Source organism: Lentzea sp. NBRC 105346, assembly GCF_030269605.1.
GTDB lineage: Bacteria > Actinomycetota > Actinomycetes > Mycobacteriales > Pseudonocardiaceae > Lentzea.
This window is the reverse complement of record NZ_BSTQ01000020.1, coordinates 1-108,466: the sequence shown is the minus strand read 5'-3', so window position 1 is coordinate 108,466 and position 108,466 is coordinate 1. Positions and strand designations below refer to the sequence as shown.

The window sequence follows — 108,466 nt, the reverse complement described above, 5'->3', positions numbered from 1 at the left end:
CTTGAGGTGGAGCTGCACCTCGGGCGCGAGGTACGGCACGGTCCCGCGTCGCACCACCTCACCGAGCGGCTTCCTGATCGCCGGATCCCGCCGCGACACCCACATGTCGCCGTCACTCTCGTCGATGATGATCTGCAGCCGCCAGGGCGCGTCGGGGGACGGCCGGCACCACACGTCGTGCACGTCCTCCGGCAACGCCTCCCCGTCCCGCCACGGCCTCAGCGTGCCCGGCGGATCAGCGGCCCACAGCTCCCACCCCTTGAGCAGTTGTTGTGCTTCTAGCTGATCCTTCCTGAGCACCACGACGTCGATGTCCCCGTGCTCCCGGAAACTCCGCCCGACGGCGAGCTCGATGGCCATCCCGCCCGCGACCCACCACGGGTGCGGATATCCGGCGAACAGGTCGGAGATTTCTTTCAGCGATGCGGGTTCCCATCTTCGGAGAAGTCCCCAGTCGTAGAGGGCCTGGAGCACGGGCGCGAGGCTCTGCCCTTCCTCGGTGAGCTCGTACTCGACGTGCGGCTTGTTCTCACGTCGCGTGACGAGCCCGGCTTCGCGGAGCTCGTTGAGGCGCTGCACGAACATCTTCTCGCTGATGTCCGGCACCTTGCGCCTGAGCGCGCCGTACGTGTGCACGCCCTCCTTGAGGTGCGCGAGGATCACCGCCCGCCACTTGCCGCCGATGACGTCGAGCGTCAGTTCGACCGGACAGCGATACATCTTGGGCTCCTCACCAAAAAGTGCGTACTTGCACCGTACGCACGTTGGTGCTGATCTGTTCCCCGTACATCAACTTGTGGTTTGGGGGACTTGTCGTGGAGCCGACGCTGTACTCGTGGGCCGGCGGCGCCGATGCGTTGCTGCGCCTGACTTCCGCTTTCTACGAGCTGGTCGTTGTCGACCCGCTGCTGTCGCCGCTGTTCGTCCACATGGACCCGTCGCATCCCCGCTATGTCGCCTTGTGGCTGGGCGAGGTCTTCGGCGGGCCGGCGGAGTATTCGGCTTCGCGCGGCGGCTACGACACCATGCTGTCGCACCACCTGGGCAAAGCGATCACCGAGCCTCAGCGGCGCCGCTGGGTGAACCTGATGCAGGACGCCGCCGATCTCGTGGGGCTGCCCGCGGACCCCGAGTTCCGCGCGGCTTTCGTCAGCTACCTGGAGTGGGGCACGCGCCTGGCGGTGTCGAACTCCGCCCCCGGTGCGTCGCCGGTGCGCGGCGCCCCGGTTCCCCGCTGGGGCTGGGGCGTCGCGCCGCCGTACACCCCTTAGTTCCAGGGAGCTTGCGTACTGGCGAGGGCGGTGGCGTGCGTCGCGGCCATGACAGCGAGGGCGAGCAGGACTGCGAACAGTTTGCGCATCGTGGGCTCCTTCTAGTGCCAGGGCGTGCCGGGTTCGGCGACCTGGGTGCTGGTGGAGCCCTCCGTACCCGTGGTGACCAGGGTGGCCGCGAGGACGATCAGTAATGCCGCGGCGAGCTTGCGGACGGTCATGTGCAGGGCTCCCGTCTGGACTGGAACCAAGGTAGAGCTCCAGGGCGGAGAGCGCTTCCATGAATGGCTAGGTGTGGTGAAAGCACTACATCGCTTGTCGTGTCCTCGATTCGAAACGGCAAGAGGGCTGGGCGAGCGATGCACCGGCTCTGACCGAGCATGAGGACCGTTGGATCCTGCCGTTCCGCGGTCTGACGGTCACCCAGGTCCAGGTGGACTTCGCGTTCGGTCTGAACCTCGACGACAAGGGTGCGGTACGGATCAGCAGCCCGGCGACGCTCGGCTGGGTCGGCGCGGGCGCCAACCCGGAGAAGGTCGAGATGATTCCCGAGCAGCAGGACGTGGCCGCCGGGCTGTCGCTGTTCAACACCGAGGTGAAGCTGGCTGTTGCGTTCAAGTCCGGTGGACTGCGGATGGTGTTCGGCAATGGTCGACTACTGCGGGTTGCGCCCGACGGCCGATACGAGCCGTGGACCGCGACCGGCCGGACGGCATGCTGATCGTTAGCATTCCCGGTGGTGGTCTGGCGGTGTGGAGACGCTTGATTCCACCGCGCGCAGCGCCGTGATCCGCGGAGGACCGGTCCACGGAGGACGGTCTGCAAGTGCTCTACCAGCGAGAATGTGGTGGAGCGGGTGACGGGAATCGAACCCGCATGACCAGCTTGGAAGGTCTGGCAGTGATCATGGCGCTGACCTGCTAAGCCTCTGAGCTGCTGCTTCGCGCGGATCTTGACCGTTCGTGCCCTCTGTTTACCACTGTTGATCCTGAGGTGGGGCACGCGAGGGGCACGGGCGGCGTTGTCGTGTGCCCAGCCAGTCCGCGGGCATCATCCCGACACGAAGCCGATCTCGTGGACAGTGGCGCCGGGTCAAGACACGCGTTCCAGTCTTGACGCGGTGTCGCTGGCCGTGACTGATCATGGCGTGTTGGGGTGACGCTCATTGTTCGTCAAGACCTGCTCAACCCATGTGAGAAACGCGGGTAGGGCACGGTCGGAGCTGTAGCAGTCCCGATCGGTGCCGACCACTTGTGCTTCCAGGTGTGGCCAACCCATGCGCAACGCGTTGTAGTGCGCCTGTCCCTCGCGCTGACTGGGGTCCCGCTGCCTGATCTCATCCACGAGGTCCAGGTATCTGCTGATCGCGTCCACTGCGCCTCCCTGTAGTAACGCTAGCTCGGTGGCCGTTGGCGCGGAGCGTCGACGGGCGTCGATCGCCGCGCCCAGCCAATCCGCGGTGACCGTCCGCGCGATCGTCCCGGCTGGCGTGGGCCGACAGTTGGTCCGTGGTCTGGCGCGCCGTCGGCGGTGGCGCTGTCGGGGGCCAGCTGTGCCGCGCCGCCCGGCCGCCAGGCGGAGCGGAGCGGGAGCCTGGCAGGCCGGGATGGACGTGGACGCGGTGCCAAGGTGACGGGCACAGCGCGCCGCCGCCGGCGGCGCGCCTTGATCCCATATAGCTGAATTCAGCAGTACAGCCGAAGCCCGACAAGCCGAAGCTCGCCAACGACCCGACAACGACGTGGACACTCGAACGAGTCAGCAAGCTATTAAGGGTGGAAGAAAGACGGCTGTTGAAGCACAACCCGTGCACGATCAAAGGCGGCGGCAAGGAGGACAGCCCAGAGCGTCCTACCGCGACGCTCGAACAGGTTTTCAAGGCAGCGCAAGAGATTCAGGAGCGTTACCGCCTGGTGGTGCTGCTCGCGACGTTCGGAAGTCTGCGGTTCGCGGAGATGGTCGGCCTTCGTCGGGGTGACTTCTCCGTCCTCGACGACGGAGAGCACAGGTACTGCGTGGTGCGGGTCGATCGCCAGACCGTCCAGCCGGACTCGGGACCGCTGTTCGAGGACGATCCCAAGGCCAAGAGCAAGCGGCCGGTCACGCTGCCACCGTTCCTCGTGTCCGAGATTCAGTGGCACCTGGATGCGTTCGTCGACGCGGACCCAGATGCGTGGGTGTTCGTCGGACCGAAGGGTGGCCGGCCGAAGCGGAACAATTTCTGGAACATCTGGAACGCGGCTCGGATCGCGGCGGGCATCCCGGACGTGCACTTGCACGACCTCCGGCACACGGGGAACACGCTGGCTGCGGAGACCGGGGCGACCCTGCGTGAGTTGATGGATCGGATGGGGCACAGCTCGACTCGCGCCGCGCTGATCTACCTCCACGCTCGTGAGGAACGGGGCAAGAACATCGCGGCCGGTATCGAGTCGATGGTCGCTCAGGTCACCGGCAACGGGCACGAGGGGCACGCGAGGGGCACGGAAGATCGACAAAACCAGAAAGACCGTCCACGAGGGACGGTCTCTAAGCGCTCTACCAGCAAGAATGAACTGGAGCGGGTGACGGGAATCGAACCCGCATGACCAGCTTGGAAGGCTGGGGCTCTACCATTGAGCTACACCCGCACGCACCCACCGGGGTGGGTGCGTAAACAGCTTAGCGTGTCGCGCTAAGCTACCTATGACCGGGGCGTGGCGCAGTTTGGTAGCGCACCCGCTTTGGGAGCGGGGGGTCGCAGGTTCAAATCCTGTCGCCCCGACCAGTAGCCCTGACCAGCTATGAAGGTTGGTCAGGGCAAACCAATCGATGAGCACAGCGCTCGGTGACACCCCAACTGGAGTGTTTCGAGCATGGCAGAGAACCCCGCACTCGCCGAGTGGAACGACCTCAAACGCGAGTGGCTCCGCGCCCTCAAGGCCGACAACAAGTCCGACAACACCATCGAGGTCTACGAACGCGCCGTCCGGCAACTCGTCGACTGGCTCAACGACAACAGCGCACGACTCGCTGACGACGGCCACGACGAACTCGGGCCGTGCGATATCGAGGCCGGCGCGCTCCGCGAGTTCCAAGCCGACATGCTGGAGCGCACGAGCCCCGGCAACACCCACACCTGGCACCGCTCCGTGTGCACGTTCTTCAACTGGCTCGTCGCCGAGGAGGAACGCAGCCGGTCACCGATGGACAAGGTGAAGCCGCCGATCGTCCCGAAGAAGTCGATCCCGCTCGTCGCCGACGACGTGACGAAGGCGGTGCTCGACCAGTGCAAGGGCAACGACCTGATCTCGCGCCGCGACACCGCGATCATCCGGCTCCTGTTCGACACCGGCTGCCGACTCTCCGAGATCGCGAACCTCAAGAAAGAAGACGTCGACCTCGACCTCGACGTGATCCACGTACTCGGCAAGGGGCGCAAGCCGCGCAGCGTGCCGTTCAGCCCCAAGACCGGACAGGCGATCTCCCGCTACCTGCGGGTCCGCAATCGAGCGAAGACCGCCCATCTGCCGTGGCTGTGGCTCGGCGACCGCAGCCGCGGACACCTGCAGGCCAACGGCATCAAGATCATGCTGCGACGGCGTGGCGAGCGGCTCGGCATGAACGGCAAGGGCAACAACCTGCACGCCCACCGGTGGCGCCACACAGCGGCCGTAGCGTGGCGGAAGAACGGCGGCGACACCACCAGCATGAAACGCATCTTCGGCTGGAAGAGCGACGCGATGGTCGGCCACTACGGTGACGCGGCTGCCGACGAGGTGGCGCACCAGCACGCGCGTGAACTCAACCTGGGAGACCGGCTGTGAGGTGACACGGGAGCGCTGTGCTCGGGGCCATGGAGACGACCATGACCCCGGCACAGCGCATCCTCCGCGCGCAGATCGCCGCCCACACCTCGTGGGCCAACACCAGCAACCGGGCCGCACGCACCGCTGCGGCCCGCAAGGCCGCGGACGACCGCTTCGAGCGCCAGGTAGACCCGGACGGTGTTCTGCCGCCCGAGGAACGTGCTCAGCGCGCCAAGGCGGCCCGCAAGGCGCACTTCCTCAGGATGGCTGCGAAGTCGGCGGCGGCGCGCCGCCGGAGGGCCGGCTAGAGCCGCCAGTCAGCATTCGGCACGCCAGGCACTTCGGGCCGCGGTCTTCTCGCTCGACCCGGAAGGCAAACACGTTCATGTGGCAGAGGGTCTGCCACATCGCGCCGGGGTGACCGATGGTGAAGCGGTTGAACGCGTGTGAGGCGCCGTCCTCTTGAACGTGCCACCAAACGATCGGAGCGGTCACGCTCCGAGCCCGCCCCGGCGCGTTAGGTGATTGCGCAAGCAACTACCCATAACGGACTTAACGACGTGAGACGCCATCAGGAACTCGGCTGTTCGGGTGAATCGTTGCCGTACGCGTACCAAGGCAGGAGCATCCCCTTCTCCTCCTGGATCATCTGCAGCACCAGGTCATGCAGCTCGCGACCGTGCTCCCGCATCACCTGAGCCAAACGCGCCGCCGCCGCGTCCGGATCGTTGTCCTTCAACGCGTCGTCGATCTCGTCATACGCGTCCCACGCGATCCGCTGACGGTCCGGCATGTCCGGATGTAGCAATCCGCCGGCTTCCCGGTCCGGGAAGCTGCCGCCTGGTGTCCACAACCGGCTCACGACGCCCTCCGATGCTCGTGGACCGCCGCGACGACCGGAGGTGGAGAGGACACTCCGGTCGTCGCAGACGGCTTTGCCGCCACAGCCACCACCGAGGGAAAGGCGACCTCGGCCGCTGCAGGCGACTGCTGGCCTACCCCGTGCGGAGGTTGATCGGCCAGCCGGTGGCGGGCCGGAACACGCCGCCGATCCCGACCCGCAAGGCCCTCCTGCGCGGCACGCACCTCGGCGCGCCGCTCCAACTCGCATCTCAGCAGCACCACGGCACACACCAGCAGAAACACCGTCGCCACAACAGCGACACCCGCCAACATCACCACGCCCGCATTCGGGCCCTGCGTGGCCACCGTGCACCTCCAAGACGCTCATGGAACGGTGAGCCGGGAGACAGCCGGCCCACCGCCCGACGCGTCCGACCAGCGCATCCTGAGCAACCCAGGTAGGTCGGCGCGACCTGTCCAAGGTACAACTGTCTGTAGACAGATAGCGATTCTCCGATCGGGGGATTCGTGCCGCCGCCGACCAGGCGGCAGGATGGAGACGACGCAGACGCACACGAAGGAGAGCCAGTGGCCCTGCCCAACCCGCTGCTACAGCAGCTCGGGAAGCAGCTTGAGATCTATCGCGAGCGCGCCGGCATCGGCCCCGAGCAGGTCGACGCCAACCGGCGTCTCGGCTGGTACGCGGGCAAGTGCGAACGGGTCGAACGCGGCATCCGAGGCGTCACGCCCGCCGAGCTCCACATGCTCGCTGACCAGTACAAGCTCACCGAGACCGAGCTCGACGCCCTACTCGAACTGGCAGAACGGGCCAGAAAACGCGCCCGCGTATCGCACGTCGCGGAGTGGGCCCGACCGATCGTCCTGCTCGAGCAAGCCGCACAGGAGTTCGACTACTACGACGAAGCGCTCATCCCGGCCGTGTGCCAGACACCCGGCTACGCCCGCGACCTCCTGTCCCGCGCGAAACCCGACGACCTTGAGGATCGGCTCGCCGCCCGGCTCGAACGCGGCGGAATACTCACCAAACCCGACGCCCCGCGGGTCCGCATCGTGCTCGGCGAATCCGCCCTGCACCGGCTACCAGCCGACGCCGACGCCGCCCGCGAACAGCTGGAGCACCTCGAAACCGTGATGCACGACGTGCCCTCCGCCGACCTCCGAATCCTGCCCTGGACCTACGGCCTGCACCCGCTACTCGGGTTCGCGTGCAACATCTTCCGGCTGGCCAACCCCAACATCACGCAGGTCTACCTCGAGGTGGCGACCACATCGAACGTGATCACCGAGCCGGACGAGGCGATGCTGTACGAGGGCCGGTTCGAGACCCTGTACGACGCAGCGGACCCGAGCGAGTCTGCGAGGATCCTCCGTACGCGCATCCAGCAACTCGGGACACGGAGGAGGCATGACAAGCGAGAAATGGGGTCAGCGGAAAAAGTCAACTCGGTCTGACGGCGGCAACAACTGCGTCGAGGTCGCCCACAGCGGCCCGATGGTTGGCATCTGGGACAGCAAAAACCAGGGCGAACCGGTCGTCGTCCCCGTCAGCCAGTGGACGAGGTTCCTCACCGTGGTGAAGACCAGCTGACGCCCAACACAGATCGGCCCCCGGCGCAGGTATCGCCGGGGGCCGATCGCGTTCTACCAGACCGGGAACGTCTTCGCCGTGAACCAGTTGTCCAAGGTCGTCCAGCTGAAGAAGCCAGAGTCCGCCGCGAACACGCGCAAGTACCAAGTCTTCGCCACGCCGGCCGCGACGGTGACCGGCTTCGTGCCCGGCAACGCAATCACCGCGTCCAGCCCAGCGACGCACGGGCCGCTGCCCTCGGCGCGAACCGTCCCCGCCGTCGCATCGTCCTCGCGGATCTTCACCTCGGCATAGCTGCCGGGATCCAGACCTGAGACCTGGATGTGGCAGTCGAAGGTGACCTGGTAGGCGTACAACTGCGCCGGGATCGTGATTGACCCGTACGTCTTCGAGGCGCCCGCCGAGATCGGCTCGGTGCCCGTCGTGTTGCCCGGTACAGCCGTCCAGATGCGGTCGCGTCCGCCGACCCACGTCCCGTTGAGCCGCAGCAGCCGATCGCGCGTGTCGGTCTGGATCCACTCGTCGCCGTGCTGAAACCCGCCGACCCCGGCCACACCAGCCGCCGAGCTCGGGCCGATGTAGCTGCGGCGGCCGACGAACAGCCTCTCGTCGACCAGGCCGCTGTAGTTCTGTGCCGACGCCGAGCCGGGGCACGTGGCGCGGAACAGCGGCAAGTGGATGACCGCGCTCGTGTCCGGCAGCGTCGGCGAAACCGGCGACGCTGCCGGGGTGCCCTCCACGATCACCGCCGAGCAGGTGTTCGCCGTCGTGTCCAGCTTCAGGGCGAGCCGGTCGATGCGCGGCTGCGTGTTCGTGTTGGCGCTGGCCGTCTTGTTGAGCGTGGCGTCGTTGGTGTACTTGATGCCGGCGACGTACGCCTCGCCTGCGGGCAACTGGAAGATGCCACCAGCGCCACCAGATCCGAGCGTGGCCTTCAACGAAAGGTCGTTGACGTCGCGGGTCGATGAGCCGATGACGCCGGACGGAAGCCACAGCTTCGCCATGGCGCGCCAGAGTTCCTCACTGACCGCGGTTCCGGCGCCAGCGTCGTACGGGTAGGAGGACTCCGTCACGACTGCCACGATCAGCGGCTCGTGTCACCTGCGTTCGAGCCTGCTGATCCTCAATAGCAGGTCGGCGATCTGTTGCTGAGTCTTCCTTCCTGGCCCGGTCGAGAGGTTTCCGATCTTCGGCTGGACGGTCACGAGCTTCTTGTTGCCGGTCCGCTCGATCGTGATTTCGGTCTCCAGGATCGGCGCTGGGAGAACGAGTCCGGTGCCCCCGCCGACCTCAACCAGCACCTGATCGCCGATCTGATAGTCGACGCCGTACCGCAGGCGATCGGTATCGACGGGGATCACTTCGACCTGCTCGACCGCGGCGGAGTCGGCGAGCTTCTTCGCCGTGCCAGCCGTCAACTCGGCACCAGAGTCGGTGCCAGACGCTGCACGGTAGTCGTAGAACGCCTCGATTCTTCCCCACGCGCTGATCGCCGCGTCGTCCTTCTGCAGCACGAACTCGCGGGCCGTCTCCTCGCCACGGCCGCCGCCGATCACGACGGTGGCCTCGGGAGCATTCAGCGTGTACTTCAGCTTCTTCAGGTTGCCAAGGTCGACGGAGAAGCGGGCCGCGCCGGTGCGGTCGACGACCTCTCCGATGTGGAGGGTTCGGGCGCCCGAGGTCGTCGAGGTCACCCACACCCTCAGGCCGGCCTTCTCCGCCAGCGGCCGCACGATCTCCTCCAGGAGAGGGGAAAACCTGGCCTTGCCGGACACCGAGATGCCGACGTTCGGGTCGGGGATGTTGGTGTTGAACGACGGTGTGACGCGCGAGGCGATGGCGAGGTGGCCGATGTTGCGGGCGATGTAGGCGAGGATGACCCCGCTGGCCGTACCGGTGCGCACGTCGTACGCCTGCGCACCCTGTGCTGTGGCGAGGTTCGCGGGATCCGGATAGGCCTCGGCTTCGTCGATGACGCACATGTCGTCCGGACCGGACAGAGTGATCCTCGGCTGGAGCCGCGCACCAGACTCGTCGCCCATCTCGATCTCGATCCGGCGCACCGGCCCGCCAAAACCAGATTCCGGCCCACCGTCGAACACCACACGCCAGCCGGGGCCGATTTGCGCCGTCCTCGCGGTGAGTTTCGCTGTCACGGACCACTGGCCGCGACGGAGGTGCCGCGGCACGAGCGACGCCCGCCGGTACAGGATCGGCGCCCGCCGGTTGCCGGACGGGTCGATCGGGTAGGCGATCGGCGCCTCAGCCAGCCCGCTCACCACGGCGCACCGAACCGCTCGAAGAACTCAAGGTCGATCTGGCTACCAGAGCTCGCGCCGGTGAGTGCGAGGCTCACGGACGTCACGCCCGGCGGGATCTTCCACAACGTGCTGCCGTCGGCGAGGTTCGGCCACCAGTCGGTGCCCGCGGGTTCGATGCTGATGCTCGCCTGGTCGGGCTGGGTGACGATCGTCAGCACCTGCCCGACCGGGATGGATCCGTTGACCTGCAGCACCTCGCCCGAGTCGGGGTTGGTGAGGATCAGCGCCGTGCCGGGGCCGGTCACGCGCCACGTGCCGTAGGCGTCCTCGGTGCCGTCGTTCGTGATCGACGCGGCGCCGATCACCTGCGAGGCGCTGATGTTCATCGGTAGGAACGGGTTGCCGAGGAACGCGGTCGGCGCCGAGAAGACCCACGACAGGGTCTTCGCGATAGCCGAGTACCAGTACGGGTCCGGCGCGAACAGGCGCAGGAAGAACCGCACCCAGTTCGTGTCGCCGCCGGTCTCCAGCGTCTCCTCGTCCGGCAGCCCGCCCTCGTACAGGCACCGCAGGCGGAACCTTCTCCCATCGGCCTGCGCGAGCTCGAGCTCGCCGGGCACGAGCACGCGGCCCGGCTTGCGGGTGCGCATCGCGGCATGGAGGTTCCGAATCTTCGCCAGGAACTCGTCACGCGTTGCTGCCCACACCATCATCGGCAGCAGCACCGTAGTGGGCAGCGCGTAGTCGTCCTCCGCTTCCGTGCCGTCCACCCACGGCGAGTCCGCGGTGACGAGCTGCCGCTGCACCGCCCCCAGCCCGCGCGTGCCCTTGCCGACGCGGTAGCCGGCCGCCCGGTCGGTGAGCACGATCGGGTCGAGTCCGGTGTGGACGGGCGGAATCCATCGCAGCTCGCGGGCCATCAGTACACCCCTCGCTCGATGTCGTCCAACGTGTCCCGCAGCCACTTCTTCGACGGCAGGCTCTTGACCTCGTGGAAGTGGAACTGGCGGTTGTCAACCTTGGCCGGACTGGACGACATGCCGCCGCCGAACTCGCCGCCGCCCGAGCTGCGCGCGGCACGCGGGGTCGGAATCGACGGGCTCGACACCGCAAGATCCGGTACGCGGGACATGACGGAGTCCGGCAGCTTCACGTCGCCGCCGTTGGCCTTGTTGATGGCCTCCAGGAACGGGCCCCATTTCGCAGCGGCACGCCGGTTGACGACGAACTCCTTGGACGTCAACGGGACGAGCCGGTCGTCTTCGTCCGGTCCGCTGCCCGGCACCCAACCGCCATCGTTCAGGCCGCCCGTCAACCAGTCGACGGCGGGCTTGTCGGCGCGGGTGATGATATTCAGGTACAAGGTCTTCTCGCGGACCGCGGCCGCGTTCACCTCGGCGATCGCCGCCATGGCCTTGGCGTTGTCGCCGGTGATCTTGACCTCTTTGCCGTCCGGCATCGTGATGATCGCGTCCCCGGCCTCGTTCACCCTGACCGTGACGCCCATCGCGGCCAACGTGGCACCGTCCATGTGGCTGATCATCTTCGTGAGAGCGGCGGGCGCGTTGTCCCCGGCCGCCGCGGCAAGCCGCAGGATCTCCCCGTACTGCGCCTGGGTGACCAGCGTCGAGATCTCGGCAGCCGACTTGCCTTCGTTCTCCGCAGCGACCTTCTTGCCGAGCGCGTCAACCGTCAGCAACAACTGCTGCTGGTACTGGTTGTCCGCGGTGCGCGCCTCCAGCGACGTCGGACCGTGCTCCTTGATCGCCTGGTTGAGGTTCTTCTGCGCCGACTCCAGCGACAGCAGCGCCGCGTCATAGCTGACGCTCGCGCCAGCCGCCTGCAGCATCATCGACAGCTGGTCGGCGACACGGTCGGTGTGGGTCTTCACCGCGTCCGAAGCGGCCCGCGACGCGGCCTCCTGCTTCTGCACCTCGTCGCGGTAGATCGCGGCCGCGCGCGCCGCTTCGGGCGAGTCCTTGCCGTGTCGGGCGATCGCCAGGTTCAGCTGTGCCTGCGCCCGCTCGACCGGGCCGACCGAGGCAAGGTACTCGTTCCACTTCTCGGTCGCTCGCGTGACGTTCGCTGTCATCGCGGCGATCTGGTCGTTCATCTGGCCAAGGTTCGCGTCGTCCGGTGACGCGCCCTGCGCCTTCAGATAGTCGTCCCGCTTCTTGATCAGCGCGGCGAGCCCGTTCTGCAGCGCGGCGTAGTCGTCGACCGTCTTGCGGGCCGCGTCCCCGCCCTTCAGGATGCCCTGGGCGAACGCATCCGCGCCCCGGTCGATCTTCTGCTGCTCCAGCAGATAGGCGCCCATGATGAGCCCGGTCGCGCCCAACGCGATCCCCAGCGGCGACAAGGCACCCGTGAGCGCCGTCGCCCCTGCCGCCGCGCCCGAAGCGCCGAGCCCCAGCCGCGCCAGGATCCCGCCGGCTGGCGCGGCCGCCGCGGTGCTCGCGGTGAGCGCCGATGCCAGTGGCACCTTCGACACGAGCATGATGGCCGCGCTGTACACCTTCCACGCGGCCGCGGCCGTCAGGATGACGCCGGTCATCGAGCCCAGCGCACCCGAGATCGGCTCCACAACGGACAGCACGGCCTGCAGCACGTCCAGCGTCACGCCGAGCGCATCGGACAGGACTGGCAGGGCGCCAGCGGCGAACTTCGTCACCACGTCCATGATCTGCTGGAACACGAGGGCGAACTGGGCGGCGTGCGGTGCGAAGTTCGACGACAGCTGCTGCAGTAGATTCCCGGCCGCGGCCAGCACGGTGCGGATGATCTGGCCGAAGGCCTCGATGTTCCGGCCGGTCGACTGCGTGTCGCTGCTGATGTTGCGGAAGAAGTCGCCGATGCCCGCGCCGGTGTCCGCGAACAGCTTTCGCCACCCGATCATTACCGGCTCGGACCGGTGCACCGCGTCTGCCATGCCCGGTACGGCGTTCAGCGCGAACTCATTCACCCCGCGCGACAGCTCGCGGACCGCGGGCTGCGAGTCGGAGAAGATGCTCGCCATCGGCCCCTTGAGCCGCATCCACGTCGTCGCGAGCTCCTCCGACGCGTGCACCAAGTCGTCCTCGAGCGGCGCCGCCATCTCGCGGGCGCCATCCACCACGACGGCCGCAAGGTTCGTGTAGCTGTTGGCGACTCGCTGGTTCGACGACAGCAGCACAGCCGCCGCCGCCACCGCGGCCACAGGCAGCGCCGCGACCGCAGCCCCGGCGACGAGGCCGCCGGCCAGCATGGCGCCGTGCGAGGCGAACAGGGCGATCGTCAGCTTGTTGAGCGCGCTCGTGTGCTTCGCTGTGGACGACGCGGCTTTGTCGTTGGCCTTGGCCGACTTGTCCGCCCCGTCGGCGACCTCCTCCTCGGCGTCGGCTGCCTTTGACGCGGTGCGCGCGGCCTCTTCGCGTTCGGCGGCGAGCTGGTCCTCGACGGCGACGAGCTTCAGCCTCTGCTGGGCGAGCCGATCCGTCATCACCGACGTGTCGCGTTGGATCGCGATGAGGTCCCGCTGCGCCTTGGCGAGCCGCTCCTCGGCCGCAGTGATGCGGTCCGTGGCCTCGGGGCTCTTGTCCCGCACGGCGTCGAGCGCGGCCTGTGCGACCCGGATCCTGCCGAGCGCGGTTTCCTCCGCGTCGCCGGCCTTCTGGAGGTTCGCCTCCAGCGTCGTGATGGTCTTGCGGATCTTGTCGTCGAGTGCGTTCTTCGCGGCCTCGGCGCGGGCGACAGCGGCGACGAACGGCTTCTCGTTGGCGTCGATGTCCGGCTTCTGCCGCTCGACGTCCGCCTTCATCTCGCGGGCGTCCTTGCGGGCATCGCGAGTAGCGGCCTTCAGGCCGCTGGTGTCGCCCGTGATGATGCCGCGGATGTGGCCGACCGTCGTGGTCACAGCCGAAACCCTGCGGGCCTCGTGTCACTCACGGTCGATGCCGTACAGGCTATCGACGTCGTCCGAGCTTGCCTCGTCTGCCTGCTGCTGCGCTGGCCCGATCAGCTTCTGCCACGTGCGCGACTCCAGCGACAACCCGAACAAGCGGGTCGTGAACCACCGCCACGACTTGCCGTCGAGAACCTCCGCCGTCGAGATGTCGATGCCGGGGTACTCGCGCTGAAAGTCCGCCTCGATCAGGTCCCACGCCTCGAGGAAGTCCCGCCAGTCGAGCGACGAGGAGCCTTCGCCGCGGATCTCGCGGACGGCTTCTTCGTCGAGGAACTCCGGGATGTCGTCCGCGCTCGCGACGCGGAGCGGGCTGGGGGGCGAGCATCACCCTCGACGTCCAGCTCGTTCGTCCACACCAGCTTCGCAGCCTCTTCGCCGACCATGTGCCACGTGAACAGGGTCATGTACACGTGGCGGAACTCGTCCTCGGTGACGCCGTCGCCGAGCATGCGGTCCCACTGGTCGCCGATCAGGTCCCGCATCATCTGCTGTTCGCTGATGGCGGTGAACCCCGGCTGCGTCAGGTCGATCTCGTCTTCGCGGCCCTCGTGGGCCGCCTCGGCGATCTCCTTCGCGTGCACGCGCGCCTCGGCGAGCGCAAGACCGGCCCGCATCGAGATGCGCTTGGAGAACGAGTACTCGTTGCTGCCGATGGGCAGTGTCAGCCGCTCGCCGTCCACTTCGGACTTGAACGAGCGGAGTTCGGGGAAGGTGGTCACGCGCTAGCTCCGATCAGGGGGCGGTGTAGGCCGACAGCACGCCGTCGCCCTTGAGGGTGGCCTTGAACGGCTCGGCGTCCTTGACGCCGCCGCCCGCGCCGCCCCAGTTGACGGTGACGCGACCGGTGAAGCCCTTGTTGTTGTCCGTGCGGTAGAAGCGCACGTTGACGTAGGCGTCCGGTCCGGTCTGCTGGCCCTTGGTCTTCAGCTGCAGCTGACCGGGGTCGTCGACCTGTGCCTCGTTCGGGCCGGTGAAGCCGTCGAAGCCCTCGACGTTGATCGACCAGCCGCGGTGCGTGGTGAGCGACGCGTCCCAGCCCTCCGAGTCGAAGTCCGAGACGTCGACCTCGGTCTCGGACAACGGCATCTCGATCTTCGAGAGGCCCTTGACGATCACGAAGTTCGGGGCGCCCTCGGGGCCGGTGTCGACCTCCAGTCGGTTGAACCGGGCGATGCGCTTCTTGATGGCGGTCACGGTTGTGCCTCCAAGGCGTGGGTCTGGACGGAGAACGACCAGACCGGCCGTCCTTTCGGGTCCACGCCCTTGCGGGTTGGCGTGGCGTCGGCGTTGACGAGGGCGATGTGCACCTCGTGCTCGGTTCCAGGGGCCCACACGATCTGGCCGTCGTCCTTGATGGCTCGACGAAGCACCTGGGCGCCGTCGAATCCAGCTTGGACACCGGCATCAGCCGCGGTACGGCGCATGATCTCCAGCTCGGGGTTCTCATAGCCGCTGATGTCAGTGGCCGGAAACCCTTGCTGGGAACGGATGAGCACGAGGTTGTCGGGCGCGTCGCCCGGCATGTCTTCGACGTAGCACCGCACAGCAGAGCCGGGCTGGTCGGCCGGGTAGCGGACGAGCCCGAGCGACGCGAGATGCAACGCGAGCGCCTTTGACAGCACGCCGCGAGACTCGCGGCCAGGTGTCACCCGAGTTCTTCGAAGAACCTTGCGCCCAGGTGGTCGAGGTAGCGTTCGGAGTTCAGACGCAGCGTGCCGCCGAGGTAGTGCGCCTGACCCTGATCCTGGTGCGTCAGGTCCTCGCGCAGCTCCTGATAGCGGGCATACACGATATCGAAATCGATCTTTCCCTCGGCGCCGCTACCGATCTGGTTCACCGTCGTGTGGCCGGCGCGCGACAGGTCGCCCTCCTGGTACGGAACGACCTTCCGGGTGTCCGCCAGCGCCTCCTCGGTGACATCCCGAACCGCGGCCTCGGCAGCGTCGTCGGCGTTCTCCTCGATCTCGTCGAGCAGCACCAGGAAGTCCTTGTCCGCCATCACGCGGTCCAGACTTCGCGGTGCATCACGTTGCCTTCCAGGTCGACCAACTCGTCGATCTTCTCGACGCGCCGCTCGTTGCCGTCCAGGACCAGCCGGTCGCCGACCTTCACCTCGGGCATCGCGGGCATCCACACCATGGCGGTGAGCGTCACCACTCGGCCATCGGCGTTCTGGTACTGGCGAGACGACCGCTCGATGCGGCAACCCGCCACGTCCACAGCCGAGGCCCAGCGCGCGCCGTCCCCGGCGTCGTCCAGCTGCGCCCGATGCTTGACAGTGTGCGGGGCCGGGATCAGCGCGCCGAGCAGCTTCATCACCATGACGGCGAGCTCCCGCCGATCAGGTCCGCGTCCTGCATCGCCTCGTACGCCTCGATCGGCACCCGATCCGCAGACTTACCGATCTTCGCGCCGCTGCCGGACCGCGAGCCGCCCGAGACGGACAGCTTGCCCGCGGTGATCGATCCACCCCCCGCGATAACCTCCACGTTGCCCGCGCCGCCGAGCGCCTGCTCGAGCGCCACCGCCTCGTATCGTGCCTTCACGGTCTCGGCGATAGCAGCGATGATGTGCTTGCGCTGCTCTTCGTCTGAGGCGCGGTCGGTCTCACTGTCGAGGACGGGCCAGCGGATCACCTTGGATCCGAGCGTGCGCGACACCCGGTCGATCATCCGCTGCACGGCTTCGTCCTGTGTGGACGTGGGGATCACGTCGTCGTCTTGGAGGTAGTCACGGACCTCGGCGACGGTTGCCCAGATCATCGGTCCTCCTTACGGCGACGGGATGAGCGTGTTGTCCGACTTGCGGTTGTTCGACCACGCGGTGATGGACGTGACCACCACGGCGATCTCGCCCGAGGCGGGAGCGACGACGCTGCCGAAGTTGTTGTTCGTCGCGCTCAGGCCGGTGATCACACCGTCCGGTGTGCCCGAGAGCTCTTCGCAGCGGAAGTAGTACACCCCGCCGCGCATAAAGCAGTTGTTGATCGTCGGGTTGGCGGTGGTGCTGCCGCTCGGCGTGTCCAGCGTGATGCACGAATTCTGACCGTTGCCCGCAGGCGCGTTGCCCGCGGCGACGTCCTCGTTGGCGAGGTAGCAGTGCTCCACCGTGAGGCCCGTGCCGCCGTAGTACTGGATCAGGTCGGCGTGCGCGGACGGGTCGAGGTCGAGATCGTGGATGTAGCACTGCGACACCAGGGTCGCGCCCTTGCACACGATCCCGTCCTCGAAGCCGGACAGGTCGCAGCGCTTGATGGTGCCGAACGTGGACGACGTGTCGAACACGGCGATCGCCGCCGAGCCGTCCGACGGGCCGATCACGGTGGTGTCCTGCACGGTCAGTTCGCCCGAGCGGGAGTTGATGCCGTAGATAATTCCGAGCCCGGCCGGCACGTCCACGACGCAGTTCTTGACGATGGCGCCGTCGTTGTAGATGTCGATCCCGGCGTTCACCAAGTAGCCGTCGAGGACGAAGTCGTCGGTGTTGACCCTCAGCACCGGTCCGTCCCAGAAGCTGCCCGACGGCGTGGGGTCGCCGATGTTCAGCACCGTCAAGGCTGCAATGTCGCCGAGGTAGCCGACGTTGTTCGTTCCGGCGCGCTCGCCGGGGGCGAGCTGCGCGGGGGTCGCGCTGTAGCGCTTGAGGTCCTTGATGAGCCAAATGTCCGAACCGGACACGTACTCGGCGGTGAGGACGTCTCGCGCGCCCGCGCCCGCAGACAGGTTGACCGCGGGCAGGTCCGCGGGCAAGCGGAACTTGTCCCCGAGGGAGATCCCTCTGCCGCCAACGGTGTCCTGCACAAAGTGCCACTCGACGACCTGCCCGTCGAACGGGTTTGTCGGGTTCGCCAGCGTGCGGTTCCCGCCCAGAGTCACACGGAAAACGCTCGACAGCGACGCATCCGTGGTGAGCGTCGCCTGATCCGTCAGCGCAACGGGCGCCGGCCGGTAACGGGCATCGGCCGCGGCCTGGGAGATGGCCCCGATGTCGCCGGGTACCAAGGTGACCAGTCCCGACCCGTCGGGGCTCTTCCCGTTCACACTCAGTACGAGGCCCGCGCCGCCGCCGACGGGGGTCACCGGCGCCAGGTCGGCCAAGTCCACCGTGGACGGTGTCGCGGGCAGCGCGATGCTGTACGTCTTCTCGGGCAGCCCGCCGAACTTCAGCGTCACGTTGTAGACGAACCCGTTGGGCGCAAGGTCGGTGTCGTCCGTTGCGGGAAGCTTCACGCCCACCCCGCCAGCACCAACGGCACCGGCGGGCCCGACGATCTGCCCGGCCCCGTTCACAGAGCACGACACCGTCTTCGGCAGGATGGTGGTGTCAGCGCCTGCGTCCTTCAGCCACGGGTCACCGGCGACACGGAACTCGACCGTGCCGGTCGGATAGGTGTCGTCCGGGAACACGAACGTACCCGTAACCGTGACGAGGGAGACGTTTCCGGGCAGCGGCATGGATCAGCCCTCGGTGTTCTTGGCGCGCAGCTCGTCGAGCTTCCGGTGCGCGAACGAAACAGCGGTCGCGAGCGCGGTCTTGCCCGCGGTCACGGCGATGAGCCGCCAGTCCAGCTGGGTACCGACGACGAGCGGGGACACGGCGACCACGACGGCGACGGCGACGTCGACCGCGAGGTTCTGCACGAGGGTCCGCAGCGCGCGGACGGCGGCCTCGGTCTTGGGGCGGATCACTGGCCACCGCCAGCGGTCGAGTCCTGGAACCGAACGCGAGCGTTGTTGACTACGCCGACGGCGATGGACTTCGCCTCGGCGGCCGTGACACCGTCCAGGGCGCCGACGCGCTCGGCGATCTCGTCGGCGAGCTTGTCGTAGTCGATCGGCTCGGCGGCGACGGCACGAGTGGCGTTGAACTCGTTGCCCAGCCACTCCAGGATCGTCCGGACCGTCACGAACTTGTCGGAGCCGTCCGGGTTCTTCACGATGCTGCCGTCAGCGGCACGCACCGCGATCTTCTCGTCGAGCAGTGCCATGTCGTCGTCCTCCAGCATGGGGATGTACTGCTTGTTCAGGTCGCACTCCAGGCCGTCCACGAAGACGCGCCCGTTGTTCCACTGGTAGTGGTGGATGCCGTCGCGCACGCCAGATTCGGCGCCGCACAGCCAGAACCGGTCGGCGTGCTCGCCGTCCTGTGCCGCATACACGAAGTCCTGGAACCCGTACGCTCCGGTGAGGAAGCCCGCCGGGTTGATGACCGAGCGTGCGCCGTCCAGAAAGGACATGGCGGTCGCGACCGGAATCCGGTGCGTCGACAGCCACGCGTCCGAGCACATCCAGATCGTGTGACCCTGCGGCAGATTCGCTGCCTTCGCCGAGGCGACCGCCTGGGTGGCCATGCGCACGCCCGCGTCCCAGCCGCCGGCCGGGTCGTTGGTGTTCTGCTCGTAGATCGCATGGACCTCGATGTCGTTCGCAGCGAGGTCGGCGAACTCGTCAGCCGTCAGCCACGGATGACCCTGGCCGGGGAACCACAGGTAGCGGTTGACGAACTTGTAGCCAGCCGCCTTGATCGACGCGCCGGACAGGCGACGCGCGGAGTAGTCGAGGCCGGTCGCGATAACTGCGGGCATGCCCCAGACGCTGAGGCCGGGGTGTCACCCCTGCTGCTGGGCGATGTGCTCCGTCAGCTGCTTGCGGATGCCGTCCACCTGATCCCGCAACGACGAACCCGAGTTCGGATGCAGCTCGTGCTCGATGTCCTTCACCCGCTGCCGTGTGGCCGCGCCGTCGGCTTCGATCGTGGCGAGCCGCTTCATCACACCGTGCCGCTCGGGCACACCGTCGCGGCCCGGCTCGCCGCGCCAGTCGTCCAGGAAGTCGCGGACCCCGACCCACACGGGCCGAACCGCCTTCCACGCCTTCACGATCAAGCCCAGCACCAGACCAGCGCCACCGACGACTACGGCAATCTGCCCGACCGTCAGGCTCGTGATCCACTCAGGCATTTCGGTCCCGCTTCCGCTTCAGCGCGACGCCGGGAGGCATCGGCGGCTTGGCAGGCGGGGGCTGCTCGATCGTGTCGTGCTGCTCGCTGGGCGGATCCTGCCCGCCTTCGTCCTCGGACTCATCCTCGGTTAGGAGGACCGGGCCGGGCGCCGGCACCTCGTGGCGCCAGCCGACCGCGCGCAGGGACGCCTCATGAGCGCTGCCCGGATCCGCCCACATCTTGTGGGTGTCCGGGGCGTCCTCGGCGTGCGCAAGCCACGGCATGACCGGATCCTCCCAGACGAGTGTGTACGAGGTGGGTGGGCACCCTGGGCCCGTAGGCCCACCTTCCCCGCAGTCAGCGCGACCCGCTGCCGACCCAGGGCGCCCGGTCTCACTCGGCGAGCTTCGCCTCGATCGCCTTGGCCAGCTCGACCGCCGGCAGCTCGTTGGCGTCGATGCCGAGTTCGCCAGCCTGCTTCAGCAGGTCGGTGACATGCGCATCGATGCGGGCCGTGATCTCGGCGACCGTGCCGTCCGTGGACAACCCGAGTGCCGCAGCGTCGGCCTGAATCCGCTCCTTCGGGGTGAGCGGCTTCTCCTCGACGGGCTCGACAGGCTCGACGAACGGCGTCGGGTCATCCGGGCCGCTGACTCGCTTGAGCTCGTGCTTGCGCACCTGATCCGCGTAGACCTCGGGCAGTGGCAGCGCCATCCGCCAGATGACGCCGCCCGAGCCCTGGAAGTAGCCGACCTCAGCCGACATGATCAAACCGCCTTCGGCGCCAGGAACGCCGTCACCGTGCCGGTGAACGATGCACCCAGGTCGATCGACAGCGAACCGTCGGACTGGAGGAACCGGCCCGACTCAAGCGGGCCGATCCACTGCGTCGACGTCGCACCGACGGCCACGACCAGGTCACCCTGACCAGCGGCCCACGCGGGCGGGTAGGTGCCCGCCTTGATGGTGACGTTCTTCGAGGCACCCGAGGTGTTGTTGACGCGGAGCATGGTCCGCTCGGGCTTGGCCGCGGCGATCGTGTGACCGTTGGTCGGGTCGCCGTTCGTGCCCGCCGGGTCGGCGAGGTTGCCGTTGCCGACGAACGAGCTGTACGGAACTGCTGTGCGTGCCATGACTGGGGGCTCTCCTTATCAGCCGGTGGTGACGGTGCAGCTCGCCAGGCCCTCGGGGCGGATGAGCTTCGCGCCGTACAGCGCCAGGCCCTTCACCGCGTCCGAGAAGCTGGACTCCGGCCGGTACGCCTCGGTCTTGTTGATCTGCTCGGCCAGCGTGATGGCGATGTTCGTGCCCGCCGTGATCACGTTCTGGTTCGCGCCGGGGACCGGGGTGTTGTTGGAGACCATCACGTCGAAGCCCGCGATGCGACCGGTGAAGCCGTTGCGCAGACCCTCGGTGGTGCCGGCGGCGTCGGCGCGCACGAAACGGTCGTCGCGCAGCAGGACACCCTCGAAGATGGGCGGCACGATGCAGTAGCGGCCCTCCTTCGGCACGTTCGCCTGGTCGAGCGTGACCTTCAGCGGAATGAGGACGTCGTTGTACGCCCGCGCCGCCTCGGTCGCCCACGACGCGGGGTTCGACGTGTCGATGGTGACCGCCGGAACGACGTTGGCCGTCGGCACGCCCGTGTACATCGCCGCGATGTACTGGTCGACCTGATCGGCGAGCTTGTACGCGGCGCGCCGCACGGCCTGCGGGATCACATTGCCGGCGGCCTGACGCGCGTTGACGTCGTCGACCTTAAAGGCGAAGTACTTGGCCTGGTCGACGACCAGGGCGCGCTGCGCGTCGGTCAGTTCCTCGGGAACGATGGTCGTGCTGTTCGGCACGTAGGTACCGATCGTCGGGTCCGAGATCGAGGTGATGCGCACGGTGTCGCCCGCGCCGCTGATCTCGCCCTCGTAGTCCCGATTGACGACCATCGGGCCGCCGTAGACGAGAGCCTTGCGCAGCGCGACGAGGAGCTGCGTGGCCCAGAACTGGGGGATGAACCGGTCGATGGCCACGGTGGTTTCCTCCTGGCGTGGCTCGGTCTTCTGGCGAGCCCGCGGAGTTCGGGCGGATACCTCCGTGTCCCGGTGGAGTAGCCGGGGTTACCTCCAGACGTGACCGTGGCCGGACGGTGTCACCAGTCCGGCCACGGTGGTCAGAACGTGACGCGACCCTCAGCCATGGCGGCCGCGATCTCGTCGTGGTTGGCGAGCAAGTCCTTCTGTGACATGCCCTCAATCTCGGCGCGCGTCCACTGCCGCTTCCCGTTCGGCGCCAACCGGTCCCCGCCTGATGAGCCGGGCAACGCGGGCGCGCCCTTGAACTCAGGCGCCGCGGTCAGCGCACCGTCCACGGCAGACTTCAGCGCGGCTGTGACCGAGTCGCCCTGCGAGCGGTCGACGTCCTTCAACGCGCCGGCCACGTCGACCACGCGCAGGAACAGGTCGACGCGTTCGGGCTTCACGCCAGCTGCGAGTGCGAGAGCCTTGGCGTCGGCTAGGTCGGCGCGCTGCTGGTGCGCGGTCGCCTGCTGCTGCGCCTGCTCCAGCATCTTCGCCGGATCAGGGGTGGCGTTGGGGTCCTGCCAGCCGAACACCTCGGCGAGCTTCTTCATCTGATCGGTCTGCTGCGCCTGCCAGGACTTCTGCGCCTTCTCCAGCCGCTCATTGATGATGCGGTCGAGGTCGGCCTGCGTGAACGTCTTCCCGTCGCCCTGCTGGCCGCTCGGCGTGGGCGGAGTCGGCTGCGGCGCGGGCGGGTTCACGGGAGGCGTCGGGACAGGCGGGGCCGCCGGAGGCTGCGACGTCGGCGCGGGCGGGTTGGGGTCGCCGCCGGTCGGGGCCGGGGGCGCTGCGGGGTTCGGTTGGGTCACGTCCGGCACAATCAGCCGGACGTGTCACCACTCGCGGCCGTCCCGCCTCAGTCGATGACGCACACCTTGGCGTTGGTCGCCGACGAGAAGTTGACGTACACGTTGCCGTCGGCCTGCCGGTACTCCGGTCCCCACGGACCCATGATGTTGCCGACGGGCGTAGTGGCGGCGACCGCGACGACCCGGTTGGCCGGGTCCAGACCGTCCACCTGAGTCGCGACATCGACGGTGACGTTGGTGGCGGTGCCGCCGGTCTGCACGAGCAGCCGGGCGGTCTCGGTCCACGGGAAGTACATGCCGTTCGGACTTGCCGCGGCATCGACGTTGGTCATGGGGGGCTCGCCGCCGGAGCGGGTGGTGTCGATCTTCGCGATGAGGGTGCGTGCCATGACCGCGAGGGTCACGGCACGCTGTCACCTCTCGATCAGACGCGCGCGGGCCAGCACCACTGACCGTTGTCCTCGCCGGGCACGCGCGAGGTCGCCCAGTAGGTGTCGGTGCCGTCCAGGTGCACCTGCAGGTTCGCGGCGTGCCCTCCGAAGGTCCGCACGACGGTCGCCGGATACGACTGGCCAGCGACGACCACGTTGCCACGGTCGCGACCCTCCGAGTTGTTGCGGGCCGCGGTGATCGCCTCGGCGTCATGCTCGGACAGTCGGTAGTGGACGATGCGGCCGATGCTGGGTACGGGAACGGGCGGAACCCCGTCGGTGAGTGCGCTCATGCTGCGACCGTGCCGAGCGCGTGTCATCCGCCGACGGGTCGCTCGCGCTCGCGGCGCCGGTTCTGGCCGGTCGCGGTCGCATACTCCTCGATCCGATGCCCGTACGCCCGGATCCTCTGCCGCAACCGCCGCGCCGCCTGGGTGTCGCCGAGTTGCTGCACCGCGGCGAGCTGCCGCTTCAGCTGCCGCATGTGGCGCTCCATCCGCCGCAGGTTCTGCGCCTCGGCGTAGCCTGCCGGGTTCTCCTGCGGCTCGGAGATCAGCGTCAGGCCGGGCGTGAACATGTCGCCGCGATGCGTGCAGTTCGGGTGCCACAGGCCGGCCGCACGAGCAAGGGCCACAGTGGACTCGACCTCGTGTCCGTCGATCACCTCGCCCACCGACGCACCCGTGATTGACAGGAGTTTGCCCTCCCACGGTCGGCACAACGCGCACTCACGCGCCGAATCGGACACCACGATCAGGTCCCGGCCGCGGGCCACCATGCCATCCAGCTGGCCCTCGACCGCGGCCTGCTGCGCCATGGTCCTGCCGGCCATCCGCACGTACGAGTCGAGGTGCCACTGCTTCCCATCCTCAGCGCGGAACCTGTCCACACCGGACGTGATGAGCCGGTCGACGGCCTCGGCGACCGCCTCGCGGCGGACGATGGTGCCGGTCTGCATCAGCAGCTCGGTGTCGCCAATCGCACGCGTGAACACGTCCTCATGCGACCGGGTCACCGGCACGAACGTGCCGCGCAGCCGCTGCACGAACATCGCCGCCAGCCGGACCACACGCGACACGTCCGTCTCGATCGACGTCTGGTCCAGCCGCTCGGCGACCTTCGCCCCGATCCCGTACGCCTCCTCCAACGCAGCGGTCGCCCGGTCTTCGAGCCCCGCGGCGAGGTGCTGCTCGACGATGCCGCGAAGCTCGGCGCGCACGAGCAAGACCTCGCGGGACTTGTTTTCGGCCCAGCCGGGTTCGGTAACGCCGCGCGCGAGGCGTCTCGTCACCGTGGTGAGCATCCGCTCCGACGCGGCATCCCACACATCGGTCAGGGTCTTCAGGACGCGGTAGGCGTCGGCGGGGTTGACGCCCTTCACGGGCTACCCCTGCGGCCCGGCGTTCGGGGACGGCACGCCGTTGCCCTGCGGGACGGGGCCGACCGGCGACTCGAACCCCGTCGGGGCTGGAGCCATCATCCCGGCGTCCTCCGCCATCAGCCGCTTGACCTCTTCCCCGACCTGGGTGTCGTCCCACTCGGGGTGAGCGGCCTTCACCAGCACTTCCTTCGACGCGGCACGGGCACGCGACAGCAGCTCGACGACCTGCGCCATCTCCAGCGGGTCGGACTGGTCGGTCTCTCGCCACACCAGCGTCGGCCGCTGCGTTGGCCGCGGCGCATCTGGGTTGAGGACCGCGTTCAGCAGCATCAGGGTCTCGGCGATCCGCTCGAGCGCAGGCCGCATGTAGCGGCGCTTCCGGTCGCGGGTGCGGTAGGACTTCTGCTCGCGGCGGCGCATCGCCGTGCCGCTCAACTGGCCCTCGACGTGCATGCCGAACGTCTGTGGCGCGTACCCAGCCCGGCTGACGATCTGCTCGATGAGCTGCAGCACCGTGGCTTCGTGCTCTTGGAAGCGGATCGCGAACTGCACGAGGGTGATCGGCGCGACCTTGCCGCCGTCCTCGGCGGGCATCTCCAGCGGGGTGAAGACCTTCGCGTCCGTGTCGAACGCTCGCGCCGGGTTGGTGTTCTCGCGCCGGCCAAACATGCTTCCGAAGAACCCGGTGGCCGCGCCGCTGCTGGTGTTCGCGCGCGTGACCGGGTCGAGCATCTCCTTCGACGCGAGGATCCGCGCCTTGGCCAGCTCAATGTCCTGCATCCACGACGCCATGGCCTCGTCGAGCGCGTCAAGCAGCGTCTCGACACCCTGAAGGTCGGAGCGCCCGAGCGGGAGCACGTCAAGCGTCATCGGCAAGTCGTTGGGCACGTGCTCGACGAGGATGCCGTTGGGTCGAACCGTCGAGGTGTCGATCACCGGTAGGAACCCGGCGGTGGTCGGGTGCTCTGTAAGCGGCAGCGGGTCGCCCACGTTCGACGTCGAACCGAGCCACAGCTCGTGGCGGATCTGGCCGGGCTCGTGGTGCTCCAGCCAGCGGAACACCTCGCCGTCGCTGCGCGTCTTCCAGCCCTGCGGCGCGTCGAGCTCCTGAACGAACGTCACGGCGATCAGTTCGTCGAACAGGAACATGGGCAGGGCCTCGTCGCCGCGTACAACGGTGAGCAGCGGACGCTTGCCCAGCCGCTCGTCCCACGCGGCCCGCAGGTACCAGCCGCCGATCGGCGAGCCGATCTCGGCGCCCTGCAGCAGTTTGTTGGCCCAGCCGATGGTTTGCGCGATGTTGTCCCACGTGTCCTGAAGCGGGCTCTTCCGCCGCGGCGCGTTCCCGTTCGAACTGTCCGCGGTTTCGGCCTGCTGGTCCTCCCAGTCGATCACCGGGGTGTCGCCGGCAACGAGTTCGGCGGAGGTGCGGGCGATGTCGGCAGCGATGGGGACGTGGATCTCGCGGTTGCCGGGCTTGGCCTTCATGCGCGCCCAGTAGCCGCCGGGCGCGGTGCACGAGCCGTAGGTTTTGAGCGCGGCCAGGTCGCCACTCCAGTAGGCACTCCAGGACTGCCAGTAGTGGCGGATCTTCCAATGCCCTGGGGGCGGCCACTGGCTTCCGGGCTCGATCAGCACACCGCCCACGCTCGTGGTGACGTGTCACCATCGAACGTGGGCGGTGCTCGTCGTGTACCCGACGGGATTCGAACCCGCTGCGGCGAACCGCAGGCCCCCAACTTACGGACCGTCCAGGCTTCCCCTACTAGGCCACTGAGCCGGGCACGAGGCTCGGCGTGTTGCGCCGAGCGGGTGCACTTGGCCAACGTGGGCAACGGCTGTCACCGGTAACGCGTCGTGAGATCGGCACGACTTGCTTGGGAGACGACTTCTGGGAGGGAATCGGATGTCCCCGCGCCTCTACATCGCGATCACCGGCGGCGTGCTCGCCGTGGTCGGGTTCTTCGCGCTGCTGTTCCCGGTCACGCTCGCGTCCGACAGCCTCATCATCGAGAGCATCGAGTGCGGCAACGGGTTCGGCATGGTCAGCGAGAAGCCCATCGGCGCGCCGGACAACTGGCGCACGACGTGCGACAGCGCGGTCAGCACCCGGCAGGGCTGGTCGTGGGGGCTGCTCGGCGTCGGCGTGCTGACGACGGCCGGCGGGCTGTTCGTGCGCACGACGCCAGCGAAGCGTGACGAGGGTTCGCCTACGCAGCCTGCCTAGTGTCTTCGGCGGCGAGCGCGGGGAGCCAGACGCGCCAGATCATCCGGGCCGCCATGATGGCGTAGCGGAGGGCGTCGCAGCCGTGATCGTTCAGCTTCACGGGCTGCTCGATGCCGCGCTCGACGAGCGCTTTCTCGTCCCACACGTAGCCGCACAGCTGGTCCCACAGCACCGGGCACGCGACCGGGTCGATGAACAGGCGGGCGCCCGCGAACAGTGACGCGACGGCCTGCAGGCCGACGTCCACTCGGTTGTCGGCGGATCGCAGGCCGGGCCAGCCGTCGGCGCGCATCTGCACGCGCAGCGGGGCCGCTGAGGGGTCGAGCACGACGATGGGGTCGAGGCCGGTGTCGGCGAGCAGCGGCGCGGCCCACTTCATCAGCCGGTCGGACTGCTGGGCGGTCGACAGCTGGCCCTTGGCGCGGCCGTCGTGTTCCCACTCGGCGACCACGTAGAGCCCGAGCTCGCCCTCCTCGTCGGCGGCGAGCACGACGAGGAGGGCGTGCGTGGGATTGCTCGTGCCGAAGTCGATGCCGACGAGCGCGGCCTGCCACCGGTCTTTGGGCGGTGCGGGCCTGGTGTGCTTCTGCTCCTCGAGCATGGAGTAGATCGCGCCCTCGGCCGCGACCCACAGGCCGCGGATGAATCGCAGGAACCACAGGCCGGTGAACTCTGCCATCAGGCCGGCCACGTAGTCCGGTTCGAGGCCGGGGTTGTCGGTGAGCTCGAAGTGGAACGACACCATGTCGGGCCGGTCCGGGTCGCCGACGGGGAGCGTCAGCTTCTTGATGAAGTCCTTCATCAACCAGTGGCTCGGCGTGTCCGGGTTCGTCGTGCCGAACAACTTGGCGCCCGGCACGGAGAGACGTCCGAGGAGCTGCCGGAAGAACCCTTCGGGGATGACGGTGACCTCGTCTACGTAGGCACCGGCGAGGGTGAGGCCGCGGAGCACCTTCTCCGCTTTGGCGTCGTTGGCGCCGATGACGTGCACGAGCCTGCCGAGGATGCGGCAGGTAGGGGCGCCGCGGTTGAACACGATGGCGCCGGGCGCGATGTCGGCGATGACGTCGAGGACGTTGCGCCCGATGGAGTCGCGGGTCTTGCCGATGATCGCTAGCGGGCCGGGCGGGGCGTTCCGCACGTACAGCAGCCACGCAAGGATCGAGGCGATGGTCTTGCCAGACCTGATTGCCCCTTCCCACAGGTTGATGCGGCAGACGGCGTCGAGGATGCTGTCCTTCTGCTTGGTGGACAGCCGCGCGTGCGTGATCAACCGGTGTCCGTGTGGGCGTCGATCTCGGCGGGCCGGAACCCGAAGTCGCTCTCGTCCTCGAGGTCGGTGGCCGTGTTGGAGACGACCGCGGGCCCGTGGTCGGGGCGGGTGAGCTTCACGGCGAGGCGGAGCCCGAACAGGTCGACGACGAGTCGGATCACGGTTCACCGTCCGGCGGCTGCTCGCCCGGCTCGCGGGCTTCGCGGTCGGCCTGCAGGTCTTCCATGAACGCGTCGAGGAGGCCGGTCACCGAGGCGGTGGTGGTGTTCTCGTTGTCGAGCTTGGCGAGGGCGACGGCCTGCGAGCTGGCGAGTTGGACGGCTTGCATGGTCTGCCGCCAGTCGCCGGGCCCGGACGGTAGTTCGGTCTTCTCGACGTATTCGCCGGCGAACTCGCCGGGTGCCTTGACGACGTTCAGGTGGGTGACTCGGTCGTGCAGCCTGTCGAGGAGGTCGGCCGCGGTGTCGAGCAGGTCTTCCTGGAGTGCGGCGCGCTGGGCGGCGACGTAGGCGGCGCGTGCGGCGGTGGCCGCGGCGGTGCGGTCGGTGGCTTCGGACCAGGCGTCGGACAGGCCGTGCTGGTCGGCGATGCGGCCGACGGTGGTTTTGGAGCAGCCGAAGCGGGCGGCGATCGCCCGGACGGTTCCGTCGGGCGTGCCTGCGTGCGCGCGGATGTAGTCGGCTACCTCGGCGCGCTGGTCGTCCGGCATGCGTTGCTGCGGGGGCGGCACACCCCGGACGGTCAGGCCCCGCTGTCACCCTACTGGTCGCGCGTCTCCAGGAGCTGTTTGCACAGGTCAAGCGTCTGGACGAGGTGGGGGGCGGTGATCGGTGTGCGCATGCTGCCGAGCCGTTCGATCTCGTTCTGCCGTTCGGCGAGGAGTGCGAGGGTGCGGGGGATGATCTGGTCGACCATGGGCGGCGGGGTGGGTGGCATGCGTGCCTCCTGCGGGTGGTGCCCGGCCAGCGCTTCCCTCACCGGCCGGGCGCCGCAGTCTCGCACACCTGTTCGATTCCGTGTCAAGTGGACGTGCGCGCCCGGCGCTGCCTCGCCACGCTGAGGTCGTAGTCGGCTTGCAACCTGACCCAGAACTCCGCGCTGATGCCGAGGCCGTGTTCGAGGTCGAGCGCCGTGTCGGCGGTGATGCTCTTTTTGCCGTTGATGATCTGGTTCACGACCTGCGGGGTACGGCCGATCAGCGTCGCGCAGGCAAGCTGTGTCAGCCCGCGCTCCTGGAGGGTCTCGCGCAGTGTCTCGCCGGGGTGCACGCTCCAGTCCGGCTTCCATTCGACCAGCTCGGTCACGTCGGTCATCCTCTCAGGCTCTGAAGATCGGTGCGCCAGGCTTGATGCAGCGGTGTCGCAGCTCGTCCTCGAACCGCTGCTCTAGCTGTGCGTCGGCGGTAATGAGCGCGCCCGCAAGGGTCATGCCGCGCAAGCGGATCGGTTCGTCGTCGTTGCAGAGGAGCACTCGCCTGCCGAAGAACTCGATCTGTTCGCCGTGTCTGCACCGGACGTTGTCGGCGCCGAGCAGGGACGCGATCTCTGCTACCTCGTCGACACGGCCTCGGCGGCATCGCGTGACGATGAGCAGGTCGCCGGGCGGCCCGTACGCGGCGTGGCGCAGGAATTTGACGAGCACGTCGTCCTCGGGTGGCACAGTTCTCCTCAGGCTGCGGCGGGTAAGGCAGGCTCGCTGACGGGCTCGCTGACGGGCTCTCGCTCGGCACCGGCCGGTGTCGGCAGGTCGAGCGGCAGCAGCAGTTGACCGGGCCGGGCGATCCGGCCCCGGCCAGCCTTGTACGGCACGACGAGCACCAGCAGCGGGCCGGACCACACGGCGCGGGCACGCTTGCGGGCCCGGCGTTCCCGCTCGTACAGGGCGTGGGCCGCTTTGCAGGGCACGCAGTCGCATCCGTGCTTGACCCGGCGGGCGTTCGTGCCGTGGTCCGGCAACACGGTAGGCGGCGGGAACCCGTACTCGCGGGCCAACGCCTTGCGGTCTTGCTTGTCGAGGCCGCCGCTGATGCCGTGCGGCTCCCCGCGCTTGAGCGCGTCCTCGGCGCACTGCCAGCGAACAGGGCAGGCCGCGCACACGATCCGGCACGCGAACGCCTGCGCCGAACCGGGCTTGGCCTCCACCCAGTCGAGTTCGGGGAACAGGCGGCACGCGCTGTCCGCGTGCCAGTCCGGCACGCGCCACGGGATGCGCGGCAGCTCGACGGCCGTCACGAGCCCTCCCACTTGAACGACGCGATCTCGTCCACGTACGCGCCCGCCAGCGAGAGCCCATTGCGAGGCCGGATCGGTACGACGTCCGCTCGGTGCTCGGTGACCTCGGCGGGCTTGGTGAACCACTGATTCGGCTCAAAGTCGAGCTGCTCGACTTCGGCGGCCAGCGCGGTGAGCCACTGCTGCATCCGTTCGGGATCGGCGGGCCCGAGGCGCTGCTCGGCGAGCTCGCGTAGCACGGCGATCGTGGCGGCGCGGGCCCGGTGATGCTGGGCGTTGCGGAGGATCTGCGACCCGTTCACCGACCCTTCGAGCCGGGGCGCGGGTGAGTCGACGGCGGCGCGGGCAGCGCACAGGAGGCGTTCGGCGAGGGTCACTGGTCCTCCAAGGTGTCGGGCGCGGTCGTCTGGTCGGGGTGCTCGGCGCACCAAGCGAGGAGATCGGAGTCAGGCGCAGGGTCGCGGTCGACGGCGGGGAGCTGCTCGGGCTCGTGCTGGCCGAAGAGGGCGTTGTAGGCGCCGAGCAGCATCAGCGCGATCACGAGGAACCCGAGCAGCGTGACCACGCGCCTCACCCCTTCGGGTCCGGTTCGGTTTCCGCGTTCGCGTCCCAACCGAACTGCTGGCCGACCGCGACCATCCACGGCTGCAGGTTCAGGAACCCCTCGCGCAGTTCCTGGATCGCGCTGTCGTTGTGCGCAAGGGCCTTGCCCGCCAGCTCGTTCATGACCCTCTGGTGCCCTGCCAGGTCGGCGACGGTCTTCTTCAGGCTCTTGAGCGCCCGCTCGTACTCGAACGCCAGCCAGCCGAGCACGATCACCGCGATGGCCAGGGCGATGCAGATCCAAATCACGGGGTCACTTCCTCGTCGTCGATGGACAAGGTCGGGTTGCGCACCTCGAGGTAGGCGACCGCGAGGTCTGCGGCGAACATGGCGGCGAGCACGAGGTCGAGGGCGAGCGCCACCCAGTTGAACGAGCGGGCCGGATCGCGCACGACGTCGAGCAAGTCGTGACCGGTGGCGATAGCGACGAACAGGTAGGCCCAATTCCGCAGTTCCAGGAACGAGTCCGGCAACGTCGAGCCCTTCACGCGGTCACCTCCAGTTCGAGCCAGAGGCGCCGGGGAAGGTCGGCGCCGAGGTGGATCACCGGCATCAGCTCGGTGACGAACTCCGGGTTGTCGTCCGGCACCAGGCCCGCGTCCACCAACCCGTCGATCGCGGGTTTCGAGGTGGCGCACAGGTTCGCTGGGTCGCGCCGGCCACGGTTGTCGCCGGTCGCGTAGTGCAACTGCACCCGCAGGTGTCCGCACGCGCCGAGGTGCTCGGCGGCCGTCTTCGCCTTGTGCCGGACGAGGCGTTTCAGCTGTGCTTCCTTGCGCCAGTGGAAGCGGTCGTTCGCGGAGAGCGGCGGGACGGGGGTGCCGTTCCACTGGCGGGGGAGGAGCGGCAGCGGCAGCTCGTACACCGCACCCACGACCGCGGTCACTGGGTTGCACCCGCCTTCGGCCGGTACGGCTCCAGCGCCCACGCCCACACTGCGCGGACGGCGTTGGGGTCTTCCGGCTTGCCATCGAACGTGTACCAGTTCTCGGGGTCGCTGAACCACTGGAATCGCAGCCAGGTCGGTCCTACGTACTTCTCGATGCGAACCGGCGAGCCGAGGTCGTGGCGGCCCATGGCGTGCAGGGCGGCCAGCCCGCGGCGCATGTCGTCGGTGATCGCTACGCCGATGCCTTTGCCGCGCTCCCCGATCCACATGACGGGGATCCCGTAGTAGCGCGGCAGGTTCGCGGTTGCCTGCTCGACGGTCAGGTACTGGGGTTCGGCACCGCTGGACCAGCGTCCCATCATTCACCTACCTGGATCGCAAGGAAGGGGTTGGGCTGCGGGGGCTTGGTGGAGCAGGGGTTGACGCTCTTCACCACATGCGAGGTCAACCCTCGACGCGGGTTGTGCCGCCAGCCCGGCAAACCGCACTTGCCGCACGCCAAGCCGAGCAGCGCGAACGAGTTCTCCTCGGTGAACAGGTCGGGATCGAACATCAGCCGAGCACCCACTTCCTGACGAGAGCGCGGATCGTGCGGCGCTGCAGCGGTTCGGGCACAACCTGCACCGCAGGCGGATCCAGCACGGCGACCGCGGCCGGCTCCGGTGCGGGAGCCTGGTCCGGCACGGCGGCCAGCACCGGCTGCGGCAGGTACGGGGTGACCAGGTCGGGATCGGTCTTGCGGACCGTGGTCCTCAGCGAAAGGAACGCGATCGACCCGAGGTCCACACCGGACTCGCCGAGGTCGAGCCACTGGCAGATGGGGCCGCACCAGTCGCCAAGCCACCTGAATGTGTGGCTGGTGCACACGGCGCGGCGGCACGGGGTGCTCATCGCGACGCTCGCAGCGAGTCGGTGTGCACGGTCGTGACGAAGCCGTCGTCGAGTTCGACGTTGGCACGCACGTTCTTCTGCGCGTCGTTGCTCCACGCGAAAAAGCCGTTGAGCTTGCCGGTCACGCTGCGGCCGTCGAGGTCGGTCCCGTGCACTCGCTGGCCGACCTTGGGAAACGGTTCGACCTCGATCGGTGACGGCACACGCGGCGCGTCCCGCTCGACCCTGTTGTATAGGCGCGGCTTCTCGGCGAGCGCGGCCAGGTTCGGCGCCGAGTCGCTGGCCTCCGTCGCCGCGAGGAGCGCGTCGCCGAAGACCTTGACCAGCGCGGTGTACAGCGCCTCCTGCTCGTTCGCTTCGCGGCCCGTCACCGGCGGGAGCAGGTGCTGGCGGAGCGTCTCGGCGATCTGGTCGCACACCTCGCTGACGACCCGAGCGCGGGCGATGCTCTCCTCGACCATCTTCTGCTTGACGTAGCAGGCGCCGTCGAGGAGTTCCTCGTACAGGTCGCGCAACGCGTCGCGCCCGTTGTGGGGCTGGAGGGCGGTGCCGTACCGCTGGATGCCGACCTGCTCGCGTGCTTCGAGGTCGGCGCGGACGAGGGACTGAATGGACGGGTGGCCGTTCGGGGTGGGCATCGGCTGCTCGATGAACGCCGGAGCGTCGCCGTCCACCTCGATGCCGCAGTTGGCGAGGAACTTCCGGGCGTTCTTCACGGCAGTGCATGTCCGGCCGTGCTGGCGAGCGGCGCAGGGCCACCGCTCGTGGTCGCGGGCGGCGGTCTCGAAGCGCTCGGCGCGCTCGATGTCGCCACGGTCGCGGGCGGTCTTCGCTGCGACGGCGAGGATCTGCTCGTCGGGCACTGTGTCCTCCGTGGACGGTTGCGGGGTGGTGGGGCGAACGAAGACGGTGCCGCCGCCGGGGCAGCGCCGGAACCAGTCGATCGGCATGACCGGCTCGGGCTTGGGCTGTGGCGCGGTCATGCCGCGACCTCCCTCGTGGACGGTGGCGCGAACAGGTCGGTCTGCACCGGTCGGGTCAGGTGCTCGCGCGGGCCGTGGCAGCCGCACGGGCACACCCAGCGGCACACCCGATCCGCCAGCCACACGAACGCCTCGAACACCCGCTGACCGCCGGTCGCCGACACGGACCGGTGGAACAGCGGCTCGTCGAACATGGCCTCGTGCTTTCCGCCGGCCGACCGCACGCAGGTTTCGGGTGTCGGCAGCGGCACGCCTCGGCGGCAGCGGTCGTGCCGGTCGGTCTTGCACCAGTCGGTAAGGCCGTACTGGCAGGCGCATGTGAGGAACGCGCCGGGCACGTCGCGGAACGTCTTGCGCATGACGCCGGTCCAGGCGTGCCCGCGGATCCACTCGGCGTGGTCCGCGGGCATCACCTCGAGCACGGCGGTCACGCGGCACGCCCCAGCGCGTACTTCAGGGCGTCGCCGCTGATGCCCAGGCGGGCAGCGATCTGGGTGTCGTCCAACCCCAGCTCGCTCAGGAAGGCGTACTCCTCGACGGTGTCGGCCACGACCTGGTAGCGGCGGCGGAACCGGTGGAGCGTGTCGTGCTTCTTGTGCCGGGCGTAGCAGGCGTCAACGAGTCCGCGCGCGGCGTGATTGCCGGTGCGTCCACAGCAGACGCACCGGATCACCGGCCCACGGTGCGCGCTCACTGCGGACTCACCTCGCGTTCGGACACGACGACACCGGTCTGTCCGGTCTCGGACACGAGCTCGACCCATCCGTCGTCGTCTTGCCCGAGGAACACCATGTCGATCGGTCCGGCGGCGGTGTTCCACACGACGATCTGCCCGTGCTCGTACTCCTCGGGTTCGGGCTCGTCGGGTGTGACGCCGAGGTCCATGCCCCGCACGCGCGCGCTCACTCGGCACCCCGCAGTTCGGCGGCGCGTGCGCGGAGCTTCTTCACTTCGTCCAGATAGGTCTCGGCGACCGGTCCCGCGATGACCTCGTCGTCCTCGAACATCTCGTTGAGGTCGTTCATGAACCTCTGGGCCGTGTGCTCCAGCACGGCGGCGGCGATGAATGGCGCGGAGGCGTTGAGCATGGCAACGGCGCCCTCGCGCGCCCAGTGCTGCTCCATCGGTGTCGAGTCGTCAAATCCCTTGAGCACGACGCGAGCAGCGGCTTCGACGGCCTCGCGCGGGATCTGGACGTCAGCCACGGTCGACCTCCTGCCAGACCTGCTCCACCTGAACGAGGCGGAACGTCAACCGCTCGGTGTCGTCGTCGGTCACGTGGAGGACGTGGAGGATGCCGTCGTGGTCGACGTGCCAGCTCGTCTCGCCCAAGTGGTTGTTGACGTCGCCGCGGACCTGTGCGACGACGGCGCTCAGGGGGTACTCGTGGAAGTTAGCCACGGCCGTTCACCGCCTTGGTGTTCGGCGCGGGCACGCCGGCGACTTCGTTCCAGGCGGCGAAGTCGCCGAACGGGAGGCGTTCCCCGGCGAGCGCGGTTGCGGCGGCGAGCGCGAGCGTCGCGTGCACCTGGGCGCGGGCGGCGATCGAGTGCTCTGCCGCCTCCGAGAGGTGCATCCGGTCGCGGTAGGCACCGTCTTCGATGTAGGCGAGAAGCTGCTCGGCTTCGCGGTAGTGCTCGGGCCCGGTCACTTGGTCACCGCCCCACCGGCGAGCAGCGGCTTGCACTGCCACTCGACGATCTCCTCGGTGCGCGTCACGGTCGTGGTCGGGACGGCGGCCAGCGCTTCGGGGTCGGGCACCTCTTCGACGACCTCGCGGGTGCCGACAACGACGCGCTCGCACACCTCGTCACGGGCGGCGTAGACGTGCAGGCCGACGCAGCCGAACGTGAGGTCGACGTTGAACCACTTCTCGTTGCCCGACTTGCTGATCTTCGCTCCGTGCGCCTTGGCGGCGCGGACGAAGTCGGCCATCGCGGTGACCGGTTCGTCGCTGCTGCCGAGGCACACCATGATCCGGTCGAAGGACGAGTACCGGGCGAGTTCGGCGAGCGCCGGGTTGACCTCGAACAGCTTGGCCAGCGCGCGGAATCCGGTCGCCATCTCGTCGGCGAGTCGCTGGCTCGGGTGCTGGGCGGGCATGTCCGCGGTCGCTTCGTCGACGACGGCCTGCGACATTTCGCGGGCGCGCTTGAGGTCCTGGCTCATGCCGCCACCGCCTGGTTCGAGCTGAACGGCACGCTGCCCTTGTCGACGCCCTCGATCGGCTGCTTCGCGGGTCCGCAGCCGGACAGGAACACGACGGCGGCCACGCACACGGCGACGATCACGACGCGCAGCGCGGCGGCCGCGCGTTCGGTGCGGGTGCGGTCGTCCCACCACTCGATCACCGGCAGGGCGAGCATCGCGCCAACGGCGAGCAGGTCGTGGCGGAGCGGGTTGTGCTTCGGCTTCGTCATCTCGCGGCCCGCTTCCGGTTGATGCGGCGCGAGGCGCGGGCGACGCGGTTCTTGGCGCGCCGCTTGGCGACGCGGGCCGGGTCGGCGGTGCCCTCGTACACGTGGCCGGGGCGCAGCGGGTCGGCGTTCTTCGCGCCGAGTCCGAGCAGGATCGCGAGCGAGTAGCTGGACGGTTCGCCGCTGGTCGGGCGGCTGGTGGAGGTCTGCATGTCGTCTCCTGAAGCTTGGTGTCACCGGAGGTGATGCATGCACGCTATCACCATGCATGCATGCATGCAAGACATCAGGTACGAGAAGAACCCCGCTCGTCGCCCTGAATCCGAACCGGCATCGGCGCGCGCGCAGCCACCTCGGCCGCGGACATGCGTGACGGGTGCGCCGGCGTCTTCGTCAACGGCCTGCCCTTGCCGTCCACACATGGCTGTCCCTCACGTGCCTTGCAGTACGAGCACGGCCGCGTCCGGTACTCCCGCCGGACCGCGGCTTCACCCTCGGCGAGCGCTACCGCCATGTGTGGCTCCTCGCCCGCCTTCAACGCCTTCTGCTGCGCCAGGGCCGCGATCGCCCGATCCACCCCTGCCCGGATCTGCTCCGGAGACGACGCCGGCGCCGGGCGGTCCCGCTCCTCGAGCTCGTGCTGACGGCGCGCCCGGTACACCTCGACGATGTCGTGCGGGCGGATCGTCTCGTTCGTCGCCCGGTAGTGCGCCCGGAACGCCTCGGCCGCCACCTTGGCCGGAACATCACCCACGATCATGTGCCAGGCGTCCAGCACGTCGCTGTCGGCCGCCGGGAAGTACGGGTCCACGCTCGCAGCTGTCGCCATCAGGACCTTCAGCTCATCCCGCGTCACGCTTGCCTCCTTCGATCATGCGCAGGAACGCGCCAGGCTCGGGCTGCTCGTCGTCCACGGCCAGCCAGCCGCGGACCTTCTCCCCGCGCGCCGAACGCGGCGCCGAGTCGCGCCCACGCACACGCGACCCCGGGACGTCCACCGCGCCGCGCTCGTCTGAGGCTGCTTGTCGGGCTGCTCGTGAGGCTTCGCGGTACGCGTGGGGGAGGTAGTTGGGGGTGCGGCCTTGGGTGGCCCAGAGGTCGAGGGCTACTCGGAGGGTGGGGAGGGTGGCGCCTTGGGCGAGCAGGGTGTCGACGTGCTTCGCCAGTTCGCGTCGGTCGGGGGTGAGGATGGGCTCGTCGAGGGTGTCGGCCCATGCGGCGACGAGCCGCCACGCTTCGGGCTTGGAGGCGGTGGCGGCGAGTTGGGCGGCGCTCACGCGCTCGCGTGTACGTGCGCGCGCGGGAGGACGCGAAGCGTCCGACTGGCTGTTGTTAACCACGCTGGTACTGGAGCTTGTACTCCCTACGGGAGTACAAGTACTTGGGACCGGCTTTTCCGGCGCCGGTGAATCCGTTTCCGGTGTGACCTGCGGAAACTCGCTCTGGACCGGGAACGGCTTTCCCGGCTTCGGTTGGTCCGGCGCCGGGTTTTCCGTTTCCGGCTGGACCTGGGGGTTTGTGTCCACGGTGGTGGCCGGGCCCGGCTTTTCCGTTTCCGGTGTGACCAGGTGGGTTTCCGTTCGCCAATGGCCGGTGTCGTCCTGCTGTCGGCGGGTTTCGACGTGGCCGGCGGCGGCCAGCTCGCGGAGGGTGGCGCGTACGGCGTCGCGGCCTTCGCGGTGTTCGGGGCGTGCGAGTTCGGCCGTCCGGATGGGGCCGGGCGGCAGGGTGCGCAGGTGGGCGAGGAGCCCGGCGGCGCGGTAGGACAGGGTCACGCTGGTGCCTCCATCGGCGGTGGGGAGGTGGGGCTGGAGGCGGTTGGTCAGGCCGCGGTGTTGTCGTCGGGCTGGTCGATGATCGGGTTGTCGTGTCGCCGTCGTTCTTGGAGGCGGCGGCGCTGTCGTTCGGTGAGGCCGCCCCACACGCCGTGCTTCTCGTTGTGCTGGAGGGCGTGTTCGAGGCATTCGGCGCGGACGGGGCAGTTGCCGCAGACGCGTTTCGCCCACACCGTGGATCCACCCTTGTCGGGGTAGAACGCGTCCGGGTCGGTTTCGCGGCAGAGCGCGGACTTCATCCATGCTGGGGTGTCGGGGCCCCAGTCGTCTCCGATCATGCGGCGGCCTTTCTGCGGTTGCGCTGGCGGGCGGCGGCGACCCAGCGGCGGATGTCGGCCCACTCGGCGCGCATGTGGTCGCGGATCTCGTTCTCCGCCCAGCCGCGGTCGACGAGGGCGGCGGCGACTTGGGCGGCTTCGTCGTCGGTGAGGGCGGCGGCGGGGACGGCGCCGCTGATGCCGAGCTCGATCAGCAGGGTGTTGCCGACGGGGTAGTCGGGTGGCGGGATCGGGTCGAGTTTCCGGACCCAGCCGAGGAGGTCGGCGTGCGACCGTCGCGGATCGACCATGGCGGCGAGGGTGACGATGAGCGCGGTCGCCGGGTGCACGCCGTTGTCGGGCTGGGGGAGTGCGTTGATGGCGGTGAGCGCGGCCGTGGTGGCGTCGGGGCCTTCGTCGTGCACGGCGACGACGAGCCGCAGCGCGAGCGGGACGAGTGCGTCGAGGTACTGCTCGGGATCCATTGTGGACTCCGTTCTGTGGAAACGCTTGTGCGGGCCGCGCCGAGGGGGAGTTGGCGCGGCCCGCTGGTGGGCAGGGGTCAGGGCGCCGTGTCGGGTAACGGCGCGGCCTCGTCGAGGTACCGCCACTCGATTCGGGTGACGGTGTCGCTGTGGCCGATGCCTTGCGCTTCGACGAAGAACCGCTCGACGAACTCGGCGGGATCCATGCCAGGGAAGCCTTCCTTGGCCATTTCGCGTGCGCCGTAGCCGTCGAACCAGAGCACGAGCAGGTCGAGGCGTTCGCGGACGACAGTGACGACCTCGACTTCGGCGATGCGGACGAGCGGCTCGTCGGGCTTGCGGCCCATGACCTTGCGGCACAGGGTGAGCCGGTCACCCGGCTTGAGGAACTGCCACCCCTTGCGGCGGGTGACGGTCTTGGTGCGGTTGCGCACGGCGTCCTCGGTGAACGCGACGGACATCAGGCGGGGCACGTCAGTCCTCCTCGGTCAGCTCGATGTCGCGGCCGTCGACCGTCAGCCCCGTCAGTTCTTGGGCCTCTGGGTCGACGACGTTGTGCGCGCACTGGTGGCACAGCCGGGTGTCGATGTGGTCGCCGGACGCTGCCTCGACTGCTTCCGCGATCTCCTGGTCAGTCATGCCCTCGACGTCGAGCTCGAACTCAACGGTGGTCCCGGCGTACACCGCGAACGTGGCGATGATGTTGGCCCTGCTCACGATGCCTCCTTGGTGGCGTCGTGCTGCCGGTTGCCGCGCCACCAAGAGTTCTTGCTGCCCTTGCGGGACCGGTTGCGGGACGGTGCGAGCCCGGCCTCGACATCGCGGACGATGCGGTGGCTGGAGGCCCACACGCCCATCACCGACGACACGAGGTTGCGGTCGTATCCGTTGGGACGCACGGTGGCGACGAGCCGGTGCACGGTGTCCGCGGTGAACGCCGCGCCGCTGCGGGCGCACGTCGCGACGGCGAGCTCGACGACGGCGCGGTCGTCGCGGTGGCCGGCGGTTCCGGCGGCGAGGTTGGCCTCTTGTCCGGCGTGCCGGTCGGCGTACGCCAGTTCAAGTTGGTCCGTCATGACAGCACCTCCCACGCTTTGCGGCAGACCTCGTGCTCGCACCAGCGGACGAGTCCGGCGTGGGTGTCGTTGTGCAGACCGACGACCAGCTCGGCGAGTTCACGGACCGTCTTCTGCAAGTGCGCCTCGTCGATCTCGCCGCGAGCGGCGGCGCGCACGTCTTCGGCGGCGCAGACCGCCTCGTCCGCGGCGTGTTCCACGTCGCGGCTGGCGCGCTCCAGGTCGCGGGCAGTGTTCTTGATGCGCTCGATCAGGCTGTCGATCTCGGACCTACCGCCAACGCTTCGAAGTGCGGCTGTCACTGGATTACCTCCCAGATGGTGACCGGGAAGTACCCCGGCGTGCTGGCGTTGTGGTCGAGCGGCCGACCGTCCGGTTTGGACCAGTCGAGCCACCACTCGTCGTCGAACTGGATGAGCTCGCACCAGGTGCAACCGTCCGTGTGCTGGGCGAGATGGTCGGGGCAGTGGGTGAGGAACCGCGCCCAGGTCTGCTCGAACGTCGTCGGGTCGATGTCGTTGTCCCACATGCCGCACCGGAATCGGGCGACCTCGACGATCCGCCCGGCGTCCGGGTGTCCGAGGGCCACGAACGTCTCGCCGTCCTCGCCGACGTGCAGCCAGCGAAGGCCGTCGTGGAACTGGCTGGCCTGCACGAGCCGGGGCGGGAACGCGGTCCACAGGTCGATCCGATCAGGCTCGTCGAACAGCGCGGACGTCTCAGCCACGGCGCATCTCCTTCATCGAGCGCAAGCGCCCTCGCAGCTGGTCGGGCAGGCGCTTCCACCAGCACACGACCGCGGCCACGATCAGGCGGCGGGCGACAGCAATGCATTCGGACGGCTGGAGCGCGGTGTTCGTGTCGCCCATCCACTCCACGTAGGACTCGACGTCGAGCCACACACTCCAGTAGGCCCATCCCGAGACGTTCACGCGGACACGGCCGCCGACGACGGGCTCGATGTCGCTGTCGTACGGGTCGGGGTTCTTCGGCGCGGCGTACGGCGGGACAAGCGGTGCGGCTGGGATCAGGGACTCGGCGAACTCGTCCTTGGGCGCGGTCACCGATACTCCTCCGGTCTCTCGACTTCCAGCTCCAGCACAAGCGCCGGGTCGAGGCCGATCGGCTGGCCCTTCGAGTGCTTCTCGTGCCACTCCCAGATCCACTCGTGGATGGACCCGCCGTCTTCCCACGCGTCGTACAGCACCCGCGCAACAACCTGCGCACGGTGCGGCGCGGCGGCCATCAGCTCGGTCAGCAGGACCACCAACGTGAAGTTGTCGACGACCGCCATGCTGCGCATCCACGACACGTCGATCTCGCTGGGCGGGTCTTCCCAGACCTCCTCGGTCGCCTTGTTGGCATCCGACAGGAACGCGGCGAGGATGGCCTCGGGAGTACGCGGAGTATCGACCCAGCGGCGGCGCTTCGGCGGGTCGATACGGTCCGCGCGCTTCACCAGGTCGCGGGACAACTCCCGCGCCTGCGCAGCCGTGAGCTGCACGCTCGGACCGTCATCCGGCGCGGCCACCCACACGTTGATCGCCTCATCGTCCCTCGACGTCTCCTCCAGCACGAGACTGTTCGCGGCGACGGTGTTGTTGGTGGCGCGGCCGGTCCACGTCCGGCCCTCGATCGGCTTTGCGGTCATGCGGCCGTCACTTCCTGCAGTAGTTGCTTGGCGTTCGTGCCGGTGATCCGGCAGGCCCTCATCAAGTAGTGCGCGCCCAAACCACGGGCCGCCAACCGCTCGGCGACCGCGCGCCGTTCGGCCGGCGTGAGCGGTCGGGGAACCTGGAAGCGCTCGGCTTCGCGGATCGTCCAGTTGAGTGCGCGGCCGATGGCGCGGTCGACGATCTCCTCGTCCACCCAGTCGTCCGGCGGCGCGTCTTTCCGCTTCACGACACAGCCTCCTGTCCGTCCTGGTCTTGCTTGGTGAGGTGCCACACCTCGTGGTCGCCGTGCTTCCGGCAGCGGTAGGCGTGGGCTTCGAGCTGGCGGCCGGTCACCCGCGACCAGACCTCGCCGAGCGCGGCGTCCGCGGCTTCCTGGTCCGGGTACTGCTTCTTGCGGCAGTGCCAGCGGATCGGCGGGGCAGGCGAGCGTTTCTCCAGCGGCGGCCGGTAGGTGTGCACCGGCCGCCGCTGCGGCATGTCCGCCGGGGAACTCACTCGTCGACCACTTCGCCGTCGATGACCCCGTCGTCGACGACCGGCAGGTGCGAAAGGTCGGCGGGCTCGCCGTCGGTCTCGACTCCCGGCGCGAAGTCGGCCGGGCGCTGTTCGGCGGCAACCTCCTGCGCTGCGCGCAGCTGCTCTCGCATGTACTCGGCCGACGTCGGCACCCACTTGGCGAGCTGGCGCACCGCGGACTTCAGCCACATCGAGGCCTCGTGCTTCACCCACGGCGAGTACTCGGAGTTCGCCCCCTGCGACGAAGCCTTGATCTTCTCGATGGCGGCCTTGTTCAGCACCACGACCTTCGACGTAGCGCCGTCCTTCATCACTGCGTAGGCGTAGACCAGCCGCAGACGCCCACGGTCCTCGGCGTCCCAATCGATCCGGTGCAGCGGCCGCTCGTGGACGCCCGGCTGGTACTCGAACTCGTCGCCGCCGTACACGCACTCGGCGACCACCGACGAGATCGCGCCCGCCCGGAACATCAACTCGATGTAGCCCTGGTAGCCGACGATCCCGAGGATCTCCAGCCTGCCCTTCACCTTGCGCGGCGTGAGGTAGTACTGCTCCGTGCCGGGCTCCAACCCGAGGCGCGCGGACTCCAACAGCGACGCCAGGAACACGCCGGGGTTGTTGGTGGCCGCGAGTTCCAGTTCGGTGCACGAGCCGCCGCCGGGCGCCGCGACCCGCTTTCCCTTCTTCAGCGCGCCCTGCGCGAGACGCACCCAGGTGTCCGGCTTCACGTGCGACGGCAGCACCGCGGTGAAACTCTCGCTGTACTGCTTGACCAGGCCGCCAGGCGTGTTGTCGCGCGTCGCGACGGCGGAGGTGATGGTCTCGGTCATGCTGCAGCGCTCACTTTCTGGCCGGTGGCCTTCTTCGGGGTGTGCTTGAGGTATGGCGGTTTGCCGTCGCGGCCGGGAATCCGCATCGCGATCTGTTGTCCGTTGTGGACTGCCCGGCGCGCGCTGCCCATGGCGTCGAGCAGGACGCCCGCAGTGCGTTCCCGCTCCTCGGTGGCGCTCTTCAGCGCGGCGATCGCGTCCAGGTACGGCACGGCAACGTCGTCCGGCACCTCGATCGCCTCGTCGTCGATTTCGGGGTGGAGCTCGCGTAGCACCGCATAGGTCGAGCTGTGCGCGTCGATGTCCGGCCGGACACCGGGGTTCTGCCCCTTCGGGAGGGTCTCCAGGAAGGCGCGCGCCTCGTTGCGCATCAGCCTGCACTCGTCCGCCGAGTAGTCCACGTGGTACTCGGCGTATCCGGTGACTCCGAAGAACACGGCGACGTCGACGCGCTCGAAACCCTGCGCGGGGCCACCGAACGTGTCGAGGTACCAGAGGCACTGCGCCCGGTAGTAGACCGGGATCTGATCGGTTCCCGGCTCACCCCAGCCGTCGTTCATCGGCGAGTACTTCGCCTCGACGATGCGTGGTCCGAGCGCGTCTACGTTCGCTACCTGCCACGCACGTGCGGTGTTCCGCCAGGTTCCCGGCCGCGTGTTTAGGGAGAGGTCGTGTTCGCGGGCGTACTCGCCCAAGATCACGGGCTCCAGCAGCTTTCCCCAGCGCATCAGGTCGTTCTCGACCTCGTCCGCGACCATGCCCGCCATGCGGTGCCACAACGAGAAACGCGACTCCCACGGGCTAAACCCCATCACCGCAGCGATGCGGCTCCCGGTGATCGTGTTCGCGCGGGCGGCGTGCCACTCGGGCGAACCGGCGTCGAAGGTGCCGACGTGCTCGGCGGTTCCCAGCGTCACAGGTGCTCCTCGAAGCAGATGTGGTCAAGGTGGTCGGCGTGGCGCGCGAAGTGGTCACGGACGATGCGCGCGATCTCCAGCTCGTCCGGGAAGTTCGTGTTCATCGCGGCGGCGTCATAACGTCCACTTGGGACGCCAGCAGATGAATCGGCTTGTCCCCGGTCCACTCCGTGGCGTCGACCTCGGTCATGTCGGCCGGTTCCAGGCAGTACGCGACGTGCGTGCCCGTGACCGTCAACAGCAGGCCCGAGACGTCGCGGCCGTCGGGCAGGACCGTGCCGTCCTTCACTCGCACGACGTCCTGCAGGCCGGGGACTCTGGTGCGGCTCATCTCTTGTCCCCCAACTCGTTGCGCAGGATCTCGTCGTGGTTGTCGATCGCCGCGCCGAACGCCGCGCAGACGAAACCGACCAGCAGCAGCACCGCGTACGTGCCCGTGAAGACGACGAGCCAGTTCACAGCGCCACCTCCACCAGCACGTCGCGCCCGGCCTTCGACCAGTGCGCCTCAACCGCGCTGTCCACAACGGACTTCAAGCAGTGGTGGCAGCACAGTTCCTCGAACGTCGCCGTCGTCTCGTGCGGGTTCGGGATCGCGGTGACGCGGTTCCTCGTCAGCGCGCCGACGTTGCCGCACCACTCGCACTGCCCCTCGGGCACGGTCGGGTCGGCCTTCACATCCACGCGGAGGTAGCTGTGCAGGCGCGACAACGCCTCCGCCTCAGCGAGGTCCGTACGGGACACACCCGTGTCGTATGCTGTGGTCATCGGTTCACTCCTGGTCGGGTGAGTCGTCTCCTGGAAGCCCCGCCGCCCGGATTGGTCTCCGGCGACCGCGGGGCTTCCGCACATCTGGGTCATGACGAGCTGGTCTCGGGCTCGTCGCCGAACAAGTCCGCGAAGCTGGCGTCGGTCAGCACGTCCAGCACGCCCTTGATGAAGCGGGCCGACGGCTCGACCTGGTGCGTCAGCACGCGGTGAACCGTCGAGGGGGCGACGCCCATGCGCTTGGCGAGCTCAGCGTCGGAGTTGATGCCGGCCGCGGTCCGGTGCTCGGTGAGGACGTCGCGGCGGATGCGGACCGGCTTCGGTCTTGCGGGGGAGGTGGTCGGCTGCATGCATGCACGTTATACGAATGCATACGTGCATGCAAGAAGTCACACGCGTGCAATTAGGACGTTTGGTTCCAATACCGGTTCAGGGCTGTGCACGTATGCATGCATGCAAGTACGCTGTATGCATGGACCAAGATCGGGGGACCTTTGGCCCTTACCTCAAAGGGCACATGGACCGTAAGGGCTGGAACATCACCCAGCTCGGACTAGAGGCTGGCGTCAGCCAAGCCATCATCAGCCGATGGATCTCCGGACAGACGACGCCGTCCGTCGAGAACCTGCGGCCAGTCGCGCACGCCATCGGCAGACCGCTGCTCGAGGTGGTCGTCGCCGCGGGCATTCTCACACCCGAGGAAGCCAAGGCCAAGGTCGTTCACAGCCCGGCGGGAACACTGTCCGACGAACAGCTGCTTGCCGAGGTTGAACGACGCATCAAGACCGGTGCGCGCCCCGCGCCCACTCTCGAAAAGGTCGCCGAGCAGCCCGGCCGGTTCGAGGTCGTTGGCGCGAAGAAGCCGGCGCGGCGCAAGAAGGGCGAGGGCGGGCGATCCTAGACGCATACGGGCGGCCAGCGCGACGCGCCTAAATAGTTCCGTTAGCTAAGTTGCTCCGAACAGGTGATCGATAGATATTCGTTGTAACGTGAACTAGATCGCTGACGGTAAGGCCCACGTGACCACTGCAGACTCTGCCTCTGCCGCCCTGGTTGCTCGGGGGTACGCAGCGCTACACCAGATCCGCCGCATCGCCGTTGAACTCATCGAGGACCTCGAGGTGCCGGCCATCATCGACCGCGAGACCAACACGGTCTACATCCAACTCGGACTGCCGCTCGACGAGGCCATGTTCCTCATGCAGAGCGGCATCGAGGCCCTGTGCAGAGGGAGAACCGTGGTCGAACGCGACGACGGAGGTACCGGGTGGGCCGGGGGAGAGATCGCCGTCGGCGCCGAGTACGAGGTGCCGACGCTGCCCGAGCAGCCGCGCCCGTTCCTGCGCCTGGTGTGATCGTTCTCAGACACCCCAACTGGGGGATTTGCGCTCAGCGATATCCTGGGGATTCCATACGTAAGCACAGCGCTCACTGCTCACCGCTTTGGGAGCGGGGGGTCGCAGGTTCAAATCCTGTCGCCCCGACGGTTGGGTTCTGTGCCCGCGAATTGCGGGCACAGGACACGGATCATTTCAGCAGGTCTGTGAGCAGGTCCGCCATCGTGGTGCCGTGCCACGACCGCTTCGAGAAGCGTTCTTGGGCGATGCCATTCCATGGGGTCTGTGGGTCGCCACGGCGGATGCCCTCGGCAAGAGGTGTCAGGACGCCGATCTCACGGGCTTCTATGGATAAGGCTGCCAGCAGGGCCTGGGTTCGGTGCACGTGTTCGGGGCGTACGGTCACCAGCAGGCTCCAGTCGCCCCACGTTTCCGCCAGGGAGAACGGTCTGAGGCCTGCCTGCGAGCACACTTTCATCAGCAGTGGGTCGAGTTCGATGTCAGGGGCCATCAAGGCACCCAGTTCGTTCGTTTCGCAGATGCTGCGGACGCTCGCGTACAGGCCGTCGGACACGTCCATGGCTGACGTTGCCAGGCGCTCGGATGCGAGTAGCTGGCCGGCTTTCAGTTGGGCCTGCGGTTTGCAGGCACGCTCGCGGAGGGTCTGGGTGTCGTCCATGGACAGCGATGCGTGGCCCTCGTGGACGAGTACTGCCGCCCACAGCCAGCCGGGGGAGCCGATCAACATGAGCCGATCGCCCTCTCGGGCTCCGCGTCTGCTCAGTCGGCCGCCGGGGGCGCAGCGGCCGATTGCGGTCGCCGTCAAATGCACCGTTGGACCGTCGCGCAAGTCGCCGCCGGTGACACGAGTGCCGTGCAATGCGGCGCAGTCGTCCACGCCGTCCACCAGGCGTTCGAACTGCGACACCGGAAGTGCTGCGGGCAGGGTGTAGTTGACCACCAGGCCTAGCGGGTGGGCGCCTGCTGCGGCCAGGTCCGACAGGTTGATGGTGGCTAGTAGCCAACCTGCGTAATACAGGTCCTCATAGCCCAGTTGGCGGACCAACGGTGTGGGGCAGGTGTCGGTGGTGACGACCAGGTCGTCGGTCAGCACGGCGCAGTCGTCGCCGAACCCGATGACGTCGCGGTATCGAGGGGCGAGCAGCTCCGCGACTATGCGGCGCTCACCCATGTCCTTCAGCTCCTGGTCAGACATGGTGATCGGCCAGACGGGAAGGCGAGATCACGACGTCTCGGGAGTAGTTGTGTGGCATTTCGGTGTAGGAACGCAGAGCTGATCGGCTGGCCTTGAACAGCATCAGGTTGCAGATCCGGGTACCTGGGTGGAGGTGCACGGTCTCCTGCAGCCTCGACACGATCTCCAACGTGATGATCGCGCCCTCTCCGGCGCCAAAGCCTGGGCTGACTTGGGACGACAGCACGACACTGATGCCCAGCCGGGCCAGGTCCGAGATGCCGTCCAGCACGCCGACCAGGCGCGTTGAGATTGCGATGCGTTCCAACGTGGCCGCCAGCACCACCTCACCGGGGCCAATGGCCAGGCGGCCGTGGTCGTCCAGTTCCTTCGCCAGCAGCGACGGGTAGGTGTCATGGCGGGCCGTGTCCACGGGGCCCGTGGGCACCAGCGTGTAGGCCTCTTGGCCGAGGCGCAGGCTCAGCGCAGCCGGCCGGACCATGTCGGCAGAGAACGGGTCGACGACCAAGTCACCCTTGTTCAGTGCACGGTGGATGTCGTGGTCGGTGAGCACACCGTGCCGTGCTCGGAACAGGCTCATGGGGCGACACCCATTCTCTCGAGCACGGCACCGGACAGCGCCAGGAAGTCATCCGGTGTCAGTACGCCGTTGGGCTGGTCCTCGCTGGTTCCTGGCATCAGGTAGACAGCCGTCGTCGATGTCTTCTGCGGGCCTTGCAACACCAGTGTCGCGGTGAGCGCATCGCCGGCCGGGCGCACGGTGTGGATCACCGATGTGTCGCACGTGTAGATCTGGCCACGTCGGATGAACGGGCTGCGGACCGCGGTCAGTTCCACTGGGGCGTCGGCGACCAGACGGGCGCGGTCGTTCGGGTCGGCGCCGTAGTGGTACCGGTGGTAGCTCATACCTCCGGAGGATTCGGCGTACTCCACCGTGTGCAGACCTTCACCGGTCAGCACGGTCGACGCGAAGTCCCACCGATGGCTGTGCGGATTGGACTCTCCGAGCCGGGGCGCGTTCGACTCCGGCCACACGTGCAGCCGGACGCGCTGGGCGGGATCCAGCACGATCTTCGCGAAACCGTTGGGGTGCCAGTATGAGCGGCTGGCCACGGCCACCGTGTCGTCGCGCAGTTCGTCGAACCAGGACGCGAGGCGCGAGGTGTCCTCGATGAGCCGGCACAGGCGGTGCCGCAGGTCCGACACGTCTGAGTACAGCGCAACGTCAACGGCGGTGCGACTGCCCAAGGCAGTTCGGGTCAATTGTTTCTCCGAGGGTCACAGACCTGAACTGAGATGGGCGTATGCCGTGGCCTGCAATGCGGCCACAGCGTTGTGCGTCATCCAGATCGGTAGGTCCCCGTTCCCCCACGCCCACAGACCGAGATCGGGGTCGTAGCGGCTCCACATCACCTTCAATGCAGCACTGAGCCGCTCGACCGGCACTTGAGAAGGGCTGGAAGAGGCCAGGGCCAGAGCCACCCAGGCGGAGGTGAAGTGCCTGATGGTGAGGTGGGAACGTACGAGTTCTTCGTAGACGCCGTTGTCGTCGGACTGGTCGACCAGCCAACTCGTCGCCTGCGCTACCGCATCCTGCAGTTCAGGATTGTCCTGAGTGTGCATTGAGGACTGCAACGCAACCAGCGCCCGTGCGGTGTGCACGACCGATGGTTCCTGCATGTGTATCGCGAGACCTGGCTCCTGCTTCTCCGGCCACAACAGTACGCCGCCGAAGTCTCTCCTGGTCTTCAACAGGTCTTCGACCAGTGAAGCGGCGAGGGGAGAGTCGGGACGCAACCGGTTGACCGTCTGGAGAACGTTCGAAAGGACGAAGGGCCTGGTTCGGCTGAACCCGTCCATCGAGTCCTTCATCAGCGACAGCGCCTCGTCGACTGACAGCGGCGTGCCAATTCGGAAGAGCGCGTCCAGCACCGTCGCCGTGATCTCGGGGCGTGGTTCCTGCTGATACTGCCGCAGCCAGCCACCGGACCCCGCGCGCATGTGCCGCAGGTTGTGCTCCAACGCATGCAGGTCGACGTGGGGATCACCCACGATCAACAAGGCCTTGATCCCGTAGGCGGTACTCAACGCGGTTCGTGGCGCGTCTTTCTGCTGGAGGTTATGCCGCCAGCCCGCGGGCCTGCCTTCTTCGTCGAACATGAGCTCGGCGGCGAGAGCCTGGCCCACCTTGCGGAACGCTTCCTGTACGGAGATCTCTCCGGCTGCCACCAACATGTGGGGGGCTCGCTGGCGTTGCGGTCCCCGTGCCTTCTCCGCCAGTACGACCAGCTTCTGACCGGCGTTCAGGTGGATGTCGAGCAGTCGTGCGTTCTCCGCCGACGGCAGATGCGTGCCGGTTTCCCACTGCGCGATGGTCGCCCGGCTGACGGAGACCGCGCGCGCGGTCTGTGCCTGCGTGACCTTGCGCTGCAGTCGCCACCGCTTCAGCTCCTCGCCGAAGTCCGCGGGCGTCACCCGCTCAGCGTCCGGCTCTGGTCCGACGCCACCTACCGATGTAGGCTTAGTGTCAGCGCTTGACATCTCTCCTACCTACAGGTGTAGGGCGGTGGTCGGACATGAGAACCAGGCAACCCTACACTGACCGCCGTCGTTTGCCGCGCATTGTCGTGCCGCTCCGCGGGACTGTCGTCTCAGCGGGCCCGTTCCGGCCTGCGGGACGGCCTCGCCCGCTCGTGCGGGCTCCCACTCCTGGGCCGTGATCTTCGCAGGCGTGTGTCCAACCCCCATACCAGCGCGAATCGAGGGGCACACAATGAACGATGATAGGCCCAGGAAAGAGGTCTTATACAGCTCAAGTCTGATTCAGCGACTGCTCGACCGGCTGTTCGCCGCTGAGGATGAGCGCGCGCGCAAGCGCGGCTGGAACAGCTACCGCAAGCAGTCCGGATGGGGCCGGGTCTACCGCGATCCGCGGTGGGACGCTGTCCGCGACCGGCACACGTGTGCCGCGGCCGACGTGGATCTCGCGGGAGGTCCGTCATGAGAAGTCGGTTGACGCAGCGGCAGGCGGCCGTCCTTGCCATCCACATGGCCCGTCCACGACGGGCGAACATCCTCTTGTTGTTGTGGCGGTGGCGATACGAGCTCGCGCTCCTCATCGTTGTGCCGCTCGCGCTCCACTGGCTCGGCTGGTTCTCCGGACCGCTCGGAGTCGGTGGAGTCGCGGTCCTCGGAGTCATCACCGGAACCCAGTGGCCTGCGGCCCGCCGGTTCCTCAGCGGTCGTTTCTGGTGCGTTCTCGTGCAGCACCGGCTGCGGTCGGCGTTCGTGCAGGCGCGGATCTGCACGTCGCACGGGCGGCTGCCGGGCATCCTGTGGACGTCGTTGAAACCGGGCGGCGTCAAGATGTTGCTGTTCTGCCCGGCCGGTCTCGACGTGTACGACATCGCGGAGGAAGCCGAGGTACTCGCGGCGGCCTGCTTCGCCGAGGAGGTCGTCGTTCGTAGGCACGCCAAGTACGCCGGTGTCGTCGAGCTCTTCGTGGCGATCGCCGGGCGTGACTTCGACTGAACAGAACAGGCCTCCGGGAGGAACAAACACCCCGGAGGCCATTCGCTCAGTGGAACGTTCGTTGTCTCCGGCACACCCACGCTGTTGTGCTGGGTGAATGAGAGTGTTGCTGACCGGGCTGCCCATCCCGTCACACCTGCTACCGGTGATGCTCCCCATTTCCAAGGCGTTGCAGGCCAGAGGCCATGAGGTCGCGATCGCAACCGGCCGGGCTGTCGAGGAGTCGCTGGATGTCGACGTGCTCGTGCTGCCGGACGCGATGGCACCCGGACAGGTCGGCACGCCGAAGCCGGTGTGGCGACCGGAGATCACCGGGCCGCTGGAGCTTCCCTTGTTCGACAAGGGGATGACGCTGGCGTTCGCGAACAACCTGATCGACGCCGCGACGAGGTGGCGGCCCGACGTGATCGTGAGGGAGACCAACGAGTACGGCGCGATTGTGGCCGCGGAGGCACTCGGGCTGCCGCACGCCATGGTCGACATCGCACCGATGATCGGCCAGCTGAGGCGTGCGGAGCAGGAGTTGGGGCTGACCAGCAAGGCGAAGCTCGTCGCCGGGCTGCTGCCAGAGGAGTGGTACCCCGACAGCCCGCCGACGCGGCGGTCCTACCGGGTGCCCGGCGCCTGCAGGACAACCGAGGAGCCGTTCATCCTCGCGAGCTTCGGCTCGACCACGCATTGGTTGCTGGGCAAGGATTCCCGGCTGATGGAGATCACGGTCGAAGCACTGGGGGAGTTGGACACCAAGGCCGTTGTAGCGCTGGGTAGCGACGAGATGCTGGCCAGGTGGCGCGGGCCGAGGCCGGACAAGGTGCTCCTCGAGGGATTCGTCAACCAGAGGAAACTGCTCGGCGCGTGTGAGGTGTTCCTGACGCACGCTGGGTTCGGCGGGGTGCGGGAAGCTCTGGAGGTCGGTGTGCCCATGGTCGCGGTGCCGTTGTTCGCCGATCAACCCGCCAACGCCGCGCGCATCGAAGAACTCGGCCTCGGTAGCAAGGTGGACGCCGCCGGCCTCACGCCGGCGAAACTGGCCAAGGCCATTGAGAACGTGCCACGACACCACGACATGCGGGCGAGAATCGAAGGGCTGCCGATGCTCGAAACCTTCGCCGACGACCTCACGGCTTCGCTTTGGTGAGCCAGTCGTCGACACGGTCCGGGTTCGCCTCGACCCAGCGCTTGGCCGCCTCGTCCGGCGTCATCTTGTACTTCGCGATGAACGACGCCACGGTGTTCTGTTCCTCGTTGCTCCACTGGAACTGCTTCACGAGGTTGTACGCGGGACCGCCGGCGTCGGCGAACTTCTTGGACGCGATCTTGTCCAGCTCGTAGCGCGGGTAGTCGCAGGCGACCTTGGCGACGTCGACGTCGCAGCCCGGGACGTGGTCGGGCAGGTTGACCTTGACCAGTTCGATGTCCAGGTGCAGCCACTGTGGCTCGAAGAAGTAGCCGATCAGTTCGGTCTTCTTCTCCTCGGCCTGGCGGAATGCCTTGATCAGCGCGGTCTCGCTGCCCGCGTAGACGACCTTGTAGTTGAGCCCGAGGTTCTTGACCAGCGCCTCGTCGTTCGTGACGTAGGACGGGTCGCCGTCGAGTACCTGGCCCTTGTCGCCGGACTCCGAGGTGCGGAACATCTGCGCGTACTTGTTGAGGTTCCGGTAGTCGGTGATGTCCGGGTACTGCTTCTTCATCCACGGCGGGACGTACCAGCCGATCACGCCCTTGTTGCCCGACGAACCGACTCGCACGGCGACGCGTTGTTCGTCGATGTACTTCTGCTTCAGGTCCTCGTGGCCCCAGTTCTCCAGGATCACGTCGATGTCGCCGTTCGCGAGGCCCTGCCACGCGGTCTGCTCGTCGACTTCCTTCTTCGTGACCTTGCAGCCCAGCCGCTTCTCGGCGAGATAGGCGACGACCGCGGCGTTCGCCTCGTAGCCGACCCAGGGGTTCACCGCGATGGTGATCGAACCGCACGGCTCCGACGGGGAGGTGGAGCTGGGACGGGACTGTCCTGACGTTGAGCCGCTACAACCGGCAAGTGTCAAAACGGCGACCATCACGAGTGCGGTCCTCGGGGCTAACAACGTACTTCGCTCCTCATCGGGGGCCGAACTGTTTAGCGCGCGAGCGGAGCTTATTAGGCATTACGCGCTGGTAGTCAAGGGGCTCGTTAGTCATGGGATGATCATATGTCCACAGTGGACTAGTCCGTACGAGCCCTTGACCGCACTCGTGCGAACGTCAATGCTGTCGCGCATCGAGAAACAGTTCGCGCTGTCCGCAACAAGCACGAGAGGGTGACTGTGGATCCCGTGATCTCGGTTCGGGACCTTTGGAAGGTGTTCGGCACGAAGGCCGCCGACATCGTCCGTTCGAACGAGCTCAAGGGACTCGGCAGAAACGAGCTGCGGGAACGCACGGGCTGCGTCGCGGCCGTCAGAGGGGTGGACTTCGAGGTCGCGCCCGGCGAGATGTTCGTCGTCATGGGGCTCTCGGGCTCCGGGAAGTCCACACTCGTCCGCTGTTTGACGCGCCTGGTCGAACCCACCGCGGGGCAGATCACCATCGAGGGCGAGAACATCCTCGACGCGGACGCGAAACGGTTGCGCGAACTCCGGCGGAACAAGTTCTCCATGGTGTTCCAGCACTTCGGTCTCCTGCCGCATCGCACGGTCGTCGACAACGTGGCATACGGGCTGGAGATCTGTGGCGTTCAAAAGGGTCAACGGCTGCAGCGCGCACAGGAGGTCATCGATCTCGTCGGGCTGACCGGAAACGAGAAGTCGTATCCGGACCAGCTCTCCGGCGGCATGCAGCAGCGCGTCGGACTCGCGCGCGCACTCGCCGGTGACCCGGACGTTTTGTTCTTCGACGAACCTTTCTCGGCGCTGGACCCGCTGATTCGCCGGGACATGCAGAACGAGGTCATCCGCCTGCACCGCGAGGTCGGCAAGACCATGGTCTTCATCACCCACGACCTGTCCGAGGCGCTCAAGCTCGGCGACCGCATCCTGATCATGCGCGACGGCGAGGTGGTCCAGGTCGGTTCGGGCGACGAGCTCGTCGGCGCACCCGCGGACGACTACGTCAAGGATTTCGTCAAAGACGTGCCGCGCAGCAACGTTCTCACGCTCAAGTGGATCATGCGGCCGCCGACGTCCGACGACGTGCTCGACGGGCCGGAGCTGAGTCCGGACACCGTGGTGCGCGAGGCGGTCCGCAGCGTGCTGTCCGCCGACAAACCGGTGAAGGTTGTCGAGAACGGTGAACTGCTGGGCGTCGTAGCGGACGAGGAGATCCTCGGCGTCGTCGCCGGAGAAGCCTGATGGCCGCACTCACCCTCGAACGCAAGACGCCCCGCAAGGCGATCATCGTCGGCGGCATCATCGTCGGCTGGCTAGTGCTGTGGCTGCTGTTCCGCAACCTCGCCACGCTGCCGCTCGACGCGTCCGCGCTCACCCCGTTGCACCGCTGGGTCAACGAGCTCAACGACGCGGTCGGCGCGAGCCGCAACAGCAACCCGCTGTTCCTGTTCTTCTTCAACGAGATCAGGCTCGTCATCGACGAGTTCGTCACGTTCATCCAGGCTCTGATCGCGCAACCGGGCTTCGGCCGGCCGGTTCCGGTGATCGGCTGGCTCGGCGTCGTCGCGCTCGTCGGCTACGTCTCCGCCGCGGTCGCGGGCTGGCGGCCCGCGCTGCTCGCCATGGGTGGCTTCGTCTTCCTGGGTTTGCAGGGCTTGTGGCAGGAGAGCATGGACACGCTGGCGCTCACGCTGGCGGCCGTGCTGATCTCGTTGCTGATCGGGATCCCGCTGGGCATCTGGGCGGGCCTGTCCAACCGGTTCAACCGGTGGATCACGCCGGTGCTCGACTTCATGCAGACGATGCCGACGTTCGTCTACCTCGCACCGCTCACGCTGTTCTTCCTGATCGGACCGGCGAGCGCGACGATCGCGACGCTGATCTACGCCGCGCCGCCGGCGATCCGGATCACCGCGCACGCGATCCGTGAGGTGCCGCACGACACGGTCGAGGCGAGCGAATCCCTTGGCGCGACGACGAAACAGACGCTCACCAAGGTGCTGCTGCCGTCCGCGCGCAGGACCATCATCCTGGGCGTCAACCAGACGATCATGGCCGCACTGTCGATGGTCACCATCGCCGCGCTGATCGACGCACCGGGCCTCGGCAAGACGGTCGTGAAGGCGTTGCAGACGCTGGACGTCGGCACGGCGTTCAACGCCGGCCTCGCGATCGTGGTGCTCGCGATCGTCCTGGACCGCGTGACCACGGCGGCGGCGAACCAGAACCAACGCCGGAAGCCGCCCAAACCGGTGCTGCTCGGCGGCGGTGTCGCCACTCTCGTCGCGATCTGGTTCTCCTACACGTACGTGTGGGCGGCGGAGTTCCCGTCGGACGTCGAGATCGGCAGTTCCATCCGCAAGGGCACGACGGTCATCACCGAGTGGGTGCAGGACACGTTCCCGGTGATCACCAACGGGTTCAAGGACTTCACCACGTCGGTGCTGATCAACCCGTTGCAGGCCCTGCTGTCCGAGTCGCCGTGGTGGCTCGTCGCCGCGGTGATCGTCGCGCTGAGCTTCGTCATCGGCGGTGTCCGCAGCGCCATCGTCACCGCGGTGTGCCTGGCGCTGCTCGTCGCGACCGGCCTGTGGCAGGACAGCATGATCACGCTCGCGTCCACGCTGGTGGCGACGGTGGTCGTGATGGTGCTCGGCATCGTGGTCGGCGTGTGGATGGGCCGCAGCCGGCGGGCCGACCGGATCATCCGGCCGGTGCTCGACGCGGGCCAGGTCATGCCCGCCTTCGTCTACCTGGTGCCGTTCCTGGCGTTGTTCTCGGCCAGCCGGTTCACCGCGATCATCGCGGCCGTCGTGTTCGCCGCTCCCGTCGCGATCAAGATCGTCGCGGACGGTGTGCGCCACGTGTCGGCGACGACGGTCGAGGCCGCGACCGCGATGGGCTCGAGCTCCTGGCAGACGATCACCAAGGTGCAGCTGCCGATGGCACGCCGGGCGCTCGCGCTCGCCGCCAACCAGGGGCTGATCTACGTGCTGTCCATGGTCGTCGTCGGCGGCCTCGTCGGCGCGGGGGCGCTCGGCTACGACGTCGTGGCCGGGTTCTCGCAGTCGAATCTGTACGGCAAGGGACTCGCGGCCGGCGTGGCGATCGTCGTGCTCGGCGTGATGCTCGACCGCCTCACGCAGGCGGCCGCGAAACGGTGGGACAACGAGGAGGTTCGTGGTGGCAAGGCATAGCGCGATCGCCGCAACACTGCTTGCGGGGGCACTCGCGCTGGCGGGGTGTTCCGGCGCGAAGGTCGGCGACAGCGCGGGCGCGGGCAAGACCGGCGACTGCGGGACGTTCAACCTCGCGGTGAACCCGTGGGTCGGCTACGAGGCGAACGCCGCCGTGCTGGCCTACGTCGCCGAGAAGAACCTGGGCTGCAAGGTCACCAAGAAGGAGCTCAAGGAAGAGGTGGCCTGGCAGGGCTTCGGCACCGGCGAGGTCGACGCGGTCGTCGAGAACTGGGGCCACGACGACCTGCGCAAGAAGTACATCGACGAGCAGAAGACCGCCGTCGCGGCCGGCTCGACCGGCGTGAAGGGCCAGATCGGCTGGTACGTGCCGCCGTGGCTCGCCAAGGAGCACCCGGACATCACGGACTGGAACAACCTCAACAAGTACGCGGACATGTTCAAGACGTCGGAGTCCGGTGACAAGGGCCAGCTGCTCGACGGCGACCCGTCGTTCGTGACCAACGACGAGGCCCTGGTCAAGAACCTCAACCTGAACTACAAGGTCGTCTACGGCGGCAGCGAGCAGGCGCTGATCACGGCGTTCCGCCAGGCGGAGAAGGACAAGAAGCCGGTCATCGGCTACTTCTACTCACCGCAGTGGCTGCTCAACGAGATCAAACTGGTCAAGGTCAAGCTGCCCGAGTACAAGGCCGGCTGCGACGCGGACGCCGAGAAGGTCGCCTGCGACTACCCGGACTACGACCTCGACAAGATCGTGTCGAAGAAGTTCGCCGACTCGAACTCGCCCGCCTACCAGCTGGTGAAGAACTTCCAGTGGACGAACGAGGACCAGAACACGGTCGCGAAGTACATCGCCGAGGACAAGCTGTCTGCCGCGGACGCGGCGAAGAAGTGGGTCGAGGCGAACCAGGACAAGGTCAAGGCCTGGCTGCCCAAGTGACAAAAGGTCGTGAGTGGTTTCCGTCGCCCCGACGACGGAAACCACTCACGACCACCCCCGGCTAGGCCGCAGGTACCTGCGGCTCGTGCCGATGTGTCATCCGGTGCCACCACGAGCGCGGGCGGTACCCGCTGCGGTAGAGCTCCTGCACGCGGCGCGCGTCCTCACGCAGGGCCCGCTGCCGGTAGTCCATCTCCGCCTTGATGGCTTCGGGCGTCCATTCCATCTCTGACTCACTCCTCAGGTCGTTTCTCGCTGACCATGAGGTTCGTCCTGAGGGGTGGTCCCTTACATCGGGAGATCACCTAAGGGCTGGGTGCGAGACCCCTTACTTCTGCATCGCGGTCACCTCGGACGCCCACTGCCAGGGAGCTGAGGTGCCACCCGGCAGGGAGTTGAAGTACTCCCAGCCGGCCACGCCGCCGAACGTCGGGTACTTCCCGATCAACGACCGGACCGTCGTCCGCAACGTCGAGATCGGCACGTAGCCCGATCCGCCGTTCGCCGAGTTGGTCAGCGTGGCCATGACGACCTTGTTCTGCGGGATGACGCCGCGGTTGATGATCCGCGTGTAGTCGTTGCCGTTGGAGGCGTTGCCCCAGCCGTTGTAGAACTGTCCGTGGAACCACGAGATCTTCGACCCGCGGTCGCGGTAGAGCTGCTCGTAGTTGAACCCGGACAGGTTCCCGCCGCCCCACAACGCCGACGCCACCGGCGACAGCGTCACGATGAAGCCGGACCCGAAGTCCGCCTTCAGGGCGTCGATCACGCGCTCGATGCTCGCCAGCGACACGCGCTCCTCGACGTCGAGGTCGATGCCGTTGAGCTTGTACTTGCTGACGAGGTTCCGCAGCAACGGGTAGTAGGTGCCGAAGTCGTTCTGCAACCGCTGGAAGCTGCCCTGTGCGGCACCGCCGAGCATGCCGATCACGTTGACCCCGCGGGACTGCAGGGACGCCAGGTCCTTCCACATCTGCGTGTACCGCGGGTGCTCCGGCGGGTGGTCGTTGAGGTGCACGACGCTGTTGGGATCCAGGTGGATCGCCGCGACGAGCACGTCCGTCGCGCGCCCGCCCAGCGGCAGCGGTGACACGTACGTGCCGGTGCTGCCCTGGCTGTACTGGGTCTGGTAGTAGACGACCGTCCGCTTCGAGGTGGCCGCCTGAGCAGGGGGAGCAGCCAACAACACCAGTAAGAGTGCGAGAAATACCTTTCTCATGACTTGCCTTCCGGAGTGATTCGCAGGGTGATCACTTGGAACGGGCGCAACGTCAGGTCACCCGACAAATCACCAAGGGGCCGTTCGAGCAGGTCGGTCTCCTGGATCCGGGTGAACGGGAACGACGTGCGCAGCGAGGCGTGGGCACGACCGCCGTGCGCCTCGTAGAGCCGGACGACGACGTCGCCCGACCGGTCGTCGGCCAGCTTCACGGCCTCGACCCGAACCGCCGGATTGTCCAGCGTTACCAACGGTTCCACAGCTGAAGAGCCGCGCACGACGCGCGGCGGCAGGTTGATGCGGTACCCGGCGTCGATCGCCTCCGGGATGCCGCCCACGACGAGCGAGTAGCGGAACCGGTGCTCGCCCTGGTCGGTCTCCGGATCCGGGAACCGCGGCGCGCGTAGCAGCGACAGGCGCACGGTGGTCGTGGTGCCGCCGTCCGGGCGGGTGGTTCGCGTGACGTCGTGGCCGTACGTCGAGTCGTTCACGATCGCCACGCCGAAACCCGGTTCACCGACATGCAGCCACCGGTGCGCGCAGATCTCGAACTTGGCGTTCTCCCACGACGTGTTCGTGTGGATCGGCCGGTGCAGGTGCCCGAACTGGGTCTCCGCCGTCGACGCCTCGGCCCGCAGGTCCAGCGGGAACGCGATCTTCAGCAGCTTCTCGCACTCGTGCCAGTCGACCTCGGTCTCGAAGTCGACCTGCCGCGAACCCTCGCGCAACGAGATCCGCTGCGTCATCGTGGACGCGCCGAACTTCTGCTGCACCACGATTCCAGGACCGCCGTCGAGCCGGTCGTCCGGCACGAGATCGGCCTTGCTGTTGCGGTAGAACGGATCGATGTCCCAGGCGTCCCACTGGTTCGGCGTGTCCGCGTGCAGCTGCGGCAGGTTGCCCGCACCGCTCGGCGCGATGATCTCCCGCCCGCTCTGGTAGTCGTAGATCGACGTCAGCAGGCCGTGCCGGTCGACGGTGACGCGCAGGATCCCGTTGTCCAGCACGCCTTCGTGGCCATCGACGAACGCGCCGCGCTGCCGGTCGCCGAGCACGTCGAAGACGACCTCGGACTCACCGGGTCCTGCGAGCGACGAGATCGCGGCGGAAGTGATCCCGTCCAGCTCCGTCGCGACCCTGGCGTAGGTCTCCTCGGCCTCGCGGTGCACCCACGCGATCGACGAGCCCGGCAGGATGTCGTGGAACTGGTGCAGCAGCACGGTCTTCCACAGCGCGTCGAGCTGTTCGTACGGGTAGTCGAAGCCGTTCAACGCCGCTGCCGTGCACCAGTGTTCGGCCTCGCGCAACAGGTGCTCGCTGCGCCGGTTGCCCTGCTTGGTCTTCGCCTGCGTGGTGTACGTGGCGCGGTGCTTCTCCAGATAGAGCTCACCCGCCCACACCGGCGCGTTCGGATACTCCTCCTCCGCCGTGGCGAAGAACTTCAGCGGCGCCTCGACCGTGACGGTCGGCGAACCCTCCAGGTCCGCGACCCGGTGCGCGGTCTCCATCATCTCGCGGGTCGGACCGCCGCCGCCGTCGCCGTACCCGAACGGCACCAGCGACCGCGACGCGTCGGCGTGCTCGGCGAACTGCCGTGACGCGCGGGCCAGTTCCTCGCCGGACAGCGAGGAGTTGTAGGTGTCGACCGGCGGGAAGTGGGTGAAGATCCGCGTCCCGTCGATGCCCTCCCACCAGAACGTGTGGTGCGGGAACTTGTTGATCTGGTTCCACGACAGCTTCTGCGTGAGGAACCAGCGCGACCCGGACAGCTTGATCAGCTGGGGGAGCGCGGCGCTGTAACCGAACGAGTCCGGCAGCCACACCTCGAACGTCTCGACGCCGAACTCGTCGAGGAAGAACCGCTTGCCGTGCACCAGCTGGCGGGCCATCGCCTCACCGCCGGGCATGTTCGTGTCCGACTCGACCCACATGCCGCCGACCGGCACGAACTGCCCGTTCGCCACTTTCGCTTTGATGCGGTCGAAGACGTGCGGGTGATGTTCCTTCATCCACGCGTACTGCTGCGCCTGCGAACAGGCGAACACGAAATCCGGGTACTGGTCCATCAGGGCGGTGACGTTCGAGAACGTCCGCGCGCACTTGCGGACCGTCTCGCGCAACGGCCACAGCCACGCCGAGTCGATGTGCGCGTGCCCGACCGCGGAGATCTTGTGTGCCGAGGCCGACGCCTTCAGCGACAACACGTGGACGAGTGCGTCGCGTGCATACGAACCCGAGGCCGCGACGTTCTGCACGTCGAGCCGGTCCATCGCCTTGTCCAGCGCCCGCAGGATCTTGTGCCGGCGCGGGTCGTGGTCCTGCAGCTCCTTCATCAGACCCTGCAGCACCTCGATGTCGAGGATCAGGTGCCAGACCTCGGGCTGGAACACCGCGAGGTCCGCGCGCAGGATCTTGTACAACGGGTCGGTGCCCGCGGTCTCCTTGTCGCCCAGCTGGGTCGGCAGGAACGGGTGGAAGTCCAGGATCGTCGGGTTGCCCGCGGCTTCGAGGTAGAACAGCACCTCGTCACCGTCGACAGGGATGTACGTGTTGCGCGGCTCGATGCCCTTGATCGGCACACCGTCCGGCGTGTAGGCGAGCCCCTCGGCCTGGAATCCGGGGCCGGGGTGGGTGAACCCGAGATCGATCACGGCCTCGACCTGCTTGTCCCGCCACGTGTCGGGCACGCGGCCCGACATGCGGAACCAGCTCGTGCCCCACGGCGGTCCCCACGAGTCGCCGACCTGGGCCGGGACGTACTGCGCCGCAAGCGCTTCCGCGACCGGCACGGGCTCGTCCGGTGCGTTCCACACCTCCAGCGTCAGCGGCACTGACTCGCCGTACAGGGCGGGCCGGATGCGCTCCTTCAGCGTGCGGTTCAGCCGCTCCTCGAGCAGCGTGCGTTCGTCGTGCATGCCGTCCTCACCCCAGCTCGATCGACGCGCGCACGCCATCGCGCGCGAGGCTCATCCACTCGTCGAAGAACACTCCGCCGGGTCCCCACGCGGACCGTTTGCCCGGCAGTTTCAAAGGCGTCCGCATCGCCGGCTCGTGGCCCAAAGAATTGGACGCAGTGCCGGCCGCGAACCGCGCGATCACCTCGCCCAGCGGCTTCACCTTGCGCTCACTCGTCATCAACCCCAGTTCGTACTCGCGTTCCGGGAAGTCGACCAGAGACCTACTCACGTCGAACGAGCACCACCACGTAACGCCCCATAGATCACCGCACGTCAGCACGTTCGCAAGCGTTTGCTCCGCGAATTCCGGAGCTTGTTCCGCACTGATCTCGGGCTGGGCCGCGCCGACCTCCTGCAGCCACACCGGCCGCGCCGGATCGACGGCCCACGCCTTCGCCAGCTCCACCAGGTACTCGGCGTGGTGCACGCTCTCCACGCTCATCGGCCCGTACCGCTGGGCGGTGCCGTTGAACACCCACGAGTGCACGGTCGTCATCGCGCCCTTGCGCGCCGCGTGCTCCGGCAGGAACGGGTGATCGTCCTCGTACCAGACCGCGTCGTACTCCGAGTGCACCGCGCCGGGGCCGGCCGCCTCGAGCAGCGTGTCGATCCACGCCCCGGCCTCGTCGGACGTGCACGGGTGCGACTCGGTGAGCAGGTTGACCTCGTTGCCCAGGGTCAGCCCGAGGAAGTTCCGCTTGTCCTGCAAGGCGGATGCGAGTGTGCGGACGTAGAACGCCTGCCCCTCGATCGCCTCGGGATCGGTGAACATGTTGCGCTTGTGCCAGGTCTGCACCCACGACGGGTAGAAGTCGAAGCTCGACAGGTGGCCCTGCAAGGCGTCGACCTGCACGTCGAGGCCCTGCTCGGCGGCCGCGTCGACCATCGACCGCAGCTGCTCGATCGCCCGCGGACGGACCAGACCGCGGTTGGGCTGGAACACCGGCCACAGCGGGAACACCCGCACGTGGTCGAGGCCCAGTCCGGCGATCGCCGCGAAATCGGCCTTGACGTCGTCGAGGTCGAAGTCGAGCCAGTGGTGGAACCAGCCGACGGACGGGGTGTAGTTCACGCCAAAGCGCATGTTCAGCCTTTCAGGGCACCTTCGCCCACACCTCGGAAGAAGTGCTTCTGCAACAACAGGAACAGCAGGATGAGGGGCGCGACGGCGATGATCGTCCCCGCGGCGACGAGCCGCTGGTTCTGGAAGAACGTGCCCTGCAGGTACGCCAGGCCGATGGTCAGCGTGTACTTGTCCGGGTCGCTCAGCACGACCAGCGGCCACAGGAAGTCGTCCCAGCTGAACATGAACGAGAACAGCGCGACGACCACCAGCGTCCCGCGCACGGACGGCAGCGCGATCCGCACGAACCGCTGCCACGCGTTCGCGCCGTCGATGATCGCCGCCTCCTCGACCTCACCGGGCAGGGCGAGAAAGGCGTTGCGCAGCAACAGGACGTTCAGCGCGGCGATCGAACCGGGCAGTACCACCGCGGTCAGCGTGTTGGTCAGCCCGAGGGAGCGCATCACGAGGAACAGCGAGATCAGGATCGTCTCGAACGGCACCAGGATCGACGCCGCGAACACGAGGCCCGCCAACCGTCGCCCGCGGAACTTCAACCGCGCCAGCGCATATCCCGCCATCGCGGCGCCCAGACAGTTGCAGACAACGTTGACGAGGGCCACCAGCAGGGAGTTCGCCGCGAACGTCCACACCGGCACGACCTCCGCGACGCCGGCGTAGTTGGCGAGCGTCGGGTCCGACGGCACGAAGTCCGGCCGGTAGACGTCCTCACCCGGTCCCTTCAGCGACGTCGACAGCTGCCAGAGGAAGGGCCCGATGGTGAGCGCGAAGACTCCCAGCAACAACACGTACCGGCCAAGAAGTTTCACAGGGCATCCTCCTTCCGGTTGAGCCGCAACGTGATCAGCAACAGCCCGAGCGTCACGATGAAGAGGATCAACGACAACGCGGACGCGTAGCCGACCTCACCGGTGAGCCCGGTACCGGTCTGCTGGATGAGCATCACGAGCGTGGTCGACGCGCCACCCGGCCCGCCGGACCCGCCGGACAGCAGGTAGATCTCGGCGAACACGCGGAACCCGTTGACCGCGGACAGCGCCGCGACCAGCACCATGGTCGGCCGCAGCGCGGGCACGGTGACGCTGAAGAACCGCCGGACCGGACCGGCGCCGTCGACCTGCGCGGCCTCGTGCAGGTCGTTCGGCACGTTCGCCAGCGCCGCCAAGTAGATGATCATGTAGTAGCCGAGGCCCTTCCACACCGTCACCAGCATCGCGCTGATCAGCAGCAACGTGGAGTCGGTCAGGAAGGGGATCGGCGTACCGCCGAGCGTCTCGACGACGTTGTTCACCAGGCCCCGGCTGTCCAGCAGCCACGTCCAGATCAGGCCGACGACGACCGCCGAGGCGATCACCGGCGTGAAGAACGCGGTGCGGAAGAAGGTGATGCCCGGAACCTTCCTGCGCACCAGCATCGCGAGCAGCAACGGCAGCAGCACCAACGGAGGCACCACACCGCACAGGTACAGGAAGCTGTTGCGGACCGCGGTCCAGAACTTCGGGTCCTGCGTCATCCGCAGGAAGTTGTCCACACCGGTGAACTGACCGCCGCCCAGCGCGTCCGCGTCGGTGAACGCGAGCACGATCATGTTCAGGAACGGGAACATGGTGAACATGAGGACGACGGCCAGTCCTGGCAACAGGAACAGCCACGGCGTGTACGGGCGGTGCGTCACTTAAGCAGCCGGTTGCATTCGGCGACAGTCTCGTCCAGGGCCTGCTTCGCCGGCTTCTTGCCGAGCATCACGTCCGCGACCTGCTGGCGCAGCGTCTCCTGCATCTGTGAGCTGAACTGCACGGGCGTGTAGTTGACCGCGTCACCGAGCTGCTTGGCCGCCGCGACGCGCACGCGCGCCTCGTCCGTGCCGTCCTCGGTGGTGAAGTACGGGTCGTTCATCGATCCCTTGGTGGACGGGAAGATCGTGGCCAGCTTGGCGAACTTCAGCTGGTTCTCCGCATTGGTCACGAAGCGGCCGAACGCCAGCGCCGTCGGCTTGTTCTTCGACGACGAGGGAACGCTCACGCCGTGCAGGAACATCGCGGCGTGCCCGGTGTTCGTGATGGGCTTGGCGATGCCGATGTTCGCGTACAACGACGGCGCGTCGGTCTTGAACTTGCCGAGGTCGTAGGCGCTGCCGGGTTGCAGTGCGGTCTGCTGCGCCATGAACTTCGCGCCCGCGCCGGTGTAGTTCTGGGTGAGCGCCTCGGGGACGAAGGCGCCGGCGTCGTACATCCGCTTGGCGGTCTCCAGGAACTCGACGCCCTTGGGTTCGTTGAACACGAACGACTCGCCGTTGTCGCTGAGCAGCTTCACGCCGTACAACGCGAAGTCGACGATCGTCGGCGTCTGGGCGAGCATGGGTACCTTGGTGCGCTGGGCGAGCTGCACCGCCTGCTGCTCCAGCTCCTGGAACGTCGTCGGGGGCTTGTTCGGGTCGAGCCCGGCCTGCTGGAACAGCGCCTTGTTGTAGAAGATCGGCCCGGTGTTGAGGTACCACGGGAAGCCGTAGCAGCCGCCCTTGCCGGGGATCTCGAACGCGGTCCAGGCGTTCTCCAGGTAGTCGCCCTTGGCTTCTTTCAGCGCCTCGTCGAGGTTCACCAGCTGGCCCTTCTTGGCCAGCGGGAAGCTGAGGTCGGGCGGCACGTTGATCACGTCGGGCAGGCTGCCCGCCGACGCGTCGGCCATGACCTTCTGCAGGTACCCGTCCGCCGGCTGGTCGACCCACTTCACGGTCGTGCCCGGATGCTGCTTCTGGAACGCCTCGACCACGCCGTTGACGTAGTCGGTGTACTTGGGCTTCAACGCCCAGGTCTGGAACGTGATCTCGCCCTTGATCTCGCCGGTGACCGCACCACCGCCCTGCTGCTGGCCACCCAGCCCGCACCCCGCGAGGGGGAGGGTCGTCAAGCCGATGAGGAACGTCCGCCGCGTCGTCTCCATTGACTGCCACCTCCTGGCCGGGAACGTAGCTAAACCGGTTTATCTCTAGCTACCCTCCGATCGACTTGTTGTCTGGAACAGGACAGGTGACTCCCCGTGAAACGCCCGACGATCAAGGACATCGCCACACGTGCGGGCGTGTCCAAGGGGGCGGTCTCGCTGGCCCTGAACGGGCGGCCCGGCGTGTCCGACGCGACCCGCGAGCGGGTGCTGTCGGTGGCGTCTTCACTGGGGTACCGGCCGTCGTCCACGGCCCGCGCGCTGTCGTCCGCTTCGGCCGACGCGGTGGGGCTGGTGCTGGCACGGCCGGCGCGGACGCTGGGCGCGGAGTCGTTCTTCTTCCAGCTCATCGCGGGGATCCAGGCCGAGCTGTCGATGGCGTTGTTGTTGCAGGTGGTCGACTCGCACGAGGCCGAGATCGAGCTGTACCGGCGGTGGTGGGCCGAACACCGCGTCGACGGGGTGTTCCTCGTCGACTTACGCGTCGACGACCCGCGCGTGCCGCTGGTCGAGTCGCTGGGCCTGCCCGCGGTGGTGGTCGGTGGCGCCGGCCATCACGGCAACCTGACGTCCGTGTGGGCGGACGACGCCAAGGCGATGACCTCCGTGGTGTCGTACCTGCTCTCGTTGGGGCACAAGCGGATCGCGCGCGTCGCCGGGCTGCCGTCGTTGCTGCACACCGCACGCCGCGACGCCGCCTTCCAAGCCGCCGCTCCGGGCGGGGTGATCGTGTCCGCCGACTACACCGACGAACGCGGAGCCGCCGCGACCCGTGAGCTGCTCACCGGCGCGCAACGGCCCACCGCCATCGTGTACGACAACGACGTGATGGCCGTGGCGGGAGCGGGTGTCGCGGCGGAGCTGGGCGTCGCGGTGCCCGCCGAACTGTCCATTGTGGCCTTCGACGACTCACCGCTGTGCCGCCTGATCCACCCGCCGCTCACCGCCCTGACGCGCGACACGTTCGCGTTCGGCGCCAGGGCGGCTCGGGCGTTGCTGGCCGTGCTGTCCGGTGCCCGGCCGACGGACACCGAGGACACCACGCCCGTGCTGGTCCCGCGGGCCAGCACGGCTCAGATCAGCTCGTAGGCGTGGATCAGGGTCTCGGTGAACTTCGAGCCGTCGGTGAAGTTCGCCGACACCCGCAGTGAGACGAACCCCTTCGCGTCCGGCTCAACCAGCCAGGCGTTCCCCCGCTGCGCGCCCCACCCGACGGAGACACGCCGCCATGATTTGCCGTCGTCGTACGAGACTTCCAGCGAGGGAACACCTGCCGGCGTGACCGTCGTACCCGCTTGTGGGTCGGCGGCCAACGTCAGTTCGTGGTTGCTGCCGGTGCGGACCTGGCCCAGTCGGCTGAGCCCGTTGACACCGAGGCTGATGAGCGCCTTCGGCACGTCGGTGAAGGTCCACTCGGCGACCACGGTCGTGTTGAGGTTGGAGTAGTCGACTTCGCGCGTTCCGCTGGTGCGCAACGTGTACGTGCCCGGCCCCTGCGGCAGCGTTAAGTCCGCGGTGCCGACGGTCTCGGCGGCGCCGATCTCCTTGCCGTCCTTGAACAGCACGGTCTTGCCGGGGTCACCGGCGCCGAACGCGTTGGGATAGCGCTTGCCGTCGGACGGCGCGAACGGCTGCACGTTCACGTTCAACTGGTCACCGCTGCGCGTGATCGAGCCCCACGCCACGCCGACGGGCGGGCGGAACCAGGTCGACCGGCTCCGGCCCGGCGTGAAGGGGGTGCGGGTGTAGGCGGACTCGCCGCCCAGGGCGCGGAAGTTCAGCCACGTCACGCTCGGGTCCGCGGTGTAGTACTCGGTGCGTGCGGACGGGAAGTCCAGGTCCACGAACCGGAAGAAGGACAGACCGGGCACGGCCGCGGGCTGGCCGTTGTTGCCCTCGGTGCCCTTCACGGCCAGGCCCTGCGCGTAGTACGTGGTGTCGAACCGCGCGAGCTTCCGGTCCGGCGTGTAGTAGACCGGCGCATCGGGCAGGGATTCACTGACGTGAACCAGGTGGTAGCGCAGCCCAGGCCCGCCCAGCGTCGGCCGGTAGACGAACACCTGCTTGCGGTCCGGCACCGGCTTGTTCGGCACCGCGAACACGCGCCCCTTCGCCCCGGTGAAGTAGGTGTTCACCAGGCCCTGGTCGGCCGCGATGCCCGCCACGGTCACCGAGGAATCGACGACGGTCGCGCCCGGCCGGTCGACCTTCGCGGTCACCGGCCTCGCAGGGCGGGCGTCGACCGTCGTCTCGCCGCCGCCGGCCGTCACCTCGACCTGGCGGTTCGTCACCGCCGCGATCTCCGTGGCGCCGTCCGCGGCCGTGGTCACCGACAACACGCTGACGTCGTAGGTGCCGGGCTCCAATTGCGTCTTGGCCGTGTCGCCGTCGAACGAGAGGAAGTCGCCGTCGCCGGTTCTGATGTTGATCGCGTGCCCGGTGTTCTCCACCGGCTTGCCGGTCCGGGCCACGACATGCGTGGTCAGGGTCGCCACCGCGCGCTTCTGCTGCTGGATCCCGATCCGGTACTGGTGGGCCTCTGGTGCGGGCCCGGAGTGGGCCGGGCTGACGATCGGGGCGCTCGACAGGAGCAGTGCGGCCACAACGGCGAGCATGTGGTGTCCTCCCAAGGCTGCTTGGTGTAGACCAATCCATGCGTACCGCCCGCCGGCCGCACAAGCGCAAAGGTGGACATGAGCATGAAGCTGCAGGCGTTCGGCACCCTTCTGGCCGATACCCACGACGCCACGATGCGGGCGCACGCGGAGCTCCTCGCGGCCGTGACCGAGCTGAACTCGTTGCGCCGCAAGCCAACCGCGCCGGCTTCGTCCGACGTGGATTTCGTGACCGACGTGCTCGCCGCGTCTCGTTCACTGCTGGACGCGGAGGAGGTGCTCGACGTGCTGCCCGCGTGGTTCCCCTCCGAGGAGCCGGTCGGACATCGCGTCCTGCGCGAACAGCTTCCTGTGCTGCTGCGCGTCGCGGATCGTGAGAGCGCTCTCCTAGCATGGTCGCCGGAGCGTGGACTGCTCGTCCGATCCGGCCTCGCGGCCGGGATGGCGGAGTTGTTCGGCCAGTTGTGGGACCGCGCCACAGCGCCCCTGCGGGACCAGATCCTGGAGCTGATGGCCGCCGGTCTCGACGACGCGGCCGTCGCGTCGGCCACCGGGCGCAGCATCCGCACGGTCCGTGCCCACATCGCGGCGATCATGACCGAGCTGGGTGCGGACACCCGGCTGGCCGCCGGCGTCGAGGCCGCGCGGAGGGGATGGCTGTGAGCCTGGGCGTCTCACCTTCGGCCGAGGCGCTGTACCGGCGGTTGGTGACTTCGGGTCCGCAGCCCGCCGGTCCGTCGTCCGCCGAGCTGCTCGCCGCCGGTCTGGCGACCCGCAGCCCGTGTCATCCGGGGATGGTCGTGGCGGTGCTGCCGGAGGTCGTGTGCGACGGGCTGCTGGCGCGGTTCGCCGCCGACCTCGCCGAACGTCAGGCCGTGGTGCGCAATGCCCTGCTCGAGGCCATGCACGAGGACGACCTGCCCGCGGGTGAGTTCGAGGTGCTCACCGATCCGCAGGCGATCAAGCGGACCGCGAGCGAGGTGCTGATCCGGGCTCGGGCCGACGCCTGCGAGTTCGCTCTCGCCACACACGATCCGTCGCTGACGTCCGTGCCGTTGCCGCTCACGCCCAACACCGCGCCTGGTGTGCGGTACCGCGTCGTCTACGCGAGCTCGTGTCTGCGCAGCCCGCTGGGGCGGCAGATCATCGAGGCATCGCGGGAACTGGGGGAGGAGCAGCGGTTCTTCCCGGGCTCACTCGCCGCGCTGCGGATCGGGGACGACGTCGCACTGGTGCGGCTTTCGTCCGGGGCGTTGCTGGTGCGTGCGCCGGCGTTGGTGCAGGTGCTGCGGACCTGGTTCGAGCTGGTGTGGGAGCGCGGCGGGCCGCTCGATTCGGCGAACCCGTTGTCGCCGAAGGAGATGGCGGTGCTGGAGTTGCAGGCCGCCGGGCACAAGGACGCGGCGATCGCCCGTGCGCTCGGCATCAACGTGCGGACCGTGCGCCGACATGTGGCCACGATCCTCGCGACGCTGGGCGTCGAGTCCAGGTTCGCGGCGGGTGTCGAGGCGGCCCGCCGCGGCTGGTTGTGAAACTTCAGGTGAGCGAGGCGACCTGGTCGCTGACCACCTGGGCGGCGGCGGACACGAGTGCGGTGATCGCGGGGTTGGTCGAGTTGTCCTGGCGCCACCCGAACTGCGTGTAGACGCGGAACGGCGGCGACCACGGCAGGCGCACCAACCGGCCGTCGGCCAGTTCGGCGGCCACGGCGACCTCGGGCATCAACGCCACGCCGAGACCGGCGGCGGCCGCGCGTTTCGCGGCGTCCACGGAGTCGAGTTCCAGTTGGGGCGTGCGGCTTTCCGCATCGTCCAGGCCGAGGGCCTGTTCGAACAGCTCGTGATACGAAGCGCCGTTCTCCGCCCGAATGACCGTGCACCGGGTGAGCTCGTCGTCGGTGATCTCCGAGCGTTGCGTCAGCATGTGGTTCGGACCGCTCACCAGCACCATCGGCTCGGGGCAGAGCACGGTGGTCTCCAGACCGTCACGCGGCTCGATGGGGCCGACGAAGAACGCGCAGTCGAGGTGGCCGTCGCGGACCGCCGCGAGGTTGCTCAGCGCGTTCCGGGAGTGCAGCGACAGCTGGACGCTGGGGTATCGCCAGCACATGTACTCGATCAGCGGTAACAGACGGTAGTCGGTCAGACTCTGAGCGGAGCCGATGACGACTTTTCCATGTGGTTCGCCGTTCATCGTTATGGCTTTTCGCGCTTTTTCGGTGAGGCTGATGATGTTTCGCGCGAAGGGCAGCAGTTCGACACCCGCCGATGTCATCTGGATACCCCGGGGGAGTCTTCGGAATAGTGTTACTCCGAGTCCCTCCTCGAGTGCCTTGATGCGTGTCGTGATAGTGGGCTGAGAGCAATTGAGTTGCGCTGCGGCCTTGGTGAAGCTGCCGGTTTGAACCACGGTGGTGAACGCTAGAAGTTGGCGTGTCTCCATGTATGTGCCCCAACGGTGCGATGCGGTGCGGTCCTCGATGTCGCGTGCCGTCACAACGTCAACATCGCAGTGGGATGAGTAGCGGAACTGCGGCCTTCAACTCGTCGTCACCTTGTCCACGGCGGTCGTGAGAGAACTCTGACGACGATGTCTCGTTCGTACTCATCCCTTTGTTACGGCGGAGCTGGTTCACCCAATACTAGGCAATTTCGACAGGTGTCCACAGCGACTTTGTTAGGCCGAATGAGTGATCTCTGCTCGGCTGAACGACGGTGCGTAGTTGGTCGGTTGGGCAGCGTGATCGACGCAGCACAGATCGGAGGTCTCCGGCCGAACTCACCCCTCAGAGGGGCAAAAGGCCGTTGACAGTGGCCTAGACATCGGATGCAATCCACCCGGTTGGGGTGACAGGTGTCACGAACAGAGGAGTTCGGGCCATGAAAAGGGTTGCAACGCTCACCGCGGCGGTGTTGCTCGCCGTCGGGCTCGCCGGCTGTCAGGTCAAGAGCGACGCGGGCGGGACCTCCGGGGGCGGTGAGGAGATCAGCTTCCTCACCTTCGAGACGCCGAACCTCACGCCCGACTACTGGAACGCGGCGATCAAGCGGGTCACCGACAAGCACCCGGAGATCAAGGTCAAGAAGCTGGTCGCCCCGACCGCGGACGGCCGGACCGCGTACGCCAAGCAGCTGCTGCAGTCCGGGCAGTTCCCCGACGTGATGATCGCCGTGACACCCGCGGGCTTCGCCGAGGCCGGCGAGCTCTACGCGTGGAACCCCGACGAGCTCAAGGACTTCCAGTTCCCGACGGCCAACCCGATCAAGGGCAAGTACTTCCAGCTGCCCGCGAACACCCAGACGATCCCGCCGATCTACTACAACAAGAAGCTCTTCGCGGACGCCGGGGTCACCGGCGAGCCCAAGACCTGGGACGAGCTGCTGGCGGCGGCGGAGAAGCTGAAGGCCAAGGGCACCACGCCGTTCGTCATCGGCGGCGGCAAGGACGGTTTCGCGTCGTCGATGATCCTCGCGGGCATCGTGAGCACCGACCTCTACGGCAAGAACAAGGACTGGATGACCCAGCGCCGCGAGGACAAGGTCAAGTTCGCGGACGCGGACTTCCAGGCCGCGCTGACCAAGTTCGCGGACCTCGCCAACAAGGGCTACATCGACAAGGCCAGCGTGTCGCGGGACTACGCCGCCACCGAGCAGGCGTTCCTCGACGGCAAGGGTGCGATGTACCCGATGGGCAACTGGTTCGCGGCCAACGCCGACACCAAGAAGCCCGCGTTCGACATCGGCGTCTTCAACTTCCCGACCGCCGACGGCAAGCTGATCGTCCCCGCCTACACCGGCGGCGGCATGATCGTCAGCGCGAACGCCAAGAACCTCAGTGCCGCCAAGAAGTTCGCGCTCGCGTTCCAGCTCGACAAGACGCAGCTCGACCAGTCGGTCAAGGCGGACGGGCTGTTCCCGGCGATCAAGGGCTACACGCCGCCCGCCGACACGGGCCCCGTCTTCAAGGCCGGGTACAAGCTGTATGAGGACGCCGTCAAGGAGAACGCCGTCGTCCACACGTTCCGCTGGGAGACCGCGGACGACGGCCTGCTGCCCGGCATGACCGACAAGGTCGACCAGGCGGCGCAGGACCTCATCACCGGACGCAAGTCCGTTGCGGACGTGGCCGCGTTCCTCGACACGGAATGGAACAAGGCGCGTTGACGCAACTGAAAGAGCGGGGTGCGCCGACCTCCTCCGGCGTACCCCGCCCCGTACCACCGGCTCCGCACAGACGACGGCACGTGTGGCCGAAGGTCTGGCACTTCCTGTCCTTCGGCGCGCCCGGCGTGCTGATCTACGTCTGCTTCGTGCTGGCGCCGATCGTCATCTCGTTCTGGTACAGCCTGACGAACTACAACCCGTTCAACCCGCCGATCTCCTACGTCGGCTGGGAGAACTACTTCCTGTTGTTCCAGGACAAGGAGTTCCTCACCGCGCTGAAGGTCACGTCGATCCTGACCGTGATCGTCGTCGTGGTGCCCAACGCGCTCGGCCTCGGCGTCGCGCTGCTGCTCGACCGGCCCGGCTGGCTCTACAACGCGCTGCGCAGCGTGTTTTTCACGCCGGTGATCCTCAGCTCGGTGGTCGTCAGCATCATCTGGTCGCGGTTGCTGGACAACGAGGGGCCGCTCAACACCTTCCTGCGGTTCCTCGGTGTCGAGAACCCGCCGGGCTGGCTGTCCGACCCGGACGTGGCGCTCTACTCGCTGGCGTCCATCGTGTGCTGGCAGATGCTCGGGTTCTGTGTCGTGGTCTACCTGGCGGGGCTGCAGGGCGTGCCCCAGGAGCTCCTGGAGGCCGCGCAGATCGACGGCGCCGGGCCGGTGCGCCGGTTCCGCGCGGTCACGTGGCCGCTGCTCGCGCCGTCGTTGACGATCAACACGGTGGTGCTGCTCATCTCCGCGTTCAAGACCTACGACTACGTCAAGGTGATCACCAACGGCGGCCCCGGCGCCGGTGCCACGGCGACGATCGCGTTCAACGTGCTGGCGACCGGGTTCGACGCCAACCACGTCGGCTACGCCTCGGCGATGGCCATCGTGATGCTGCTGATCGTCGCCGTGGTGACCGCGGTCGTGCTGAAGCTGTTGCAGCGCAGGGAGGTCGACCTGTGAGGTGGGTACGCCCCTCGGTGGCGCTGGTCGTGGGCGCGATCTTCTTCGTGCCGCTGTACCTGGTGCTGGTCAACGTGTTCAAGCAGGGCGGGAAGATCGCGTCGTCGCCCGCGACGCTGCCGGTACCGCCCACTTTGGACAACGTGGTCTCGGTGCTGACCCGGCCGGACCAGCTGTTCTGGGTGTCGCTCACGAACAGCATCGTGGTGACCGTGCTGTCCGTGATCGTGCTGATCGTGCTGTCCGCGATGCTCGGGCACTACCTGGCGCGCACGCGCCGGACGTGGACGCGGGTGCTGACGCTGGTCCTGCTGGCGGGCTTGATGATCCCGCCGCAGGTGATCCTGATCCCGATCTCCGACGTGCTGCGCATCGCCGGTCTCATGGCGACGCTGCAGGGCCTGGTGTTGTTCAACGTCGGCTACTACGTGCCGTTCGGGGTGTTCGTCTTCACCGGCTTCATCCGCGGTGTGCCCGTGGAGCTGGAGGAGGCGGCGGTGCTCGACGGGGCGTCGCGGTCGCAGGTGTTCTGGCGCATCGTGTTCCCGCTGCTGCGGCCGGCCACGGCCTCGGTGATGATCTTCCTGGGTGTGTGGATCTGGAACGACTTCATCGACCCGCTGATCATCCTCGGGCCGTCGCAGGGGACCACCATCACCACCGGCATCTACCGGTCGATCGGGCAGTACCAGGCCGATCTGGGCAGCGTGTTCGCCCTGATGGCGCTCGCCACCCTCCCCGTCCTGATCTTCTACCTGGCTCTGCAGAAGCAGTTCGTGAAGGGACTGACCGGCGGCGCCACCAAGGGCTGAATCCGTCAGCAGCTCGCCGCGGACGCTCCCACCAGGAACGTGTGCGCGGTGCCGTGCTCGGTGATCGTCACGCGATATCCGGTCACGGCCGCCTCAGTGAAGCGGGCGAACTTCGGGAAGCCGGCCAGCTGCCGGGCCGACTGCACCGGGGTCACCTCGATCTTCGCGGAACCACGGCTCTTGCCGTCACCGGAGCCGACGCCGTCGATGGTGACGGCCCCGGCGGACGGGTCGACCTTCGTCAGGTGCTCGCGCCGTACCGACACGTCCGGAGTGCCCGATTCAGTCCGATGTGGACCATCGGGCGTGCAGGACACCGCGTGCTCCGGGAAGTCGACCACCAGGAACGGCGTCGCCGACCAGCCGTTGGCCGACATGTCGGTCAGCGCGAACCGGCCGGACGAGCCCGCCTGGGTCTTCCCGGTCGTGACGGCGGCAACCGCGTGCGCGTCGGTCAGGTCGACGCGCCAGCCGGGCAGCGACTGCGCGATGCCGCTGCGCGACGCCTCCGCGTACTCGGCCAGCTCGCCGGGTGCGGAAGCCGCCACGGCGACGCCCTCCTCGCCGAGCAGGTAGGGGGCGGAGGTCGCGGCACCGCTCCCGCCCGCGAGGGCCGGAGCGGTGAGCGACAGCAGTGCGGCGCCCGTGGTGAGCGCGGCGGTGATCGTGCGTTTCATGTGACTACCCCAGAGGTGTTGACGGTCAGCCCTGGCAGGCGACGACTCCGACGAGGAAGGTGAACGTGTGGGATCGGCCGTCCGCGTCGGTCTGGTCGATCATCAGGAAGCGGCCGGTCACCTGGCGGTAGTCGCCGGGAAGGTAGTCCGCGACGAGGCCTCGAGTGGCCTTGGTCAGGTAGACCTTGGTCGCACGCGGCTCCTGCCACGGCGAGTCACCGGCCGCCACGGCGGGCATGTCGTGCGTCTCGACGCCCGCGTCGACCTCTTCCAGGACACCGTTCGCGTTGCGCAGCAACAGCTTCAGGCCGGCGCTCTCCCGGACGCGGTCCTCGCCGCCGGTGAGCGCGCAGAACACGGAGTTCGTCAGCTTGCCGAGCACGAGGAACTCGCCGTGGTCGTCGCTGAGCGACAGGGTCGTGCCGGCGAACGCGGCGGCATCCACGCTGGTGTGCCGGGCGATGCCGGTGACGCCGGACCCGTCGGCGTGGGCCAGCTTCAGGTTCCAGCCGGGGTGGGCATTCGTGAAGCCGGTCTCGAGAGTGCCGCGGTACTCGTCGGCCGGATGGTCTGCGGTGGCGTCCAGCCGGACCTCTTCGCGCGACATCGGTCGATCCAGGTGGAGCGAGTAGAGGACGGTGGTGGCTCTCGAGTCCTCGCCGGCTTGGGCCGGCACAGCGATGATGGTCGTCAGCAGGGCAGCGGCAGCCGCCGCCGCGATCAGGCGTGACATCGAATCCCCCAGATTCGTTGTGATCGTCGTTCGACCGTATCGACTCGGCGGTCTCCCGAGGAGCCCTTACCTGTTGTCAGGCAGGGGTGGCGGCGGTCACACAGCGGGTCTCGCCTAGACTCGTCCGGAATCCGGCGCGCCCCAACTGGCGGTACCGGCTGTTCCGCACGTCCTGTTCGTATCGAGGAGTCCACGTTGAAGAGCACCGTCGAGCACCTGAGCCCGACGAGGGTCCGGATCAACGTCGAGGTGCCGTTCGACGAGCTCAAGTCGAACTTCGACCGCGCGTACCGGAAGCTCGCCAAGCAGGTCCGCATCCCTGGTTTCCGGCCCGGCAAGGCGCCCGCGCGCGTGCTGGAGAGCCGCATCGGTCGGGCCCCCGTGCTCGACGAGGTCATCCAGGAGGCCATCCCGGCCAAGTACCTGGAGGCCGTCAACAGCGGTGAGGTCCGCACCCTCGGTCGTCCCGACTTCGAGGTGACCAAGATCGAGGACGGCGAGACGCTGGCGTTCACCGCCGAGGTCGACGTGCGTCCCGAGATCACCGTCCCCGCGTTCGGTGAGCTGTCCGTCACGGTCGACGAGCAGCAGGTGACCGACGAGGACGTCGACAAGCAGCTCGACGAGCTCCGCGCCCGCTTCGGCACGCTGACCGGCGTCAAGCGCCCGGCCGAGACCGGTGACTTCGTCATCGTCGACCTGTCCGCCACGGTCGACGGCGAGGAGGTCGAGGAGGCCCGCACCACCGGCCTGTCCTACGAGATCGGCTCCGGCCAGCTCGTCGAGGGCATCGACGACGCCCTGATCGGCGCGTCGGAGGGCGAGACCAAGACCTTCACCACCACGCTGGTCGCCGGCGAGCACACCGGCCGCGAGGCCGAGGTGTCCGTGGTCCTGAACACGGTCAAGGAGCGTCAGCTCCCCGAGCTCGACGACGAGTTCGCTCAGCTGGCCAGCGAGTTCGACACGCTGGACGAGCTGAAGGGCGACCTGCGCACCCGCCTCGGCCGCGTCAAGAAGATGCAGCAGGGCGTGCAGGCCCGCGACAAGGTCCTCGAGGCGCTGCTGGAGACCACCGAGGTCCCGCTGCCCGAGGCCATCGTCCAGGGCGAGGTCGACGCCCGTAAGCACGACGCCGTGCACGCGTTCGAGCACGACGACGCGAAGTTCGCCGAGTGGCTGGCCGAGCAGGGCCAGACCCAGGAGGAGTTCGACGCCGAGCTGCGCAAGGCCGCCGAGCAGGCCGTGAAGACCCAGCTGGTGCTGGACTCCATCGCGGACGCCGAGCAGCTGAACGTCACCGACGCCGAGCTCACCGAGCGGATCATCTACCAGGCCCAGCGCTTCGGCATCAGCCCGGACGAGTACGTCCAGCGGGCCCAGCAGTCCGGCCAGCTCGGCGCCATCTTCGCCGACGTGCGCCGCGGCAAGGCGCTGGCGTCGGTCGTGCGCCAGGCCACGGTGACCGACGAGTCGGGCAACAAGCTCGACCTCGACGAGCTCTTCGGTGAGTCCAAGCAGGACGCGGGCGACCAGGAGTAAAGCCCTGAGCGAACGCAGGCGGTGTCGGGACGAAGACGCCGCCTGCTTTCGTTAGGGTCGTTGTCAGAGATTCAGAGTCTTTCCATTGGAGTTAGGCAGGCAACCGTGACGCAGCACTCCTTCCCGACGCCCGAGATGCGGTCGGCCACCGCGGGGATGAACCTCACCGACTCGGTGTACGAGCGGCTGCTCCGCGAGCGGATCATCGTGCTGGGATCCCAGGTCGAAGAGGGCATCGCCAACCAGATCACCGCTCAGCTGCTGCTCCTGGCCGCTGAGGACCCCGAGAAGGACATCACGCTCTACATCAACTCGCCCGGTGGTTCGGTCACCGCGGGCATGGCCATTTTCGACACGATGCAGCTCATCGAGCCGGACGTGGCCACGTACGCGATGGGCCTGGCGGCGTCGATGGGGCAGTTCCTGCTCTCCGCGGGTGCTCCCGGCAAGCGGCACGCGCTGCCGCACGCCCGGATCCTCATGCACCAGCCGTCCGCCGGCGTCGGTGGTACCGCCGCGGACATCGCGATCCAGGCGGACATGCTCACGCGCACCAAGCGCGAGATGGCCGAGCTGATCGCCGAGCACACCGGTCAGCCGGTCGAGCGAATCATCGCCGACTCGGACCGCGACCGTTGGTTCACCGCGCAGGAGGCACTGGAGTACGGCTTCGTGGACAAGGTCGTCACCAGGGCCTCGGTGGGCAACAGCAACAACTGACCGGCCGCACACCAGTAGGAGACATCAAGTGAGCCAGTTCCACGCGCCGCAGTCCCGCTACGTGCTGCCGTCCTTCGTCGAGCGCACGAGCTACGGCATGAAGGAGTCGAACCCGTACAACAAGCTGTTCGAGGAGCGCATCATCTTCCTCGGCGTGCAGGTTGACGACGCTTCGGCCAACGACGTGATGGCGCAGCTGCTGGTCCTCGAGTCGGAGGACCCGGACCGCGACATCCTGATGTACATCAACTCGCCGGGTGGCTCGTTCACCTCGCTGATGGCCATCTACGACACCATGCAGTTCGTCCGCCCGGACATCCAGACGTACTGCCTCGGCCAGGCCGCCTCGGCCGCGGCCGTGCTGCTCGCGGCCGGCACGCCCGGCAAGCGGCACGCGCTGCCGAACGCCCGGATCCTCATCCACCAGCCCTCGATGGAGGGCGCGTACGGTCAGGTCTCCGACCTGGAGATCCAGTCCAACGAGATCCAGCGCGTCCGCCGGCTCATGGAGACCACCCTCGCGCGGCACACGAACCGCACCGCCGAGGAGGTCCGCGAGTCCATCGAGCGCGACCGGATCCTCACGGCGGAGGAGGCCAAGGAATACGGCATCGTGGACTCCGTGTTGCCGTACCGCAAGCTCTCAGCCAAATCCTGAGGACGGCGGAGGGGCGGGGTGTGCTCGCGAAGAGCGCTCGCCTCGCCCCGCCGCCCGTGTTGGTCCGGGGACACCCCAGACCCCACGAACGGCCCATCCGACACGCCGATCGACACGGTTTACTGGCATCGTCGGCGTGTCGGGGGGACGCTGGTCCTCCCGCTGAGCGGGGTCGGCCAGGTACCGTCAGGAGAACACAGGCGGGACCCACACCCAGTGGGACATGCCACAGCAAGTCAGTCAGGCGCACTCAGCAGGTGTGTGCCGGAGGGGACATAGGTCAGCGGTCATGGCGCGTATCGGTGACGGCGGCGACTTGCTGAAGTGCTCTTTCTGCGGAAAGAGCCAGAAGCAGGTAAAGAAACTCATCGCCGGCCCCGGCGTCTACATCTGCGATGAGTGCATCGATCTCTGCAACGAGATCATCGAGGAGGAGCTGGCCGAAGCCGGCGACGTGAAGCTCGACGAGCTGCCGAAGCCCGCCGAGATCCACGAGTTCCTCGACCAGTACGTCATCGGGCAGAGCGACGCGAAGCGGACCCTCTCCGTCGCCGTCTACAACCACTACAAGCGCATCCAGGCAGGTGACCGCGGGCGCGAGGGCCGTGACGACGGCGTCGAGCTGGCGAAGTCGAACATCCTCATGCTCGGCCCCACCGGATGCGGCAAGACCTATCTGGCCCAAACGCTCGCGAAGATGCTGAACGTGCCGTTCGCCATCGCCGACGCGACCGCGTTGACCGAGGCCGGCTACGTCGGTGAAGACGTCGAGAACATCCTGCTCAAGCTCATCCAGGCCGCGGACTACGACGTCAAGCGCGCCGAGACCGGGATCATCTACATCGACGAGGTCGACAAGATCGCTCGGAAGAGTGAAAACCCGTCGATCACCCGCGACGTGTCGGGCGAGGGCGTGCAGCAGGCCCTGCTGAAGATCCTGGAGGGCACGACGGCGTCGGTGCCCCCGCAGGGCGGCCGCAAGCACCCGCACCAGGAGTTCATCCAGATCGACACGACGAACGTCCTGTTCATCGTGGCGGGCGCCTTCGCGGGCCTCGAGAAGATCATCCAGGACCGGGTCGGCAAGCGCGGCCTCGGCTTCGGCGCCGAGGTGCGCACGAAGGCCGAGATCGACGCGGCGGACTTCTTCGCCGACTCGATGCCCGAGGACCTGATCAAGTTCGGCCTGATCCCCGAGTTCATCGGCCGCCTGCCGATGGTCGCCTCGGTGACGAACCTCGACAAGCCGTCGCTGGTCCAGATCCTGACCGAGCCGAAGAACGCGCTGGTCAAGCAGTACCAGAAGCTGTTCGAGATGGACGGCGTGGAGCTGGAGTTCACGAAGACCGCTCTTGAGGCGGTCGCCGACCAGGCGATTCTCCGTGGTACCGGTGCTCGTGGGCTTCGGGCGATCATGGAAGAGGTCCTGCTGCCGGTGATGTACGACATTCCCAGCCGCAGTGACGTGGCCAAGGTCGTTATCACCGAGCAGACGGTCAAGGAAAACGTGAACCCGACGATCGTGGCTCGCCAGCCTTCGCGCCGGGAGCGTCGCGAGAAGTCCGCCTGACGTGTCGCTGCCGCATGTGCTCCTGATCCACGGGTGGACCGGTTCGGGTCCGGAGCACTGGCAGAGCTGGCTGGCGGGCGAACTCGCCCGCCACGGCGCTCAGGTCGACTATCCGACGTTCAGTTCGCCGGACGCTCCGGAGCTCGGGGTGTGGCTGGACGAGCTCTCCAACCATCTTGAGGCCGCCCCGCGCGGTGTTGAACGGGTGGTGGTGGCCCACTCGCTCGGGTGCCATCTGTGGCTGCATCACGCTGGTCGTGAGGTTGCCCGGCAGGTTGATCGGGTGTTGTTGGTGGCGCCTCCGGCTTTGGATCATCCGGAGCCTGCGCTCAAGTCGTTCCTGCCTCCGCCGCTGGACCCGGATGGTTTGCGTCGCGCCGCGCGTGAGACTCGGCTCGTGGTGGGGGATGGGGATCCGTACTGCTCGCTTGCCGATGCCAAGTCTCTGGCTGAGGCGTTGCGGATTACGGTTGATGTGCTGCCTGGGGCCGGGCATATCAACACTGATGCCGGGTATGGGGCTTGGCCTGCGGTTTTGAAGTGGGTCCGGTCTTCGCGTACGCCGCTCACGCCTCGCTAGCCGGCGCGAGTCCTACGTTCCGGACCCGTGAGTCCTACGTTCCCGACCCCTGAGTTGTACGTTCCCGTGCCTCGGCGCCCCCAGCCTGGCCCTACTTGTCTCCGGCTCCTGGGTTGTGGCTGCCTGTTGTGTTGACGCGGCGGCTTTCGTGGTGGGTTGCGTTTGTGTTGACGCGGTGGCTTTCGTGCTCGGGGCTCCGCCCCGGACCCCGGCTCAGCTCAAAGAGGGGCCCTGGGTGGTCCGGTTTCGTAGTGGGTTGCGTTGGGGTGGTGTGCCCCTCCCGTCGCATCGCACCTGAGGCAGCCACATCCGAGACCCCAGGTCAAGCGAAAAGCGTGCTTGACCTGGGGTCTCGGATGCGGCAGGGCGTTCGCCTGCGATGCGACGGGAGGGGCCCACCACCTGGGGGTTTTGCGCGCTGCGCGCGGGCCTGGGGTTCGAGCCCCTATGCCTGACGCTCGTCCACCTGCGAAATCTCGACTCGGTTACGGGCGGCACTACGCGTTCGACAGTACTGTGGATTGCGTAGTAGTGTCCACGGCACAACAGCGGGGAGTGAGTGGATGGACACTAGTCAGCTCTTGAAGGGGGTGCTGGACCTCGCCGTCCTTGCCGTGCTGCGCAAGGAGGACGGGTACGGCTACGACGTGGTGCGGAGGCTGCGTAGCGGGGGGCTCAACGACGTGGGTGACGCGTCCGTGTACGGCACGCTGCGTCGCCTCTACAACGCTGGTTTGCTCACCTCGTACGTGGTGCCCAGCGAAGAGGGCCCGCACCGCAAGTACTACAGCATCAACGAGCCGGGCAGGGTGCGCCTGGCCGAGTCGGGGAAGACGTGGCGGTCGTTCGCGAGCACGTTGAACGGCCTGCTCGGGGAGGTCGCATGAACACGCAGCAGGCGCGGCTCGGGGTGGAGGGCTACCTGGCCGGGATGCGCGCGGCGCTCGCGGACCTGCCGCCGGCCGAGGTCGCGGAGATCATGGAGGATGTCGAGGCGCACGTCTCGGAGATCGCGGCCGAGCTTGGCGAAGGGGAGACGCTCGAGCAGCGGCTTGGGTCGCCTGAGGCGTATGCCCAGGAGTTGCGGACTGCGGCTGGGTATCCGGCTCGGACCGAGGTGATCAAGAAGCACAAGATCACTGGCAAGCTGACCAAGTCGCGGATCGCGGTGTGGGGGTTTGCTGCGGCCGTGGTGTTCACGGTGCTTGCGGGGACCGTGTCGGTGCGGGATCCAGAACCGCTGATTCTGCCCGCGATCGTGCTGGCGCTCTCGTTCGCGCTGATTCACGAGCAGGGGCCGGAGCTGGCTAAGGTTCGGGCGCTGCCGGAGGTGCAGAAGGCCAAGGAGCTGCTCAACCAGCCGGTGGACACGCCTGCTGGGAAGGCGCTCGCGTACCTGCGCTCGTTGCAGCCCGCTTGGTGGCTGCTGCGGACGTTGTTGCTGGTGCTCGCGGCCGTGTTGATGACGCGGCGGGACCTGCTGGCGTTCGTGCTGGTGGTGGCGCTTGCGGCAGCGGCGTTTTACGGCGGGCCCAAGTCGAAGAGCGACCGGCGGTGGTTGTGGGTGACGTTGCCTGCCAGCGCGCTTGCTGCGGCGGTCATTCTTGGGTTGATCGACATCGCGGCGGACTCGGTGCGGTTGTCCAGCAACTCGTATCCGTCGTACCAGGTCTACCAGGAGCGTTACGAGAACATCTATCCGTTCGACTCGAACGGGAAGCCGCTCGAGGGCGTGCTGTTGTTCGACCAGGACGGCAAGGCGATCAACGCGCCGGACGTTGGCGGGCAGCGCTGTCCGAACGCCGAGCCGGTGATCCCGGCGAACAAATATCCGCGGCCGAAGATCGACTGGCAGAACGGGCAGTGTGTGACGATCCCGCCGTCGATTTCCCAGCCGCCACCGGCGTCGTCCGAGCCGCCTACGTCGTCGTCGGCACCGCCTTCGTCGTCGTCAGTGGCGCCGCCGTCACCCAGCAAGTGAAACAAGAGAGCGGGGCCGGTCGGGGGCCCCGCTCTCTACCTGCTTTCGCTGGGTTCGGCCAGTTGCCGCAATATCGGCATGGCCGAACGCAGCAATTCTCTGTCGTCCGGCGAAAGTTCGGCCATTCTTTCACCCAACAGTTCGGCTTCGCCGTGAGCGAGCGACAGGATCGTGTCGCGACCGAGTTCCGTGAGCGCGACGATAGTGGCCCTTCCGTCGGCCGCATCCGGTTCTCGCCGGACGAGGCCGCTGGACTCCAGGCTGGTCACGACCGTGGTCGCGGTCGGCTGCGAGCACAGCGCACGTACCGCTATCTCACCGATCCGCATCGGGCCGTGAGCGCTCAGCTCGGAGAGCACCAATAACTGAGTGGGTTGCAATCGACGGGCCGGCGCGGCCTGTCGAAGACTTCGCACCAGCCGGTGCACGGCCACCACGAGTTGCAAGGCTTCGTGGTTGGTGACGGTGGTGGGCATCGTTTCTCCGCACGCGCATGTGATTGTCCGAATTGGGACACGAACCTTGGAACTTTCCCCTATTTACGCTCCGCGCGCTATCCGCCAATTGCCGATCGCCCGATTGGATGCCGCCTGGACCAGTGAGGGGAGAGTAACGTCACGCCGCGCGTCAGATCAGCGCAAATCTGCAGGTAAACAGCGTTAAGCGTAGATCATTGCAACCCGAACGGAGGCATGGGGCGTAGATCGTGGTGAAGTGAGAGGAGTACTGCATGCCGCTGATCGGACTACTCCTCCTGCGGCGGGCACACTGATCACGTGAATGCCACCACGAGACGCGGGGAGCTGCGGATCTACCTCGGCGCGGCGCCCGGCGTCGGCAAGACCTTCGCCGCGCTCGGCGAGGCGCACCGGCGGCGCGGCCGCGGCACGGACGTCGTCGTCGGTTATGTCGAGACGCACGGCCGGGCGAAGACGGCCGAGCTGCTCGCCGGGCTGGAAGCCGTGCCGGTGCGGCGCACGCGGCACCGCGGCGTCGAGTTGACGGAACTGGACGTCGACGCCGTGCTCGCACGCAGACCGCAGGTGGCGATCGTCGACGAGCTCGCGCACACGAACGCGCCCGGTTCGCGCAACGCCAAGCGGTGGCAGGACGTCGAGGAGCTCCTCGACGCGGGAATCGACGTGCTGTCGACGGTCAACGTGCAGCACCTCGAGTCGATGAACGACGTCGTGCAGCGGATCACCGGCGTCACCCAGCGGGAGACGGTGCCGGACGAGATCGTCCGGCGCGCCGAACAGGTCGAGCTCGTCGACATCACGCCCGAGGCACTGCGGCGCCGGCTCGCGCACGGCAACGTCTACGCCGCCGACAAGGTCGATGCCGCGCTCGCCAACTACTTCCGCGTCGGGAACCTGACCGCGCTGCGCGAGCTGGCCCTGCTCTGGGTGGCGGACCAGGTCGACGAGGCGCTGCGGCGGTACCGGGCCGAGCAGGACATCACCGACACCTGGGAGACCCGCGAACGCGTCGTCGTCGCCGTCACCGGTGGGCCGGAGAGCGAGACGCTGATCCGCCGCGCCGTGCGCATCGCCACGCGCGCGGGCGGCGATCTCCTGGTGCTGCACGTGTTGAGAGGGGACGGGCTCGCGGGCGCGGATCCGCAGTCGATCTCCCGGTGCCGCAAGCTCGCCGAGGACCTCGGCGCCACGTTCCACACCGTGGTGGGCGACGACGTCCCGACGGCACTGCTGGAGTTCGCGCGTGGCGTGAACGCGACGCAGCTCGTCCTCGGCACGACCCGGCGCTCCCGGTTGTTCTCCGGGGGCATCGGCGCGGCGGTCGTGCGGGATTCCGGCGCGATCGACGTCCACATGGTCACGCACGAGGAGGCGGGGGGTGGCTGGCGGGGACGGGGGGAACCGAGCCCGTTGCGCCGGTCGCGACTGCTGGCCGGCTGGGCGCTGGCGGTGCTGGGACCCGCGCTGGTGACGTTCGCCGGCGTCACCTTCCGCGACCAGCTGATCCTGTCCACGAACGTGATCGGCTACCTGCTGGTGACGCTGGTCGTCGCGATCGTCGGCGGCCTCGGCCCGTCGCTCACCGGCGCACTGCTGAGCGCGTTGCTGCTGAACTTCTTCTTCACCGAGCCGTACTACACGCTCACGATCGCCGCGCAGGAGAACGTCGTCACGTTCGTCGCGATGATCATCGTGGCGGTGTCGGTGGCACTGGTGGTCGACCGCGCCGCGCGGCTGGCGGAGCAGGCGGCGAGAGCGCGCACGGAGGCGACGCTGCTCGCGTCGTACGCGCGCACGGTCTTGACGCATCCGCATCCGTTGGCGCGGCTGCTGAACGACGTCCGCGAGAACTTCGGCGTCGGCTCGGCCGCGTTGCTGGAGCGCTCCGACGGCGGGTGGCGGCGCGTCGCTGGCGTCGGCGCGCAGCCGAGCGCCGATCCGGACGACGCGGACGTCGACGTGGCCGTGACGCCGGAGGTGCACCTCGCGTTGCGCGGACGGTCGTTGCCCGCGTCGGACCGCCGCGTGCTCGAAGCGGCGGCGGGACAGGCGCTGCTCGCGTTGCGCCAGCAGCGGATGGCCGACCAGGCGGCCGAGGCCGAGCGGCGGGCGTCGCGCAACGAGCTGCGCACCGCGTTGCTCTCGGCCGTCGGGCACGACCTGCGCACGCCGCTGACGTCGATCAAGGCGGCGGTCGGCAGCCTGCGCGACCCGTCGCTCCCGCTGTCCACAGTGGACATCGCCGAGCTGCTGGAGACCGTGGAGGAGTCCGCGGACCGGCTGACCGGGCTGGTCGGCAACCTGCTCGACTCGTCCCGCCTGGCGACCGGGGCCGTCGAGCCGGTGTTCCGCGAGGTCGCCTGCTACGAGGTGGTGGCGCTGGCGTTGCGCGGACTGGGCGACGTCGCGGTCGACGTGCCCGAGTCGCTGCCGTTGATCCGTGCCGACATCGGACTGCTGGAACGCGTGATCGCCAACGTCGTGGACAACGCGCTGCGGCACGGAGCCGGGCCGGTGACGGTGCGGGCGTCCGAGCACGCCTCGGTGGTGGAGCTGCGGATCGTCGACCACGGGCCGGGGCTGCCGCGCGGTGCAGCGGAGGAGATCTTCGTGCCGTTCCAACGGTTGGGGGCCGCCGCGAGCGGTGTCGGGCTGGGGCTGAGCGTGGCGAAGGGCTTCACCGAGGCGATGGGCGGCAAGATCAGGGCCGAGGACACACCGGGCGGCGGGCTGACGGTCGTCATCTCGATGCCCGCCTGCGAGGAGAAGGAATGACGAAGGTCCTGGTGGTCGACGACGAACCGCAGATCCTGCGGGCGTTGCGGATCAACCTGTCCGCCCGCGGTTACGAGGTGCAGACTGCGGCGACCGGCAACGAGGCGCTGCGCCTGGCCGCCGACGGCAAGCCGGAGGTCGTGGTGCTCGACCTCGGCCTGCCGGACATCTCCGGCGTGGACGTGATCGCCGGGCTGCGCGGCTGGACGACCGTGCCGATCATCGTGCTGTCCGCGCGCACCGACTCGACGGACAAGGTCGAGGCGCTCGACGCCGGCGCGGACGACTACGTGACCAAGCCGTTCGGCATGGACGAGCTGCTCGCCCGGCTGCGCGCGGCCGTGCGCAGGTCGGCGGTCGGCGCGGTGGACGAGCCGGTGGTCGAGACGTCGTCGTTCGTGGTCGACCTGGCGGCGAAGAAGGTGCTGCGGGACGGCGCCGAGGTGCACCTGACGCCCACCGAGTGGGGACTGCTCGAGATCCTGGTGCGCAACCGCGGCAAGCTCGTCGCGCAGAAACAGCTGCTCCAGGACGTGTGGGGTCCCGCGTACGCGAAGGAGACCCACTACCTGCGGGTGTACCTCGCGCAGCTGCGGCGCAAGCTGGAACCGGACCCCGCCCGGCCGCGGCATCTGCTCACCGAGCCCGGAATGGGCTATCGCTTCGAGCTCTGACGAAGTGGATTCTGACGGATGTGATCGCGGAAGAGGCGCTGCGGACGCTCGACTTCGAGAAGGCGCTCGCCTTGTTCGACGGCGACTCGCCGGAGGCCGTCGGCGGTCGCGTGCGCACGTTGTGGGCGAAGCGCCGGTACGCCGAGGCCGAGCAGCTGCTGTCCAATGGGGGCCCCGATCATCCGGCGACCCGGCTGGCCAGTGGCGTGATCGCGCTCGGCCGGCGGGACGACCCGGTCCACCTGGGCATCCAGTTCGGATCGTCGCATCGGGACTGCGATCTCGCGGTCGAGCACTTCACGGCGGCGCTGAAGCTCGGCATGCCCGCGGTCCGTGGTCTGGCCACCGCGCACCGGATGGCGTGGCGGCTGGACGAGGCACGAGCGCTGCTCTCCGATGATCACCCGAGCCTGATCGTCGAACGGGCGTGGTGCCTGGTCGACGAGTGGGACCTCGAAGGCGCGCTGGAGGTGCTCGCGACCGTGCCGGACGACGTCGAAGCGCTGTTCGCGACGTCGTTCGTCGCGCGGCACTTGGAGGCGTTCGACACTGCGGAACGCGCGGTCGGGCAGCTGAGGCGGCGCGGTGCGAACGAGGTGCAGACGGGGATCGAGGCCGCGTGGCTGGCGGACTTCCGGCGGCGCACTCTTCCGGCGGCCGAGGTGGTGGCGGCCAAGGCCGACACGAACCAGGCGTTTCACGCGGTGCTGCGACTTGATCCGGGCAGCCCCAGCGCGATCGAAGGTGCGCATTGGACCGGCGGATACCCCGACCGGCTACCCGCCGAGAACTCGCCGTCGTTGTGCAACACCCTTGCGTGGCAGTTGGTGTCGAGCGATCAGACCAAGGCGCTCGCGGAAGCCCGGCACGCACGGACGCTCGATCCGCACATGCTGCGCGCCCAGGTGACCGAGGGGCACATCCTGCTGTACCAGGGCCGTGTCGACGAAGCGCGGCAGGTGCTGACCGGCGTGCTGGAGCGGTGCCCGCGGTTCACGTGGGCCAGCGAGGCGCTCGGCTGGACGGAGCTGGACGCGTTCCGGCACGAGAAAGCGTTGAGGCACTTCACCGACGCCGGGCCGTACGGCTGCGTCGGGCGGGTGGCCACGTTGCGCCGGGTCGGCTGCGTCGACCTCGCCGAGGAGGAGGCGGCCGAGTTCGTCGAGCGGTATCCGGGCGACGCGGAGCTGCTGGCCGAGCTGGGCTGGTGCGCGATCGACGAACGCCGGTACCGCACGGCGGCGGACCGGCTGAACGAGGTCCGGGTGATCGACCCCGACCACAAGGGCGCGGCGGACTGGCTGCGCAAGACCACGTGGCACCGTCGGCTCAGCATGGGCTGGTTCGACCGGGTGGAAAGCGCGTGGGGCTCGCCCCGCAAGCCCGTCGAGCGATGGCTCGCGCCAGACCAGGTGCCGCTGCGGTTGCGCGCGCGGCTGCGTGAGCTGGACCGGCGCAACTCGCAGGCGAACGCCGTCGACCAGGCCGCCGAACCCGTCGCGGGCTTCGTGCTCGCGGCGGCGCTGCTGTCTTCGCTGGCTTTCGGCCCGATCCTGTTGTCGCGGCTGGTGAGCCGTTCGGCCGACGCCGCGGCGTACGGCATTTGGGTCGGTCTCACCTTGGCGTTCGCCGTGGCGATCTTCGCGGCGCTGGGGTCGATCGAGACCGACCGCAACATCGCCCGCACCGTTTCGGTGCTCAGCTTCCTCGACGCGGTGGGCATCGGCTGGCTGCTGTTCGCCACCGGCGGCCGGCCGGTGGGCGTGGCGTTCTTCGGCTACCTGCTGCTGACCGCCGTCGCGATGGCGCTGGTTCTGTGCTGGTTCATTCTGGGCGTCTTCTTCGCCTTCGAGTGGGCGGTCCGGGCGATGGGCAACGCCGCGCGGCGGCGCACCCCTGTGGCCGGGCTCGTGCACGACCTCTCCGAGCTGCTCGACCTGCTGGACTACCCGCCGTGGCTCATCGAGCACACGAATCGGGCGCGCTGCCTCGAACTGCTCGACGCCGTCGCGTCCGGGCTGGGCAACGCGCTGAGCGAGCCGGTGGTGCGGTCAAAACGCACCCGGCCCGGTGGTGTCGAGGAGTTCCAGGCCCTGATCGCCGAACCCGTCGCCGCCGTGCGCGCGTTGAAACGCCTCGTCGTGCGGCCGACCGAGGAGGGCTGGGACCGGCTGCGGTCGGTGCTCGGCGAGATGGTGCTCATCGCGTGCGAGGGCCGGTGGGGTGACCTGCCCCGGCAGAAGCCCGAATCGGCCGCCCGCGTGCTGCGCAACCGCCTGGTCGTCGTGCTGCGGGGTGCGTTGATCGTGCTCGTGCCGCCGCTGGCGCTCGCCGGCTACCAGCTCGCGCAGGGGCGTGGCGTGTTCGACGCGCCCGTCGAGTTCTCCGTAGTGCTGTACGTGGTGTGGCCGCTGCTGTCGCTCATGTGGTGGCTCGACCCGAACCTGTCCAGCAAGATCAACGCGTTGAAGAGCACGACCGACGTGGGCAAGCCGACGTCCGGCAAGTGACCTGGACAGTTCCTTCACACGGTCGAGCTTGTCCGGTTCATGGACACGATCACGTACCTGGACACCGTCGCTCGCCACGACTACAAGCAGGCCGTCCGTGTCGCGCTCGATCTGTGGCCCGGCCACACCGTGCTGGAGGGTGCATGTCGACCGCCTGCTGCACCAGGTGTCCGACCCCGCGTTGGTGCTGGCGGAGATTCGCCGGGTGCTGCGGCCCGGCGGCATCGTCGGCCGGGCTCGAGGTGCTCGACGTGTCGACGATCGCGCCGGTGTTCCGGTCGTTCGCCGAAGCGGACCTCGTGCTCGGCCTGAGCCGCAACGCTCTCCGGGCCGCCTCCGCGGGTCTGCTGTCGGTCGAGGACGCCCGCACGTGGATCACCGCTCTGGAGGAGGGGCCGTTCCTGGCGGCGTTCGTGATTTTCGTGGTCGTACTCGGCCGTTGATCAGGGCTTGGTCGTCGGCGGCGTCGTGGTGGTCGTCGTTGACGTGGTCGTCGTCGGCGCGCTCGACGAGCTGCTGGTCGGCGGCGTCCACGACGTGGGCGGGTTGCTCTGCGGCGTCGTCGTGATCGTCGGCTCGGCCGTGGGCTGCTGGGGCTTGGGCTGCACGGGTTGCTGAGGCTTCTGGTCCTCGGGCCGCGACAGCTGCCTGCGGTCGGCGTCGGCCTTGGCGGCGCCACTCGACGAAGCGGCCGTCGACACCGTGACGATCACGGTGGACGTGCTCCCGTCCGGGGCGACGCTGGCCGACGTGATGGTCTCCGCGACCTCGGCCTTCGGGTGGGGGTTCGCCTGCTGGCCGTCCTTCGCGAGCATCGTCGCGACGGTGGCGAACATCGTGGCGACGACGACGCCGCCCGCGGCCAGCATGACGACCGTCGACACCTTCTTCTTCGGAGCCGAAGGTGACTGCGGATGATCTTCCTCGAACACACCATCTCCTCGTGGGAAACCCGGTCGGATGGTCTTGCGTTCGAGTTATCGGCTGATCCGAACGTCGGCCTCAGTTGCGCCACACGTTCGAGTGACGCTCAGTCACAACAAGGTGACGGACGTCACCCAGAGCCGACTCAGTCGTTCAGCCCGGCTGGCCCGGCTCCGTCGTCGTGGTGGTCGTGGTCGTCGTCGTGGTGGTGGTCGTGGTGGTCGTGGTCGACGACGACGTGGGCTTCGTCGGCTGCGTGGGCTGGGTCGGCTCCTCGGTCGTCACCGTCGTCGTCGTGCCGTCCGGGCGCGTGATCGTGGTGACCCGAGTGGCCTTCTTGGTGGTCGTCGGCGTCGGTGCGTCCGTCGTGGTCGACGTGGTGGTGTCGGTGACCGACGGGGTCGTCGACGTCGACGTCGAGACGGACGGGAAGCTCAGGGTGTCCCTGGCGACGATGTCCTTGCGGGGTTGCGGGGCCGCGGGCTGCGCGGACGACCCGGCCGCGATGGACGCCACGGCGGCGAAGATCGTCGCCACCACGACGCCGGACACGGCGAGGATCACCTGGGGCGTCCCGCGGAAGCGCGAGCGCGCGTCAGGTTCCGGGCTTTCGTACACGCGGTTGTCTCCTTGAACTCAGCGGCCGAAGTCCTGCGTCCAGTAGCTGCCACGGGTGTCGAGGCCGACGCCCATGGCGGTGAACGAGCAGTCGAGGATGTTGCGCCGGTGGCCGGGGGAGTTCATCCAGTCCTTCATGACCTGGTCGGCCGTCTTCTGACCCATCGCGATGTTCTCGCCGCCGGGGCTGGCGTAGCCGGCGTCCTTCATGCGCTCGGCGAAGTCGATGCCCTCGGGGGTGTCGTGCGAGAAGTAGTCGCGGGACGCCATGTCGGTGCTGTGCGCCTGCGCCGCCGTGGTGATCCGGTCGTCGAGCACGACGGGCTTGCAGCCGGCGTCGGAACGCTCCTTGTTGACCAGGGTGAGCACCTGCTGCTCCGCCGACCGGTTCACGGGCTTGGCCGTCGTGGTCGGGGGCGCGGTGGTGGTGGGCGGAACCGTGGTCGTCGGCGGGACCGTGGTGGTCGTGGTGGGAGCGGTGCTGGAGGAGCTCTTGGTGGTGGGAGCGGCAGCCGGGGAAGAAGAAGTGGAGTGTCTGCCTGGGGCGGCGGCGTTGCCGGAACCGAACTGGGTCGCTGCGTCGGTCGACTCCTGTGCCGCTGGTCCGATGCCGAGGGCCGCCGAGTTGGTGAAGGCGAGTCCGGTCGCGCCAGCCGCGCCGATCAGAAGTCCGAATAACAGGCTTCGGGCACTCACGGCTGGGGACCGTACCACTAATGGGTGACATCGCTACGTGCCCCGGAAATCACGTCAAGTGACTGGGGGACCATTCGGGGGTGGATGTTCGACTGAACGCGTGGGTGCGCGGATACGTCCAGGGCGTCGGTTTCCGGTGGTGGACGCGGGCGCGGGCGTTGGAGCTCGGGCTCGTCGGCAGCGCGTCGAACCTGCGGGACGGCCGCGTCGAGGTGGTCGCCGAAGGATCCGAGGAAGCGTGCAAACGGCTGCTGGAGGCTCTCCGATCGGGTGAAACGCCCGGCCGGGTCGACACCGTTGTCGAGCGGTGGACCGAGGCGCGCGGCGGATTGACCGGGTTTATCGAGCGCTGAACCGTTCGGCCGCGAAGTGGCGTAGTAAGAGGTCGTGGACTCCGCCGAAGACGTCCTCATCCAGCTCTACGACCGCTGGCGCGGTCCCTTGCTGAGCTACGTCCTCAAGCTGGTGGACAACGACTACCAGCAGGCCGAGGACGTCGTTCAGGAGACGCTGCTGAGGGCGTGGCGGCACCACGACGAGCTGAAACCGGACGAGGCCGCGCCCTGGCTGTACACGGTGGCGCGCAACCTCGTGATCTCCGGCTACCGCAGGCGCGGCGCGAAGGCCACCGAGGTGCCGATCGAGCCCGCCGACCTGCCGCCCGTGTCCGACGAGGTCGAGCACGTGCTGCAGGTGTGGCAGATCGCGGACGCGCTGCGCGGGTTGAGCAAGGAGCACCGGGCGGTCGTCGTGGAGCTGTACTACCGCCGCCGCACGGTGGCGGAGACCGCGAAGGTGCTCGGTGTCCCGCCGGGCACGGTGAAGTCGCGTTGCTTCTACGCCCTGCGGGCGCTGCGCGACGCCTTGGAGGAACGGGGGGTGACCGAGTCATGACCTGCACGCACGCGCTCGACGTCGGCGCCTACCTCTTCGGGTCGCTCGACCTGCGCGAACGGTCCGCGTTCGAACGGCACCTCGGCGGCTGCGACACGTGCCGGGCGGAGATGCTGCGGCTCGCGCCCCTGCCCGGCCTGCTCGGCCGGCTCACCCCCGACGACGTCGAGAACCTGGACGACCTGCCCACTGTCGCGCCCAAGCCGCGCAAGAGGCGGTTGCTGCTGGCCACCGCCATAGCCGTTGTTGTGGCGCTCGCCACAGTCGTCGTGCTGTTGCGTCCGTCACCTGGGCCCACGTGGGCGGCGAGCGACGCGAACACCGGCGTGTCGGCGTCCGCGCAGATGATTACCCGGTCGTGGGGCACCGAGATCCGGCTGAGCTTGCACGACGTCCCGCTCGGGTCGCGGTGCAAACTGCTGGTCCACGACAAGAAAGGCCAGCGTGAGATAGGTGGGTGGTGGGGAACGTCCACCGCCGACGGCGAGACCGTGCCGGGCTCCACGTCGTTCCAGCTCGACGCCATCGACCATATGGAGGTCATGGTCGACGACCGCATACTGGTGACGTTAAAGCGCTGATCATGCTGGTCAGCGGCCCGCCTCCCGCATCGAATCACGCTCATTGGGTACCCTCCCCCGCGTGCATCTCAAGAGCCTGACGCTGAAGGGCTTCAAATCCTTCGCCTCGGCTACCACGCTCCGCTTCGAGCCGGGCATCACCTGTGTTGTCGGCCCCAACGGGTCCGGCAAGTCCAACGTGCTCGACGCGCTGAAGTGGGTGATGGGCACGCAGGGCGCCAGGGACCTGCGCGGCGGCAAGATGGAGGACGTCATCTTCGCTGGCACGTCCGGCCGCGCGCCGCTCGGTCGCGCCGAGGTGACGCTGACGATCGACAACTCGGACGGCGCGCTGCCGATCGAGTACACCGAGGTGTCGATCACCCGCCGGATGTTCCGCGAGGGCGCGACCGAGTACGAGATCAACGGCAACTCGTGCCGCCTGATGGACATTCAGGAGCTGCTGAGCGACTGCGGCCTCGGCCGCGAGATGCACGTCATGGTCGGCCAGGGCCAGCTCGCGTCCATTCTGGAGTCCAAGCCCGAGGAGCGCCGCGCCTACATCGAAGAGGCCGCCGGCGTCCTGAAACACCGCAAGCGCAAGGAAAAGGCGCTGCGCAAGCTCGAGGCGATGCAGGCGAACCTCACCCGCCTCACCGACCTCACCGCCGAGCTGCGCCGCCAGCTCAAGCCGCTCGGCAAGCAGGCCGAGATCGCCCGGCGCGCACAGGTCGTCCAGGCCGAGCTGCGCGACTCACGGTTGCGCCTGCTCGCCGACGACCTCGTGACGCAACGGGACGCGCTCGCCCAGGAAGAGGCCGACGAGGCGCAGGCCCGCGTCCGCCGCGGCGAGGTCGAGAAGTCGTTGCAGGCCGCGCAGTACCAGCAGAACGAGCTCGAGGAGATGGTCGCGGCCGACGCGCCCAAGCTCCAGGCCGCGCAGGACACTTGGTACCGGCTGTCCGCTTTGGAGGAACGCCTCCGCGGCACCGTGCGGCTCGCCGTCGAACGCGCCCGCCACCTGTCCGCCGAGGTCGAGGCACCGCGCGGTGGCCGCGACCCCGAGCAGCTGGAGGCCGAGGCCGAGGAGATCGCCCAGACGGAGCTGGAGCTTCAGGAGGGCGTGACCGAGGCGCGCATCGCGCTGGCCGAGGCCGTCGAGACGCGGTCCGAACTGGAGCGCATGGTCTCCGCCGCCGAGAAGGCGCACATCGCCGCCGTGCGCGCGATCGCCGACCGCCGCGAGGGCCTCGCCCGGCTCTCCGGTCAGGTGGAGGCGTTGCGCAGCAAGACGAACGCGACCGCCGAGGAGATCGAGCGGCTGTCCGTTTCGCTGGCCGAGGCCGTCGAACGCCAGGAGTTCGCCGCCCAGGAACTGGCCGAGGCGCGCGAGGTCACCGGCACCGAGGACGAGGACGACCAGGGCCTCGACGAACGCCACCGGCACGCCGTGCAGGCCAACGACGCGGCCAAGGCGCGCGTCGAGGAGCTTGTGAAGGCCGAACGCACCGCGGAACGCGACATCGCGTCGTGGAAGGCGCGCGTCGAGGCGTTGTCGCTCGGCCTGACCCGCAAGGACGGCGCCGGCGCGCTGCTGGCGGCCGGTGCGCAGATCCCCGGCCTGCTCGGTTCCGTCGCCGCGTTGCTGACCGTCGACCCCGGCTACGAGGTCGCGCTCGCCGCCGCGCTGGGCCCGATCGCCGACGCCGTCGCGGTCTCGTCCGGCTCCGACGCGCTCGCGGCGCTGAAGCTGTTGAAGGAGAAGGACGCCGGCCGCGCCGGTGTCCTCATCGGTTCCTCTGGGTCCACTGTGGACACCTCTGCCTGGGGCTCCCTGCCTTACGGCGCGAGGTGGGCCGTCGAGGTCGTGCACGCGCCCGAGGCGTTGCGCCCGGCGCTGTACAAGGCGCTCGACCGGGTGGCCGTGGTCGACTCGCTGGAGGCCGCACAGTCGTTGTCCGTTCGCGCGGTGACGCGTGAGGGCGACATCTTCGGCCCGGACTGGGCGATCGGCGGCTCGCAGCGTTCGCAGAGCGTCATCGAGGTGCAGGCCGCGGTCGACGAGGCCGAGCAGGCCCTGGCCGCCGCCGAACGCGAGTTGGAACACGCCTCCGCCGCCCTGGAGGGCGCGCGGGCCGAGCAGCAGGCGCGCCGCGCCGAGGTCGGTGCCCTCAAGGACGCGCAGCAGGAGGCCAAGGTCCGCCAGGCCCGCTCCGGTGAGCGCCTCAACCGCATGGCCGCGGCCGTGCGGTCCGCGGAGGCCGAGGTCGAACGCATCCGCGGTCAGCGCTTGAAGGTGGAACAGTCGCGCGAAGAGGCTTTGCTCCAGCTCGGCGAGCTGGAGGAGCGGCTGCTCATGGCCGAGGAGGAGCAGACCCTCGAGGACGAGCCCGACACCGAGCACCGCGACCAGCTCTCGAACGAGCTTGCCGGCGCACGCCAGGCCGAGATGGACGCCCGGCTCGTGCTGCGCACCGCCGAGGAACGTTTCCGCGCGTTGCAGGGCAAGGCGGACGGCCTGCGCCGCGCCGCCCGCGCCGAGCGCGAGGCCCGCGAACGCGCGTCCCGAGCCATGGCCGCCCGCCGTCGTGGCGCGACCGTCGCCCAGGCCGTCGTCGACGGCGGCGAGATCGCGCTGGCGCGCATCGAGGTCTCGCTGCAGCGCGCCGCGCGGGAACGTGACGTCGCCCAGGAACGCCGCGCCCAGCGCGAACTGCTGCTGACCCAGGTGCGCGGCCTCGTGCGCGAGATGTCCACCGAGCTGGAGAAGCTGACCGACGCCGTGCACCGCGACGAGGTGCTGCGGGCCGAGCAGCGGATGCGCATCGAGCAGCTCGAGACCAAGATCGCCGAGGACTTCGGCATGGGTCTCGACGACCTCGTGGCCGAGTACGGCCCCGACGTCCTCGTGCCGCCGTCCGCGCAGGAGATGTCCGAGTACGAGGCGGCCAAGGAGCGTGGCGAGGACGTCACGGCTCCGCAGCCGGTGCCGTACGACCGCGACACCCAGGCCCGCCGTGCCAAGCGCGCCGAACGCGACCTGTCCACGCTGGGCAAGGTCAACCCGCTGGCGCTGGAGGAGTTCGCGGCGCTGGAGGAGCGCTACAAGTTCCTCTCCAACCAGCTCGAGGACATCAAGGCCACGCGGCGCGACCTGCTGACCGTCGTGAAGGAGGTGGACGACAAGATCCTCGAGGTCTTCACGTCCGCCTACGAGGACGTGGCCCGTGAGTTCGAGATCGTCTTCAAGGTCCTGTTCCCCGGCGGCGAGGGCCGGCTGATCCTCACCGAGCCCGAGGACATGCTGACCACGGGCATCGAGCTCGAAGCCCGGCCGCCCGGCAAGAAGGTCAAGCGGCTGTCGCTGCTGTCCGGTGGCGAGAAGTCCCTCGCGGCCGTCGCGATGCTGGTGGCGATCTTCCGCGCCCGCCCCTCGCCCTTCTACGTGATGGACGAGGTCGAGGCGGCGTTGGACGACACCAACCTGCACCGCCTGATCTCGTTGTTCGAGCAGCTGCGGGAACGGTCGCAGCTGCTGATCATCACGCACCAGAAGCCGACCATGGAGATCGCCGACGCGCTGTACGGCGTCTCCATGCGAGGTGACGGCATCAGCCAGGTGATCTCGCAGCGGCTGCGCTCGCGGGCGGACAACGAGCCGGAGCCCGTTGCCGCGGACCCGGAACCCGCTGCCGCGGACGAGCCGGCCGCCGCGCCGGTGGAGGCCTGACCGACCCGGCAGCGAAGGCGATCAGGAATCGAGAAGCGAGGTTCCCGAGCCGCACATAATGTTGCCGCCATGACAGACACACAGGGCATCAAAACCGTACTGCACCCCGTCTCTGACCTGGCGAAAGCCAAGGACGTGTACATCGCGCTGCTCGGCATCCAGCCGCAGGCCGACAGCGACTACTACGTCGGCTTCGACGTGGCCGGCCAGCACATCGGGCTGGTGCCGGGCAGCAAGATGACCGGACCGGTCGCCTACTGGCACGTGGACGACATCGAGGCGAAGCTGGCCGAGGTGACCGCGGCGGGTGCCGCCGTGCACGAGGCCCCGCGCAACGTCGGGGGCGGCCGGCTGGTGGCGACCTTCACCGACGCCGACGGCAACGTTCTGGGCCTCGTGCAGGACAAGTGAGGGAGAGACTCCGATGAGCAAGCACGTCGCCGACAGCCACGACCTGATCCGTGTGCACGGCGCCCGCGAGAACAACCTCAAGGACGTCAGCATCGAGATCCCGAAGCGGCGCCTGACGGTGTTCACCGGAGTCTCCGGCTCTGGCAAGAGCTCGCTGGTGTTCGACACGATCGCCGCCGAGTCGCAGCGGATGATCAACGAGACCTACAGCACCTTCGTGCAGGGCTTCATGCCGACACTGGCGCGGCCGGACGTCGACGTGCTCGACGGGCTGACCACGGCGATCATCGTCGACCAGCAGCGGATCGGGTCCGACCCCCGGTCCACGGTCGGCACGGCCACCGACGCGAACGCGATGCTGCGCATCCTGTTCAGCCGGCTCGGCAAGCCGCACATCGGGTCGGCGCAGGCGTTCTCGTTCAACGTCGCGTCGATCAGCGGCGCGGGCGCGGTCACGGTGGAGAAGGCCGGGCAGAAGATCAAGGAGCGGCGCAGCTTCAGCATCACGGGCGGCATGTGCCCGCGGTGTGAGGGCCGTGGCTCGATCAACGACATCGACCTGACCCAGGTCTACGACGAGGAGAAGTCGCTCAACGAGGGCGCGATCACCATCCCCGGCTACAGCATGGACGGCTGGTACGGCCGCATCTACCGGGGCTCCGGCTTCTTCGACCCGGACAAGCCGATCAAGAAGTTCACCAAGAAGCAGCTGCACGACCTGCTCTACAAGGAGCCGACCAAGATCAAGGTCGAGGGCATCAACCTGACCTACGCGGGGCTCGTCCCGCAGATCCAGAAGTCGTTCCTGTCCAAGGACATCGACGCTCTGCAGCCGCACATCCGCGCGTTCGTGGAGCGGATCGCGACGTTCTCGACGTGTCCCGACTGCGACGGCACGCGGCTGAGCGAGCTGGCCCGGTCGTCGAAGATCAAGAAGATCAACATCGCCGACGCGTGCGCCATGCAGATCAGCGACCTCGCGGAGTGGGTGCGGGGGCTGAAGGAACCGTCCGTCGCGCCGCTGCTCGCGAAGCTCGGGCACGCGCTCGACTCGTTCGTCGAGATCGGGCTCGGCTACCTCAGCCTCAACCGGGCGACCGGCACGCTCTCCGGCGGCGAGGCGCAGCGCACCAAGATGATCCGCCACCTCGGGTCGGCGCTCACCGACGTCACCTACGTCTTCGACGAGCCCACGATCGGCATGCACCCGCACGACATCCAGCGGATGAACTCACTGCTGGGGCGCCTGCGGGACAAGGGCAACACGGTGCTGGTCGTGGAGCACAAGCCCGAGACGATCGGGATCGCCGACCACGTCGTCGACCTCGGACCCGGCGCGGGCGCCGCGGGCGGCCAGGTGATGTTCGAGGGCACCGTCGAGGGCCTGCGGGCCAGCGGCACGATCACCGGGCGCCACCTGGACGACCGGGCGTCGCTGAAGTCGTCCGTGCGCGCTCGGACCGGCGTGCTCGAAGTGCGTGGCGCGAACACGCACAACCTGAAGAACGTCGACGTCGACATCCCGCTCGGCGTGCTCACCGTCATCACCGGCGTGGCGGGCTCGGGCAAGAGCTCGCTGATCCACGGCTCGGTGTCGAAGCGGGAGGGCGTCGTCACGGTCGACCAGACCCCGATCCGCGGCTCGCGGCGCAGCAACCCGGCGACCTACACCGGCCTGCTGGAACCGATCCGCAAGGCGTTCGCCAAGGCCAACGGCGTGAAGCCGGCCCTGTTCAGCGCCAACTCCGAGGGCGCCTGCCCGAACTGCAACGGCGCGGGCGTCATCTACACCGACCTGGCGATCATGGCGAGCGTCGCCACCACCTGTGACGTGTGCGAGGGCAAGCGGTTCGACGCGGGCGTGCTCGAGTACCACCTCGGTGGCCGCGACATCAGCGAGGTGCTCGCGATGTCGGTGACCGAGGCCGAGCGGTTCTTCGCGGAAGGCGACGCGCGCACTCCTGCCGCACATGCCGTCCTCGAACGGCTCGTCGCCGTGGGGCTCGGCTACCTCACCATCGGCCAGCCGCTCACCACGTTGTCCGGCGGCGAGCGGCAGCGGCTCAAGCTGGCCACCCACATGGCCGAGAAGGGCGGCGTTTACGTCCTCGACGAGCCGACCAACGGCCTGCACCTGGCCGACGTCGAACACCTGCTCGGGCTGCTCGACCGGCTCGTCGACGGCGGCAAGTCGGTCATCGTCATCGAGCACCACCAGGCCGTGATGGCGCACGCCGACTGGATCATCGACCTCGGGCCTGGCGCGGGCCACGACGGCGGCCGAATCGTGTTCGAGGGCACCCCAGCCGACCTGGTCGCCACCCGCCCAACCCTCACCGGCCAGCACCTGGCGGACTACATCGGCTAGCGAACGTGACGTTTGAGGACATCTATGTCTCTCAACATCACGTTCGCTGGTCAGCGGTGGCGGTCGAGCTCCCGCGCCTCTTCCGGCGTGGGAGCCGTGCCACCGAGGTGCACGGGCTGCCACCACTGGCCGGTGCCGTCGTCCGGGTAGGACGACTGGGCGCGGTCGAGGAGCTCCTGCATCTTCTTGCGCAGCAGCGCGTCACCGGAGTCGCCGGGGGAGGGCTCCATGGGCTCACCGATCAGGATCTTGACCGGAACGTGGCGCTGCGTCAGGTTCTTCGGGCGCCCCTTGGTCCACAGGCGCTGTGTGCCCCACAGGGCGACGGGGATCAACGGCACACCGGCCTCGTGCGCGAGGCGGTTGGCGCCGGACTTGATCTCCTTGACCGTGAACGAACGGCTGATCGTGGCCTCGGGGAAGATCCCGACGACCTCGCCGGAGCGGAGCGCGGCCAGTGCCTGCTGGTAGGACGCCTGGCCGGCGCTCCGGTCGACGGGAATGTGGTGCATCCCCCGCATCAGCGGGCCCGCGATCCGGTTCGCGAAGATCTCGTGCTTCGCCATGAACCGGGTCAGCCTGCCCGATGGCCGTGCGCCGTAACCCGCGAAGATGAAATCGAGGTAGCTGACGTGGTTGGACGCCAGCACGGCTCCGCCGGAGCCGGGGATGTGCTCCGGCCCCTCGATCTCGATCCGCAGGTCCAGCACCCGGAACATCGTCTTGGCGAGACCGATCACCGGGGGATACACGAGTTCTGCCATGGGACAGAACGGTAGCGGGAAAAGTTACTGGCCGGTAGCCGTGCTCTCGTGGTTCCGGATGACCCTGGGCACACCCGCGAGGTCCTCGTCGTTGCAGAGCAGCTTGAGGTCGTAGTAGGGGGCACCCTGCGTATCGTCGTAATCCAGGTGGATCGCGATCACGTCCACCGGTTCGCCCAGCCATTCCTGGGTGTCACGCAGCCAGGCCGCTGCACGTTCAAGTGCGGTGGGCAGGTCGTCGTCACGGAAACCGACCGGCCGATACGGGACACCTTGGACTTGGTCCCGCTGGTTCGCCGGCATGGGAAGGTCGACAGCCACCCCGGATTCGTCGAGATCGAGTTGGATCGTTTCCTCACTCACGTGAGAAGAGTCCCCCACCCTCAGGTGGCCTGCAAGCCCGAATTCGGTGCTCGTCCCATGCGCCGTCCGCGATCACCACCCGGTAGCGGAGCCGCAGCACGGCGTTCGCGGCCAGCGCCACCTCCTCGTGGAAGAACGGTGCAGGGCATACCGCCGCGAAGGGTTCGGAGCGGACGAACCAGCAGGTCGGAGTGGGTGCGAGGAACACCAGCGTGGCCTGCGGGGTGACGAACGCGAGCCACCGGGAAAACTCACCCATTCGGGCGCCCAGGACTCGTCCACCCGTGAACGACGCGGGGCCGCGCCACAGCAGACCGCCGTAGCCCGCGTCCGGCCGGCCGTTGGTCGTCGGGCTGCCGAAGATCAGCGGGGTCGTGGTCGTGTTGCGGATCTCCGTGGCGAAGTCGAGGGACCAGTGGTCGGCGTTCGTCGAGGTCTCGACCGTGCGGATCTCCGACGCCACGTGCTCGCCCGGCTCGGTGAGCCACGTCAGCCGTTCGCGGAAGCCCTCCACCGTGCGGTGGTCGAACCCGTCGTGCCGCATCGTCCCGTTGTTGGGCAGCTGCACGTAACCCTGGTTGCGCACGAACGTCGGGCCGCCCCAGAAGTTCGCCGCGCCGACGTGTGCGATCGCCAGTGACAGGCCGGTGTGCCACGGGTGGTCGGGCGGGCGAACGCCGGTCACCTCGACCCCGTTGCGGGTGAACAGGTTGAAGTACGGTCGTTGTCCACTGTGGACATAGGTGTAGTTCATCCCAGCACCACCGGCAGCTCGGCGAGTCCGCTCACGAGCACCCTGCGCCACTCCAGCTCCTCAGCGGGCTTGGCGAGCTTCAGGTGCGGGAACCGTGTTCGCAGCGCCCGCAACGACTCCTGCAGCTCGATCCGGGCCAGCTGCGCACCCAGGCAGAAGTGCGGTCCGGCGCCGAACGACAGGTGCTGGTTGCTTTGTCTCCCGAGATCCAGCTCGTCGGGATCTTCGAACGCCCGCGGGTCGCGGTTGGCGGCGTTCAACGCGGCCATCACGCCCTCGCCCTCGCGGACGAGCTGTCCTGCGACCTCGACGTCCTCGATCGCCACCCGCAGCTGGCCGACCTCGCTGAACCTGTTGTAGCGCAACAGTTCCTCGACGGCCAACTCGAAGTCGGTGAGCCCCTCCCAGAGGTCGAACCGCAGCAACGTCGCCACGCACGACGCGATCTGGTTCGCGGACGTCTCGTGCCCGGCCACCAGCAGGTTGACGCCGAACGCCACCAGCTCGTCGTGACTCAGCTCAGCGGCCAGTTCGCCCAGCAGTCCCGTGGTGTTCAGCCCGGCCATGTAGGCCTGCATGTCCGTCATCGCGGTGTCGACGCGCTCGCGGTCGCCCGGTGACATGCTGTACCCGAGCTCGGTCCACTCGCGGAACCGGTCGCGGTCCTCGTACGGCACGCCGAGCAGCTCGCAGATCACCTGGATCGGTAACGGCAACGCGAACAGCTCCCGCAGGTCCGCGCCGTCACCGGCTCTTGCCACGTCCTCGGCCAGCTCCTCGGCCAGCTTCCGGATCCACGGTCTGGTCTGCTCGATCCGCCGGTGCGCGAAGACCGGCGACACCAGCCGGCGCAGTCTCGTGTGCTCGGGCGGGTCGGTGGTCGTGAGGCTGCTCGGCAACGGCTTCGCGAGCGCCACCCGCGGTGCGCCGTCCTTGACCACGGCCGCGCGGGAGAACCGCGGGTCCGCCAGCACGAACCGCACGTCGGCGTACCGCGCCACGAGCCACACCTCGGCGCCCGCGAGCGTGCGGACGCGGGCGATCGGTTGCTCCTCCCGTAGCCGCGCCCACATCGGAGACGGATCGATCTGGAACGCGTCGGCGAACGGGATGTCGATCGTCATGCCTCGACCCTAGGACCCCCAGGAAGAGGGTCGTGAGTGGTTTCCGTCGTCATAGCGACGGAAACCACTCACGACAGTTCCCACTTATCCACAGATCGCTCCGCCCCCAAGCCGCGACCGTGCGTCTCAGGCCAGCTTGTACTCATGACCTTTGAGGAGCCGTTTGACAAGTTCGGCCTGGCTAGTACTGCACAGCTCATCAGTGGTGGCGTCACCGAGGCGCAATGGCGGGCGCACGTGAGAGCCCGTCGCTGGCAACACGTGCTACGCAACGTGTACGCCTGCTTCACCGGTGCATTGCCCCGTGATGCTCAGCTGAAAGCCGCGTTGCTGCACGCGGGCGAGCCGGCTGCCCTCAGCCATCGGACAGCCGCTGAGGAATGGGGTTTTCTGAAGCCGTCTGATGGGGGACCCGTGCATGTGACAGTGCCGTACACGTGTTCAGCGATCTCAAAGCCGCCATTCGTGCAACTTCACCGTTCTCGGGCGTTTCGGTTCATCCGTGTCGAGCTCGAGCCGATGCCCCGTACGATCGTCGCCGCCACGGTCGTGGATCTCGCTGTGGCGGAGCCCACCGAGGGCGAGGCTCGACTGACATTGGTGTCGCTTGCCGGCCGGGCTGGGCTGCCGGTCGGTCAGCTTATGCACGAGATGCAGGTGCGTAAGCCCCGTCGGTACCGCAAGGCGCTTGAGGAAGCCGCAGCTGCGTTCGCCGATGGCGCGACGTCCGCTCTGGAGTACGAGTACCTGACTCGCGTCGAACTCGCACATGACCTTCCGAGTGCACAGCGGCAGACGCCGTTCGCGGTCGATGGACGCACTCTGTTCGAGGACGTCACGTATGACCATCTTGGTATCGCTCTGACCGTCCGCTTGGACGGCAAGGAGTACCACGCGATTCCTGGAGTCGCCTTTCGTGATCGCCGTCGGGACAACGCGGCTGAGTTGAAGGGCCGGGCACGCCTCACCTACGGCTGGCACGACGTGCATCGGGACCCGTGCTCAGTCGCACATGAAGTCGCGGCCGTACTCCGTCGAGAGGGGTGGACCGGGGAGGTGAGGGCCTGTGGGCGGTGCAGGGTCGTGAGTGGTTTCCGTCGTCATAGCGACGGAAACCACTCACGACAGCGACCAGCGCCAGCGTTCCCGGCGGGGAAGATCGCCCAATGCGATCCGCCCGTTGCACCAAAGCAGGGTCTCCCAGGGCTCGTGCCCGGTCGGCGCATCGGGAAACAGTCGCGCCACGGTCAGCGCCGCGATGTCGGCCGGGGGAGTGAACGGAACCCTGACGGAGGCGTCGTAGGTGTGTACGAGTAGCTCGTCGCAGCCCATGGCGGCGAACCCGGACGCGTCGGCGAGGCCGTACGGATGCCAGCCGACGGTGTCCGGCGGTGATGACTCCAGCATCCGCACGAGCACCGTCCCGTAGACCGAGACGCTCCGCACGAGGTCGGCGGGCGTCGCGTCCGGCTTCACATTCGGGTCCAGAGTCGAGAGCTCGGTGGGGCCGGCCACGAAGTCCGTGGCGTACCAGAGCAGCCCTTCCGCGAGGTGCGCGACCGCTTGCGCGACAGTCCAGTCCAGGCCGGGGATCTGAACCGACCAGTCGTCGTCCAGCGAAGAGAGATGCGAAACGCACAGGTCAAGGGTCCGGATCAGGCACGTCGTGTCCATGGGTGAAAACTCTCTCGCTTCCTGGTGCCCGGCGGGCGACTATTCCGACATGTACGACATCCGTTTCGCCGAACCGGGCGATCTCAGTGCCGCGCTGGCGCTGCTCGTCCGGCTCCAGGCCGACACCGCGCACCACATCGGCTACCTCGGTGAGACCGTCGAAGCCCTCTCCGAGGAGCTCGCCGAGTTCGAACCCGACTGGTCGTCGTGTTCCGTAGTGGCGACCGACGAGTCGGGCCGGCTCGCGGGGTTCCTCAGCGTGGAGATCGACTCCAAGCTGCGCCGGGCGTGGCTGCACGGGCCGTTCGTCGACGTACCCCTCAACCATCCGGCGGGCAGCCGGATCTGGGACCAGACGGCCGACGCGCTCTTCGTCAAGGCGCGGGAGATCCTCGACGACATCACCGACCACGAACTCTACGGACACACGAACCACCGCCGGCTCGCCGCGTTCGCGCAACGCCACGGCTTCACCGCCGGGAAAGCCAGCAGCATCTACCTACTCGACAACGGCGCGCTGCGCACTCTGTTGCTGCGCGACGCCAACTACTCCGCCACCCACGAAATGCGCGTGCTGCCAACGGATCCGGCGGTTCACGAGGCCGTCGCCGTGTTGCACGAGCGATGTTTCCCGCACTCCTACATGTCCGGGCGCCAGCTCGTCGACGGCACCAAGAACCGCACGGTCGTCGTCGCGATGGACGGTCAACGCGTCCTCGGGTACGCGGGCGGCAAGGCGCAGCCCGAGGAGTACTACGTCGACTTCGTCGCCGTCGAACCGGACGCGCGCGGTCAGGGCATCGGCGCCCAGCTCGTCACCGAGCTGCTGTGGAAGCTCGCCTGCGACCAGGGCGCCCGGCCGCAGGCCGCCGCGTCGATCCTGGCGGGCAACGAGTCCAGCCGGCGCATGTTCGGCCGCCTCGGGTTCCGCCTGCACCTGGAACTAGTCGCCTACCGACACGCGTCCTAGGCCGCCTGAGCCGCGGCGGCCTCCTCGACATCGGGCCGCCGCGGCTTGTGCCGCAAAGACAGCAGTCCACCGACGATCAGCGTGACCGCCACGCCGAGCGGCGTGTTCCACCAGCCGGACAGCGACAGGACCTTCTTCGCGGCGTTGGCCCGGCTGAAGTCGATCGTGAGCGTCTGCGCGTCACCGACGAACTTCACGCCGAGGATCACGAAACCCACGACCAGCACGGTCGTCACGAACGCGATGATCGCGTCGGACTGACTGGCCTTCTTGAAGATCAGCCCGAGCAGGAACGCGCCGAGCAGCGCGCCGTAGGTGTAGCCGGCGATGCCGAGCGCTTGCACCACGATCGGGTCCGACGTCTTCGCGTTGCCCGACGCGAACAGCCCGGCGCACACGATGAGCAGACCGGCCCACACCAGCGTCCACACGCGGCCGTGCTTGAGCCGTTCCTCGTCGGTCATCGGCGTCTTGCGGATCCGTTCGTAGACGTCCGTGACGGTCGAGGAGGCCAAGGCGCCCAAGGAAGAACTGAGTGCCGCCGCCAGGATGCCCGCGATCACGAAGCCTGAGACACCGCTCGGCAACTCGGTGACGATGAAGTGCGCGAACAGCTCGTCCTTGTTGTTGAGCTTCAGATCCTTCACCGGATCGACGCCCTTGTAGAACGCCCACATCATCACGCCGATGAACAGGAAGAACGCGAACTGCAGGAACACCACGACACCGCTGGCGATCAACGCCTTCTGCGACGCCTTCACGTCCCGCGTCGCCATCAGCCGCTGCACGATCAGCTGGTCCGCGCCGTGCGACGCCATCGACAGCAACGCGCCGCCGAAGAACGCCGCCAGGAACGGGTAGGCGCCCGTCAGCGGCGACGAGGTGAAGTCGAGGATCTGGAACTTGTTGGCGTCGAAGGCCTTGCCGAACCAGCCGTCGGGCAGTTTGCCCGCGAGCACCCAGATCACGCCGACTCCGCCGAGCACGTACCAGAGCATCTGGATCGCGTCGACCCACACGACCGCGCGCACGCCGCCGAAGAAGCTGTAGAAGACCATCGCCAGGCCGAGGACGACCACGATCGTCCAGTACCCCGCGCTGACGCCGTACGCGGCGAGCACGACCTTGATCGGGATCGCCGTGGCGAAGAGCCGGATGCCGTCCGCGAGCAGGCGGGTGAACAGGAACGTCACCGACGCGGTCGCGCGCATCCCGTCGCCGTAGCGCTTGCCGAGGAAGGCGTACGCCGTCACGAGGTCGCCCGCGATGTACTTGGGCAGCAACACGAACGACACGACGATCCGGCCGACGATGTACCCGAGCGCGAGCGTCAGGTACGTCATGCCGCCCTGCGCCGGTGTCGCCAGGTACGCCACGACCGGCACGCTCAGCACGGTCAGCGTGGACGTCTCCGCGGACACGACCGAGAGGCACACCACCCACCAGGAGATCTTGCTCTCGCTGACGAAGTAGTCCGTCGCCGACTTCTGCCGTCCGCCGATCCACACGCCGAGCAACGGCATGCCCACCAGGAACAGGGCGATGATGGCGAGGTCAAGAGCGCGCACTTGTTCCTCCGATACGCAGTCTGGTCACAGCGGTCGTCACCGGCTCGGGCAGCCGCAGCGGCGCGGCCCCAGGGGTGATGCTGCCGAGTAGTCGTGGACCGGACGCGCCGGTCGCGCTGGGTGTGTTGGCCGGAACACCGTGCCATGTCAGGAATCCCAGCAGTGCGGCGAGGTAGGCCTCCTTGCCGTCGCGGGGCAGCCCCAGGGAGTCGCTGCTGCGCAACGGGATCGGGTGCAGCGCCCGTTCGAGTGCCTTGGCCAGCACCGGGTTGCGCAGGCCGCCTCCGGACGCGACCACGACGCCCGCGCCGTGGGAACGGCAGGCGTCCGCGACCGTCACCGCGGTCAGCTCGGTGAGCGTGGCGAGCAGGTCCTCGGCCTGGGTGGTGGGCAGTCCGGCGAGGGTGAGGTACTCGGCGTTGAAGTACTCCTTGCCGGTCGACTTGGGCGGCTTCTCCGCGTAGTACGGGTCGCCGGCCAGCTTGGCGAGGATCTCCGGCCGCACCTTGCCGCGCGCGGCGAACTCCCCGTCGGTGTCCTGGCGGACCCGTCCGCCGGAGAGCACCTCCATGGCCGCGTCCAGCAACGCGTTGCCGGGCCCCGTGTCGTAGGCGATCGTCGGTTCGCCGGGGGAGACCACGGTGATGTTCGCGATGCCGCCGATGTTCAACGCCACCGCCGGCTTCCCGGTGCTTCGGGCCAGCTCGCCGAGCCACAACGCGTCGAGCGTGCTCGCCAGCGGCGCCCCCTGCCCGCCCGCCGCCACGTCACGCGTACGCAGGTCGCTCACCACCGGCAGGCCCGTCCGTTCGGCGATCCACGCGGGCTGCCCGAGCTGCAGCGTGCCGAGGCACTTCCCGTCGTAGATCTCGTGGTGCACCGTCTGCCCCAGCGAGCACACCAGGTCCGCGGGCAGATATCCCGCCGCGACGTCGCCGAACGCCTGACCCAGCCGCGTGTCCAGCTCGCACATCCCGGCCAGCTCGCGCGGCAGCGGCCGCAGGTCCTCGGGAAACGGGTGCTCGGCGTGTTCCACCGGCACGAGCTCGACCAGGTCGCCCGTTATGGACAGGTCGGCGACGGCCACGTCGATGCCGTCCATCGAGGTCCCCGAGATCAGTCCGATCACCCTCACGACCTGTGGTCTATTCCACACAGATGTCCGACGCAAGTACGTAGGTTAAATCTTTGCCGGATTGTTCGCTATGTAGTTGAGGGGTCACGTATTGGTCCGTGAAAGGATGACCGCGTGTCGACGTCGTCTCTGATCTTGATCGTTGTCATCGTCGCGGTGGTCCTGCTGGCCGCGCTGGTGACCGGTGTCGTGCTGACCCGCCGCAGGCGGATCAGCCTGACCGAGGCGAAGAAGGAGACCAAGTCCGGCTACCAGGCCGACTCGGGCGTCACCTTCGCCGCCCCGGAGAAGCCGGTGCACCCCGTCGAAGACCGCCCGGAGGTCGACGGCCAGCCCGGCGTGGGCGACGACGCCTCGGTCCCGCGCGACTCGGTCAAGCGCGGCTTCGTCGAGGTCGACCTGCCGGAGGCCGCCTCCGAGGTCGAGGAGATCGAACCCACCGCGGGCCGCCTGGAGCGCCTGCGCTCCCGCCTGTCGCGCTCGCGTTCCACGCTCGGCCAGGGCCTGCTCGGCCTGCTCGGCGCGGGCGACCTGGACGAGGACTCGTGGACCGACGTCGAGGACACCCTGCTGATGGCGGACCTGGGCGCGGCGACGTCCCTGGAGATCGTGTCTTCGCTGCGCTCGGAACTGGCTTCACGCGGCGTGCGCTCGGCTGACGAGGCCCGGTCCGTGCTGCGTTCGGTGCTGGTCGAGGCGCTGCACCCTGAGATGGACCGGTCCGTGCACGCGCTGCCGCATTCCGGCAAGCCTGCGGTGGTTCTGGTGGTCGGTGTCAACGGCGTCGGTAAGACGACTACGACTGGCAAGCTCGCCCGAGTTTTGGTGGCTGACGGGCGCACAGTGCTGCTGGGTGCTGCGGACACGTTCCGCGCCGCTGCTGCTGATCAGTTGGAGACCTGGGGTAAGCGGGTTGGTGCGGACACCGTGCGCGGGCCCGAGGGGGGTGACCCCGCGTCCGTGGCGTTCGACTCCGTGAAGAAGGGGATGGATCTCGGGGTCGACACCGTGTTGATCGACACCGCTGGCCGGCTGCACACCAAGACCGGGCTCATGGATGAGCTCGGCAAGGTCAAGCGGGTGGTCGAGAAGCAGGCCGTGGTTGACGAGGTGCTGCTGGTGCTCGATGCCACTACCGGGCAGAACGGGCTCACTCAGGCTCGGGTGTTCGCCGAGGTCGTGAACATCACCGGGATCGTGCTCACCAAGCTGGACGGGACCGCCAAGGGCGGCATCGTGTTCCAGGTGCAGCGCGAGTTGGGGGTGCCGGTCAAGTTGGTTGGGCTTGGTGAAGGGGCGGACCACTTGGCGCCGTTCCAGCCCGAGGCATTCGTGGACGCGCTGCTGGGCTGAGGACTCGCAGGTGCTGAAGTGAGGACTCGCGTGGGGGGCGCCGAGCGGGGGCCGGGATTGTTGGGGCCGTGGCGTTGCCGGTCGGCTTGCGTTTGTGTTGACGCGGCGGCTTGTGTGGTGGGTTGCGTCGTGTGACTCGCTGACTTTTCTTGGCTGCCGGGTTCGTGCGTGGTTGCGCCTTGGCTGCCGGTTTCGTGCGTGGTCGCCTTTTACTGCTCGGGGCTCCGCCCCGGACCCCGGCTCAGCTCAAAGAGGGGCCCCTCCGTGGTGTCGTTTCGTAGTGGGTTGCGTTGGGGTGGTGGGCCCCTCCCGTCGCATCGCACCTGAGGCAGCCACATCCGAGACCCCAGGTCAAGCGAAAAGCGTGCTTGACCTGGGGTCTCGGATGC

Annotated in this window: 138 protein-coding genes, 2 tRNA genes and 1 pseudogene (1 of these 141 cut by a window edge); 43 read left to right on the top strand and 98 right to left on the bottom strand. The window is 68.1% G+C overall.

Annotated elements, in window-relative coordinates; genetic code table 11:
• A protein-coding gene (locus QSK35_RS42895; RefSeq protein ID WP_502881763.1) for a winged helix-turn-helix transcriptional regulator crosses the window boundary here: on the bottom strand, positions 1-720 show its 5' portion. Its footprint begins 129 nt before the window's first position; the window shows 720 of its 849 coding nt (coding positions 1-720); the start codon lies at positions 718-720; its stop codon lies beyond the left edge, outside the window.
• A 95-nt stretch (positions 721-815) separates the two neighbouring features.
• On the opposite strand from QSK35_RS42895, the gene QSK35_RS35235 reads away from it, so the two are divergent.
• The 3 genes from QSK35_RS35235 (at position 816) to QSK35_RS35225 (ending at position 3,859) form a co-directional block, all read left to right on the top strand.
• A complete protein-coding gene (locus QSK35_RS35235; RefSeq protein WP_285752025.1) occupies positions 816-1,271 on the top strand; it encodes a group II truncated hemoglobin in 456 nt (151 codons plus the stop codon).
• 310 nt (positions 1,272-1,581) lie between these two features.
• The gene (locus tag QSK35_RS35230) at positions 1,582-1,992 is read left to right on the top strand and encodes a DUF6188 family protein (protein ID WP_352244178.1); all 411 of its coding nucleotides are present in this window, start codon (positions 1,582-1,584) and stop codon (positions 1,990-1,992) included.
• Between the two features lie 1,054 nt (positions 1,993-3,046).
• Positions 3,047-3,859, top strand: a complete 813-nt coding sequence (locus QSK35_RS35225; protein WP_285752024.1) for a tyrosine-type recombinase/integrase — start codon at positions 3,047-3,049, stop codon at positions 3,857-3,859.
• On the opposite strand, the gene QSK35_RS35220 is transcribed toward QSK35_RS35225, so the two are convergent.
• Positions 3,828-3,901 (bottom strand) — tRNA-Gly (locus QSK35_RS35220). The genes QSK35_RS35225 and QSK35_RS35220 overlap by 32 nt on opposite strands.
• A gap of 60 nt (positions 3,902-3,961) precedes the next feature.
• Between QSK35_RS35220 and QSK35_RS35215 the strand changes: the two genes are divergently transcribed.
• The 3 genes from QSK35_RS35215 to QSK35_RS35205 all read left to right on the top strand — a co-directional run bounded on the left by QSK35_RS35215 (position 3,962) and on the right by QSK35_RS35205 (position 5,367).
• Positions 3,962-4,038 (top strand) — tRNA-Pro (locus tag QSK35_RS35215).
• A gap of 88 nt (positions 4,039-4,126) precedes the next feature.
• Positions 4,127-5,077 (top strand): tyrosine-type recombinase/integrase, encoded by a 951-nt coding sequence (locus QSK35_RS35210; protein WP_285752023.1) that lies wholly within the window; start codon positions 4,127-4,129, stop codon positions 5,075-5,077.
• A gap of 41 nt (positions 5,078-5,118) precedes the next feature.
• Positions 5,119-5,367 (top strand): hypothetical protein, encoded by a 249-nt coding sequence (locus QSK35_RS35205; RefSeq protein ID WP_285752022.1) that lies wholly within the window; start codon positions 5,119-5,121, stop codon positions 5,365-5,367.
• 263 nt (positions 5,368-5,630) lie between these two features.
• Here QSK35_RS35205 and QSK35_RS35200 read toward each other — a convergent pair whose 3' ends face one another.
• Positions 5,631-5,921 carry a GntR family transcriptional regulator gene (locus QSK35_RS35200; protein WP_285752020.1) on the bottom strand — a complete coding sequence of 97 codons (291 nt, stop codon included), beginning with the start codon at positions 5,919-5,921 and terminating at the stop codon, positions 5,631-5,633.
• A 569-nt stretch (positions 5,922-6,490) separates the two neighbouring features.
• On the opposite strand from QSK35_RS35200, the gene QSK35_RS35195 reads away from it, so the two are divergent.
• Together QSK35_RS35195 and QSK35_RS42780 are read left to right on the top strand one after the other, a co-directional pair.
• The gene (locus tag QSK35_RS35195; RefSeq protein WP_285752019.1) at positions 6,491-7,375 is read left to right on the top strand and encodes a helix-turn-helix domain-containing protein; all 885 of its coding nucleotides are present in this window, start codon (positions 6,491-6,493) and stop codon (positions 7,373-7,375) included.
• Positions 7,329-7,511, top strand: coding sequence for a DUF397 domain-containing protein (locus QSK35_RS42780; protein ID WP_352244175.1), 183 nt, complete (start codon positions 7,329-7,331; stop codon positions 7,509-7,511). The genes QSK35_RS35195 and QSK35_RS42780 overlap by 47 nt, the downstream gene beginning before the upstream one ends.
• Positions 7,512-7,564: 53 nt before the next feature.
• Here the strand turns inward: QSK35_RS42780 and QSK35_RS35190 are convergent, their stop codons facing one another.
• The 23 genes from QSK35_RS35190 to QSK35_RS35080 form a co-directional block, all read right to left on the bottom strand.
• Positions 7,565-8,584, bottom strand: coding sequence for a hypothetical protein (locus tag QSK35_RS35190; RefSeq protein ID WP_285752018.1), 1,020 nt, complete (start codon positions 8,582-8,584; stop codon positions 7,565-7,567).
• Positions 8,585-8,608: 24 nt separating this feature from the next.
• On the bottom strand, positions 8,609-9,790 hold the full coding sequence (locus tag QSK35_RS35185) for a Gp37-like protein (protein ID WP_285752017.1): 1,182 nt from the start codon (positions 9,788-9,790) through the stop codon (positions 8,609-8,611).
• A complete protein-coding gene (locus tag QSK35_RS35180; protein ID WP_285752016.1) occupies positions 9,787-10,692 on the bottom strand; it encodes a phage tail family protein in 906 nt (301 codons plus the stop codon). The genes QSK35_RS35185 and QSK35_RS35180 overlap by 4 nt, the downstream gene beginning before the upstream one ends.
• Positions 10,692-13,664 (bottom strand): hypothetical protein, encoded by a 2,973-nt coding sequence (locus tag QSK35_RS35175; protein WP_285752015.1) that lies wholly within the window; start codon positions 13,662-13,664, stop codon positions 10,692-10,694. The genes QSK35_RS35180 and QSK35_RS35175 overlap by 1 nt, the downstream gene beginning before the upstream one ends.
• A 236-nt stretch (positions 13,665-13,900) precedes the next feature.
• Positions 13,901-14,434: a DUF7426 family protein gene (locus QSK35_RS35170; protein ID WP_285752014.1), complete on the bottom strand. Its 534-nt coding sequence runs from the start codon at positions 14,432-14,434 to the stop codon at positions 13,901-13,903.
• A gap of 13 nt (positions 14,435-14,447) precedes the next feature.
• Entirely contained in the window at positions 14,448-14,909 is a 462-nt protein-coding gene (locus QSK35_RS35165; protein WP_285752013.1) for a phage tail tube protein, read from the bottom strand.
• The gene (locus QSK35_RS35160; protein ID WP_285752012.1) at positions 14,906-15,337 is read right to left on the bottom strand and encodes a phage tail terminator protein; all 432 of its coding nucleotides are present in this window, start codon (positions 15,335-15,337) and stop codon (positions 14,906-14,908) included. Before QSK35_RS35160 ends, QSK35_RS35165 begins: the two co-directional genes overlap by 4 nt.
• A 23-nt stretch (positions 15,338-15,360) precedes the next feature.
• Positions 15,361-15,714, bottom strand: a complete 354-nt coding sequence (locus QSK35_RS35155; protein WP_285752011.1) for a minor capsid protein — start codon at positions 15,712-15,714, stop codon at positions 15,361-15,363.
• On the bottom strand, positions 15,714-16,037 hold the full coding sequence (locus QSK35_RS35150; protein WP_285752010.1) for a hypothetical protein: 324 nt from the start codon (positions 16,035-16,037) through the stop codon (positions 15,714-15,716). Before QSK35_RS35150 ends, QSK35_RS35155 begins: the two co-directional genes overlap by 1 nt.
• Positions 16,031-16,477, bottom strand: a complete 447-nt coding sequence (locus QSK35_RS35145; protein WP_285752009.1) for a hypothetical protein — start codon at positions 16,475-16,477, stop codon at positions 16,031-16,033. The genes QSK35_RS35150 and QSK35_RS35145 overlap by 7 nt, the downstream gene beginning before the upstream one ends.
• A gap of 9 nt (positions 16,478-16,486) precedes the next feature.
• Positions 16,487-18,169: a hypothetical protein gene (locus tag QSK35_RS35140; RefSeq protein ID WP_285752008.1), complete on the bottom strand. Its 1,683-nt coding sequence runs from the start codon at positions 18,167-18,169 to the stop codon at positions 16,487-16,489.
• Between the two features lie 3 nt (positions 18,170-18,172).
• Positions 18,173-18,403 (bottom strand): hypothetical protein, encoded by a 231-nt coding sequence (locus QSK35_RS35135; RefSeq protein WP_285752007.1) that lies wholly within the window; start codon positions 18,401-18,403, stop codon positions 18,173-18,175.
• Entirely contained in the window at positions 18,400-19,299 is a 900-nt protein-coding gene (locus QSK35_RS35130; RefSeq protein WP_285752005.1) for a glycoside hydrolase domain-containing protein, read from the bottom strand. Before QSK35_RS35130 ends, QSK35_RS35135 begins: the two co-directional genes overlap by 4 nt.
• Before the next feature lie 24 nt (positions 19,300-19,323).
• On the bottom strand, positions 19,324-19,674 hold the full coding sequence (locus QSK35_RS35125) for a hypothetical protein (RefSeq protein ID WP_285752002.1): 351 nt from the start codon (positions 19,672-19,674) through the stop codon (positions 19,324-19,326).
• Positions 19,667-19,939, bottom strand: coding sequence for a hypothetical protein (locus QSK35_RS35120; protein ID WP_285752000.1), 273 nt, complete (start codon positions 19,937-19,939; stop codon positions 19,667-19,669). The genes QSK35_RS35125 and QSK35_RS35120 overlap by 8 nt, the downstream gene beginning before the upstream one ends.
• A 109-nt stretch (positions 19,940-20,048) precedes the next feature.
• The gene (locus tag QSK35_RS35115) at positions 20,049-20,420 is read right to left on the bottom strand and encodes a hypothetical protein (protein ID WP_285751999.1); all 372 of its coding nucleotides are present in this window, start codon (positions 20,418-20,420) and stop codon (positions 20,049-20,051) included.
• Between the two features lie 2 nt (positions 20,421-20,422).
• Complete coding sequence (locus QSK35_RS35110; protein ID WP_285751998.1) at positions 20,423-20,788, bottom strand: hypothetical protein; 366 nt, start codon at positions 20,786-20,788, stop codon at positions 20,423-20,425.
• 18 nt (positions 20,789-20,806) lie between these two features.
• Positions 20,807-21,679: a phage major capsid protein gene (locus tag QSK35_RS35105; protein ID WP_285751996.1), complete on the bottom strand. Its 873-nt coding sequence runs from the start codon at positions 21,677-21,679 to the stop codon at positions 20,807-20,809.
• A 140-nt stretch (positions 21,680-21,819) separates the two neighbouring features.
• Complete coding sequence (locus QSK35_RS35100) at positions 21,820-22,536, bottom strand: capsid assembly scaffolding protein Gp46 family protein (protein ID WP_285751995.1); 717 nt, start codon at positions 22,534-22,536, stop codon at positions 21,820-21,822.
• Between the two features lie 47 nt (positions 22,537-22,583).
• Positions 22,584-22,925 carry a hypothetical protein gene (locus QSK35_RS35095; protein WP_285751994.1) on the bottom strand — a complete coding sequence of 114 codons (342 nt, stop codon included), beginning with the start codon at positions 22,923-22,925 and terminating at the stop codon, positions 22,584-22,586.
• Between the two features lie 35 nt (positions 22,926-22,960).
• Positions 22,961-23,260: a hypothetical protein gene (locus tag QSK35_RS35090; protein ID WP_285751992.1), complete on the bottom strand. Its 300-nt coding sequence runs from the start codon at positions 23,258-23,260 to the stop codon at positions 22,961-22,963.
• 23 nt (positions 23,261-23,283) lie between these two features.
• Positions 23,284-24,348 (bottom strand): phage minor capsid protein, encoded by a 1,065-nt coding sequence (locus tag QSK35_RS35085; protein ID WP_285751991.1) that lies wholly within the window; start codon positions 24,346-24,348, stop codon positions 23,284-23,286.
• A gap of 3 nt (positions 24,349-24,351) precedes the next feature.
• The gene (locus QSK35_RS35080; protein ID WP_285751990.1) at positions 24,352-25,986 is read right to left on the bottom strand and encodes a phage portal protein; all 1,635 of its coding nucleotides are present in this window, start codon (positions 25,984-25,986) and stop codon (positions 24,352-24,354) included.
• 268 nt (positions 25,987-26,254) lie between these two features.
• Here QSK35_RS35080 and QSK35_RS35075 point away from each other — a divergent pair, with 268 nt between their 5' ends.
• Positions 26,255-26,575, top strand: coding sequence for a hypothetical protein (locus QSK35_RS35075; RefSeq protein ID WP_285751989.1), 321 nt, complete (start codon positions 26,255-26,257; stop codon positions 26,573-26,575).
• Here QSK35_RS35075 and QSK35_RS35070 read toward each other — a convergent pair.
• From QSK35_RS35070 to QSK35_RS34855, 44 genes are all read right to left on the bottom strand, one after another.
• Positions 26,559-27,848, bottom strand: a complete 1,290-nt coding sequence (locus QSK35_RS35070; protein ID WP_285751988.1) for a PBSX family phage terminase large subunit — start codon at positions 27,846-27,848, stop codon at positions 26,559-26,561. The genes QSK35_RS35075 and QSK35_RS35070 overlap by 17 nt on opposite strands.
• A complete protein-coding gene (locus QSK35_RS35065; protein ID WP_285751987.1) occupies positions 27,845-28,009 on the bottom strand; it encodes a hypothetical protein in 165 nt (54 codons plus the stop codon). The genes QSK35_RS35070 and QSK35_RS35065 overlap by 4 nt, the downstream gene beginning before the upstream one ends.
• Positions 28,006-28,578 carry a hypothetical protein gene (locus QSK35_RS35060; protein WP_285751986.1) on the bottom strand — a complete coding sequence of 191 codons (573 nt, stop codon included), beginning with the start codon at positions 28,576-28,578 and terminating at the stop codon, positions 28,006-28,008. Before QSK35_RS35060 ends, QSK35_RS35065 begins: the two co-directional genes overlap by 4 nt.
• Positions 28,579-28,607: 29 nt before the next feature.
• Complete coding sequence (locus QSK35_RS35055) at positions 28,608-28,784, bottom strand: hypothetical protein (RefSeq protein ID WP_285751985.1); 177 nt, start codon at positions 28,782-28,784, stop codon at positions 28,608-28,610.
• 83 nt (positions 28,785-28,867) lie between these two features.
• Positions 28,868-29,152: a HigA family addiction module antitoxin gene (locus QSK35_RS35050; RefSeq protein ID WP_285751984.1), complete on the bottom strand. Its 285-nt coding sequence runs from the start codon at positions 29,150-29,152 to the stop codon at positions 28,868-28,870.
• 13 nt (positions 29,153-29,165) lie between these two features.
• A complete protein-coding gene (locus tag QSK35_RS35045; RefSeq protein WP_285751983.1) occupies positions 29,166-29,507 on the bottom strand; it encodes a hypothetical protein in 342 nt (113 codons plus the stop codon).
• Between the two features lie 8 nt (positions 29,508-29,515).
• A complete protein-coding gene (locus QSK35_RS35040; protein WP_285751982.1) occupies positions 29,516-30,079 on the bottom strand; it encodes a WhiB family transcriptional regulator in 564 nt (187 codons plus the stop codon).
• A complete protein-coding gene (locus QSK35_RS35035; protein ID WP_285751981.1) occupies positions 30,076-30,456 on the bottom strand; it encodes a hypothetical protein in 381 nt (126 codons plus the stop codon). Before QSK35_RS35035 ends, QSK35_RS35040 begins: the two co-directional genes overlap by 4 nt.
• The gene (locus QSK35_RS35030) at positions 30,453-30,644 is read right to left on the bottom strand and encodes a hypothetical protein (protein WP_285751980.1); all 192 of its coding nucleotides are present in this window, start codon (positions 30,642-30,644) and stop codon (positions 30,453-30,455) included. The genes QSK35_RS35035 and QSK35_RS35030 overlap by 4 nt, the downstream gene beginning before the upstream one ends.
• Positions 30,645-30,649: 5 nt before the next feature.
• Complete coding sequence (locus QSK35_RS35025; protein ID WP_285751979.1) at positions 30,650-30,931, bottom strand: hypothetical protein; 282 nt, start codon at positions 30,929-30,931, stop codon at positions 30,650-30,652.
• Complete coding sequence (locus QSK35_RS35020) at positions 30,928-31,170, bottom strand: hypothetical protein (RefSeq protein WP_285751978.1); 243 nt, start codon at positions 31,168-31,170, stop codon at positions 30,928-30,930. Before QSK35_RS35020 ends, QSK35_RS35025 begins: the two co-directional genes overlap by 4 nt.
• On the bottom strand, positions 31,167-31,568 hold the full coding sequence (locus QSK35_RS35015) for a hypothetical protein (RefSeq protein ID WP_285751977.1): 402 nt from the start codon (positions 31,566-31,568) through the stop codon (positions 31,167-31,169). Before QSK35_RS35015 ends, QSK35_RS35020 begins: the two co-directional genes overlap by 4 nt.
• Positions 31,565-31,933: a hypothetical protein gene (locus QSK35_RS35010; RefSeq protein ID WP_285751976.1), complete on the bottom strand. Its 369-nt coding sequence runs from the start codon at positions 31,931-31,933 to the stop codon at positions 31,565-31,567. The genes QSK35_RS35015 and QSK35_RS35010 overlap by 4 nt, the downstream gene beginning before the upstream one ends.
• Positions 31,930-32,124, bottom strand: coding sequence for a hypothetical protein (locus QSK35_RS35005; protein WP_285751975.1), 195 nt, complete (start codon positions 32,122-32,124; stop codon positions 31,930-31,932). Before QSK35_RS35005 ends, QSK35_RS35010 begins: the two co-directional genes overlap by 4 nt.
• Entirely contained in the window at positions 32,124-32,462 is a 339-nt protein-coding gene (locus tag QSK35_RS35000) for a hypothetical protein (RefSeq protein ID WP_285751974.1), read from the bottom strand. Before QSK35_RS35000 ends, QSK35_RS35005 begins: the two co-directional genes overlap by 1 nt.
• Entirely contained in the window at positions 32,459-33,445 is a 987-nt protein-coding gene (locus QSK35_RS34995) for a hypothetical protein (RefSeq protein ID WP_285751973.1), read from the bottom strand. The genes QSK35_RS35000 and QSK35_RS34995 overlap by 4 nt, the downstream gene beginning before the upstream one ends.
• Complete coding sequence (locus tag QSK35_RS34990; protein WP_285751972.1) at positions 33,442-33,876, bottom strand: DUF6248 family natural product biosynthesis protein; 435 nt, start codon at positions 33,874-33,876, stop codon at positions 33,442-33,444. Before QSK35_RS34990 ends, QSK35_RS34995 begins: the two co-directional genes overlap by 4 nt.
• Positions 33,873-34,139, bottom strand: a complete 267-nt coding sequence (locus QSK35_RS34985) for a hypothetical protein (protein WP_285751971.1) — start codon at positions 34,137-34,139, stop codon at positions 33,873-33,875. Before QSK35_RS34985 ends, QSK35_RS34990 begins: the two co-directional genes overlap by 4 nt.
• On the bottom strand, positions 34,136-34,351 hold the full coding sequence (locus tag QSK35_RS34980; RefSeq protein ID WP_285751970.1) for a hypothetical protein: 216 nt from the start codon (positions 34,349-34,351) through the stop codon (positions 34,136-34,138). The genes QSK35_RS34985 and QSK35_RS34980 overlap by 4 nt, the downstream gene beginning before the upstream one ends.
• Positions 34,348-34,650, bottom strand: coding sequence for an RNA-dependent RNA polymerase family protein (locus tag QSK35_RS34975; protein WP_285751969.1), 303 nt, complete (start codon positions 34,648-34,650; stop codon positions 34,348-34,350). Before QSK35_RS34975 ends, QSK35_RS34980 begins: the two co-directional genes overlap by 4 nt.
• Complete coding sequence (locus QSK35_RS34970; RefSeq protein WP_285751968.1) at positions 34,643-34,846, bottom strand: hypothetical protein; 204 nt, start codon at positions 34,844-34,846, stop codon at positions 34,643-34,645. Before QSK35_RS34970 ends, QSK35_RS34975 begins: the two co-directional genes overlap by 8 nt.
• The gene (locus tag QSK35_RS34965) at positions 34,839-35,096 is read right to left on the bottom strand and encodes a hypothetical protein (RefSeq protein WP_285751967.1); all 258 of its coding nucleotides are present in this window, start codon (positions 35,094-35,096) and stop codon (positions 34,839-34,841) included. Before QSK35_RS34965 ends, QSK35_RS34970 begins: the two co-directional genes overlap by 8 nt.
• Entirely contained in the window at positions 35,093-35,614 is a 522-nt protein-coding gene (locus QSK35_RS34960; RefSeq protein ID WP_285751966.1) for a hypothetical protein, read from the bottom strand. Before QSK35_RS34960 ends, QSK35_RS34965 begins: the two co-directional genes overlap by 4 nt.
• Entirely contained in the window at positions 35,611-35,865 is a 255-nt protein-coding gene (locus tag QSK35_RS34955; RefSeq protein WP_285751965.1) for a hypothetical protein, read from the bottom strand. Before QSK35_RS34955 ends, QSK35_RS34960 begins: the two co-directional genes overlap by 4 nt.
• Entirely contained in the window at positions 35,862-36,074 is a 213-nt protein-coding gene (locus QSK35_RS34950) for a hypothetical protein (RefSeq protein WP_285751964.1), read from the bottom strand. The genes QSK35_RS34955 and QSK35_RS34950 overlap by 4 nt, the downstream gene beginning before the upstream one ends.
• Positions 36,075-36,148: 74 nt before the next feature.
• Complete coding sequence (locus tag QSK35_RS34945; RefSeq protein WP_285751963.1) at positions 36,149-36,718, bottom strand: zinc finger domain-containing protein; 570 nt, start codon at positions 36,716-36,718, stop codon at positions 36,149-36,151.
• Complete coding sequence (locus QSK35_RS34940) at positions 36,705-37,637, bottom strand: hypothetical protein (protein WP_285751962.1); 933 nt, start codon at positions 37,635-37,637, stop codon at positions 36,705-36,707. Before QSK35_RS34940 ends, QSK35_RS34945 begins: the two co-directional genes overlap by 14 nt.
• Before the next feature lie 47 nt (positions 37,638-37,684).
• On the bottom strand, positions 37,685-37,975 hold the full coding sequence (locus tag QSK35_RS34935) for a WhiB family transcriptional regulator (protein WP_352244174.1): 291 nt from the start codon (positions 37,973-37,975) through the stop codon (positions 37,685-37,687).
• Positions 37,972-38,439, bottom strand: coding sequence for a hypothetical protein (locus QSK35_RS34930; RefSeq protein WP_285751960.1), 468 nt, complete (start codon positions 38,437-38,439; stop codon positions 37,972-37,974). The genes QSK35_RS34935 and QSK35_RS34930 overlap by 4 nt, the downstream gene beginning before the upstream one ends.
• A gap of 77 nt (positions 38,440-38,516) precedes the next feature.
• Positions 38,517-38,912 (bottom strand): hypothetical protein, encoded by a 396-nt coding sequence (locus QSK35_RS34925; RefSeq protein WP_285751959.1) that lies wholly within the window; start codon positions 38,910-38,912, stop codon positions 38,517-38,519.
• A 1-nt stretch (position 38,913) separates the two neighbouring features.
• Entirely contained in the window at positions 38,914-39,156 is a 243-nt protein-coding gene (locus QSK35_RS34920) for a hypothetical protein (RefSeq protein WP_285751958.1), read from the bottom strand.
• A complete protein-coding gene (locus QSK35_RS34915; RefSeq protein ID WP_285751957.1) occupies positions 39,153-39,515 on the bottom strand; it encodes a hypothetical protein in 363 nt (120 codons plus the stop codon). The genes QSK35_RS34920 and QSK35_RS34915 overlap by 4 nt, the downstream gene beginning before the upstream one ends.
• Positions 39,512-39,817, bottom strand: a complete 306-nt coding sequence (locus tag QSK35_RS34910) for a hypothetical protein (RefSeq protein WP_285751956.1) — start codon at positions 39,815-39,817, stop codon at positions 39,512-39,514. Before QSK35_RS34910 ends, QSK35_RS34915 begins: the two co-directional genes overlap by 4 nt.
• Entirely contained in the window at positions 39,814-40,242 is a 429-nt protein-coding gene (locus QSK35_RS34905) for a hypothetical protein (protein WP_285751955.1), read from the bottom strand. The genes QSK35_RS34910 and QSK35_RS34905 overlap by 4 nt, the downstream gene beginning before the upstream one ends.
• A complete protein-coding gene (locus QSK35_RS34900) occupies positions 40,235-40,579 on the bottom strand; it encodes a hypothetical protein (protein ID WP_285751954.1) in 345 nt (114 codons plus the stop codon). Before QSK35_RS34900 ends, QSK35_RS34905 begins: the two co-directional genes overlap by 8 nt.
• Positions 40,576-41,166 carry a hypothetical protein gene (locus tag QSK35_RS34895; RefSeq protein WP_285751953.1) on the bottom strand — a complete coding sequence of 197 codons (591 nt, stop codon included), beginning with the start codon at positions 41,164-41,166 and terminating at the stop codon, positions 40,576-40,578. The genes QSK35_RS34900 and QSK35_RS34895 overlap by 4 nt, the downstream gene beginning before the upstream one ends.
• A complete protein-coding gene (locus tag QSK35_RS34890) occupies positions 41,163-41,417 on the bottom strand; it encodes a hypothetical protein (RefSeq protein WP_285751952.1) in 255 nt (84 codons plus the stop codon). The genes QSK35_RS34895 and QSK35_RS34890 overlap by 4 nt, the downstream gene beginning before the upstream one ends.
• Positions 41,414-41,686: a hypothetical protein gene (locus tag QSK35_RS34885; protein ID WP_285751951.1), complete on the bottom strand. Its 273-nt coding sequence runs from the start codon at positions 41,684-41,686 to the stop codon at positions 41,414-41,416. Before QSK35_RS34885 ends, QSK35_RS34890 begins: the two co-directional genes overlap by 4 nt.
• Positions 41,683-42,537 (bottom strand): recombinase RecT, encoded by an 855-nt coding sequence (locus QSK35_RS34880; protein WP_285751950.1) that lies wholly within the window; start codon positions 42,535-42,537, stop codon positions 41,683-41,685. Before QSK35_RS34880 ends, QSK35_RS34885 begins: the two co-directional genes overlap by 4 nt.
• Positions 42,534-43,454, bottom strand: a complete 921-nt coding sequence (locus QSK35_RS34875; RefSeq protein WP_285751949.1) for a YqaJ viral recombinase family protein — start codon at positions 43,452-43,454, stop codon at positions 42,534-42,536. The genes QSK35_RS34880 and QSK35_RS34875 overlap by 4 nt, the downstream gene beginning before the upstream one ends.
• 100 nt (positions 43,455-43,554) lie before the next feature.
• The gene (locus QSK35_RS34870; RefSeq protein WP_285751948.1) at positions 43,555-43,785 is read right to left on the bottom strand and encodes a hypothetical protein; all 231 of its coding nucleotides are present in this window, start codon (positions 43,783-43,785) and stop codon (positions 43,555-43,557) included.
• Positions 43,782-43,913, bottom strand: coding sequence for a hypothetical protein (locus QSK35_RS34865; protein ID WP_285751947.1), 132 nt, complete (start codon positions 43,911-43,913; stop codon positions 43,782-43,784). Before QSK35_RS34865 ends, QSK35_RS34870 begins: the two co-directional genes overlap by 4 nt.
• Positions 43,910-44,221, bottom strand: a complete 312-nt coding sequence (locus tag QSK35_RS34860; protein WP_285751946.1) for a hypothetical protein — start codon at positions 44,219-44,221, stop codon at positions 43,910-43,912. Before QSK35_RS34860 ends, QSK35_RS34865 begins: the two co-directional genes overlap by 4 nt.
• Positions 44,222-44,310: 89 nt before the next feature.
• Positions 44,311-44,571 (bottom strand): helix-turn-helix domain-containing protein, encoded by a 261-nt coding sequence (locus tag QSK35_RS34855; RefSeq protein WP_285751945.1) that lies wholly within the window; start codon positions 44,569-44,571, stop codon positions 44,311-44,313.
• Between the two features lie 122 nt (positions 44,572-44,693).
• Here QSK35_RS34855 and QSK35_RS34850 point away from each other — a divergent pair, with 122 nt between their 5' ends.
• Both QSK35_RS34850 and QSK35_RS34845 read left to right on the top strand, forming a co-directional pair.
• Positions 44,694-45,122, top strand: a complete 429-nt coding sequence (locus QSK35_RS34850; RefSeq protein WP_285751943.1) for a helix-turn-helix domain-containing protein — start codon at positions 44,694-44,696, stop codon at positions 45,120-45,122.
• 118 nt (positions 45,123-45,240) lie between these two features.
• A complete protein-coding gene (locus QSK35_RS34845; protein WP_285751942.1) occupies positions 45,241-45,576 on the top strand; it encodes a hypothetical protein in 336 nt (111 codons plus the stop codon).
• A 172-nt stretch (positions 45,577-45,748) separates the two neighbouring features.
• Here the strand turns inward: QSK35_RS34845 and QSK35_RS34840 are convergent, their stop codons facing one another.
• From QSK35_RS34840 to QSK35_RS34825, 4 genes are read right to left on the bottom strand one after another with little or no spacing between them, the layout of a single operon-like run.
• Positions 45,749-46,774 (bottom strand): thiamine-phosphate kinase, encoded by a 1,026-nt coding sequence (locus QSK35_RS34840; RefSeq protein WP_285751941.1) that lies wholly within the window; start codon positions 46,772-46,774, stop codon positions 45,749-45,751.
• Positions 46,767-47,327, bottom strand: a complete 561-nt coding sequence (gene dcd, locus QSK35_RS34835; protein WP_352244173.1) for a dCTP deaminase — start codon at positions 47,325-47,327, stop codon at positions 46,767-46,769. Before dcd ends, QSK35_RS34840 begins: the two co-directional genes overlap by 8 nt.
• 23 nt (positions 47,328-47,350) lie before the next feature.
• On the bottom strand, positions 47,351-48,037 hold the full coding sequence (locus QSK35_RS34830) for a hypothetical protein (protein WP_285751939.1): 687 nt from the start codon (positions 48,035-48,037) through the stop codon (positions 47,351-47,353).
• A 15-nt stretch (positions 48,038-48,052) separates the two neighbouring features.
• Positions 48,053-49,249 carry a helix-turn-helix domain-containing protein gene (locus QSK35_RS34825; protein WP_285751938.1) on the bottom strand — a complete coding sequence of 399 codons (1,197 nt, stop codon included), beginning with the start codon at positions 49,247-49,249 and terminating at the stop codon, positions 48,053-48,055.
• Positions 49,250-49,547: 298 nt separating this feature from the next.
• On the opposite strand from QSK35_RS34825, the gene QSK35_RS34820 reads away from it, so the two are divergent.
• The 3 genes from QSK35_RS34820 to QSK35_RS34810 all read left to right on the top strand — a co-directional run bounded on the left by QSK35_RS34820 (position 49,548) and on the right by QSK35_RS34810 (position 51,443).
• On the top strand, positions 49,548-49,778 hold the full coding sequence (locus tag QSK35_RS34820; RefSeq protein ID WP_285751937.1) for a hypothetical protein: 231 nt from the start codon (positions 49,548-49,550) through the stop codon (positions 49,776-49,778).
• Positions 49,775-50,305 (top strand): hypothetical protein, encoded by a 531-nt coding sequence (locus QSK35_RS34815; protein ID WP_285751936.1) that lies wholly within the window; start codon positions 49,775-49,777, stop codon positions 50,303-50,305. The genes QSK35_RS34820 and QSK35_RS34815 overlap by 4 nt, the downstream gene beginning before the upstream one ends.
• Before the next feature lie 97 nt (positions 50,306-50,402).
• On the top strand, positions 50,403-51,443 hold the full coding sequence (locus QSK35_RS34810; protein ID WP_285751935.1) for a glycosyltransferase: 1,041 nt from the start codon (positions 50,403-50,405) through the stop codon (positions 51,441-51,443).
• On the opposite strand, the gene QSK35_RS34805 is transcribed toward QSK35_RS34810, so the two are convergent.
• Positions 51,424-52,362: an ABC transporter substrate-binding protein gene (locus QSK35_RS34805; RefSeq protein WP_285752107.1), complete on the bottom strand. Its 939-nt coding sequence runs from the start codon at positions 52,360-52,362 to the stop codon at positions 51,424-51,426. The genes QSK35_RS34810 and QSK35_RS34805 overlap by 20 nt on opposite strands.
• Positions 52,363-52,617: 255 nt before the next feature.
• On the opposite strand from QSK35_RS34805, the gene QSK35_RS34800 reads away from it, so the two are divergent.
• Genes QSK35_RS34800 through QSK35_RS34790 form a run of 3 tightly spaced genes read left to right on the top strand, consistent with a single transcriptional unit; the run spans position 52,618 to position 56,529 of the window.
• Entirely contained in the window at positions 52,618-53,631 is a 1,014-nt protein-coding gene (locus QSK35_RS34800; RefSeq protein ID WP_285751934.1) for a quaternary amine ABC transporter ATP-binding protein, read from the top strand.
• On the top strand, positions 53,631-55,586 hold the full coding sequence (locus QSK35_RS34795) for an ABC transporter permease (RefSeq protein WP_285751933.1): 1,956 nt from the start codon (positions 53,631-53,633) through the stop codon (positions 55,584-55,586). Before QSK35_RS34800 ends, QSK35_RS34795 begins: the two co-directional genes overlap by 1 nt.
• Positions 55,573-56,529, top strand: a complete 957-nt coding sequence (locus tag QSK35_RS34790; protein ID WP_285751932.1) for an ABC transporter substrate-binding protein — start codon at positions 55,573-55,575, stop codon at positions 56,527-56,529. Before QSK35_RS34795 ends, QSK35_RS34790 begins: the two co-directional genes overlap by 14 nt.
• 61 nt (positions 56,530-56,590) lie before the next feature.
• Here the strand turns inward: QSK35_RS34790 and QSK35_RS34785 are convergent, their stop codons facing one another.
• The 7 genes from QSK35_RS34785 to QSK35_RS34755 all read right to left on the bottom strand — a co-directional run bounded on the left by QSK35_RS34785 (position 56,591) and on the right by QSK35_RS34755 (position 64,729).
• The gene (locus QSK35_RS34785) at positions 56,591-56,755 is read right to left on the bottom strand and encodes a hypothetical protein (protein ID WP_285751931.1); all 165 of its coding nucleotides are present in this window, start codon (positions 56,753-56,755) and stop codon (positions 56,591-56,593) included.
• 102 nt (positions 56,756-56,857) lie between these two features.
• Positions 56,858-57,748: a glycoside hydrolase family 18 protein gene (locus tag QSK35_RS34780; protein WP_285751930.1), complete on the bottom strand. Its 891-nt coding sequence runs from the start codon at positions 57,746-57,748 to the stop codon at positions 56,858-56,860.
• Positions 57,745-60,663 carry an alpha-mannosidase gene (locus QSK35_RS34775; RefSeq protein WP_285751929.1) on the bottom strand — a complete coding sequence of 973 codons (2,919 nt, stop codon included), beginning with the start codon at positions 60,661-60,663 and terminating at the stop codon, positions 57,745-57,747. Before QSK35_RS34775 ends, QSK35_RS34780 begins: the two co-directional genes overlap by 4 nt.
• Positions 60,664-60,670: 7 nt before the next feature.
• The gene (locus tag QSK35_RS34770) at positions 60,671-61,777 is read right to left on the bottom strand and encodes a glycoside hydrolase 5 family protein (RefSeq protein ID WP_285751928.1); all 1,107 of its coding nucleotides are present in this window, start codon (positions 61,775-61,777) and stop codon (positions 60,671-60,673) included.
• A 14-nt stretch (positions 61,778-61,791) separates the two neighbouring features.
• On the bottom strand, positions 61,792-62,598 hold the full coding sequence (locus QSK35_RS34765) for a carbohydrate ABC transporter permease (protein WP_285751927.1): 807 nt from the start codon (positions 62,596-62,598) through the stop codon (positions 61,792-61,794).
• On the bottom strand, positions 62,595-63,464 hold the full coding sequence (locus QSK35_RS34760) for a carbohydrate ABC transporter permease (protein WP_285751926.1): 870 nt from the start codon (positions 63,462-63,464) through the stop codon (positions 62,595-62,597). The genes QSK35_RS34765 and QSK35_RS34760 overlap by 4 nt, the downstream gene beginning before the upstream one ends.
• Entirely contained in the window at positions 63,461-64,729 is a 1,269-nt protein-coding gene (locus QSK35_RS34755) for an ABC transporter substrate-binding protein (RefSeq protein ID WP_285751925.1), read from the bottom strand. The genes QSK35_RS34760 and QSK35_RS34755 overlap by 4 nt, the downstream gene beginning before the upstream one ends.
• Before the next feature lie 96 nt (positions 64,730-64,825).
• Between QSK35_RS34755 and QSK35_RS34750 the strand changes: the two genes are divergently transcribed.
• Positions 64,826-65,818, top strand: a complete 993-nt coding sequence (locus QSK35_RS34750; RefSeq protein WP_285751924.1) for a LacI family DNA-binding transcriptional regulator — start codon at positions 64,826-64,828, stop codon at positions 65,816-65,818.
• Here QSK35_RS34750 and QSK35_RS34745 read toward each other — a convergent pair.
• Positions 65,803-67,344, bottom strand: coding sequence for a hypothetical protein (locus tag QSK35_RS34745; RefSeq protein ID WP_285751923.1), 1,542 nt, complete (start codon positions 67,342-67,344; stop codon positions 65,803-65,805). The genes QSK35_RS34750 and QSK35_RS34745 overlap by 16 nt on opposite strands.
• A gap of 78 nt (positions 67,345-67,422) precedes the next feature.
• Between QSK35_RS34745 and QSK35_RS34740 the strand changes: the two genes are divergently transcribed.
• Together QSK35_RS34740 and QSK35_RS34735 are read left to right on the top strand one after the other, a co-directional pair.
• A complete protein-coding gene (locus QSK35_RS34740) occupies positions 67,423-68,007 on the top strand; it encodes a LuxR C-terminal-related transcriptional regulator (protein WP_285751921.1) in 585 nt (194 codons plus the stop codon).
• Entirely contained in the window at positions 67,998-68,876 is an 879-nt protein-coding gene (locus QSK35_RS34735) for a helix-turn-helix transcriptional regulator (protein ID WP_285751920.1), read from the top strand. The genes QSK35_RS34740 and QSK35_RS34735 overlap by 10 nt, the downstream gene beginning before the upstream one ends.
• A 4-nt stretch (positions 68,877-68,880) precedes the next feature.
• Here the strand turns inward: QSK35_RS34735 and QSK35_RS34730 are convergent, their stop codons facing one another.
• Positions 68,881-69,537, bottom strand: coding sequence for a substrate-binding domain-containing protein (locus QSK35_RS34730; RefSeq protein WP_285752106.1), 657 nt, complete (start codon positions 69,535-69,537; stop codon positions 68,881-68,883).
• A gap of 78 nt (positions 69,538-69,615) precedes the next feature.
• Positions 69,616-69,786 (bottom strand): annotated as a pseudogene (locus QSK35_RS34725) (LysR family transcriptional regulator); the annotation flags it as partial.
• Between the two features lie 437 nt (positions 69,787-70,223).
• On the opposite strand from QSK35_RS34725, the gene QSK35_RS34720 reads away from it, so the two are divergent.
• The 3 genes from QSK35_RS34720 to QSK35_RS34710 are packed head-to-tail and all read left to right on the top strand — an operon-like array spanning position 70,224 to position 73,272.
• Complete coding sequence (locus QSK35_RS34720; RefSeq protein WP_285751919.1) at positions 70,224-71,507, top strand: ABC transporter substrate-binding protein; 1,284 nt, start codon at positions 70,224-70,226, stop codon at positions 71,505-71,507.
• Positions 71,489-72,460, top strand: a complete 972-nt coding sequence (locus QSK35_RS34715; protein ID WP_502881762.1) for a carbohydrate ABC transporter permease — start codon at positions 71,489-71,491, stop codon at positions 72,458-72,460. Before QSK35_RS34720 ends, QSK35_RS34715 begins: the two co-directional genes overlap by 19 nt.
• On the top strand, positions 72,457-73,272 hold the full coding sequence (locus tag QSK35_RS34710) for a carbohydrate ABC transporter permease (RefSeq protein WP_285751917.1): 816 nt from the start codon (positions 72,457-72,459) through the stop codon (positions 73,270-73,272). Before QSK35_RS34715 ends, QSK35_RS34710 begins: the two co-directional genes overlap by 4 nt.
• A 5-nt stretch (positions 73,273-73,277) precedes the next feature.
• Here the strand turns inward: QSK35_RS34710 and QSK35_RS34705 are convergent, their stop codons facing one another.
• A complete protein-coding gene (locus QSK35_RS34705; RefSeq protein WP_285751916.1) occupies positions 73,278-73,949 on the bottom strand; it encodes a hypothetical protein in 672 nt (223 codons plus the stop codon).
• A 25-nt stretch (positions 73,950-73,974) separates the two neighbouring features.
• Positions 73,975-74,682 carry a hypothetical protein gene (locus QSK35_RS34700; protein ID WP_285751915.1) on the bottom strand — a complete coding sequence of 236 codons (708 nt, stop codon included), beginning with the start codon at positions 74,680-74,682 and terminating at the stop codon, positions 73,975-73,977.
• Positions 74,683-74,877: 195 nt separating this feature from the next.
• Between QSK35_RS34700 and tig the strand changes: the two genes are divergently transcribed.
• The 7 genes from tig (at position 74,878) to QSK35_RS34665 (ending at position 81,733) form a co-directional block, all read left to right on the top strand.
• Positions 74,878-76,224, top strand: a complete 1,347-nt coding sequence (gene tig, locus QSK35_RS34695; protein WP_285751914.1) for a trigger factor — start codon at positions 74,878-74,880, stop codon at positions 76,222-76,224.
• A 135-nt stretch (positions 76,225-76,359) separates the two neighbouring features.
• Positions 76,360-76,944 carry an ATP-dependent Clp protease proteolytic subunit gene (locus QSK35_RS34690; protein ID WP_285752105.1) on the top strand — a complete coding sequence of 195 codons (585 nt, stop codon included), beginning with the start codon at positions 76,360-76,362 and terminating at the stop codon, positions 76,942-76,944.
• 28 nt (positions 76,945-76,972) lie between these two features.
• Positions 76,973-77,602, top strand: a complete 630-nt coding sequence (locus QSK35_RS34685) for an ATP-dependent Clp protease proteolytic subunit (protein WP_285638614.1) — start codon at positions 76,973-76,975, stop codon at positions 77,600-77,602.
• A gap of 289 nt (positions 77,603-77,891) precedes the next feature.
• Positions 77,892-79,172 carry an ATP-dependent Clp protease ATP-binding subunit ClpX gene (gene clpX, locus QSK35_RS34680; RefSeq protein ID WP_285751913.1) on the top strand — a complete coding sequence of 427 codons (1,281 nt, stop codon included), beginning with the start codon at positions 77,892-77,894 and terminating at the stop codon, positions 79,170-79,172.
• A 1-nt stretch (position 79,173) separates the two neighbouring features.
• Positions 79,174-79,752, top strand: a complete 579-nt coding sequence (locus QSK35_RS34675) for an RBBP9/YdeN family alpha/beta hydrolase (RefSeq protein ID WP_285751912.1) — start codon at positions 79,174-79,176, stop codon at positions 79,750-79,752.
• Between the two features lie 563 nt (positions 79,753-80,315).
• Complete coding sequence (locus tag QSK35_RS34670) at positions 80,316-80,639, top strand: PadR family transcriptional regulator (protein WP_285751911.1); 324 nt, start codon at positions 80,316-80,318, stop codon at positions 80,637-80,639.
• Positions 80,636-81,733 (top strand): DUF1700 domain-containing protein, encoded by a 1,098-nt coding sequence (locus tag QSK35_RS34665; RefSeq protein ID WP_285751910.1) that lies wholly within the window; start codon positions 80,636-80,638, stop codon positions 81,731-81,733. Before QSK35_RS34670 ends, QSK35_RS34665 begins: the two co-directional genes overlap by 4 nt.
• A gap of 35 nt (positions 81,734-81,768) precedes the next feature.
• Here QSK35_RS34665 and QSK35_RS34660 read toward each other — a convergent pair whose 3' ends face one another.
• Positions 81,769-82,209 (bottom strand): MarR family winged helix-turn-helix transcriptional regulator, encoded by a 441-nt coding sequence (locus tag QSK35_RS34660; RefSeq protein WP_285751909.1) that lies wholly within the window; start codon positions 82,207-82,209, stop codon positions 81,769-81,771.
• Between the two features lie 300 nt (positions 82,210-82,509).
• Between QSK35_RS34660 and QSK35_RS34655 the strand changes: the two genes are divergently transcribed.
• From QSK35_RS34655 to QSK35_RS34640, 4 genes are all read left to right on the top strand, one after another.
• Positions 82,510-84,987 carry a DUF4118 domain-containing protein gene (locus QSK35_RS34655; RefSeq protein ID WP_285751908.1) on the top strand — a complete coding sequence of 826 codons (2,478 nt, stop codon included), beginning with the start codon at positions 82,510-82,512 and terminating at the stop codon, positions 84,985-84,987.
• Entirely contained in the window at positions 84,984-85,661 is a 678-nt protein-coding gene (locus QSK35_RS34650; RefSeq protein ID WP_285751907.1) for a response regulator, read from the top strand. The genes QSK35_RS34655 and QSK35_RS34650 overlap by 4 nt, the downstream gene beginning before the upstream one ends.
• A 20-nt stretch (positions 85,662-85,681) precedes the next feature.
• On the top strand, positions 85,682-88,171 hold the full coding sequence (locus QSK35_RS34645) for a tetratricopeptide repeat protein (protein WP_285751906.1): 2,490 nt from the start codon (positions 85,682-85,684) through the stop codon (positions 88,169-88,171).
• Positions 88,172-88,422: 251 nt separating this feature from the next.
• A complete protein-coding gene (locus QSK35_RS34640) occupies positions 88,423-88,614 on the top strand; it encodes a hypothetical protein (protein ID WP_285751905.1) in 192 nt (63 codons plus the stop codon).
• Here QSK35_RS34640 and QSK35_RS34635 read toward each other — a convergent pair whose 3' ends face one another.
• Complete coding sequence (locus QSK35_RS34635; RefSeq protein WP_285751904.1) at positions 88,615-89,103, bottom strand: hypothetical protein; 489 nt, start codon at positions 89,101-89,103, stop codon at positions 88,615-88,617.
• 176 nt (positions 89,104-89,279) lie between these two features.
• On the opposite strand from QSK35_RS34635, the gene QSK35_RS34630 reads away from it, so the two are divergent.
• Complete coding sequence (locus QSK35_RS34630; RefSeq protein WP_285751903.1) at positions 89,280-89,729, top strand: hypothetical protein; 450 nt, start codon at positions 89,280-89,282, stop codon at positions 89,727-89,729.
• 2 nt (positions 89,730-89,731) lie between these two features.
• Here QSK35_RS34630 and QSK35_RS34625 read toward each other — a convergent pair whose 3' ends face one another.
• Complete coding sequence (locus QSK35_RS34625) at positions 89,732-90,409, bottom strand: CAP domain-containing protein (RefSeq protein ID WP_285751902.1); 678 nt, start codon at positions 90,407-90,409, stop codon at positions 89,732-89,734.
• An 80-nt stretch (positions 90,410-90,489) separates the two neighbouring features.
• On the opposite strand from QSK35_RS34625, the gene QSK35_RS34620 reads away from it, so the two are divergent.
• From QSK35_RS34620 to QSK35_RS34595, 6 genes are all read left to right on the top strand, one after another.
• A complete protein-coding gene (locus QSK35_RS34620; protein ID WP_285751901.1) occupies positions 90,490-90,762 on the top strand; it encodes an acylphosphatase in 273 nt (90 codons plus the stop codon).
• A gap of 34 nt (positions 90,763-90,796) precedes the next feature.
• The gene (locus QSK35_RS34615) at positions 90,797-91,303 is read left to right on the top strand and encodes a sigma-70 family RNA polymerase sigma factor (RefSeq protein ID WP_285751900.1); all 507 of its coding nucleotides are present in this window, start codon (positions 90,797-90,799) and stop codon (positions 91,301-91,303) included.
• Positions 91,300-91,884 carry an anti-sigma factor family protein gene (locus tag QSK35_RS34610; RefSeq protein ID WP_285751899.1) on the top strand — a complete coding sequence of 195 codons (585 nt, stop codon included), beginning with the start codon at positions 91,300-91,302 and terminating at the stop codon, positions 91,882-91,884. The genes QSK35_RS34615 and QSK35_RS34610 overlap by 4 nt, the downstream gene beginning before the upstream one ends.
• 61 nt (positions 91,885-91,945) lie before the next feature.
• Positions 91,946-95,593, top strand: a complete 3,648-nt coding sequence (gene smc, locus QSK35_RS34605) for a chromosome segregation protein SMC (protein ID WP_285751898.1) — start codon at positions 91,946-91,948, stop codon at positions 95,591-95,593.
• A 69-nt stretch (positions 95,594-95,662) separates the two neighbouring features.
• Positions 95,663-96,004 (top strand): VOC family protein, encoded by a 342-nt coding sequence (locus QSK35_RS34600; RefSeq protein WP_285751897.1) that lies wholly within the window; start codon positions 95,663-95,665, stop codon positions 96,002-96,004.
• Between the two features lie 13 nt (positions 96,005-96,017).
• The gene (locus tag QSK35_RS34595) at positions 96,018-98,372 is read left to right on the top strand and encodes an ATP-binding cassette domain-containing protein (RefSeq protein ID WP_285751896.1); all 2,355 of its coding nucleotides are present in this window, start codon (positions 96,018-96,020) and stop codon (positions 98,370-98,372) included.
• A gap of 50 nt (positions 98,373-98,422) precedes the next feature.
• Here the strand turns inward: QSK35_RS34595 and QSK35_RS34590 are convergent, their stop codons facing one another.
• From QSK35_RS34590 to QSK35_RS34565, 6 genes are all read right to left on the bottom strand, one after another.
• Entirely contained in the window at positions 98,423-99,136 is a 714-nt protein-coding gene (locus tag QSK35_RS34590; RefSeq protein ID WP_285751895.1) for a lysophospholipid acyltransferase family protein, read from the bottom strand.
• 24 nt (positions 99,137-99,160) lie between these two features.
• On the bottom strand, positions 99,161-99,499 hold the full coding sequence (locus QSK35_RS34585; RefSeq protein WP_285751894.1) for a hypothetical protein: 339 nt from the start codon (positions 99,497-99,499) through the stop codon (positions 99,161-99,163).
• On the bottom strand, positions 99,492-100,253 hold the full coding sequence (locus QSK35_RS34580; RefSeq protein ID WP_285751893.1) for a DUF6807 domain-containing protein: 762 nt from the start codon (positions 100,251-100,253) through the stop codon (positions 99,492-99,494). Before QSK35_RS34580 ends, QSK35_RS34585 begins: the two co-directional genes overlap by 8 nt.
• Positions 100,250-101,377 carry a cytochrome P450 gene (locus QSK35_RS34575; protein WP_285751892.1) on the bottom strand — a complete coding sequence of 376 codons (1,128 nt, stop codon included), beginning with the start codon at positions 101,375-101,377 and terminating at the stop codon, positions 100,250-100,252. Before QSK35_RS34575 ends, QSK35_RS34580 begins: the two co-directional genes overlap by 4 nt.
• A gap of 450 nt (positions 101,378-101,827) precedes the next feature.
• Positions 101,828-102,226 carry a hypothetical protein gene (locus QSK35_RS34570; protein WP_285751891.1) on the bottom strand — a complete coding sequence of 133 codons (399 nt, stop codon included), beginning with the start codon at positions 102,224-102,226 and terminating at the stop codon, positions 101,828-101,830.
• Positions 102,227-102,496: 270 nt separating this feature from the next.
• Positions 102,497-103,051: a maleylpyruvate isomerase N-terminal domain-containing protein gene (locus tag QSK35_RS34565; protein WP_285751890.1), complete on the bottom strand. Its 555-nt coding sequence runs from the start codon at positions 103,049-103,051 to the stop codon at positions 102,497-102,499.
• 49 nt (positions 103,052-103,100) lie between these two features.
• Between QSK35_RS34565 and QSK35_RS34560 the strand changes: the two genes are divergently transcribed.
• Positions 103,101-104,021 carry a GNAT family N-acetyltransferase gene (locus QSK35_RS34560; protein ID WP_285751889.1) on the top strand — a complete coding sequence of 307 codons (921 nt, stop codon included), beginning with the start codon at positions 103,101-103,103 and terminating at the stop codon, positions 104,019-104,021.
• On the opposite strand, the gene QSK35_RS34555 is transcribed toward QSK35_RS34560, so the two are convergent.
• A complete protein-coding gene (locus tag QSK35_RS34555) occupies positions 104,018-105,589 on the bottom strand; it encodes a sodium:solute symporter (protein ID WP_285751888.1) in 1,572 nt (523 codons plus the stop codon). The two genes, QSK35_RS34560 and QSK35_RS34555, sit on opposite strands and share 4 nt — an antisense overlap.
• Positions 105,576-106,691, bottom strand: coding sequence for an anhydro-N-acetylmuramic acid kinase (locus QSK35_RS34550; protein ID WP_285752104.1), 1,116 nt, complete (start codon positions 106,689-106,691; stop codon positions 105,576-105,578). Before QSK35_RS34550 ends, QSK35_RS34555 begins: the two co-directional genes overlap by 14 nt.
• Positions 106,692-106,838: 147 nt before the next feature.
• Between QSK35_RS34550 and ftsY the strand changes: the two genes are divergently transcribed.
• Complete coding sequence (gene ftsY, locus QSK35_RS34545) at positions 106,839-108,077, top strand: signal recognition particle-docking protein FtsY (protein WP_285751887.1); 1,239 nt, start codon at positions 106,839-106,841, stop codon at positions 108,075-108,077.
• Positions 108,078-108,466: the final 389 nt, after the last annotated feature.

Excerpts from the sequence above, each read along its gene's own strand:
- QSK35_RS35010 (WP_285751976.1), bottom strand. The coding sequence starts at position 31,933 with ATGATGGGACGCTGGTCCAGCGGTGCCGAACCCCAGTACCTGACCGTC.
- QSK35_RS35095 (WP_285751994.1), bottom strand. The coding sequence starts at position 22,925 with ATGGCACGCACCCTCATCGCGAAGATCGACACCACCCGCTCCGGCGGC.
- QSK35_RS35150 (WP_285752010.1), bottom strand. The coding sequence starts at position 16,037 with ATGGTGATGAAGCTGCTCGGCGCGCTGATCCCGGCCCCGCACACTGTC.
- QSK35_RS34960 (WP_285751966.1), bottom strand. The coding sequence starts at position 35,614 with ATGAGCCAGGACCTCAAGCGCGCCCGCGAAATGTCGCAGGCCGTCGTC.
- QSK35_RS35115 (WP_285751999.1), bottom strand. The coding sequence starts at position 20,420 with ATGTCGGCTGAGGTCGGCTACTTCCAGGGCTCGGGCGGCGTCATCTGG.
- QSK35_RS34855 (WP_285751945.1), bottom strand. The coding sequence starts at position 44,571 with ATGCAGCCGACCACCTCCCCCGCAAGACCGAAGCCGGTCCGCATCCGC.
- QSK35_RS34870 (WP_285751948.1), bottom strand. The coding sequence starts at position 43,785 with ATGAGCCGCACCAGAGTCCCCGGCCTGCAGGACGTCGTGCGAGTGAAG.
- QSK35_RS35205 (WP_285752022.1), top strand. The coding sequence starts at position 5,119 with ATGACCCCGGCACAGCGCATCCTCCGCGCGCAGATCGCCGCCCACACC.
- QSK35_RS34565 (WP_285751890.1), bottom strand. The coding sequence starts at position 103,051 with ATGGACACGACGTGCCTGATCCGGACCCTTGACCTGTGCGTTTCGCAT.
- QSK35_RS34860 (WP_285751946.1), bottom strand. The coding sequence starts at position 44,221 with ATGACCACAGCATACGACACGGGTGTGTCCCGTACGGACCTCGCTGAG.
- QSK35_RS34570 (WP_285751891.1), bottom strand. The coding sequence starts at position 102,226 with ATGGTCATACGTGACGTCCTCGAACAGAGTGCGTCCATCGACCGCGAA.
- QSK35_RS34895 (WP_285751953.1), bottom strand. The coding sequence starts at position 41,166 with ATGACCGCAAAGCCGATCGAGGGCCGGACGTGGACCGGCCGCGCCACC.
- QSK35_RS35120 (WP_285752000.1), bottom strand. The coding sequence starts at position 19,939 with ATGCCGTGGCTTGCGCACGCCGAGGACGCCCCGGACACCCACAAGATG.
- QSK35_RS34805 (WP_285752107.1), bottom strand. The coding sequence starts at position 52,362 with ATGGTCGCCGTTTTGACACTTGCCGGTTGTAGCGGCTCAACGTCAGGA.
- QSK35_RS34610 (WP_285751899.1), top strand. The coding sequence starts at position 91,300 with ATGACCTGCACGCACGCGCTCGACGTCGGCGCCTACCTCTTCGGGTCG.
- QSK35_RS34665 (WP_285751910.1), top strand. The coding sequence starts at position 80,636 with ATGAACACGCAGCAGGCGCGGCTCGGGGTGGAGGGCTACCTGGCCGGG.
- QSK35_RS35125 (WP_285752002.1), bottom strand. The coding sequence starts at position 19,674 with ATGCCTGAGTGGATCACGAGCCTGACGGTCGGGCAGATTGCCGTAGTC.
- QSK35_RS34850 (WP_285751943.1), top strand. The coding sequence starts at position 44,694 with ATGGACCAAGATCGGGGGACCTTTGGCCCTTACCTCAAAGGGCACATG.
- QSK35_RS35075 (WP_285751989.1), top strand. The coding sequence starts at position 26,255 with ATGTCCCCGCGCCTCTACATCGCGATCACCGGCGGCGTGCTCGCCGTG.
- QSK35_RS35180 (WP_285752016.1), bottom strand. The coding sequence starts at position 10,692 with ATGGCCCGCGAGCTGCGATGGATTCCGCCCGTCCACACCGGACTCGAC.
- QSK35_RS34745 (WP_285751923.1), bottom strand. The coding sequence starts at position 67,344 with ATGCTCGCCGTTGTGGCCGCACTGCTCCTGTCGAGCGCCCCGATCGTC.
- QSK35_RS34785 (WP_285751931.1), bottom strand. The coding sequence starts at position 56,755 with ATGGAATGGACGCCCGAAGCCATCAAGGCGGAGATGGACTACCGGCAG.
- QSK35_RS34775 (WP_285751929.1), bottom strand. The coding sequence starts at position 60,663 with ATGCACGACGAACGCACGCTGCTCGAGGAGCGGCTGAACCGCACGCTG.
- QSK35_RS35090 (WP_285751992.1), bottom strand. The coding sequence starts at position 23,260 with ATGAGCGCACTCACCGACGGGGTTCCGCCCGTTCCCGTACCCAGCATC.
- QSK35_RS34670 (WP_285751911.1), top strand. The coding sequence starts at position 80,316 with ATGGACACTAGTCAGCTCTTGAAGGGGGTGCTGGACCTCGCCGTCCTT.
- QSK35_RS34730 (WP_285752106.1), bottom strand. The coding sequence starts at position 69,537 with ATGAACGGCGAACCACATGGAAAAGTCGTCATCGGCTCCGCTCAGAGT.
- QSK35_RS34815 (WP_285751936.1), top strand. The coding sequence starts at position 49,775 with ATGAGAAGTCGGTTGACGCAGCGGCAGGCGGCCGTCCTTGCCATCCAC.
- QSK35_RS35130 (WP_285752005.1), bottom strand. The coding sequence starts at position 19,299 with ATGCCCGCAGTTATCGCGACCGGCCTCGACTACTCCGCGCGTCGCCTG.
- QSK35_RS34755 (WP_285751925.1), bottom strand. The coding sequence starts at position 64,729 with ATGGAGACGACGCGGCGGACGTTCCTCATCGGCTTGACGACCCTCCCC.
- QSK35_RS35210 (WP_285752023.1), top strand. The coding sequence starts at position 4,127 with ATGGCAGAGAACCCCGCACTCGCCGAGTGGAACGACCTCAAACGCGAG.
- QSK35_RS34735 (WP_285751920.1), top strand. The coding sequence starts at position 67,998 with ATGGCTGTGAGCCTGGGCGTCTCACCTTCGGCCGAGGCGCTGTACCGG.
- QSK35_RS34935 (WP_352244174.1), bottom strand. The coding sequence starts at position 37,975 with ATGATCGGAGACGACTGGGGCCCCGACACCCCAGCATGGATGAAGTCC.
- QSK35_RS34690 (WP_285752105.1), top strand. The coding sequence starts at position 76,360 with ATGCGGTCGGCCACCGCGGGGATGAACCTCACCGACTCGGTGTACGAG.
- QSK35_RS34955 (WP_285751965.1), bottom strand. The coding sequence starts at position 35,865 with ATGACGAAGCCGAAGCACAACCCGCTCCGCCACGACCTGCTCGCCGTT.
- QSK35_RS35155 (WP_285752011.1), bottom strand. The coding sequence starts at position 15,714 with ATGGCGGACAAGGACTTCCTGGTGCTGCTCGACGAGATCGAGGAGAAC.
- QSK35_RS35145 (WP_285752009.1), bottom strand. The coding sequence starts at position 16,477 with ATGATCTGGGCAACCGTCGCCGAGGTCCGTGACTACCTCCAAGACGAC.
- QSK35_RS34915 (WP_285751957.1), bottom strand. The coding sequence starts at position 39,515 with ATGACGGACCAACTTGAACTGGCGTACGCCGACCGGCACGCCGGACAA.
- QSK35_RS34650 (WP_285751907.1), top strand. The coding sequence starts at position 84,984 with ATGACGAAGGTCCTGGTGGTCGACGACGAACCGCAGATCCTGCGGGCG.
- QSK35_RS34705 (WP_285751916.1), bottom strand. The coding sequence starts at position 73,949 with ATGAAACGCACGATCACCGCCGCGCTCACCACGGGCGCCGCACTGCTG.
- QSK35_RS34995 (WP_285751973.1), bottom strand. The coding sequence starts at position 33,445 with ATGACCGCGCCACAGCCCAAGCCCGAGCCGGTCATGCCGATCGACTGG.
- QSK35_RS34810 (WP_285751935.1), top strand. The coding sequence starts at position 50,403 with ATGAGAGTGTTGCTGACCGGGCTGCCCATCCCGTCACACCTGCTACCG.
- QSK35_RS35000 (WP_285751974.1), bottom strand. The coding sequence starts at position 32,462 with ATGAGCACCCCGTGCCGCCGCGCCGTGTGCACCAGCCACACATTCAGG.
- QSK35_RS34550 (WP_285752104.1), bottom strand. The coding sequence starts at position 106,691 with ATGGACGGCATCGACGTGGCCGTCGCCGACCTGTCCATAACGGGCGAC.
- QSK35_RS35055 (WP_285751985.1), bottom strand. The coding sequence starts at position 28,784 with ATGCCACCCACCCCGCCGCCCATGGTCGACCAGATCATCCCCCGCACC.
- QSK35_RS34795 (WP_285751933.1), top strand. The coding sequence starts at position 53,631 with ATGGCCGCACTCACCCTCGAACGCAAGACGCCCCGCAAGGCGATCATC.
- clpX (WP_285751913.1), top strand. The coding sequence starts at position 77,892 with ATGGCGCGTATCGGTGACGGCGGCGACTTGCTGAAGTGCTCTTTCTGC.
- QSK35_RS35110 (WP_285751998.1), bottom strand. The coding sequence starts at position 20,788 with ATGGCACGCACAGCAGTTCCGTACAGCTCGTTCGTCGGCAACGGCAAC.
- QSK35_RS34880 (WP_285751950.1), bottom strand. The coding sequence starts at position 42,537 with ATGACCGAGACCATCACCTCCGCCGTCGCGACGCGCGACAACACGCCT.
- QSK35_RS34930 (WP_285751960.1), bottom strand. The coding sequence starts at position 38,439 with ATGGATCCCGAGCAGTACCTCGACGCACTCGTCCCGCTCGCGCTGCGG.
- QSK35_RS34595 (WP_285751896.1), top strand. The coding sequence starts at position 96,018 with ATGAGCAAGCACGTCGCCGACAGCCACGACCTGATCCGTGTGCACGGC.
- QSK35_RS34715 (WP_502881762.1), top strand. The coding sequence starts at position 71,489 with ATGGAACAAGGCGCGTTGACGCAACTGAAAGAGCGGGGTGCGCCGACC.
- QSK35_RS34575 (WP_285751892.1), bottom strand. The coding sequence starts at position 101,377 with ATGACGATCGACATCCCGTTCGCCGACGCGTTCCAGATCGATCCGTCT.
- QSK35_RS34820 (WP_285751937.1), top strand. The coding sequence starts at position 49,548 with ATGAACGATGATAGGCCCAGGAAAGAGGTCTTATACAGCTCAAGTCTG.
- QSK35_RS34950 (WP_285751964.1), bottom strand. The coding sequence starts at position 36,074 with ATGCAGACCTCCACCAGCCGCCCGACCAGCGGCGAACCGTCCAGCTAC.
- QSK35_RS34840 (WP_285751941.1), bottom strand. The coding sequence starts at position 46,774 with ATGTCTGACCAGGAGCTGAAGGACATGGGTGAGCGCCGCATAGTCGCG.
- QSK35_RS42780 (WP_352244175.1), top strand. The coding sequence starts at position 7,329 with ATGACAAGCGAGAAATGGGGTCAGCGGAAAAAGTCAACTCGGTCTGAC.
- QSK35_RS34600 (WP_285751897.1), top strand. The coding sequence starts at position 95,663 with ATGACAGACACACAGGGCATCAAAACCGTACTGCACCCCGTCTCTGAC.
- QSK35_RS35005 (WP_285751975.1), bottom strand. The coding sequence starts at position 32,124 with ATGTTCGATCCCGACCTGTTCACCGAGGAGAACTCGTTCGCGCTGCTC.
- QSK35_RS34560 (WP_285751889.1), top strand. The coding sequence starts at position 103,101 with ATGTACGACATCCGTTTCGCCGAACCGGGCGATCTCAGTGCCGCGCTG.
- QSK35_RS34700 (WP_285751915.1), bottom strand. The coding sequence starts at position 74,682 with ATGTCACGCCTGATCGCGGCGGCGGCTGCCGCTGCCCTGCTGACGACC.
- QSK35_RS34660 (WP_285751909.1), bottom strand. The coding sequence starts at position 82,209 with ATGCCCACCACCGTCACCAACCACGAAGCCTTGCAACTCGTGGTGGCC.
- QSK35_RS34720 (WP_285751919.1), top strand. The coding sequence starts at position 70,224 with ATGAAAAGGGTTGCAACGCTCACCGCGGCGGTGTTGCTCGCCGTCGGG.
- QSK35_RS34590 (WP_285751895.1), bottom strand. The coding sequence starts at position 99,136 with ATGGCAGAACTCGTGTATCCCCCGGTGATCGGTCTCGCCAAGACGATG.
- QSK35_RS34740 (WP_285751921.1), top strand. The coding sequence starts at position 67,423 with ATGAGCATGAAGCTGCAGGCGTTCGGCACCCTTCTGGCCGATACCCAC.
- QSK35_RS34780 (WP_285751930.1), bottom strand. The coding sequence starts at position 57,748 with ATGAGAAAGGTATTTCTCGCACTCTTACTGGTGTTGTTGGCTGCTCCC.
- QSK35_RS35140 (WP_285752008.1), bottom strand. The coding sequence starts at position 18,169 with ATGCCGCTGCCCGGAAACGTCTCCCTCGTCACGGTTACGGGTACGTTC.
- QSK35_RS34580 (WP_285751893.1), bottom strand. The coding sequence starts at position 100,253 with ATGAACTACACCTATGTCCACAGTGGACAACGACCGTACTTCAACCTG.